Below are 113,620 nucleotides of genomic sequence, written 5' to 3'. Positions count from 1 at the left end.
AGGCCAGATAGCGCATGCGCGAATCTAGTTTGCCGGCTGCAGGGGTGTCTTCCGCATGCGCGCCTATCGCTAAGGAAAGCAAACCGATTATTGTGAGAAAGGTCCTTGTTGTCATGGCTCGCTATGGCCCTCATTTGATACGGTGTCTTCCGAGACCTGGTAGGAGGTAACAGTCAACCCCCCTGGATTGGACAGTCTCGATTCACCTGACAGGCTTTCCACCTTTTCATAACGGACGGTTGCAGTCCAAGTACTCACGACCGGCCTCTGGCCATCCATGATGAGCGTTCGTCTGTGACGAATCTGCTGGACGCCCGGCGTAATATCATTTGAGGAGATGTGCTCGACATCTAGTTTCCCCCCCTTACCGATTGTAACCTGTGGCGACGTGGGATTAGGGTAATTGAAGAATTGCTGATATTCCTGGCGCACAGATGGTGCGCTGAAACTCGATACGAGATCATAGGCGTATTGAGCTGTGTCCGCTGTATAGCCCTCGCGCAGACGGACATATTGCCAGAGTGAAGCGTTGATAACGGCCTGCTCCTGCGTTGCGGGCAGTCGAGACGTGGATACTTCGCTGTCAACGGTCCCATCCGCTCGTACCCAGAGATACACAGGCACCAGCTTGGCCAGCGGAACCATAGTGGCGATAGTGAAGGCTTGCGCGATATTTCCAAGAACTGCGGCCGCCGCAATGACCACCAAAATCTTGGAAAGGCGTCGCGCCGACTTCGCACGTGACGTTTGGAAGGCCTCTACTTCCCTATAATGCGCGGAAAGCGCTTCTCGCTGTACCAGGAGAGCATGTTCAGCGCCCTTCATTAGGCTCTCCCGCACATTCGAACTGAAGATCCGACGTCGTGGGTTGCCATCGCTCCACATTCAGCTGAAACGCATCACCCTTGCAGGTCGCCAGTGTATCACTTGTCTTGCAAGCGGCCAAGGCGAGGAATAAAATTAGAGAACAATACTTCATGCAGTCAACCTACTAGTTTCGTTATCATTGCGTTTAACGGCGCGCAACTTGGGCCAATTGGCGGTTAAGGCTGCTGACAGATTTATTTGAGCCTGACCAATGGGCACCTGCAATATTGCCGGCGATCACCGGAAGCGCGACAATCAGGGCGTCACCAGCTAGAAAGAGCATGTCGATTTCGTAGAGCCCGATAATCTTGGCTGCCGTCGTGTTCGCCAATTTGATCACAAGCAGCATGAATTTGAGAGCCGCTATTTCCGTCGTGATGACTATAGTCGCCACGATGTTCAACAGGAGAAGCAGCAGCCCGTAAGAGAGGAGCTGGCCGACCCATTTGGAAGCCATGTCGCGGGTGTAATCAAAGAGATAGCCTACCAGGATCAGCGGACCGATCGCTAAGAGTACCTTAGTGAGAATCCCACAGGCGTCATAGATCTCAAACGCTGCCCAAAGCGCACCGTAGAAAACCCACTGTGCGCCTTCAAAGGCGAGAATGTCTTGGCTATTCATTGGTCCGATTTCGGACGCAATCTCCTGAAAGGAGGCCTGGCTTAAAGCAAACATGAAGTCAAGCTTTTGGGGAATACTAAACAGTGGAATTTCACTGCCGCTGACCTTCTCAACGAAGCCCGGGATTGTATTCTTAAAGAATGAGAATACGTAATCACGATAGTTGTCCTGCCCCAAGACAAGGGAGACAACGATCGACACTTTGATGATCTTCATGATCCCACCACGAGCATCGATTTCGCCGCGCATCACCAGAATGCCCTGGACTATGATCCAAAGCGTGACGCACGCCACCAGAGGCGCATTGATTGCGCTCTGGATCTTGTCGAGCACTGACCCCAGTGCGATTGTAAAGGCAACATCGAAGGACGTATGTATAGCCGTAAACGGCGCAGAAATTGAGAAATCTTTCATCGCTCCAACCTGATTTGGCTCGTTCCACCGCAGTTGGGCGGAGTTGAACTCTTACCTGAAGAGGGCCGCGGTTTGTTTGCGTTCTCGTCGCTGGGCTGCGGCCTCCTCTGCGGCGTGGAGACCGGCTTGTGCAGTGGCCATCGTCAGCAGACTCGTAGCCTGGCTATTCTGGATGATTGCGTCGTGGATCTGTTTAAGAAGCAAGCCGTTTGTGACGGTAGCCGCCATAATGTTTTTTGAACTCGACAACTGACCCAGCGTTTTGCCGTTTTCCCGAAGGCGCTTGTCCATCAACTCCAGATTGGCGGCTGCAATACTCGCGGTATTAGCAGCACCGGCGATCTGCTCACGGAGCAACTCTGCATGTGCGTCCTTGTCCTTGCCATCGATATAACGGTCGGAATCCCGGACGATCGAGTTTGCTGTGGCCGAGGCTGGTGTCTTACTGTCAAACATCTGCTCTCTTAGGTTATTCGTGGAGGGGTAATTATTCCCCTGGTTGAGTTGGCTCAACACCTCGGTGACGGAGAAGACCGACCTGAAGATATCCACCATCGCGACCGTCTGGGTGACAATCTCGATTGTCTTTGCAAGGTTCGCGGTGGTGTTTGGCAGCAGTGATCGTCGTCTGAGCTATTGTTCCGGGGTCGGTGACGAGGAACTGCGCACGGGCCGGCGCCTGCATTATAAGGCAAGCGGCAAGCGTCGTTACTGTCAGTTGGGTGAATTTCATGAAACTTCCTCCATCAATCTTGAACTTCTTGGTAACCGGCCATGAACTCGTCTACCCACGCGCCAGGAGCATCCCCGTATTTGTCGCGGAGCTGATCGGCAAAGCGCACCGTGTTGGCCCGCCCCGACAGTACGGCGACATATTCGCGCATCTCGCCGAGATCGAATTCGCAGATAACGCTTCCGCTCTCGCGCTTAAGCAGAAATTTGCGGCTGCCGATTGCCATCTGCTCGCGGATAGCCTGAAATTCTCCTTCAGTGCACTTTAAGCCGCCGATATAGGCTGATCGGTCCGCTGTCGGTGATGGGTAGAAGATTTTCGTCATACATTGTGCAACGAGACTGGCTCCAAGCGGCGATTCAAGAACATGCTCAGGCTGCTGTGTTGCGAGTATCAGCATGCCGTTATTCTTGCGAACAGTAAGCAAGAACTTGTCGATCACTGCAGCGAATTGGGGGTTTAATAGATAAAACCGAAACTCATCGCAGCTCATCACAAAGCGTCGGCCATCCACGACAGCCCCCACTCGATGCAGGAGATATGCAGCGGCCGGCGCACAGACCTCTTCGTATTCCAGGAGCTGTGTCATGTCGAAGCCGGTAATGGAGGCATCCAGCCTTACTTCATCCGCCTCGCCATCGAAGGCCCAACCGAGCGCGTTTCCTCTGCACCACCGCTGCAGTCGCGCTCCTGCGCCCTCGGATGGGTTGTGCAACAGGAATTCGCGTAGGCCCGCGAGTGAACGCATACTGGGCTCAAATGAAAGCTGCCGAACGATAGCGCGTTCGAGGCGGCGGTTCTCTTCTGGCGAAATAGCTCCGCGTCCGTCGCTCTCGATCAGGGCCGTCACCCACTCGCGCAGAAAGTCCCGGGAGGCCGATGTATCGTCCAAGCCTCGGAGAGGCGCCAAGCCGCTTGGAACGCCTCTCCGTAGCGCCAGATACGTGCCTCCCGTGGCACGTACCAGCAGTTCACCACCGCGGTCCTTGTCAAAGAAAACAATCGCACCATTGCGTCCAACCATGCTCTGCTCGAGCATCGCAAGGACAAAGGCCATGAGCGTTGTTTTGCCTTTTCCGACGGGTCCGAATATTGCGGTCATACCCACGTCATTCTCGTGAGGGAGGTAATCGAAAGGAGTTCCACCGTTGGTGCGGAAGCGCGCAACCGCATTGCCCCAGTGGCCCGAATCGGTGCCGCTTGGGAAATTCTCGAATGAGACAAGACCCGCGAAATTGCGTGAGGTGATCGCCCCGGGTCGCGTGCGCCACTTGGTGTTCCCCGGAAGTTGCGCCCAATAAGCCGCCTCCATACCAATACCCTCTTGGACGATAACGGCGCCCGCATCCGTCAATCGCGTGCGTGCGCTTGCTGCGCGGTCGGCAAGGCTATTGAGATCATCGGCATAGACGCACAGGCTTAAATGATGCGAGCCCATTACGAATTCGCTGCTTGCCAATGCGTCCTCTGCCTCGGCGAGTTCATTGATCTGGGTGACGGCCTTGTCACCGGAACTCGTCATTTGACTGGACTTGAGACTGAGTTTGGCATGAGCCTGTGAACGCGTGAGGAAGGAGAAACTCTGGCTCAACACAAGCGGGAAATTCGCGGACAATAGCGGATTGAGCATGCCTGGCCGCGTCTTTGCCGGATATTCTCGAAATGAAAACATTGAGCCAACGTAGCTATCTGCGGGGGTTCGAATCTCTAGTGCCCGCTTGCCGCAGATTACTCGGTCGGTATAAATCGAAGCTCCCAGTGAGCCGCTAACCACTGGAACCGGGGTAACACGGCAGGTCATTATCAGTCGGAGCGCCTCCGCGATTTCTGAGAAAATCACGCCATCCTTCTCGCGGATACCGAGCCGGCGGAGACCATAGGCATCGAGGGCGGCACCAGTGACGTGCCACAGATCTTCCAGGTTCCGCGTTTGATTTGCTAGATCGTTCTCGTTTCTATTGTTGCGCTTGATGAACCGGCCCGTGAGTTTGCCGACCGCAGTGCGGGGAAACACGACCAAGGTGAGGAAATGGTCGTTGCGAAAGAGTTTTCCGGACAGCACGCGCCGCTCATAAGCTTCGCTCAGACTACCAGCAAACGCGCTATGGAAGTGCCGTGCCGGGGGCGACGGCACATCGTTATGTCGCACAAGATGAGCACATATTGATACATTATCATCGGCAATGTTGCGTAAGAGCGTGTTAAACGCTCGGCAGCGTGCATTGCGGATGGCAACGTCTTCCAGTTCGAAGGGCAAACCCCTGACATGTGCCATGGCCATGACTGAGCCGTCTTCGAGAAGGACAACCTGGTCGCTGAGGTGGCCAACATATGGTAGATATATCTCACCAGACCTCTCGGTCCTGCCACTTGTCCCGAACATTAAACCATTCCTCTTCCTCGTCTCGGCACTTTGACAGGGTTGGGGCTGACGCTTGCCCCGCCCCAGAACGGCGCATCCACGCTTCTTCCAGCGGTCTGGAGATAGAGTAACGCTACACTCGCGGCGTTATAGTCGCGCTCGACAACAATCCGTGATCCGAACCACAGTGGCACAAGAATAATTTCGTACAGAGGGTTTTGGACGACGACGATGATTAGGCCGGCTAACATCATGAGCAATCCCGCCAAGTTCAGCGGCACGCCTAGGAATAATGCAGGGCGTGTCGCCGCCACGTAGAGAATACTCTCTTCCAGTCGATCGCTCATCAGCCCCCCCCTATGAGGGTTCTACCAAGGAAGCTGGCCCCAAACATGATGACGATCCCCCCGATGACACCGGCAACGAGACCGAGTGAAGCACGGCCGAACATCCATGATATGCCGATGGCGACAATGCCGAGCACAGCCAGAGACTGTCCGAAGGGACCAAGGATGAATTGGCAGATACGCTGCACCATTTGGGTAGGGTCGGTCCCCGATGTCACTTGCGCCATCGCTGGCCAGGAGCAGACAAGGCTCCAAGCCGCCGCGCCGCCAGCAGCTGGCGCATAGTTAGCCGCCATGCGCAACATAGCTTCCCGGAGAGTAAAAGTATTAAAACGCGAACGATATCGGTTAGATGACGCCATTATTGTATCTCCATTCAATCTAATACAGGTTATTTCTTGTTCGAGGATTCAGGGTCTCTAGACCTCTGGAGTGCTGGAAGGCCTGATGTGTCGTGTGCCGAACGGTCTCGCTCATACGAACCCCAGACATCCCATTTTTCTTCCGAGATCGGCTTTTCCTCGGCCTCTTCCGCTGGTTCGACCAGCGGTGGCACGATCTCTCGAGCGGCCGCCTCAACCTTCCGCACATAACCGTTTGCAAACCCGCGCGTTAAGTCACCCGTGTTGTAGGCCGAGATTGCCTGGCGAAGGGCCAGTTGCTTTGCCGCGGCAGTGCCGCCGCCGGCATAGCGGCTTTCTAGCAAGTGCGCCGCAGCCGCAAGTGAAATGCAGGGCTGAAAGGCCTTTTCGATCGTGAGATTGAGGACGGAAAAGTTTTTACTGTTGATCTGCATAAGCCCAACGTCGACTGAATGTTTTGCTTCGACGCGGTTCTTGACGCTCTGGTGCGCTTGCGTTTGATCATCCCAGTGAAGGGTTTCACCGGTTGTATTGTCATGTGCCGCAAGCGGATCAAAGCCGCTTTCAACCTTGGCAATTGCGGCAAGCGTTGACGGATTAACCCGCGGAGCACACTTGCGAGCGAGGCGCTCGAACTCTCGAAAGGAGAATGGAGCGGCCTCGGTTGAAGGGCACGTCGAGGTCACCATCACGAGGGCCAATGGCCAAGCTGCGTGTAACATTTCCCTATCACCTCAGTTGCGGCTGCCAGAAAGAGTTAGCGTCATCTATAGGTCGCCGTTTTGCCGGAGGTCTGTTACTCTAGGATGTTGCAATTCGATCTTTTGGTTTCATTTGAAGCAAATACGGTTTTAGCGCGTTCCGCGAGCACTAGACGAGTCGATGCAAGTGCCGTGACGTAGGTGGTTTGCTGCACAAGTGGAAGAACCAATCTACCTTGTTTAAAGCGATGGAATGAAAGGCCGATGCTGGAGGGTGCTTCTGTGAATATCGACCCAAGAGTCGAACAAACAGCGGCTTGTCTGTAGCATCGTGACCTTGCCCCGTTGAAATAATGCATTTTGAAGTAAGCTCTGGCCCATTGAGAGGACCAGAGAATGAAGCGCAACCGTTTCACGGACGAACAGATCATCGGCATTCTGAAGGAGCACGGCGAGCCTGCGAACGGCACGCCGGTCTCGGAGCTTTGCCGCAAGCACGGTGTCAGCGATGCCAGCATCTATAAATGGAAAGCCAAGTTTGGCGGCATGGAGGTGTCCGAGGCCAAGCGGCTGAAGACGCTGGAGGACGAGAACACGAAGCTAAAGCGGCTTCTGGCTTATGCCATGCTCGACAATGCCGCTATGGTCTGCCTCGTCCGTGCAAGGATACGCGACATCGTAAATGACGAATCCAGTTGCATAAATGTATCCGGCCTCTCGCGAGTGGGCTGCGGTTGCAGCCAGGCCATGATGAGATCCGCACACGCCGTTCCCAATAAATGGTTCGGGCACGAAGCCGCTTTTTTGCGCAGGACTTACGGCATGTTGATCCACTGTTTCGTCATCACTATTCCCGAGCCTTGCAATCGAGTTTGGATCGTCAGGTGAAGGCAGGGTCTCTGCGTTCGTAGAGCGCTCCAGGCTTGGTCAGGACAACCCAGACAATCCGGGCCATTTTAGCGGCAAGTGCGACGTGAGCGCGACGAACACCCCACCTTTGCTTTTGTGATTGAGGCGGCGAGATAAGCTCCTTCATCGATAGGAGCGGAACGGGATGGTTGGAGATCGCGCTGATGCCATGCTTGAAGTCATGGATGAAGGCATGCATGAAGCCAGGCATGAGGGAAAATATCGTCGGATCGAGGTGATCACCGGTCGGCGGCAGCGGCGGAATTGGACTGACGAGGAGAAGGCGCGGATTCTTGCGGAGAGCGCCGAACCCGAGGTGAACATCTCGGCTCTTGCCCGGCGCTGGGGCGTCAACCGCGGTTTGCTGAACGTCTGGCGTCGGGAAGCCGGGTTGACCTCTCGTCGATCTGCCAAGGCCTGCGCACACCAGGCGGTGTTCGTTCCGGTGACGGTGGTTGGCGATCGAACGGATTACCAGGGCTCGCCGTCGGATGTCGCCCACGTCGCCGCCGGTCGAATTGAGATCGAGATTGCCGGCGCGCGCCTGACCGTGATCGGTTCGGTGGCGCCCGAGTTGGCGCAAGCGGTAGTAGCGGCGTTGCGAGGTCGCCGGTGATCGGTCTTTCGCCGAATGGCGTAAAGATCATGGTGGCGACGCAGCCTGTCGACTTCCGGCGCGGCATGAATGGCCTGGTGGCCTTGGTGGCGTCAGCGCTTGCGGCTGATCCTTATTGCGGTGACGTGTTCGTGTTCCGCGCCAAGCGTTGCGATCGCCTGCGCTGCATTTACTGGGACGGGTCAGGCATGATCCTAGCGACGAAGTGGTTGGAAGCGGGCAAGTTCGTTTGGCCGCCGGTCCGCGATGGCGCGATGCAGATGAGTAGCCAAGAGTTCTCGCTTCTGCTGGCCGGCATTGACGGACACGGGTCAAGCGAAACGCGGTAAAAAGGCCGACGAAAGCAGGCTGATCATATTGTATTTGCTTGAAGAATCCGACCTGTGTGGTAGGGTCTCTCATGCCGCTTCGACCTCACCCATTGGCGATGTCACGTTGTTTGATCAAGGTCGGAACAAGGCGCTTGTGTGAGACGTCAGGCGGTTGCGCCGGTCACGGCTTTCCACTGCGCCATCGCGCGGATCCGATGGATGTGGATGGCGAGGGCTGAGTTTTTCTGGTGCGGGGGGACGAAGAGATTTCGGAGTGCCGAAAAGATCGATATGAACCGTTGCAAGCCGCCGACGGATCGAAATCCCTGCATCATCCGCTCCCGTTTTCGAAGCGGCACGTGAGAATTCTCGGCCCGATTGTTCAGGCCCTTGTGCGATCGATGTTCGACGGCGGGCATCACCTCCCGTCTTGCAGCACCATATGAGCGCAATTTGTCGGTGACGATCCGCTTCGGCGTCAGGCCTTGCTTCTTCAGCAGCCTGACCAGCAATCGCCTGGCGGCTTGGGTATCGCGGCGGGCTTGAACGATCTCGTCGAGAACGTAACCGTCTTGGTCAACGGCACGCCAGAGCCAATGTTTGCGGCCGCCGATGGAAATCACCACCTCGTCCAGATGCCAGATATCCTTTCGCGAAGGCCTCTTTCTGCACAACTGCCTGGCATAAGCCGTTCCGAATTTACGACCCCATCTCCGGATCGTCTCATGGGAGACGACGATACCGCGCTCCAGCAGCATCTCCTCGACCATCCTCAGGCTCAAAGGGAACCGAAAATACAGCCAGACCGCACGGGCGATGATCTGCGGTGGAAAGCGGTGGTTCTTGTAGCTTACGGCCGGACTGTTCATCCCAACCCATTACCAGACAACCGTTAAGCCGCTGACAACGTGACATCGCCGTACGGCCGCCTCGTCTATCAGGACGAATTCGGTCTTGCGGACCTGCCATTGCCGCGGCTTCCCGGCCGCCATCAATATGCCAACGCAGCGGCCGCAATCCGCGCCGTCAAGGCAGCGGGTTTCGTCGTCACTGAAGCGATGATGGAAAAGGCTATGAATTCCGTCGAATGGCCTGGCCGCCTCCAGCGGCTGACCGAAGGCAACCTGATCGCACACGCTCCGCCCGGTGCCGAGATATGGGTCGATGGGGGCCACAATCCCGGCGCCGGCGAAGTCATCGCGGAAGCGATGGCAAATTTCGAAGAGAAGCAGCCGCGTCCGCTCTACCTCATAACCGGCATGATCAATACCAAGGAGCCGATCGGCTATTTCAAGGCCTTCGTGGGCCTTGCGGAAAAGGTCTTCTGCGTGCCGATCCGCGGCAGCGACGCGATGATCGATCCTGTGGTTCTGTCAAATTCTGCCTATGATGCTGGCCTTGTCGCCGAGCCGATGTCCACAGTCGGTGAAGCGTTGGACGTGATCAAGGAGACCCTTGATCCGCAGGTTCCGCCGCCGCGAATCCTGATCGGCGGTTCTCTCTATCTCGTCGGCGATGTCCTTGCTGACAATGGAACGCCCCCCAAATGAAATAGCCCGGTCGAAGCCGGGCTATTTCATTCAGTATGCGATCAAAAATTAAGCTGCGTTCGAAATCCAGCTCGAAAGAGCGGTCTTCGGAGCAGCACCAACCTTGATATCGGCAACTTCACCAGCCTTGAAGATGGCAAGCGTCGGAATCGAGCGGACGCCGAACTGAGCTGCCAGTTCCGGGTTTTCATCAATATTGAGCTTGGCGACCTTAACCTTGCCGGCAAGTTCGATCGCAATTTCCTCAAGACTCAGAGCGATCATCTTGCACGGACCGCACCACTCAGCCCAAAAATCAACGACGACGGGTTCTGCAGATTCCAGAACTTCCGACTGGAAGTTGTTGATATCGACTTTCACGGTAGCCATAGGCTGCTCCTTTAGCGGAATTTACTGTTGATCCACATGTGATGGTGGACTGTCATGGAAGCGTTCCTGTCAAAGTCCAGACTGTCCCGGTGTCCATGCTTTGATTGAGCACCGAGATGGTGCCGTTGGCCGCTCCCCTTTGATTGGCTGGATCCGTCGTCTGTTGCACGGAGTTGGAGATCATTGCAGCAGCGACCGTACCTTTACCGATCTGGACTTGGATGTTCGCGTCACCCGCCGCGGTTCGTCCTTGCATGTCGACTCGGGCAACGCCCACGTTGTGCAATGTGCCAGCCCCACGTCCTAGATCGGCGAAAGTGATTTGTGCAATGACAGCCGCACAGTCATTCTGCTGCTGCCCACGGTTCGGGGTAATTCTTCCCCGGATTGCGTTGTTGGTGTTCGTCTTGATCAACGGCATAATGAACTCCTCTCGTGCCTCCTGAAGGAGTTTCAAGATTCGTGCCAAGTCGGCCGATTGAGCTGACGAAACAATTATTCGCTGCTATCTCAAAGAGGTGGGCGGAAAATGCGGGATCGGGCGAAGAGGAATGCGTGTCGCGGAGCCGACAAAGGTGACGATGAATGTCGTAAGTTGGACGCTTGAAGATAGCTATAGATGTGAGCTTTCCCGGTTGCCGCGTTGAGTGGAAATTTTCTTGTTATTTGACAGAGCGTGACCGAAAAGCTTATAAAGCAGCTATATCCCCGTCATTGCCATCAGATAAAGGAAGGGCCGGCCCGATCGGCGCTCAGTGCGATGCCTCGACTCCGCGCTTTGCAAGCAAACATTTCAACGCTGGCGCCGCTGGTCGGCTATGCCTCCGAAGGTGCTGACAAGAGGCGGCGGGGTGATGTCACGTTGTCAGCGGCTTAGGACCGATCGACATTCAGGATTCCAAATCGGTTGATCACTGATTCATAGGGTACCGTGTGAAGCACGGAGGCCTTGATGGGAGTGAAGCGATACGAGTTGAACGAGGCGCAATGGTCGAGAATTGCGCCTTTGTTGCCAGGCAAGGCCAGCGATCCAGGTCGGACGGGCGTAGATAACCGGTTGTTTGTGAACGGATGTTTGTGGGTGCTGCGCTCGGGTGCACACTGGCGGGACCTGCCGGAGCGCTACGGCAAGTGGAAGACGGTCCATCGCCGGTTCAGTCGCTGGTGCCATGCCGGCGTATGGGAACGGGTCTTTGATGCCCTCACTGCTGACCGGGACAATCAGTACTTAATGATCGACAGCACCATCGTGCGTGCCCATCAACAGGCGGCGAGCGGAAAAGGGGGGCCAAGGATCAGGCGCTGGGGCGTTCCAGAGGTGGACTAACGACCAAGATCCATATGCTGGCCGATGCACTCGGGCGTCCCTTGCGCTTTATCGTGACGGCCGGCCAGGTCGGCGACATCACGCAAGCTCCCGCTCTTCTTCATGATCAGACAGGTCAGGCCGTTCTGGGCGATAAAGCCTATGACAGCAATGCCTTGCGGGCAACAATCGCGAAGATGGAGGCCGAAGCGGTCATACCCTCAAACCGTTCCCGAAAAGTCATCATTCCGCATGATCCGATCATCTACAAGCATCGCAATCGCATCGAAAGGTGCTTCAATCGCCTGAAACACTTCCGACGCTTTGCCACACGCTACGAACGTCGAACTATTCACTTCATAGGATTCATCCATCTCGCTGCGATCATGATCTGGATACCATGAATGTCGATCGGCCCTTAAGACTAGAGCGCGATGTGATCGCCCCCTAAGAGGCAAGACGCGATGATGCCCGTTCGCCGTTCCGATCGGCCCTCCATGCTGCGACAAGACAAGCCAGAACCGCTATGCTCCAATAGATGTTAGTGGAAGTTTCCACTGATGACCCGTATTGTCCGCCGCACCATGTCTGGTCACGGCATTAGGCGTCGACGGAGCAATGCAGCCGACAAGAAAAATGGTACTACTACGTAGATACAAAGAGCGCCGATATGCAGGCCGACATCGATCACCGGGCGGCCGAGCATTGTCGGACGGATGAGCTCGATCGAATGTGCCAGCGGCAAGAATCGTGTTACCTGTTGAAAAGCGCCAGGCAGTTGGTCGACTGGAAAGACAGCGCCGGACAGGAACAGCATCGGTGTGATGACGAGCGTCTGATAGAATATGAAATAGTCGTAACTGGGCGCAAGTGCCGTGACGACCATGGCTAGGCTCGCAAACGCTAGGCCGGTCAGGGCGATGATCGGCAGCGCATAGAGGAGGGACGACCATTCCGCGTAGCCCAGCATGGCGGCGACGATCCCAATTCCGGTACCCGCCAGAGACGCCTTGGTCGCTGCCCACGCCAATTCACCGACAACGATATCGCCGATCGTGACCTGTGTGTATAGGATTGCTTCCCAAGTGCCTTGAGAGCGCATGCGAGCGAAAGCCGCGTAAACCGTTTCGGAGGTCGACGCGCTCATCGCGCTTGTCGCAACCAGTCCGGCTGCCAGAAATGCAATGTACGATACGCCGTCAACGCGCCCAACCATCATTCCCAAGCCAGTGCCGAGGCCGAACAGGTAGATCAAGGGGTCGGCGAGGTTACCTAGGATCGACGCAAGCGCGACTTTTTTCCATGCCAGATAATTGCGGCGCCATACGGAAACCCAGTTCCACACGTTGGCGGGCAGAGCCGCCGCATAAAGCTTCCACATCGTTCAGTCCTTCAGCTCACGCCCGGTCAACCGTAAAAAGACGTCCTCAAGATTAGGCGCACGCTGTAGAATGCGCAGACCCGCGCGCCCGTCCAGTTGCACTCGCACCTGCTCTGGGTCGGGGGCATAACAGAAGAGGGTCTCGCCGCTCACCTCTATGTGCCGCGCGTATGAACTGACCAGCGCACTCAACTCATGGGGATTCCCACCGTAGACCTCAATTACCTGGCAACCGATCTGCTCGTCTATCAGCTCTTGAGGCCGGCCTTCGGCGATCTTTCGCCCTTCTTCGAGCACGCACAGCCGGTCGCACAACCGCTCGGCCTCTTCCATGATATGGGTGGTCAGGAGAATCGTCTTGCCGCGTGCCAACAGCGAGCGCAGCCGTTCCCAGATCAGGTGGCGCGCGTGCGGGTCGAGTCCAGTGGTCGGCTCATCCAATATCAAGAGCTGGGGGTCGTTGATGAGCGCACGCGCCAGTGTCAGGCGCCGCCTCATACCGCCGGATAGGTCCACGACACGGGCATCGGCTTTGCTCTCAAGGCGCGCAAACTCAAGGAGCGATGGGATGATCGCTTCGATTTCGTTCTTGCTCATCCGGAAGTATCGCCCGAAGACCAACAAGTTCTCGCGCACGGTGAATTCCAAGTCGAGGTTGTCGAACTGCGGAACTACGCCGATACCCATGCGAGCTAGGCGAGCCCGCGCAGGCACCGGCACCCCGAGCACAGTGATCTCACCCGTACTAGGGGTTGTCATGCCAAGGATCATACGCGTGATCGTGCTTTTCCCCGCGCCGTTCGGCCCTAACAGACCGAAGCACTCACCCGCCGCAACGGTGAACGAGAGTCCATCGACAACGGATCTGTCACCGTATGACTTTTTTACGTCGGCAAGATCGATTGCCACGGTTGACATGGAATCAGGTGTGGAAATCTTGACGCTGAAACCCGTGGGGCCCTCCCGCTCGAACGGACTCGGCTCAAGGCGGCACGAAACCTGTGGGCCCAACTCACGATTTAACAATTGACTTTCGCCTCCTTTTGCAAAACTCGCCGATCTACGGTATCTGGCTAATCACGCGACATCGGACGTGCCTTCGGATGCCGCCAACCTTGGGCTTTGCACCGCGATCTGCTTTCGACCGCTGTCCGGTACATTCGGAGCGAAACCGCGCGACAGCCAATCGCTGTTAGACAATGTACACAAGGCATAGGCTTTCAAAGGAAGTAAGAGAAAGAGGTTAATAGGTGTGTGCAGCGCGAAACCCAAAAATCTAAGTTGGCGAGCACGAAACGCTACAACACTGCAGCGTATCATGGTCATGGAGACAATCATCAAGACTGTCCAGCATGGCACTGTGGCTGACAGTATGAATTCCGCAAGTCCCGTCACTAGTGACACCGCGAGTAACAGCGGCCCGACATTCTGCCCGATCACGTCGAACGTGAGAAAGCGGTCAAGGCCTGGCAGTAGCTGGAGTGCTAGAAAGGTGTCCCGGAACGTGCTGCGTGCCCAACGCAGTTGTTGGCGCAGATACGATCCCAGCGTGTCCGGAACGACTGTTGCTACGACGGCGTCCGGAACATACTCGGTTCGGAAGCCTGCTTTCAGCATGAGAATCGTCAGATGGCGATCCTCACCGAAGTCACTTGGTCTGCCCCGAAACAGTTGCGTCTCGTACTGATCTAGCAGGGAAAGGAGCGCGGACCGCCGGTACATAGCACTTGGGCCGCAGCAACACATCACGGCACCGAAGCGTGCCTGTGCCGCGCGTTCTTCGTTGCAGGCAAGCCAATACTCCATATCGATCAATCGCGTCAGCCAAGTGTCACGCCGGTTGCTGGCGATCAACTGGCCCATCACCGCACCGACCCCCGGATTTTGCATCGTCAATGCGAGCTTGGTCACGACGTCGGACGCGACAGTGCTGTCTGAGTCCACATTTAGCACCAAATCTCCAGATGATTGGCGTATTGCGGCGATCTGCGCTTTGCGTTTTCCGACATTCTCCGGGAGCAGAATAAAGCTGAACCTCGGATCGCGCGCATAAGCATCATGTACACGCACGATTGCGTCGCGGTTCCTAGAACCGTCATCGACGACATAGACTCGCAGTTCTCCAGCATAATCCTGGTCTGCAATGGACGCGAGGCACGCCGAGAGGATGCGCGGGTCCTCGTTAAAGCAGGGGACGATAACATCAACGGCTGGCCGGGGGCCGGTCGCGACCGGTGGCGCCGAGATTGCTGATCCGTTTGCGGGGCGAGTATAAAGGACCTGCATGCTCTTGTAAGCGGTCGAGAGCAGGGCATAGAGCGAGATGGCGGCGATGCTGGCTGTGTCAAGCAGATACATGGGCTCTCGTCTGTTCTGTGATGCTGGGAAGTGCACGAATTCGAAAACCATGGCTGTGCAGCGCCGGGATGATACGTGAAAGCGCCAAAAGAGTTTGGTCACGCAGACCCGAAAGCCCAACCTCATCGGGAGGACAGCCGTCGTGCAAAAGCACGATTGCGCCAGGTCGAGCAGTAGAAAGTACTGCATCAACAATCGCGTCGACGCCCGGCCGAGACCAATCTCTCGGGTCTGACGACCACTGGACGGCCTCAAGTCCGGCGCTCGCTGATTTGGAAAGCACGTCCTCGGTCCAAGCCCCGTAAGGCGCTCGTATATGGCGGACCGCAGCCTCGGGACACGCCGAGAGAATGGCCTTATTTGCCTCAATTATCTCACGTTCTACTTCGTGAAGTCCGCATGTTGACAGGTCCGGATGAGTCATCGTGTGATTAGCAACCTCGTGACCTTCCGCCACGATCCGCCGGATGAGTTCCGGCTGCTCTTTCGCATACGCACCGATGACGAAGAACGTCGCCGGCACGCGGTGTTCAGCCAGGACATCCAATATCTGTGGCGTAGAAAATGGGTTAGGACCGTCGTCAAACGTTAAATAAACGCTGCGATCTTCGGTGCCGCCGGCGCTATTAACCGGCACTTCGCGCATATAGTCGAATTGTGTCATAGTACTGGTCCGTTGCGTTCTATCAACGTGCCGGACGGCCACTCGCTCATGGTGCGTCCGATCGGAATCACTAAGACGAGCAGGTCCTCGATGCGGGTGGGGGGGATGTCGGGACGAAAATCTGGAAGGGTCGACCGGACACTAACCCCAGTCAGCACGCTAACCATACCGGTTCGAGCATATTTTTCGACGTGGTTCCGCATGGCGTGCCGAACCGTACCGAAGGCGAAGGGGACGCCAAACTCCTGCAGCGTCGGAAACAATGCGCTGACCGAATGAGCGATGCCCATTCCCTCCAGATCCGGTCGCACCCCGTACAAACCCAATTCAGCCACGGGGAGATCAGTCTCACCAACCTTTATGAAACGGCGCAACAAGCCCATGTGACTTGCTATTCCGCGGGAGTCGTAGCCAATTGCACGTCGTTCCGGCCTCGCGCCGGCCCAACTTCGGCCGCCCTCGAATGGTTTCGCGTGGAACACTCCTGACGGCCCATAGGTTTTTTTGAAGAACTCAGAAAGTTCTGAGTGGTCTGACCGTTCCAACTCATTTTCCCAGTATAGTTTCCACTGTACATTCGAGGGCATGCAAGAACTCCAGCTTGTATTTTACCCAACACGATCAAAGCAGTGGTAGGATAAGCGCACGTTACGCCTGGTAAGCGGATTGTGACGCCGGTTGACGAGGTCCTCGAGCAGTACGAGCCAGATCAGGGATCATCGTGACTTCTTGTTTCCGCCGACGCCTTGATTTCGCTTGCGTTCGGGGTTTATAAGCACGCTGCAACATTAGTAAAATTGATTGTTTGAATGACAATCATCCACACTGCGGATCCATTACACATGCGTTTCAAAGGCCTTGATCTAAATCTCCTCGTTGCGCTCGACGCTCTGATGACCGAACGCAAGCTCACGGCCGCGGCACGCAGCATCAATCTCAGTCAGCCAGCTATGAGCGCGGCTATCGCCCGGTTACGCACCTATTTCGGCGATGACCTATTTATAATGCAAGGCCGCGAACTCATTCCAACACCGCGTGCGGAAGCGCTCGCCTCCGCGGTCCGGGACACCCTGCTGCAAATTCAGTTCTCGATTATTTCCTTGGAAACGTTCGACCCTGCCCAGTCGGAACGGCGTTTCAGGATCGTCCTTTCCGATTTCATGACACTCGTGTTCTTTGAGAAGGTCGTGCAGCGCGTCGCACGAGAAGCTCCCGCCGTCACCTTCGAGTTGGTTGCCCCTAATGACGAGCCTGCTGAGCTTCTCCGCCGCGGCGATGTCGATTTTCTAATCCTGCCGGATTTGTTCATGTTGAGTGCGCATCCCAGAGCGAAACTGTTATCCGACACACTCGTGTGCGTCGGCTGCCCTACCAATGAGCAGCTGTCACGGCAGCTTTCCGTCGAAACATATATGTCGATGGGGCATGTTTCACCCAACTTCGGGCGCACGGTGAAGCCCAGCATCGACGAGTGGTTACTGGTGGAGCACGGTCTCAAGAGGCGCATCGAACTCGTCGTGCCGGGCTTTACCTTAATCCCGCAGTTGCTATCACGCACCGACCGCATAGCGGTGTTGCCGTTGCGTCTTGCCAATCATTTCGCAAAAACGACACCCCTGCGGATCGTAGAACTTCCGGTGCCAGTTCCTCCAATCACCGAGGCTGTCCAATGGCCCACCCTCTACAACGGTGATCCAGCAAGCATCTGGATGCGGGAGTTACTGGTAGAGGAAGGGACCCGCATGGAATCCCAGTCGGAAAACTCTTAGACTTACAAAATGGAATCGCCTGCGTTGATGTGTGAACTGCATAGTGCCAGTGGGTGAAACAGCATGCATTTGAAAGGGAATGCCAAAACACTGCATTGCCTGCTCAGACACGCACCAGGATCGCGAAAACAGAGATGCTCGATGAGTTGCTGACTTCCTGAATTGAGCCAGGTAATCTAGACTAAATGTTCGCCTGGGACCGGGGTGACCCGTCTCACAATATGCATGTATCGAGGGTTGCGAGAGCGATCCTCTCGTAGAGCCTCATGCATAGGAGACGGGGGTGATGTCACGTTGTCAGCGGCTTAACGGTTGTCTGGTAATGGGTTGGGATGAACAGTCCGACCGTAAGCTACAAGAACCACCGCTTTCCACCGCAGATCATCGCGCGTGCGGTCTGGCTGTATTTTCGGTTCCCTTTGAGCCTGAGGATGGTCGAGGAGATGCTGCTGGAGCGCGGTATCGTCGTCTCCCATGAGACGATCCGGAGATGGGGTCGCAAATTCGGAACGGCTTATGCCAGGCAGTTGTGCAGAAAGAGGCCTTCGCGAAAGGATATCTGGCATCTGGACGAGGTGGTGATTTCCATCGGCGGCCGCAAACATTGGCTCTGGCGTGCCGTTGACCAAGACGGTTACGTTCTCGACGAGATCGTTCAAGCCCGCCGCGATACCCAAGCCGCCAGGCGATTGCTGGTCAGGCTGCTGAAGAAGCAAGGCCTGACGCCGAAGCGGATCGTCACCGACAAATTGCGCTCATATGGTGCTGCAAGACGGGAGGTGATGCCCGCCGTCGAACATCGATCGCACAAGGGCCTGAACAATCGAGCCGCGAATTCTCACATGCCGCTTCGAAAACGGGAGCGGATGATGCAGGGATTTCGATCCGTCGGCGGCTTGCAACGGTTCATATCGATCTTTTCGGCACTCCGAAATCTCTTCGTCCCCCCGCACCAGAAAAACTCAGCCCTCGCCATCCACATCCATCGGATCCGCGCAATGGCGCAGTGGAAAGCCGTGACCGGCGCAACCGCCTGACGTCTCACACAAGCGCCTTGTTCCGACCTTGATCAAACAACGTGACATCGCCATCACAGCCGCTCCAAGATGGTCCCCAATGAACCTGCGACGGTCCCTGCGCGACCTGAAAATCGGCACTATCCCAGCAATTTCCTGAAATTGCGCATGAAGTGCCGGTCACTGTCTTAAATAATACCTGTCACATCCCCAACACTCTGACGCAATATCACCGCGATTGAAAGATGAAGCAGCTCACAACTCGACAAGCAGGCCGTCGAGATTTCAGTCCAACTGCCTCAACTGTCACACTCGGCCCATTGAGGCTTGGCCTAACGAATAGAATCTTCGAACTGCCATCTGAAAAACTGCATTTCATAAACGGAGGCGCCCCCCCGATCTGAGGCTAGCGCCCTAAGACCAGCACGAATTTGTTGCCGTTCTGACTCGGACAACCAACTCATGACACCGTCGTCACCTTTGTCGGGTCTTTGACAACGCTGTATTTCCTTAAGCGGCGCCCTTTTGCCGTCTAAATCGCTGGAATAGCAGCAGATATTTTTTGCCCACCTCAATTTAGCTGTCTGGCACGACTCTTGAAACACTTCATGCGAGGCGGCGGAAGCTGCCGACGGCATCCACGTCGCGGGACAACCGCGTTGGTTCAAACAAGTGAAGGAAAGAACATGGCAGCTCTGCGTCAGATCGCATTCTATGGGAAGGGTGGCATTGGCAAGTCCACCACATCCCAAAATACGCTCGCCGCTCTTGTTGACCTCGGGCAGAGGATTCTTATCGTTGGCTGCGACCCCAAGGCCGACTCCACCCGACTTATCCTGAACTCGAAGGCGCAGGACACGGTGCTGGATCTTGCGGCAAAGGAAGGTTCGGTGGAAGACCTCGAGGTCGAAGACGTGCTCAAGGTTGGCTACAGAGGTATCAAATGCGTGGAGTCTGGCGGTCCCGAGCCAGGCGTCGGCTGCGCCGGACGCGGCGTCATCACCTCGATCAACTTTCTAGAAGAGAACGGCGCCTACGACAATGTCGACTACGTCTCCTACGACGTTCTCGGCGACGTGGTGTGCGGCGGCTTCGCGATGCCGATTCGCGAAAACAAGGCCCAGGAAATTTACATCGTCATGTCCGGTGAGATGATGGCACTCTACGCCGCCAACAACATCGCCAGGGGTATTCTGAAATATGCCAGCGCCGGCAGCGTGCGTTTGGGCGGGCTGATTTGTAACGAGCGTCAAACCGACCGCGAGCTCGACCTCGCCGAAGCTCTGGCTGCTAAGCTTAATTCCAAGCTCATTCACTTTGTGCCGCGCGATAACATCGTCCAGCACGCTGAGCTCAGGAAGATGACAGTGATCCAATATGCGCCGGAATCTCAGCAGGCAGCGGAATATCGCGCGCTGGCTGAAAAGATCCACGCAAATTCGGGCCAGGGCACCGTCCCGACGCCCATCACCATGGAGGAACTGGAGGACATGCTGCTCGACTTCGGCATCATGAAGACCGACGAGCAGATGCTTGCCGAGCTTCATGCCAAGGAAGCGAAGGCGGCAGCCGTCCACTAACAGGCATGCCGACAAGAATGGCGCGCAGCTTTATGCAGCGCGCCATTCCACGCACCAATGCCTCGTTGATGAGGCTTCATCCGAACCTTTAAAAAAGGGGACAGGCCCAATGAGCCTCGACTACGAGAATAACAGTGATTTCCACGCGAAGCTAATCGAGGACGTACTATCGCAGTATCCCGACAAGGCGGCGAAGCGCCGCAGTAAGCACCTCGGTGTCGCAACGGGCGGAGAGGGATCCAGCGAGGGCGCGAACGCGGTTTCCGAATGCGACGTGAAGTCGAACATTAAGTCCGTTCCAGGCGTGATGACGATCCGCGGCTGCGCCTATGCCGGCTCAAAAGGCGTCGTTTGGGGACCGATTAAGGATATGGTTCACATCTCGCATGGGCCGGTCGGTTGCGGCCAATATTCCTGGTCACAGCGCCGCAACTACTACGTCGGCCTGACGGGCGTCGACACTTTCGTGACAATGCAGTTCACCTCAGACTTCCAAGAGAAGGACATCGTTTTCGGTGGCGACAAAAAGCTGGAGAAGGTCATCGATGAGATCGAGGAACTGTTTCCGCTTAATAACGGCGTCACCTTGCAGTCGGAATGCCCAATCGGCCTGATTGGCGACGACATCGAGGCTGTCTCGCGAAAGAAAGCAAAGGAGCACAACAAAACCATTGTGCCCGTGCGCTGTGAGGGCTTCCGCGGTGTGTCGCAATCGCTCGGCCATCACATCGCCAACGATGCGATCCGCGATTGGGTCTTCGACAAGAAGCACGTGGAATTCGAGTCCAGTCCCTTCGACGTTAATGTGATAGGTGATTACAACATCGGCGGCGATGCATGGGCCTCCCGCATTCTGCTCGAGGAGGTCGGGCTGCGTGTGGTCGGCAATTGGTCCGGGGATGCCACGCTGGCCGAAGTCGAGCGCGCACCGAAGGCCAAGCTCAACCTCATTCACTGCTACCGGTCGATGAATTACATCTCTCGGCACATGGAGGAAAAATACGGCATCCCCTGGATGGAGTATAATTTTTTCGGTCCGTCCCAGATCGAAGCCTCTTTGCGCAGCATCGCCAAGCATTTTGGGCCGGAGATCGAGGATCGGACTGAGAAGGTCATCGCCAAGTACCAGCCCTTCGTCCAGGCTGTGACGGAGAAGTACCAGCCGCGCTTGGATGGCAAAAGGGTGATGCTTTACGTCGGCGGATTGCGCCCCCGTCACGTCATCACTGCCTATGAGGACCTCGGCATGGAGATCGTCGGCACCGGCTACGAATTCGGCCACGGCGACGACTATCAGCGCACCGGTCACTATGTCAAAAAGGGCACGCTGATCTACGACGATGTGACCGGTTACGAACTGGAGAAGTTCATCGAGGGGATTCGCCCCGACCTCGTCGGTTCAGGCATCAAGGAGAAATACCCGGTACAGAAGATGGGCATTCCGTTCCGTCAGATGCACTCCTGGGATTATTCCGGCCCTTATCACGGCTATGACGGCTTCGCCATCTTCGCCCGTGACATGGATCTCGCCATCAACAATCCGGTCTGGGGTCTCTACGACGCGCCTTGGAAAAAAACGGCGGCGCCTGCAACGGCAGTTGCAGCCGAATGAGAGCCCGGTCTCTCGCGGCAAACCGTCGCGGGAGACTTGAAAAATCTCGAAGGTTTCTCTCTCGCCGCAAGTCGCGGCCAGATTTAAAGAGGTGACTACTATGCCGCAATCGGCCGAAAAAGTTCTCGATCACGCTCCTCTATTCCGCGAGCCGGAATACAGGCAAATGCTTGCCGAGAAAAAGCTGAATTTCGAATGCCCACACCCGGACCAGGTTGTTTCGGAGCAACGCGAGTTCACCAAGACCTGGGAATATCGCGAAAAAAACCTAGCCCGCGAAGCGCTTGTCGTGAACCCGGCCAAGGCCTGCCAGCCGCTCGGCGCAGTTTTCGCGGCCGCCGGATTTGAGCGGACGATGTCATTTGTCCATGGCAGTCAGGGCTGCGTTGCCTACTATCGATCACACCTGTCGCGCCATTTCAAGGAGCCGTCATCTGCGGTCTCATCTTCGATGACAGAAGATGCGGCTGTGTTTGGCGGCCTAAAGAATATGGTCGACGGTCTCGCCAATACTTATAAGCTCTACGACCCGAAGATGATCGCGGTCTCGACCACCTGTATGGCAGAGGTCATCGGCGATGACCTGCACGGGTTTATTGAAAATGCAAAAAATGAGGGCTCCGTCCCGCGCGATTTCGACGTGCCTTTCGCCCATACGCCAGCCTTCGTCGGCAGCCATGTCGATGGCTATGACAGCATGGTAAAAGGCGTGCTCGAGAATTTCTGGAAGGGCACGGCGCGCACGCAAGTCGCTGCTTGCATCAACATCATTCCGGGCTTCGACGGCTTCTGCGTTGGCAACAATCGCGAATTAAAGCGTCTGCTCGATATGATGCGGGTGACCTACGTGTTCATCCAGGACGCCGCCGACCAATTCGATACGCCTTCCGACGGTGAGTTCCGTATGTACGACGGAGGAACCAAGATCGAGGACGTGAAGGCGGCTCTGAACTCGGAGGCGACATTGTCGTTGCAGCACTACAATACGCGCAAGACGCTGGAATATTGCAACGAGGTCGGACAGGCGACAGCCTCCTTTCATTACCCGCTCGGCGTTACGGCGACCGACGAATTGCTGATGAAGATATCGGAGATTTCCAAAAGAGAAATTCCTGAGGCAATCCGACTGGAACGCGGAAGATTGATCGATGCAATGGCCGACAGCCAGTCCTGGTTACATGGCAAAAAGTACGCGATCTACGGCGATCCGGACTTCGTTTACGCCATGGCCCGGTTCATCATGGAGACCGGTGGCGAGCCAACACACTGCCTCGCCACAAACGGCACCTCAGCCTGGGAGACCGAGATGAAGGAGCTCTTCGCATCCTCGCCCTTCGGCAAGGATGCGCAGGTGTGGGCGGGCAAAGATCTTTGGGCAATGCGCTCACTACTTTTGACCGAGCCGGTGGATCTCTTGATTGGCAATTCCTATGGCAAGTATCTTGAGCGCGACACCGGCACGCCCCTGGTTCGGCTGATGTTTCCGATCTTTGACAGGCACCACCACCACCGCTTCCCCCTCATGGGCTATCAAGGTGGGCTACGTGTCCTAACGGCCATCCTCGACAAGATCTTTGACAAGCTCGATTGCGAGACGATGCAGCCGGGTGTGACAGATTATTCGTACGACCTCACTCGCTAAGAGCGGCGGCCGGCTTAGGCCGGCCATCTCCCAATCGAACCTGAAGGCCAACGCAATGTCCCCGCACACCCTCAAAATCCAAGATGCGTTCGACGAGCCTGCCTGCGAGAGAAATCGCAACAAGGACCCCAAGGCGCGCAAAAAGGGCTGCTCCAAGCCGTTGATCCCCGGAGCGACAGCCGGTGGTTGCTCCTTCGACGGGGCCAAGATCGTGCTGCAGCCGATCACTGACGTCGCGCATCTGATCCATGCGCCGCTCGCCTGCGAAGGCAATTCCTGGGATAATCGCGGCGCTGCGTCTTCTGGTCCCACGCTTTGGCGCACAAGCTTCACCACTGATCTTACCGAACTCGACATAGTGATGGGGCACAGCGAGCGGAAGCTCTTCAAAGCGATCCGCGAGATCAAAGAGGCGTATGCGCCGGCTGCAATCTTTGTCTATGCAACCTGCGTTACGGCGATGATCGGCGATGACATCGAGGCGGTTTGCAAGCGCGCGGCGGAAAAGTTCGCCATACCGGTGGTGCCGGTCAATGCGCCGGGGTTTGCGGGTTCTAAGAACCTCGGTAACAAACTTGCCGGCGAGGTGTTACTCGACCACGTCATAGGTACGGTAGAGCCGGATGACCCAGGCCATCACGACATCAATATCCTTGGCGAATTCAACCTCTCAGGCGAATTCTGGCTGGTGAAGCCGCTCTTGGACAGGCTTGACATCCGTGTCCGTGCCTGCATTCCGGGCGACGCGCGCTATCTGCAAGTTGCTTCCGCGCATCGCGCACGTGCAGCTATGATGGTGTGCTCAACCGCCCTGATCAACCTCGCTCGCAAGATGGAGGAGCGCTGGGACATTCCCTTCTTCGAGGGCTCCTTCTACGGCATCTCCGCCACCTCCGAAGCGCTCCGGCGGATCGCTGAATTGCTCGTAATGAAAGGCGCCGACACCGAGCTCCTTAATCGCACGGAAGCGCTTGTCGTGGAAGAAGAGGAAAGAGCGTGGAAGAGGCTGGAAGTCTATCGGCCCCGGCTCGAAGGCAAGCGCGTGCTTCTCAACACTGGAGGCGTGAAATCCTGGTCAGTCGTCCAATCGTTAATGGAAATCGGCATGGAGATCGTCGGCACATCGGTCAAGAAATCGACGGCCGATGATAAGGAGCGAATCAAGCAAATTCTAAAGGACGAGAACCACCTGTACGAGTCGGTTGCACCGCGCGAGCTTTACTCGATGTTGTCCGAGCAAAAGGCTGACATCATGTTGTCGGGCGGTCGCACGCAGTTTATCGCGCTGAAGGCGAAAATGCCTTGGCTCGACATCAATCAGGAGCGACATCACGCTTACGCCGGTTATGACGGCATGGTGCAGCTCGCACGCCAGATCGATCTCGCAATCCACAATCCGATCTGGGCGCAGGTGCGCGAACCGGCACCGTGGGAGCAGGCCATGACCACCGAGGAGAAGTTGGAAGACAGAACAGCAAGTGCATCAAATTTTGCCGGCGAAACCGCCGGTGATGACTGTTGAGGTAATCTTATGGCCCGCATCCTTCCCCAAACTAAATCGGCGGCGATTAATCCTCTGAAATCGTCTCAGCCGCTGGGCGCTGCCTTCGCCTTTCTTGGCATCAATGGTGCAATGCCTGTGTTCCACGGCAGCCAGGGGTGTACCAGCTTTGCGCTGGTGCTGCTCGGAAGACATTTTAAGGAATTGATCCCGCTGCAGACGACGGCGATGGATGAAATTGCAATTGTCGTCGGCTGCGCGGATCACCTCGAAGAGGCCATCCTTAATCTCAAGGCCCGCGCAAAGCCCCGGCTGATCGGGATTTGCACGACCGCACTGGTAGAGACCCGCGACGAGGATGTCGCTGGGGACCTAGCCACCATCAAACGCACGCGGGCGACAGAACTCACGGGTACGGAAGTGGTGCTCGCCAGGACGCCGGACTTCGACGGTGCGATAGAAGAGGGGTGGTCCAAAGCTGTTACCGCTATGATCGAGGGAATCACTCGGCCCCGGACGCAGTATCGCGATCCGAGGAAGATCGCGATACTGCCCGGCTGGAACATAACAGTTGCCGACATAGAGCATCTGCGCGAGACGGCCGAGGGCTTCGGGCTCAAACCGGTGATACTGCCCGATGTGTCCGGCGCGCTTGATGGCACCATCCCCGACCACTGGATCCCCACAACGTATGGCGGCACGAAAATAGAGGACATCCGCGACCTCGGTGCCGCGATGCAATGCATCGCCATCGGCGAGCAGATGCGGCGACCGGCTGAAGCGTTGCAGCGGCTAACCGGCGTACCATACGTGCTGTTCGAGTCGCTCACAGGCCTGAAGAACGCGGACCAGCTTATCCGGCTGCTTACAGCAATGTCGCGCGAACAAGCGCCTGCCAATGTCCGTCGCAGCCGCATGCAGTTGCAGGATGCCATGCTCGACGGACATTTCCATCTGGCTGGCAAGAAGATCGCAATCGCCTCCGAGCCGGATCAGCTCTACCAGTTTGCAGATTTTTTCACTGGCATGGGTGCGGAAATTACAGCCGCCATCACCACGACAGGGTCTTCAAAAATACTGCAAATAGTTCCAGCGGAGACAGTTCAGGTCGGCGATCTCAGTGACCTGGAACACCTCGCCCCGGGTGCCGATCTTCTCGTCACGCACTCGCACGGCAGGCAAGCTGCAAAGCGTCTCGACATTCCGCTAATGCGTATTGGCTTTCCGATCTTCGACCGCCTAGGCAGTCAGCACAAACTTACAATCCTGTATCAGGGGACGCGCGACATGATCTACGAGGTTGCCAACATTTTTCAGGCTAACCAACACACGCCGACTTCGGGCGCACCTAATCCAATCCGTAGCGGGGAATTGCAAAATGACCTCAACTCGTCGTCTCTCGCTCGTCAATGATGGGTTCCACGAACAGCGGCCAAAACGGCAAATCGGCGTACTGCGGGTAGCAATCGCCACTCAAGACATGAGAGGACTGAACGCGCATTTCGGGTCGGCTAAACGATTTGCCATCTACGACGTGACGCCCGACGCGTGGAGTCTCGTGGAAGCCGTAGTGTTCGATGACGTTTCCGATGAGAGCGGAACGCATCGAGCCGATGGTGATAACAACATCGCTCCAAAAGTGGAAACGCTAAGGGGTTGCCAGCTCCTATTTTGCCTGGCTATCGGCGGGCCTGCGGCAGCCAAGGTTATTGCGGCAAAGATCCATCCGATCAAGGTGCCGCAGCCTGAACCCATCGACAATGTGCTAGCCCGCATTCGGACGATGCTAAGGACGGCGCCCCCACCGTGGCTTCGCAAGGTGTTAGCCCAAGCGGGCGCCGCCGGAAAGAAAGCCAGCTTCGAAGACGAGGAGTGAATGATGACAACGCGATCCAATCCCGCGGTTATTCCAGCTGCCAGTGACGACAAGAGCCTTGAAAAGCCCTTTATCAAATGCCTCGTGCGGCTGATCCGCGCTGAAGATACATACGGACGGTGGAGAGGCAAGTGCGACGTCGAACTGCTGGACAACTTCACTGTTCCGGAGGACCAGCGCCGCGCAATCCCAATCATCGGCGATCCCGATCCGTATGTCCTGTGGAGGCTTAAAACCTTTTACACCGCCGTCGGCCTTGGTAAGGAGCGCTCAGACTTACTGGTGTCGCGGACGATGGAGATCAGCCAAGAGGGCTTCGGGCGGGTGTTACTTACGACCAAACGGTTGGTCCTGCTGTCAAAGACCCTGCGTGACGTTCATCGGTTCGGTTTCAATAACCTTCGCAAATGCGCCAAGACCGGTACGCAGTTAGTCAGCGATGCGGTCCAAGTCATCGAAGCTTATCCGGATCTCGCGCGGTCGTGATGGAAACGGTGTTGGAGAACGAGACCATGTCAGAACTTCAAGAATTGAAGAAAAGGGTGTGGAAGCTGGAGGTGCGCGCTTGGTATGCGAAGATGGAATTGCACGACCTCGCCGAAGAGTTTCCGGTCAACTGGACCGAAATTACGGCAGTTGCGGAGAAAACATTTCATGCCTTTGCTGAGTTGGACGCTGCAAAAAGAGAACTCGCTGCATCGCAGGATTCAAAATGACAAGCTCATGCGTGACCCGCGACGGGACCAAATGGATGCCGGAGTATTTAGCTTCCATCGATCGACTGATGTGCATCGGCTGCGGCCGCTGCTTCAAGGTCTGCTCACGGGAGGTCATGCATCCTCACGGTATCGACGATGCAGGTGAGATTCTCGGTGTCTGCAATGGCGAGGAAGACGACTTCGATGGCGAGCTCAATCGAGTGATCATGGTCGTCGATTTTCCCGGCCGCTGTATCGGATGTGGGGCCTGCGCCCGCGTCTGTCCAAAAAACTGCCAAACTCACATCGCGAGTGGCACGATTGCCGAATGAGCGAGGAGGAACCGGGAGAATGTAATGCGGCGATGTCACGTTGTTTGATCAAGTCGGAACAAGGCGCTTGTGTGAGACGTCAGGCGGTTGCGCCGGTCACGGCTTTCCACTGCGCCATTGCGCGGATCCGATGGATGTGGATGGCGAGGGCTGAGTTTTTCTGGTGCGGGGGGACGAAGAGATTTCGGAGTGCCGAAAAGATCGATATGAACCGTTGCAAGCCGCCGACGGATCGAAATCCCTGCATCATCCGCTCCCGTTTTCGAAGCGGCACGTGAGAATTCTCGGCCCGGTTGTTCAGGCCCTTGTGCGATCGATGTTCGACGGCGGGCATCACCTCCCGTCTTGCAGCACCATATGAGCGCAATTTGTCGGTGACGATCCGCTTCGGCGTCAGGCCTTGCTTCTTCAGCAGCCTGACCAGCAATCGCCTGGCGGCTTTGGGTATCGCGGCGGGCTTGAACGATCTCGTCGAGAACGTAACCGTCTTGGTCAACGGCACGCCAGAGCCAATGTTTGCGGCCGCCGATGGAAATCACCACCTCGTCCAGATGCCAGATATCCTTTCGCGAAGGCCTCTTTCTGCACAACTGCCTGGCATAAGCCGTTCCGAATTTGCGACCCCATCTCCGGATCGTCTCATGGGAGACGACGATACCGCGCTCCAGCAGCATCTCCTCGACCATCCTCAGGCTCAAAGGGAACCGAAAATACAGCCAGACCGCACGGGCGATGATCTGCGGTGGAAAGCGGTGGTTCTTGTAGCTTACGGCCGGACTGTTCATCCCAACCCATTATCCGACAACCGTTAAGCCGCTGACAACGTGACATCACCCGTCGGATCGTTCTTCCTGCTCGGCTTGATTCTGGCGCTCCACATGCGCCGGCCGGCGCACGCCATCATGGCCGCCTTCGCCATCTGGCTTACCTTGGTTCTGATCGCGCCGCAGATCGGCGATACGCTCGATCCCGACAATCAGGTTGGTGCCGGCGTCTTTCGTACACTCGGCATCGCCAAGCCGCAGGAAAAACAGATCATGACGTCCTTTGCGACCTATGAAACGGTCCGTGACGGCATTGAACAGCTGTCGCCCGCCAAACATCTTGAGCGCTGGTGCTTCGCAGCCCTTGGCATCAAGGAAATCTACTACGGTCAACCACTCGTTACCGTCATGCGGGATCGCTGGAGCGACGCCGCTTGGCTGATCGGCCTGTCCGCAGCCCTTCTCGCCGCCCTGTTTATGCTTCCGTTCAACATCGCAAACCTCAAAAAGGACTGACCATGACCCACGTCAAACAGACGAATTTTCTCGTCTCGAGCTTCCTTCTCCTTGGTCTCACAGCCTTTGCTGCACCTGCGGTCTCGGCTCCCCTCGATAGCGACAATGACGGCATCCCCGATATTGCCGAGAAACTGCTGGGGACCGATCCCCTGATCGCGGATACGGACGGCGACGGTCAGAACGACAAGGCCGACGCCAGACCGACGGAGCTCGATAACCCGATTGTCCAGACCGGGACGCCGGCGACGATCCGCGTTCTCTCCGCCAAGGTAGAGGACAATTTCGATCCGGTCACGAAGAAGAACGTTTCTGATCATCTGGAACTCGCCATGTCGAACGACGGCAAGGCCGATCTCAAGGGATTGAAAATGTATCTGACGCTGACCGACGATACGAACGCCAAGACCGAAAGCATCTATCGCGACCTGTCCGGTTTCACGGTGGCTGCGGGAAAAACCACAGCGCTGCATTTCGATCTCAAAGGTGTCGCTGACTGGGCGGCCGCGCAGACGCATTATCGCGCCAATGAAAACTCCATGCTGTACACGACGCCTTCACCGAAGACACTCCAGTTGCAGATCGCGGCCAATGGTGAGGCGCCCGTCTCGATCACGTTCAAGAAGGATGCAGGTGGAGCGGAAGTCGCGGATTGATGAACGACCTGGATTGTTCCCTCTCTTGACCTTCAAGCGCATTGGCGGCCGCACTGGCCTCGTCGGTTCGGCTTTCGTTGGTGGCAAAGATGGTCACACGCCAGCCGCATGGATGATCGAACGCACTGGCCCGGAGGCAAAACCGTGAAAGTAGGTTTCCTGTACCGTGATTTTGGTCCATCGCTACTGCTAGCAGCAGAACGCTTCTTGGCAAATCTCTCCCAACACGCAGATGAAGCGACGGTGGTGTTAGCGGACGAGGAAAAAAGTTCTGGAGTTGTCCTGTTGCTTTCATCTTCGACCGGCTTATTCTCACGTCGCCAGCCTCGGTATGCGGCGCTCGACCAATCACAGGAATCGTTGGTTGTGAGCCACCGCAACCAACTTGCGTTAAAAAGCTATGTTTGGCTTATTCCGGCATGCGCATGCGTGCCGGTGAACTGATGCTACGAGGCCCTTCGACTGCCAACGCTTCCTACATAGATGTGCGGGTAGCGATGCGACCGAGGAGTGCTTGCAGGCTCTCGAAGGATGTTAGGTCTAACCCAACGATCCTGCCCCAGTTGCAGATAGCGAGTAGGTAGGCCTCGGCAACAGAGAACTTGCCGTCCATCTGGCCATCGAGCTGCCGTTCCAGCCAGCCGAGGCGACCAAGAAAACGCTCGAGAAGATAGCTTTCACTTCCTGCGGTCTTCGGGCATCGAACAGAGGGCCCGAAATTCTTGTGCACTCGCTGCTGACAAAGGCTAGCCTTTCGATCAGGCGATACCGTCCCATCGAACCCCAGGCCGGTACAAGTTCCTTTCCGGAACCTGATCGGCCACATACTGCATGATCATAGGCCATCGGTCAGAATCTGGCCATTGGCCCGCTCCACCAGCGGCACGTAGCCGCGGAGATTGAGGGCGTAGTAATCATCAGCGCCGGTGTGGGACGTATGCGTCCGTAGCAACGGTATGGGCGGTGAATGGCAGACCGGGCCTCGCAGACGCCCGGGCTGTAATAGAACTTCATGCAGAACTCCGAGAGAAGTCGAGGATCGAGAGGAGCCTGACCGGCAGGAGCATACGGCCTCCCGGCTGGGGTCGTTTATCCGCGCGGCGCGATGATCGGAGCCTTTTTCCCGCGCCCCCACAGAATGAACAGGCAGACGGGGAGAAGGATGGCGTTCAGCGGAAGGGCCGACAGCTCACCGCGTGACGAATGGAAAATGAAGGCCACAATCTGCAGCAGTACGCACCCCAAGGCGGCCAGAACCGTCAGCCGGGGCAGGATGCGGGTGAGGGCGGGCAGGAGAATGCCGGCACCGCCTACGATATCGATGAGGCCCATTAGGCGCAGGAACCGTGGCGGCACGTCTCCGGGCCAGACCCACATGGCCGCCAAGTGATCGATCGGCATGAAGAACTTCATGCAGCCGAATACGGTAAACGCGACAAAAATGAGCACTTGGGCGATCCAGAGCCCTATTTGCAAGGATTTTGCAGCAGTCGGTGCTGAATGAAGAGTCGAGCTGTGTGGCATCTGATGTCTCCAGAAGAGGTGGTGAACGAGCACATAAGATCCGTGCGCCGCGATCGTCGGATCGCTGAAAGAAGCCGCGTGCCCTCGGTCAGGCGGGCTTGCTGTTGATCTTACGAGGGGAAACGTCAAAAGAAATCGATATAATTTTGGCTGTCTTGTTCAAGAAAACTGATAGTGTTATTCTCGTCGTTGTCGGCGCTGTTTGTGCCACGCGCCGTGAAACCGTTCGATCTTCTGGAATTCCCATGGATGCGCTGACGCTTGATCAGTTCCTGATATTCGTCACTACGGTTGAGGAGGGGAGTTTTGCTGCGGCTGCGCGGCGAATGAACAGAGCGCAATCGGCGATCACCTACACCATCCAGAAACTCGAGGAGCAGAGCAGGCTTCCCCTCTTCGACCGCTCCGCCTATCGTCCAACGCTGACCGAGGCAGGAAAGGCGCTGCTGCCGCGCGCGAGACGCATCCTTGACGACGTGACGGACTGGCGGCGCCAGGCCCAGGGCATCTCAGAGGGGCTGGAGGCAGAACTTACTCTCGCTGTCGTCAGCTATGCGCCGCCGGACCTCTTAAGCCGCGTCCTGAGCGCCTTCAACGCGGAGTTTCCCTTTGTCGAAATCCGTCTTCTGACCGAAACCTTCGATGCCGCGGCGAAGGCTCTGCGTGATGGCACGGTCGATCTCGCTCTGCTTGCTGAACGTCAGCCGGAGGAATTCGAGCGCCGCGTGTGCGGCCGGATCGATCTGGTTCCCGTCACCGCCCCGACGCATGCGCTCGGCCGGATCGAGGGACCAATCAGCGCGGCACGACTGCGGGACCACACCCAATTGGTCATCAGCCCCGCTCCCCACTTGGACAGCGGTCGGGACTATGGTGTGCTTGCCACGAACAGATGGCGCGTCAATGACCTCCAGACCAAATACGACCTCATTCTTGCTGGTGTCGGCTGGGGTTCAATGCCCCGCTCGCGCGTGGAGAACGATCTTTCGACCGGGCGCCTCGTCGAACTGAAACCGGAAAGTTGGGAAGGGTCGGATTGGATGCCATCGTTCCCATTGGTCATTGCCTACAGGAAGGAAAAGGCGCTCGGTCCAGCCGGACAGTGGCTGGTGAAGCAATGTATCGCTCAATGGGAGTTGGCCAGCAAACCTTGAGCAGCGGAGACAGGCTGTTTGCGGTTGGGCGAGGATGTGTACTGGCCGGATCGCCAAGTCTGGAAATGCGGCGATCCGGTGAATGGTTGTCCTGCTCTAAGGCAGCGCTCTCATATATAGCGAATATCCCTTTTCCCCGCCGTCGGGCGCGCTCGGCTGCCTGCCAGCCGGCATTCAGGCGGTCTGCCGAAGAGATCGCGAGCAGACCGACATCACGCCGGTCTTCAGCCAGAAGAAGGTTGCCGCAATTGCTTCCGGAGCGACGGCGCCCTGATAGGCGATGACCACGCTGGCGTTTGGTCCAGGTCGGCGTAATCAGTACCTCCGCTGGCGCGCCGTCCGGCGTACTTCACAAAGCGAATGCCGAGAAGCAGGCGGATTTCATGCTTGGACGGATCAGCGAGGCTTTGAACGAAGTCTGGGCGATGATGTCGTGGAGACCCCGAGCGCGCCCCTGGCAAGCGCTTGTCCACGTTCTTTTCGGGAAAATTGCGCGATTGCCAATGCCATCTTCGCGTGGGAGGGGGGCCAGCGCCTGCTCAGGGCGCACGCGGGGATACGGGCGAGATATTCGGGGATCTAGTTGGAAGCATGGCAAGCAGATGACCTCTAATCTCGGACGCAAGCAGGGGCCGGTACCTTTCATCGGCACCTGTTCACCGGCTTGGAACAGGGGTTTCACCGCGGTAGCCGTAAAAGCGTCTACAACCTTCCGCCCGAACCAGCCGGCCTCGACATATTTCAGCAGCGGGCACGGCCGGTACTTGGTGTCGGCAAGCCTGCTATGCAGCACGTTCATGATGGGCGAAGCAGGGCTCGAGGCGGACGAAATCGTGCGCCACCTGCCGGTCCAGGTTCGCGCCGATTTTGGCGATCGCGACCTCAAGTCTTTCCGCATCGACGTCTGCCCGTCGCAGACCGCCCCGACCGTCTCAATCGTCATCTCTATTCTTCCCCGGCTTCTTTTGAAAATCCCCAGCTTCCAGCCCCCAGAACCGGCGCGGCTTTATCGAGCGCCAGGGGGCTGCGTGACAGAAGGATGGGCGTCCGCAAGCCAGGCAAGCCTGCGGGATCGATGCGCAGCTCCCGCGCCTGGATTTGTGGCTCGTTGATCGCTTCCGCAACTGTATTGATCGGGCCTGCCGGAACGCCGGCCTTCTCGAGCGCGGCAATTAGCTCCGCCTTCGGCCTCAGCCTGGTCTTGTCCGCAATTAGGGCGCTGAGCGCTTTCCGGTTCTCCACCCGGGCCGGATTGGTCGCATAGGCCGGATCTTCCGCAATGCCATTAAGACCGAGCATGCCGCACAGGGCCGCAAATTGCCGGTCGTTGCCGCAGGCGATGATCAGATGACCGTTAGTGGCGGGAAACACCTGGTAGGGCACGATATTGGGATGCGCATTGCCCATGCGGCGGGGCACCTTGCCGCCCGCAAGATAGTTCATTGCCTGGTTGGCAAGCACCGCAACGCCCACATCGAGCAGTGCCAGGTCGACGTGCTGGCCTAGGCCGGATCGCTCCCGCTCGGCAAGTGCCGCCTGAATGCCGATCACCCCGTAGAGGCCGGTAAAGACGTCGATCCAAGCAACGCCCACTTTCTGCGGTTCGCCGTCCGGTTCGCCGGTCAGGTCCATGATGCCGCACATGCCCTGGATCAGGAAATCGTAGCCCGGTTGTCGCGCCCGCGGACCCGCCTGGCCGAAACCGGTCACGGAGGCATAGACGATGCGGGGGTTGATTGCGGCGACGCTGGCGTAGTCGAGGCCGAATTTCTTCAACCCTGCGACCTTGAAGTTCTCGATCACGACATCCGCCTCCGCGATCAAGGATTTGACGCGGGCGAGATCCTCGGGTTTGCCGAAATCGCAGGTGACCGAAGTCTTGCCGCGGTTTGCCGCGTGGAAATAGGCTGCCACCTTTTCGGCGCCGCCCTTGCCGTCCGGCTGCTCAATGAAGGGAGGTCCCCAGGTGCGGGTGTCGTCGCCCTGTGGGCTCTCGATCTTGATGACTTCGGCGCCGAGGTCGGAGAGCGTCTGTCCGATCCAGGGCCCGGCCAGGATGCGGGCAAGCTCGACGACCTTCAGGCCGGCGAGGGGGGCACTGTTTGGAGCAGCCATCAGAAGAATGCCTGAATGCCGGTCTGTGCACGGCCGAGGATCAGCGCATGGACGTCATGCGTGCCCTCGTAAGTGTTGACCGTTTCCAGGTTCTGCGCGTGGCGCATGACGTGGTACTCGATCTGGATGCCATTGCCGCCATGCATATCGCGGGCCTGCCTCGCAATGTCGAGCGCCTTGCCGCAATTGTTGCGCTTGACGAGGGAAATCATCTCCGGTGCGAACCTGCCCTCATCCACCAGCCGCCCGACACGGAGTGAGGCCTGCAGGCCGAGCGTGATCTCCGTCTGCATGTCGGCGAGTTTCTTCTGGAAGAGCTGCGTGCCGGCGAGCGGCTTGCCGAACTGGATGCGATCGAGGCCGTATTGCCGGGAACGGAACCAGCAATCCTCCGCAGCGCCAAGCACGCCCCAGGAGATGCCGTAGCGGGCTCGATTGAGGCAGCCGAACGGCCCCTTGAGCCCCGAGACATTCGGCAACAGCGCGTCCTCGCCTACCTCGATGCCGTCGAGCACGATCTCGCCGGTGATCGAGGCTCTGAGCGACAGTTTGCCGCCGATCTTCGGCGCCGAGAGGCCCTTCATGCCTTTTTCGAGGATGAAGCCGCGGATCTCACCGCCATGCGCCTCCGACTTCGCCCAGACGACGAAGACGTCGGCTATCGGCGCGTTGGAGATCCACATCTTTGAGCCCCGCAGGCGATAGCCGCCCTCGATCTTCTCGGCGCGCGTCTTCATAGAACCCGGATCGGATCCGGCATCCGGCTCGGTGAGCCCGAAGCAGCCGATCAGTTCGCCGGAGACGAGACCGGGCAGGTATTTGTCGCGCTGTTCTTCGGAGCCATAGGCGTAGATGGGGTAGATCACCAGCGACGACTGCACGCTCATCATAGAGCGGTAGCCCGAATCGACGCGCTCCACCTCGCGCGCCACGAGACCATAGGATACGTAATTGGCGCCAGCCGCGCCATAATTTTCCGGCAGCGTCACGCCGAGAAGACCCGCCTGGCCCATCAGCCGGAAGATGCCCGGATCGGTCTTTTCCTCAAGATAGGCATCCTGAACGAGCGGCATGAGTTCGGCCTCGGCAAAGGCCTTGGCCGCATCGCGGATCATCCGCTCCTCCTCGGCGAGCTGATCCTCGAGCAGGAAGGGATCGTCCCAAGCGAATGCGCTCGTTTGGTATGAAGGCGTGGCTCTGGTGAAATCTGCGGTCACGGATTTTTCCTCGAATGAAGTGCGATGATGCCGAGGCGGCTTCCGATACTGTCACGGCGACCGCTCTATCCAGCCTTACATGTCTACACGGCAACGGAGCCTGACGGCGCCGACAGTGCTGCTTCAATTGAAGCCTCGAGGATGTCCAAGCCTTCCGAGAGGACGTCCCATTCAATCGTAAGGGGCGGCAACAAACGGACTACGTTGAGGCGCGTTCCGCATGAGAGAAGTATGAGGCCGCGCGCTTCAGCTTCCGCGACGATGCCGTTCGTGATTGCAGGCGCCGCCGTCTTAGTCTGGCGATCCTCGACAAGTTCGAAGGCGATCATCGCCCCAAGCCCACGTACGTCCCCAATTCGCTCCATGCCCTGCCGCGATGCGAGAGACGTCAAGCGGTCGGTGATGCAACGGCCGATTTCGGCCGCGCGTTGGCAGAGTCTCTCGTCCTCTATGACATCAAGTACCGCATTGGCCGCCGCGACACTCAGCGGATTTCCCGCATAGGTACCGCCGAGCCCACCCGGGTGGGCGGCGTTCATGATCTCAACCCTGCCGGTGACGGCCGACAGCGGAAAGCCGCCTGCGAGGCCCTTCGCCATGGTTACGAGATCCGGCTTCACGCCGGCATGTTCGAAACCGAACATTTTCCCCGTTCTCGCCATGCCAGCCTGAACCTCGTCGGCAATCAGCACGATGCCATAGTTGTCAGCTAGCTCGCGCAGCCGGACCAGGAATTCCTTAGGCGCGACATTGAAACCGCCTTCGCCCTGAACCGGCTCCAGGATGAAGGCTGCGATGCGCTCGGGGTCGATATCGGCAGCGAACAGCCGTTCGAGTCCGGCAATCGCCTCTTCCGTGGAAATACCGAGGAATTGGTTCGGGAACGGCGCATGGTAGACATCGGCCGGGAAGGGGCCGAAGTTCTTCTTGTAGGGCATGACCTTGCCGGTCAGCGCCATGCCAAGCATGGTGCGACCGTGGAAAGCGCCTGAGAACGCGACAATGCCGGGGCGCTTCGTATAGGCGCGGGCGATCTTGATGGCGTTTTCGACCGCTTCGGCCCCGGTGGTCACCAACATAGTGCGGTTTTCCGTGCCGGTTGGCGCAATCCCATTCAGCCGCTCCGCGAGTTTAACATATCCCTCATAAGGGGCCACGTGAAAGCAGGTATGTGTAAATTGTTCCGCTTGAGCGGCGACCGCCCGCATGACTTTCGGATGGCGATGGCCCGTATTGTTGACGGCTATACCGGCGGCGAAATCGATAAACCGCTTACCGTCCACGTCCCAAAGTTCGGCATTCTGGGCCCTTTGCGCGAAGATGCTACGTGTTCCAACGCCGCCGGCGACGGCGGCCTTCTGACGGGAGTGCAAGTCTGCTGAGGCAGTCATTTTGGATTTTCCGGGATTCGTTGATCGGAGTGTGCGCGGGCTCAGCCGCGTGTTCATTTTTCCTGGGCAGAAGCCACTGCCCAGGCAATGTCGCTGTGGCGATCAGCCGAGGTGCACCCATACCGATTTGGTTTGGGTGTATTGGGTAAGCGCCTCGAGGCACTTGTCGCGGCCATTGCCCGTCTGCTTGTAGCCACCCCAGATCGACGTCATGTCGCCGTGATCGAAGCAGTTTACCCACACCACGCCGGCTTCTACGTCGCGCGCAAAGCGATGCGCCTTCCCGACGTCGCGGGTCCAGATCGAGGCCGCGAGGCCGTAGACGGTGTCATTGGCGATTTCCACGGCGTCCTCGATGCCGTCCACGGGAATAATCGTGGCGACCGGCCCAAAGATCTCTTCACGTGCGATCTGCATGGAGTTGTTGACGCCCGTGAAAAGAGTCGGTTCGACAAAGGCCCCCATCGGCGAGGACGCAAGCGTGCCGCCGCCGAATTTCAGGGCAGCGCCCTCATTACGGCCGACGTCGATGTATTGCAGCACCCTTTGTTGATGCGACGCGGTAACGAGCGGCCCGATCGTCGTCGAAGGATCAAGCGGGTCGCCGAGCACGAAATTCTCCCTGGTGCGGGCGGAGAAGCGCTCCACGAAGTCGTCGTGGATGCTCTTGTCCACCAGAATTCGCGAACCGGCGTTGCAGACCTCGCCCTGGTTTCCATAGATACCGTTGACGGCATAGGTGACCGCGGTGTCCAGATCATCATAGTCGCCGAGCACGATCTGCGGCGTCTTTCCTCCGCATTCGGTGGAGACCCGCTTCATGTTCGACTGGCCGGCATAGACCATCAGGAGCTTGCCCACCTCGGTCGACCCGGTAAAGCCGATCTTGTCGACGTCATTGTGCAGGCCGAGAGCCTTTCCGGCCTCTTCTCCCAGCCCGTGGATGACGTTGAAGACGCCGGCCGGGCCGCCGGCTTCGATAAACAGTTCGGCCAGCAGGTTTGCCGAAAGCGGAGATTGCTCCGCCGGCTTGAGGACGACGGAGTTGCCTGTCGCAAGGGCAGGACCGAGCTTCCAGGCCGCCATCATCAAGGGATAATTCCACGGTACGATGAGGCCGACGACGCCCAGTGGCTGGCGAAGGATGTAATGGAGGGCGCTGGCCGACGTGTTGGTCACCGCTCCCTCAATCTTGTCGATCGTTTCGGAGAAGAACTTCAGGGACGTAACCGAACCCGGGATGTCGATGTTCATCATGTCCATGACGGGCTTGCCCATGTCGAGGCTGTCGAGCAGGGCAAATTCTTCCCCATTCGCCTCAACAAGTGTCGAGAAGCGCTCTAGGACTGCCATGCGGTCACGCGGATCCATGCGCGACCAGGAGCCGGACTTGAAAGCCTTGCGAGCGACGCTTACGGCGCGATCGATCTCCGCCTGACCACCGCGGCTGACTTCCGCAAGGACTTCGCCCGTTGCTGGATTGATCGTGTTGAATGTCCGTCCATCGGCGGAAGGAACATATGCGCCGTCGATGAAATGTAGCGTCCTGAATTTCAGGGACTTGGCTTTGCCATGCCAGAAATCCCGCGTGTAGGTTGAGGCGTCCATGACTGTACTCCTGTTGTTACTTTGACTTGGTTTGGTCTCTGAGCATCGTGACGGAGAGCACGACGAGCACGAAGGAGGCGGCAACGATGATGCTGCCGACGGCATTGATTTCGGGCGTGATGCCTCGCCTGAGGGTCGAGTAGATGTAGATCGGAAGGGTCACGTCGCGGCCGGTGAGGAAATAGGTGACCGGGATTTCATCGAAGGACAGCGTGAAACACAGCAGCGCCGATCCGATGATCGAAGTGCGAATGTTGGGAAGAATCACCCGGTAGAACGTTTCGAAGGGCGTCGCTCCGAGATCCGCCGAAGCTTCGAGGAGACGCAGATTGAGCTTGGCGAGGCGGGCCATCACCTGCGAGACAACGACGCCAAGCAGCGCTGTCGCGTGACCGATGACCACGGCGGTGAGGCTTTGGGGGATGCCGATCTGCTTGTAGAAGTTCAGCATCGCAATCCCGGTCACGATGCCCGGTAGGCTGAGCGGCAGCAGGATAGCGTTGCGGAAAATGTCCTTACCCGGGAAGCTGTAACGATCGAGCGCCAGAGCCGCCGTGACGCCGATCACCACGCTGAGGAGTGTTGCGAAGCTCGCCACGATCAAGCTGTTGCCAAGCGCCGTCAGCATCTGGTTGTTCGCCAGGAACTGTTGGTACCAGCGTAGCGTAAAGCCCGAGAGCGGAAAGGACGTCACCGGGCTGTCATTGAATGAAAACAGCACGAGGATGACAATCGGCACGTAAAGAAAAATCAGCACCAGTAAACTGAATCCGACCAGGCCGCGCTGCACCATTGAAGAGAAGCCATCATCTCGTCCTCCTAGTTCATATCTATGTGATCTCGCCGGTCGAACCGGCTTGAGACGGTGAGAACGGCGAGTACGAGGATCAGCACGAGCGTTGCGAGCGCCGAACCGAGCGGCCAGTTGAGCGCTGCGCCGAACTGGCTCTGAAGGAGGTTGGCAACCATGGTGCCGTCAGGGCCGCCAACGAGCACAGGAGCTACGAAATCTCCAAAGGCGAGGCAGAAGGTCAGTGTCGCACCAGCTATGAGACCGCCCAGGGACAACGGAAAGATCACCCTCCAAAACGTGATGAAGGGGCCGACGCCCAGGTCTTCCGAAGCCTCGATCAGTGCCTTTGGAATGTTGTCGAGCACGGTGAAGAGGGGCATCACCATGAATGGGACGAAGATGTAGACCAGAGTAATCACCATGGACGCCTGATTGTAGAGGAACAGCGTCAGTGGCTCGTCGATGAGTCCGAAGGAGAGGAGCAGGGAATTGAGCGCTCCGTTCGTTCCCAGGATGATCTTCCAGGTGTAAGCCCGCAGGAGATATGAGACCCAGAGTGGGACGATGACGGACATGTAGAGAAGGTTTCGCCACTTTTGGGACTTGACCGTGAAGACCAGAAAATAGGCGAGCGGGTAACCGAGCAGGATCGCTCCAAGGGTGACGAGCAGGGCGATCTTGAGGGTGCGCAGGATGACGGTGATGTATTGGGGGTCGCTGAACAGTTGGACGAAGTTGCCCCGCTGAAAATCAGGGACAAAGAGAGGGAATTGGCGGGTCCAGAAACCGACGGCGATCATGACCGCGTAGGGAAAGATCATGAAAATCAGCGCCCAGCCCAGCGGAATTGAAAAAAGGGCTGCGAAGGCTGCGAGATTGCGGCGGCCGACGGTCATGTGCGTAGCTCCGGTGCAAATAACATCACATCGGCCGGGTCTACATACAGGCCGATGGCCCCCCAGGCTCGAGATGACGCCCTGTTCCGGCAGTCCGTGGGACATCCGCAAAGATTCGCCCGGCGTTGCCCGCCAAAGCGAGTTCCAGACGCACGCGGTCTCCATGGAACAGCGTCTCGATAATTCGAGCCTCCATGGTGTTGGCTCCATCGAAGGCGTCCAGTCTTATCCTCTCGGGTCGGATACCGGCGGTGACGGCGCGAAGAGGCTCGCCGGCGGACGGAACCCTGCCGATACGCCTCAGAAGGGTTCCGTCATCCAGCCGAAGGAGATCGAATACTCCATCTCGACCCTCGTATCTTGCCGACACCAGGTTGGAAGCGCCGATGAAGTCGGCCACGTAAGGAGTGGCCGGATCGTCGTAGAGTTCGGTGGGCGCTCCGACCTGGACGATCTTTCCCTCTTTCATGACGACGATGCGATCGGAGAGCGCAAGTGCCTCGGCCTGATCGTGGGTCACCATCAGGAAGGTGATGCCGAGTTCCCGGTGGAGCCGCTTGAGTTCGACCTGCATGCCTTCGCGGAGCTTCACGTCGAGCGCCGACAGGGGCTCGTCAAGCAGCAGCACGCGCGGTCGACGCACGATCGCCCGGGCCATGGCGACGCGTTGGCGCTGTCCCCCGGAAAGTGCCGCCGGCACCCGGTTGCCCATCGTCTCCAGGCCGACCATCGCGAGGGTCTCCTCCACGCGTCGCTTCCGCTCCCCGGGTGCGACGGCGCTGCCCTTGACGGACAGGCCGTAGGCAATGTTTTCCGCAACCGTCATATGGGGGAAAAGGGCGTAATCCTGAAAGACGGTGTTGACCGGACGCCGGTAGGGAGGAGCGTTCGTGACATCCTGCCCAGCAATGGACACGGTTCCCGAATTCGCATACTCGAAACCGCCAATGAGCCTCAGCGTGGTGGTTTTTCCGCATCCGGACGGTCCGAGGAGGGTAACGAATTCGCCTTCACCCACCTCGAGTTTCGTTTCGTGTAGGGCCGTGAAATGGCCATAGGTCTTTGTCACGCCGTTCAGCGTCACGATAGCACGCGAGCTCATGCGTTCTCCAAAATATCAGATGTAAGAGGAAAGGGAGGATGCGCGTAGCACCCTCCGACCCAACGGTCGCTTAGAGGCCCGCCTTAACCGCGTTCCAGACCTCGAGGTACTTGTCGAGGCGCTTCGGCTGCTCCCACATCACGAGGCTTTTGACGAACTCGACGTTATTGACCTGACGTTCCTTCTTCAGGTCCTCATTCATGCAACCCTGGACGGCCTTCGGGTTCACCGGAAAATAACCGGTCTCCCCAGCAATGCCGCACTGCCCGTCTGCTGACTGCATGAATGACATGAACTTGTATGTGCATTCGGTATTCGGAGAGCCCTTGGCGATCATCATCGAATCCATCCAGCCCTCGGCTTTCTCCTTTGGTGTGAATTCGATGACGTTGAAGCCCTTATTCAAGGCGTTGACGTCTTTGCTCGTCAGGCCGGTCCAGGCGTTGGACACATACACTTCCTCGTTGGCCATGAGTTCGGTCAGCTCTCCAGCAGATGCCCAGTATTTCCGAACCAACGGCTTTTGTTCGAGCAGTTTTGCCTTCACAGCATCCAACTGCTCGTCCGTGAGATCAAAAACATTGTCGTAGCCAAGGTATCGTGCTGTCCAGTAGATCGCCGACTTGTCGTCCCATAGGGAGACCTTTCCCTTGTTCGCGGGATCGAATAGGACGCCGATCGAATCGGGCGTCGAAGACAGCTTATCCGGCCGATAGATAAGGGAGACAGAGCCCCAAATCAGCGGCACCGCCCAGGTTTCGCCGTCGACTACCACCGCGCTCACCTTGGAGAATTCAGGGTAGATGCCGTCGAAGCCTTCGACCTTCGTGGTGTCGATCGGGTCTACGAAGCCGGCTTCGTGCAACATTGGAACGGTGTCAAGCGAGGGCGTGATAATGTCATAGACTCCACCACCCGCAGCCAATTTGGCGGCAAAATCGTCATTCGAGCCGACATAGGACGCCGTGACCTTGCAGCCGGATGCGGCTTCAAACTTGGTGATAAAGCTATCTGCGGCATAACCTTCCCATGTGAGCAGGTTGAGCTCGCCTGCGCTGGCCGAGGCCATGTGCGGCAGCGCGGAAATCGTTGCCAATGCGCCGATTGCCAGTTTTTTGATTAGGCTCATGATATTGTTCCCCTGTATATCGCGTTTAATTATTTGCGCTTCGTTTTTCGAACGAGCGTGGCGATGTCGATTCCGAGTGCCTTGGCGGCGCTTCGTTTGCTTCCATTTTCTGCGATGGATTTTTCCAGGATCCAGGTCTCAAATCCCTGGACGAGGTCTTTCAAGCTGGCGTGCGCGGGCACAGAAGGCGCAGGCACCTCCATATGCTTGGGCTCGGTGCGCGCGGGGGCGAGTATGGGTGCCATGAAATGCTCCGGAAGCGCGACACCCTCGGCGCAGGCCACGGCCTGCTCCAGGATGTTTGACAGTTCCCGCAAGTTTCCGGGATAGGAGTGCGCCTGAAGCAGATCGGTGAATTCCGGAGACAGCCGAAGCTGAGGTTTCCGAATGAGATTGATGCGACGAAGCATCTGATCGGCAACAGCCTCTACAAGATCGGGCTGCTCGCGCAAAGGCGGGAGGGCAATGGTGACAACCGCGATGCGGTAGAAGAGATCCGGTCGGAATACTCCCTCGGCGATCTTGTTTCCCAGGTCGAGGTTCGTAGATGTGATAAGCCGGAAGCGCGCTCGCCTTCGCTGCATGGATCCCACCCTGCTGAAGGTTTGGGTCTCCAGGAAGGACACGAGCTTCATTTGAGACGTGACGGATAGATCGGTGACTTGGTCCAGAAACAATATCCCCCCGTCGGCGGCTTCGATGAAACCGAGCTTTCCGCGCGTGGATTGGTCCAGCGGCGACCCAGGCTCAATCCCGAACATCTCGACATCGAACTGCTCGTCGGAGAGCATCCCACAGTTGACATGGACGAACGGCACGGCTCCGGCTTTGTCGGAGTGTCCAATTCGTTTTGCGAACTCGGTCTTGCCCGTTCCGGTCTCGCCCGTCAGCAGGATTGCACTCCCGCGTTCCAGAGCCATCTCGCCCTTGCGGGCAAGGCCGTGAAGCCGCGGCGTTATGTGGTACGCGGTCCTTGCGACCTCTCCGGTCTCCGTCTCGAACCGAAACCGCTCTGACCCTTCGTTCGGCCTATGTTGTCGGTTCGCCTCTCGCATCGTGAGTAGCGCACCGTAGGCCCCACCCTCCTGGTTTCGCAGGATGCTGAGCGACGCAAACACGTTTCTTTGCGAGTTGAGCGCGCCCGAGACCTCGATCCGCTTCAGTTGATGGAGCGCGGCGGCAAGCTTCTGGATAAGTGGGCCGGCGGTCTTGGCATGCTTCGCCAGTTCGGACCCGACAAGGTCCGCGCGTGCAAGGTTGAGGAGCAGCTCTAGTTTGCCGTTGGCGAGCTTGATCGTGCCATCGATTTCCAGAAAGGCCGCGCCATCGGGCAAAGCTTCGAGAAAGCCACGAAACTGCGGATCGTCGACGAAGCCCGGACGAAGCCCCCGCGGCGCGAATGCATTTATATCGTTCGCATAGAACTTCACGACAGCGCCTCCTGGGCAAGCGAAGGTGACCTTCTTTTCGACTTTCTCCGGGCCGTCAGGACGTATCGGCCCATCTCTCCCTCGATACGCGCAGCCCGGAAGCGCCAGTTGTTCCGACAATTATCGGCCGAGATGATGATGAGGTCGCATTCGCTCCCAGCGGACTCTTCCGCCGCAAGTGCGGCTTGCCGCAGCCTTTCGACCGCGTTGCGCGTCTCTGCGAATTGCTGGAGCGGCCGTCCGAGCATCTGATCGGCGGGTCGGCCCCATGCAGTTTCGGCAGCGGGATTGGCGGCCAGCAACAGTCCGTCCTCCGACATCACCAGGATCGGGTCTGGCGCGGCGCTGAGAATGTCGAGCATCGTCTCGGCGCGATCGTAAAGCTGCTGTTCGCGCTTCTTGTGCATCCCGACATCGCGCGTCGTGCCCCAGAGGCGGATCAGCAAACCGTCCCTAATGGCCGCGCGGAAGTCGTTCTCCACCAGCATCTCGCTTCCGTCATGGCGTCGGTCCACCGCCTGCGCATGGTCGAGGCGATAGTTCGACCGGACGAGGTCGCGTACCATCTGCCGGTTGATCTCGGTTGCAGGGAAATAGCGGGAAACCGGCTGCGTGTTGAAATCCAGCCCATCCGGCAGTCGGTAGAGGCGGCCCATGGCATCGTTGCAAGCCCGCCAACTGCTCCGGTTCTTGAATATCTGTTCGACGATTTCCTCTTGCGCGAGCGATGTGTCGACCGGCTCGAGAAACTCGATGCACCAGCAGGCATCGGTGGCGGCGCCGATCATCTGCGACAGGATTTCCACCCGCTCCACCAACTCTGCGCCAACACCGAGCGCTGCCGGCGTCAGCGGCTGCTTGACGACTGCAAGACCGTTCAGCCCGTCGACAAAGGTACTCGCCACCATGGGCATGTCGCCATGGGCCTTGGAATTCATCCACACCGGAAAGCTTTGTTCGGCGGTTTGTTCGCCGCGGGCGATGGCGCGGATGAGGGAGGCGGACTCGCCGCTATAGACACTTTCGAGCGGCGTGCCGATTATCGATCGAGGGTTGATCGCCAACGTCTTGGCCTCCCGATCGTTGACGCGGCAGACACGGCCTTCGAGATCGATCCAATCAATTAGGAGGCTGTCCATGTTGAAGGCCGTGTTCATTCGTTCGTTCATACCGAGGCCCCTTGGTCGCTCCAGCCGCTCGAAGGACTGACTGCGAAAACGCAGCAATCCAGCCACAGGCAGTGGCAATTGCAATGCTCTAACTGGATTGGCCGAGAAAAATCGAAATTTGCAAGCGATACATGCGCAGATTCGCAGCGTAGTGATGCGGTTTTGCGAAGTGCCGCTTGCGATTTGGCGCGGCTCGAAGACCATTTCCTCGGAGAAACCAAACATCATGGGGCAAGGTCACATCCTTCCCACTGGTCATTGCTTACAGGAAGGGAAAGGCGCTCGGTCCAGCCGGACGGTGGCTGGTGAAGGAATGTGTCGCTCAATGGGAGTTGGCCAATAAACCTTGAGCGCCGGAGATAGGCTGCCCTTCGCTGCGCTCGTGAGCGACAGCCGATCGCCGCGGACAGAGACACAGGCTATCGCCGATCGCTTGTCCTCGCTAATACGCTCTGCCAAGATCAGTCGCGCTGAGCGCGTTCGCCGTCAACACGAAGGTGAATACCTCGATATGGATGCCTGCATTGAGGCCTCGATTTCACACCGCATCGGCGAGATGCCGGATTTCCGGGTCTATGGCCGGTCCGAGCGTCGCAGCCGCGATTTTTCGGTACTTGTCCTGCTGGATGTATCGCAGTCGACAGCAGACCGCATCCACGGCAAAGATGATACCGTACTCGACCTGGAACGATTTTCGACCGCTCTTCTCGCCAAGACGATTTCCGCTGCAGGCGACCCTTTTGCAATTGCCGCGTTCTGCTCCGACACCCGGGAGGACGTTCGGTATTTCCGGATTAAGGACTTCGACGAAACATACAACACCTTCGCGAGGTCACGCCTTGCAGGCATTCGCAGTTGCCTCTCGACCAGATCGGGAGCCGCCATTCGCCGCGCAGGAGCGGATCTTGCGAAACGTCAGAGTCATCGACGGCTGCTGCTGGTTGTGACGGACGGGGAGCCATCCGACGTCGACGTCGACGACAACAGGTATCTCGTGGAAGACGCGAGAGCGGCCGTCCATTCGCTGAACCGCAAAGGAATCGATACGTTCTGCGTCGCACTTGATTCTGACGGGAGGTCTTGTGCCGATCGGATCTTTGGACGCGGGGAACCGCAGCAATTGCGAGTGTCGGACAACTGCCAATTCAGCTGCCGACTATCCTTTATCGTCTGACCAGATGAACTACGTCGCCGGCTGACTGAATGTTGATCAGGCCGCTTTGGACGCCGCAAATTGTCATTCCCTGATAAGATCGTTCAGCGGCACCGCGGATTCCCCGTTTGCCCCTACATCCAGAATAAATCCTGCGGCGATCATCGTCTTGAGTTTTCGGATGGACATCGCCACATCCCGTACCGGTCCCAAGGCGCAAGCGCCTCGCAGCAGACCATGCTCAGTCAGCGACAAAAAGAGCCTTGCGGCACCGACAGTGCCTGAGACGGTCAAAGAACCGTATGCCGGCACACCGGCCACCTGAAGCGCGAGGTCGTATTGGTTGCTCCAGAACCAGGGCACTTCGTCGAAGGCTTTCCCTTGGCCAAGCATGTTTCGCGCAGCCGTATCGGCCTGATCTTCTGCATTTCGCCAGTTTTCCAGCCGTAAAAACCTATCAAAAATCCCGCTCTTGTATTTGCAGACATCGCCGCAGGCGAAGATGTCAGGATCCTCCGTTTGCAGAAGCTCATTTGTCATGATCCCATTGTCTACGGCAAGTCCGCCTGTTTCCGCGAGCTCCGTTCGCGGCCTGACGCCCACACCATAGACTACAACTTCGCATTCGATTACCTCGCCGGTGTCCAGCCGAACCGCCGCGACCCTGCCATCGCCTTCCAGCGCGGCAACGCGCACACCGAAACGAATGTCCACTCCTCGACCACGGTGCTCGGAAACAAGTGCGCTCGAAACGTCTAGTGGAAGGCTGCGCGCCATAGCGTGAGGCGCAACTTCCAACACGTGAACGTCACACCCTAGCTCGACCGCCGCTGCGGCGACCTCAAGCCCGATGACGCCGGCACCAATCACAACCAGCTTCTGTCCGGCATGGAAGGAACGCGCGATCGCGTCAGCGTGTTGCGGTGTGCGCAATGGCCAGACGCCATCGAGTTCCGCCCCCGGCACCGCCAATTGGTTGATTGCCGAGCCCGTGGCCAGAAGAAGCTTCTCGTATGGTAGGCGCCGGCTATCACTGAGCAAGACCCTCTTGGTTGAGCGATCGATGCTTTGAACAGTCTCACCAAGCAGAAGCTCGATCTGATTTGCCTCGAACCAGCTTGCGGGAAAGAAAGCGCACTGATCGCTGGTCTTTTTACCCAGAAGCACCGCCTTGGACAACGGTGGGCGGTCATATGGGACGTGAGGCTCATCACCGACCAAACTGATTTCTCCGGTCCAACCATGTTTGCGAAGGGCGGCTGCCGCCTTCGCACCGCTATGGCCAGCACCGACGATAACTACGGATTGCGCGTTCACAATGGAATACCCCAAAAACCAGGCCTAGCCTCAGGACTGACGTGCCTTTTCAGTGCCAAAGGCAATCATGCTGCCGCCGATCAACTCATCGCCCTGCTTCTGCAACATCTCGCCCGCCTCGAGGATATCCCGCGCCTCGCGATTCTGGCTCAGCTTGAACTTGCCGATCAGGCGGGTGATCTCGATTTCGATACCGACGATCGCCTTCAGCATCATGTCGATATAGTCCTTGGGACTGTCGGTCATCTTCCAGGGGTCCGCCTGTGCCGCCTCGTGCGTGCGGGTGAGGCGGGCGACCAGGCCACGCACATATCGCTCGTCATCGCGGATCGTGACGCGGCCGTGCGCATGGACCACGAGGTAGTTCCAGGTCGGGACCTGCTTCTTGAACTCGCGCTTGCTCGGATACCAGTTGGGAGCAATATAGGCATCGACGGCGCGGAAGACGACGAGCACTTCGTCGCCGGTCGACACATCCTGCCAGACAGGGTTGGCGCGAGCGACATGGGAGTGGAGGGTGCCGTTTTCTCCCTCGGACCTGTTCAGCTCGAACGGAAGGTGGTTGGCGTCGAGGCCGGCTTGGCCGTTTGTGACGAGGATGCCGAGCGGATTCTTCTCGATCAGATCGAAAAGAACCTCTGGACGGTTTTCGGCAAAGTGCGGTGGTACGTACATGTGAACTCCTGGGCGCAAGTAGTTGGCCTCGCTTGTCGCGATGCCGGGCTAGAACTGTTGTTAAATTTCGATCATTTGGAAGTCGGCTTTGGAAGCACCGCAGTCGGGGCAAGCCCAGTCCTCCGGTACGTCGGCCCAGCGCGTCCCGGGCAGAATGCCGTCGTCGGGCCAGCCATCTTTCTCGCTGTAGACGAGACCGCATAGGACGCAAAGCCACGTCTTTAAGGGCGGGTTCTCGTCGATGAGCTTATCAAGCGTCTGAACAGTGTCGTCGCTCATGGGATGCTCCAGTTTCTCGGAGCCGCTAACGGCTCGCTCGATGTCTGGAGCATCCTTGATCCGAATTGGCCCATTTCACAGGACCAGTATTCGTTATTTTCGCTGTACCACACGAACCGTTATGGCATCCCGTGTGGGCTCGGGATGGCTTCAGGCTTCGGCTACGAGGTGTTCGGGCTTGGACAGCGGTCCGCGTATCGCTCCGACGGAGGCATCGAGAACGTCTTTCAGCCGCTGCACAGCGGTTTGGAGTTCGCCAGGGGTGAATCCGCCAAAACCCAGCATCAGGCCGAAACGGGCAGGAGGATTGGCGAACATTGGCGAAAGCGGCCTGACGACAAGACCGACCTTGCCCGCCTCGTCGGCGATCTTCACATCATCGATACCGAGAGGCAGCCAAAGCACGAGATGCATGCCTTGGTCCGATGGCTGCAGGGTCGCCCACGAGGGGAGTTCCTGTTCAATAGCCTTGATCAGCGCGTCTCGCCTTTCCGAATACGCGCCGCGAATCCGGCGCACATGCGCCTCGAAGAGGCCCTCGCGCATATAGCTTGCCAGGACATGCTGATCGGGTGTGGGGGAATGGCGGTCGATCATCGCGCGCGCCCCGGCGAAGGCATCGATCAAAGGCTCCGGCACGATCGCATAACCGAGGCGCAGCGATGAAAACAGCATCTTACTCATGGTGCCGAGATAGACGACCCGGGATGGGTCGAGCCCTTGGAGGGAAGGGAACGGATATCCCGCGTATCGCAGTTCGCTGTCGTAGTCGTCTTCCACGACCCAGGCATTGTTGTTGCGAGCCCATGAAAGCAATGACGTACGTCGCGGCATGCTGAGCGGCATGCCGAGCGGATATTGGTGGGAGGGCGTGACGAAGGCGACGCGCGCGCCAGGACATCGAAGGATGCCCTCCTTGACGTCGATGCCCTGGCCGTCGACCGGGATCCGACAGATTGCGATGTTGAAATTGCCGAGCACGGCCTCAATCCCCGGATAGGCCGGATCCTCGGCCCAGACAGCGTCTCCCCTCGTCAGCAGCACCGTTGCCGCCAGGAACAGCCCCTGCTGCGTTCCCGCGGTGATGATGACCTGATCGGCGGTGCACTTCACTGCCCGCGCCTTGCGGACATACTCGGCTATCGCCGCGCGCAGTTCCGGCAGCCCTTTTGGATCGATGTATCCAGAAGGGGCCGCGGGTCGCGTTGCCCGAACCCGGTTCCCCAGCCGCCGCCACTTGTCGTCGGGCGCGACGTCGCCGGCCGGATGTGCGATTGCAAAAGGCTGCGCTCGCTGCGGTCGCAATGCCGTTGCGACGGCAGCGAGCCGGGCAACATTTGTCGGCAGGGGAAGCTCTGCGGCGGGCGCGTCGAGCATCATTTCCGGTGAAACGCGATCAGACGCGTCCTCATGGACATTTGCGACAACCGTGCCGCTTCGCGCGCGGGTCTGCAGGTAACCTTCCGCATAGAGCTGGTCGAAAGCTTCAACAATGGTACCGCGTGCAATTCCCAGAGTAGCGGACAATGCTCTGGTCGATGGTAGGCGCTCCCCGGGCTTCAACTCCCCCTTCGCAATCGCATCACGAAGCGCTTGCGCGAATTGCTGGCCGATGCGGCCGCTCGTCCGATCAAAGGACCGCAGCGAAGCGATCGTGATTAGGTCTTGCCGCCGCGCCATGACTTTCTGGACCACTTCCTATTTGAAATGTGAGCAACGATGATAGACCAACGACGTCGGAAGATGAAGATCCTTCAGCCAACTGGCCGGAGAATGTGTGCCTAGTTCAGCAACGCCGCGCGAAGCTCATACTGAGGATCGGCGACTTGCTCCGGCGTGACAGGTGCTTGTTTGACAAGGAGCTGGCGTGCCAAAGCTTGGTCGTGAACACTGTTGAGGCTCTCGACGGCGCGCAGCCGGCGCTCTGAGAAATGCCATAAGGAGAAAGCGCCGGCTTCCCCTTCACGCCTTACCGTCAGATCGACGCCATCCAGAAATCCGACCCTCTGAAACTTGCAAAGCCTCTGATTCGACCAAAACACCGGGGGGACAATATAGGGCGCGGGAGCCCCGACCAGCGTCGCCGCGGCTGTCGCCGCCTGTCCATGCGCGTTCTGGATACATTCGAGGCGTACAGGAACGCCGAGTTGCACACTTGGAAATGTGGTGCAGTCACCGACAGCAAGGATATCGGGGTCCAAGGTTCTCATGAACGGATCGACGATGATGCCGTTTCCGCAGGCAAGACCGGCATCATGCGCGAGGTCGATGTTGGGGGAAGCTCCGGTCGCAAACAGGCAGATATCTGTTTCAACCCGAAGCCCGTTGGTGAGCGTGACACCGTGGAGACGGCCGGCCATTGCGTGGATTTCTGCAGTCCCGGCTTCGAGGTAGACGTTGACGCCGGCAGTGCGGTGAAGCTGCTCGATTGCCTCCGCGATTCCCGGCGAGCACGAACGGGCCATGAGCCGCCCGTGAAACTCGACCAGCGAAACATGGCAGCCGATGCTCGAAAGTGTCGATGCCATTTCAAGGCCGATAAGCCCCCCTCCCACGATCACCACTTGCTTAGGGGACCGGAGCGCGTCGCGCACAAACCGGGCCTCGTCCAGAGTGCGCAGGTTGACGACGCCATGCGGGATTGCCCCGAAGCTTTTCGGCAGGCTCCTCGCACGCGCGCCTATGGCAAGGACGAGCGAGTCGTAACGAAGCCGCCGACTGTCTTCGAGTTCAACGGCTCGTTCCCGCCGGTCGATCTTCACGCATCTTTTTCCCGAAAGCAGCCGGACATTTGCGTCCGCGAAAAATCGATCCGGGCGCAGCAGGATGTCGTCCGGCGATAGGTTTTGCGTCAAAAAGGCTTTGGAGAGGGGCGGTCTTTGATATGGTAGATCCCGTTCTCCGTTGATCAACGTGATCTGTTCCTGGTAGCCCATCTCACGACATTTTGCCGCGAGCTGAACGCCCGCATGTGACGCACCGACAATGATCAGTCCTCTTGGCACCGGATTCCTCCCATCTTCCTTTTGGACAATGCATCTGAGCCTACGCGCCCAGACCAGCTCCAGCGATGTCGAGGACAGCCGGCGGCATGGCGGCCTCAAACGCCCGCGCGGCACGCAACACCAACTCATCTGCCCGCATAGGACCGACGATCTGAAGTCCTATTGGCAAACCCTCGCTGCTGTGACCGCAGGGAACGGAAACTGCCGGTAGCTGGGTGATATTGAACGGGTAGGTGAACGGGCTCCAGCGGGTCCAGTCCTCCCCCCATTCGTCGACACCCGCAAAGCCCCGCGGCGGCGTATCCATGCCCGCCGGCAGTGCGACCGTCGGCATCTGCGGCGTGATAAGCAGGTCATAGCTCTCAAAGATATGACTGAGCGAGGCGGACAGCTCCACGCGCTTGCGCGTCAGTGCCTCGATCACGCATGCGCCGCTGATCTCTCTACCCCGTTCTGCTGCGCGTGCCATTCCAGGGTCGCAACGCGACCAATCTCCACGCGCATAGTTCCGCAAGAGAAGTGCCGCGCCGGCTTCCCAGAGGGTCGCGAGAATGTCCCTGGGATCCTCAAGCGCCAAGTCTATCTCATCGACTGAAGCGCCAAGCCTGGCAAGTTCCGCAGCGGCATGTTTGACCGCAGATACGATCTCAGGATCGAGATGGTCTGCAAAGCCGAGGTCAATAGAGCAACCGATGCGCAGACCGCTCAGCTCCTGATTGGAGACTTCTTCATAGTCCGGCGGCGCAAGGTTCCATGCCGTCGGATCGCGGTGGTCCGGCTGGCTGATGACGGACAGCATCGTCGCGACATCCGAGACGCTCCTTGCGATCGGACCGACATGCGCGAGGCCACCCATGGCGGACAGGGGGTAAGACGGCACCCTTCCGTAGGAGGGTTTGAAACCCACGACACCACAGAAACTCGCCGGAATCCGAATTGAGCCGGCGCCGTCGGTTCCCAGATGAAGGACGCCCATGCCGAGCAGGGCCGCGACGGCAGCCCCCGCGGAAGAACCGCCGCTTGTTCGCGACAGGTCCCAGGGATTGCGGGTGATACCCGTCAGAGGACTGTCGCCCACACCTTTCCATCCGAATTCCGGCATCGTTGTTTTGCCGAGAAGGACGCAGCCGGCCTCCTTCAGACGTGCGACCGCCGGCGCATCGAAAGCCGCCGGTGTTTTTGCCGTCAGCAAGGAGCCTTGCCGATTGGGAAATCCGCTCCAGGCAATATTGTCCTTGATCGTGGCCGGAACGCCGTCGGCAGGACCTTTTTGATCGCCGCGCCGCCACCGACGCTCCGAGGCTCGGGCGGCTTTCAAGGCGCCCTCGCGATCGACGAAAACGAAAGCGTTGACCATCGGTTCGAACCGATCGATGCGTTCGAGACAGGCGCTCAAAACCTCTACCGGGGAAAGCTCCCCGGAACGATAGCCCTGCGTCAGTGCCTGAGCGGACAAAGATGCTAGATCGGTCATGAGATATCCTTTGGTGACATGCAGATAGGCGCGCGGCCGTCCGCGAATTCTCCGAACAAACGAAGCCGCCTTTCGATCTGACTGACGACGCCGAAGGATTTGAAGCGCCAGATAGCTTTAAATCGACCGGTCCAGAATCATTCGTAGCGAGCGCCGGACCGGGTCCTGTCGGCTCTGCTAGCCAGTGGTCCTTCTGCGTTCGGCAACAGGACTTGAGCCGATGGACCAGTTTCACATCGTCTGAGCCAAATACGCGGGATTCTGGACCTACTCGGAAAAGCAATTGAACGTGATGATCTCGCGAACTGAAATTCGGAGATGCTCATGAACCAGAGTGTTCGATGTCCGGCCCGTCCACATCCTACGAGCAAGGCGAGAGCCGGTGAGGCGCCGCCGCCGGAGACCGTGTCCGTCTACGACCGTCCGACGCCTGACATCCGGCACTGAAACCCACACATGAGGGACCGCCCAACGCGAAGCCCAAGTCGCGCGCATCCAGACATAATCGTTCACGCCGCATAGACAAAAAAGGGGAACCAACTATGCCATCAATGAAAATGCTTCGCAGATCCTTTATCGCCGCGCTCGCGGCTACCGGCGGCATGATGTCCGTGCCGGCATTCGTCCTCGCTGAGGGCGAGGAAGACAAGGACACGCTCCGCGTCGTCATGCAGGGGGATGTTCGGATTGTCGATCCGATCTGGACGACGGCCTACATCGTCCGCGATCACGGCTACATGATTTACGACACGCTGTTTGCGATGGACGCGAACGGCGAGATTCAGCCACAGATGGTGGATCGCTACACCGTGAGTGAGGACAAGCTCACCTACACATTCACGCTTCGCACCGGTTTGCTCTGGCACGACAACCAGCCTGTCACAACGGCTGACATCATCCCTTCGATCAAGCGCTGGGCGGCACGCGATGCCCTCGGGCAAACCGTGATGACCTTCGTCGCGAACATCGATGCTAAGGATGATCTGACCTTCGAGATCAAGCTCAAGGAGCCGACGAGCCTTCTGGTCTTCGCGCTTGGTAAGCCGTCGTCGAACGTACCGTTCATGATGCCTAAGCGCATCGCTGAGACAGATCCGAACACTCAGATTTCCGAGTTCATCGGATCCGGTCCTTTCGTTTTTAAAGCCGACGAATGGCGGCCCGGTGACAAGGCCGTCTACACCAAATTTGAAGGCTACAATCCTCGTTCCGAGGCTCCATCGGGACTTGCAGGCGGGAAGGTCGCCAAAGTCAAGCGCGTGGAGTGGAGGGTGATTGCCGATCAGCAGCAGGCCGTCAATGCACTCCTCAACGGCGAGATCGACATCATCCAACAGCCCGGGCCTGACCTCTTTCCGCTGCTCAAGGACGATCCATCGGTAAAGATAGTCGATTGGAACCCCTACGGCTATCAGTACAATTTGCGTTTCAATCAGGCGGTTAAGTCCTTTGACAATCCAAAGATCCGTCAGGCGGCACTCTATGCGCTGAATCAGGAGGATTTCCTCCAAGCGGCGATCGGCAATCCGGAATTCTATACAACATGCAAAGCCATGTTCGTTTGCGGAACGGCGCTCGAAACGACCGCAGGCATGGAAGACAAGCTTGATTCGAACTTCGAGAAGTCGAAGCAGCTTTTGGCAGAAGCTGGCTATAAAGGAGAACCTGTCGTTCTTCTTCATTCAACCGATCTCCCGGTACTGACCAATATCGCACCGGTGGCAAAGTCACTTCTTGAGCGTGGCGGCTTTGTGGTCGATATGCAGTCGATGGACTGGCAGACCGTTCTTTCGCGCCGCGTTCGAAAGGATCCGCCGTCCCAGGGGGGTTGGAACGCAATGGTGACCTATTGGTCGTCCGCCGACGTTCTGAACCCCGTAATGGGCGCCTTTTTCAATGCCTCGGGCGACAAAGCGGCCTTCGGCTGGCCAAACGACCCGAAGATGGAGGAGCTGCGTCGACAATTTGCTCTCGCGGGCACGCCGGAAGAACGCAAAAGCACTGCCGAAGCTGTGCAGCTTCGTGAGGCGGAAAGTCCGACGCATATCGTTCTCGGGCAATTCAACTTGCCGGGAGCCGCCCGATCGAATGTGGCGGGATGGATTCCGGCAGCAGCGCCTGTGTTCTGGAACATCGAAAAAATCGACGAGTGAGAAAAGTCGGTCGGCCGGCGATCAGGCCGACCGTCTTCCCTCCCTGGAAAGGCGTATGTCCCATGATTCAATATACTCTTCGTCGACTTGCTGCGACTGTGCCGGTAATGCTGGTTGTGGCAGCGCTGGTGTTCCTGATGCTGCGACTGACACCTGGAGACCCTGCCGCCATCATTGCCGGCGACAATGCCACACCGCAGCAGCTCCTGGAGATTCGCCAGAAGCTCGGTCTGGAAGAACCGGTCGTCACCCAATATTTCGTTTGGCTCGGTCAGATCGTCACTGGCAACTTTGGCGACAGCTTCTTTTTTAAGAAAACGGTCTGGGACCTCATTTCGGATCGGATCGAACCGACACTATCCCTCTCTGTCGTGACCATTCTTCTCGCGGTCACGGTCGCGATCCCGCTTGGCGCGATAGCGGCATATCGACAAGGTACGATCGTGGATCGGGTTGTCATGAGTGTCTCTGTGCTCGGATTTTCGATCCCGGTGTTCGTTATCGGGTATCTGCTGGTCTACGTGTTCGCGATCGAACTGAAATGGCTCCCCGTCCAGGGTTATCAGAGAATTACGGGGGGGATCGGTCCCTGGTTCAAGAGCCTTGTTCTGCCGGCCATAACATTGTCCGTTATTTACATCGCGCTAATCGCTCGCATGACGCGGACGAGCATGCTGGAGGTCCTCTCCGAGGATTACATCCGCACTGCCCGGGCGAAGGGGCAGACAGAAGCGAAAGTGCTCTTCGGACACGCGCTTAAGAACGCCGCCGTGCCCATCGTTACGGTGGTAGGGCTTGGTGTCGCGCTGCTCATCGGCGGTGTCGTCGTGACTGAAAGTGTCTTCTCCATACCCGGCCTCGGACGCCTTACCGTGGATGCAGTGCTCGCCAGAGACTTTCCGGTGATCCAGGTAATCATTCTTCTTTTCGCTTTTGTCTACGTCCTGATCAACCTGATCGTAGATCTCTCATATACGATCTTTGACCCGAGGATAACTCATTGACCGCACACACCTCAGTCCGCTCCTTGCCTGAACCGGAAATCAAGCCCCTCAGCGTGCGTTCCGCGCTCGTTTACAAACTCCTCCGCAACCCTTCTGTTGTGATGGGTTTGATTATCGTGCTCGTGATGCTCGTCGTCGGCCTTGCCGCACCGCTTCTAGCGAGCGTCGATCCTATCGCGATCGACCCAACGGCCAGAAACCGCTTCCCCATGGCGGAAAGCAGTCACCGGCTTGACGACGGGACGCGTTCAACCGTCGCGCACCTGATGGGCACTGACTCGCTCGGGCGGGATGTCTACAGCCGCGTTCTTTACGGCGCCCGGGTCTCTCTGCTCGTCGGTATCACCGTGGCGGTCGTGTCGATCACTCTCGGATTAGCGATCGGTCTGATCGCCGGCTATTTCCCGTGGCTCGACAGGATCGTCATGCGGATCATGGACGGTCTGATGGCGATTCCAGCAATTTTGCTTGCGATCGCGCTTGTCTCTTTGTCGAGTGCGGGCATACTGACGGTCATCGTCGCCATCATAGTTCCTGAAATCCCGCGTGTCGTCCGGTTGGTCCGTTCTGTTGTGCTCTCTGCGCGGCATGAACCCTATGTCGAGGCCGCCGTTACGGTCGGGACCCGTACTCTCCCTCTTCTAATCCGGCACATCCTGCCGAATACGGTCGCGCCTTTGATTGTCCAAGGCACCTTTATCTGCGCTTCGGCAATCTTGGTCGAGGCTATCCTGTCGTTTCTCGGCATCGGCATCCCGCCAGAAATACCCACCTGGGGAAATATCATGGCGGAGGGACGGCAATTGTTCCGGCTCTTCCCGCACAATATTCTGTTTCCCGGGATTTTTCTCGGCCTGACGGTTCTTGCAATCAATATTCTCGGCGACGGTCTTCGCGACGTGCTCGACCCCAAGATGGAGAAACGCGCATGAGTGTGCCGCTACTTGAAATCAGGAATCTCGCAGTTGAACTGCCGCAGTCCGCCGATCGCCCGCATGCGATCGAGGCCATCTCGTTCACGGTTGGGGCAGGAGAAATCGTTTGCGTCGTGGGAGAGTCCGGTTCGGGCAAGTCCGTCACGTCGCACGCTGTCATGGGCCTGCTTCCGAAAGGATTGACGGTGGGAGCAGGTGAAATCTTGCTTCAGGGCGAAGACGTGCTCAAGGCCTCCCCCGCGCGTCTTCGCGCGCTTCGCGGAACTCGCATGGCCATGATCTTTCAGGAGCCAATGACTGCTCTCAACCCGGTCGTCCCTTGCGGCGAGCAAATTGACGAGGTCCTGCGAATCCATACCGATCTCAATCCCGCTGAGCGAAAAGAGAAAGTGCTCGCGATCATGGAAGCGGTCCACCTTCCTGATCCGCAACGAATGTACGCGTCCTATCCCCACCAGCTCTCCGGTGGTCAGCGCCAGCGCATCATGATCGCCCAGGCGCTAATTCTTGATCCCGCGTTGTTGATCGCCGATGAGCCAACGACCGCGCTTGACGTGACGACGCAGGCACAGATCCTCAAGCTTATCGCGGAGGTGCAGCAGCGCCGCGGAACGGGTGTGCTTTTCATTACGCATGACTTCGGTGTAGTCGCCGACATCGCTGACCGCGTTGTTGTTATGCAAAGAGGGAAACTGGTGGAGCAGGGTGGCGCTTCCCAAGTGTTGAGATCGCCAGCGCAACCGTACACCCGGATGCTGATTGACGCTGTCCCGAAACTCAATCCCCCGAACCGAATCGAAAATACCGGGCCAATCCGACTGGAGACGGTCAAGCTCTCGAAATTCTACGGCGCACCCCGTTTGATCAAGGAGGGCGCCGGGGTCCATGCGGTGAATTCCGTCGACTTCAGGTTGCGAGCCGGTGAAACGTTGGGCATTGTCGGCGAGTCAGGCTCCGGAAAGTCAACCGTTGCGCGCTGTATTGCGCGGCTCGTCAATCCTACGTCCGGGGCGATCATTACCGGCGAGGCGGACATTGCGAATCTTCCTGAAAGGCATTTGCGGGCACATCGCCAACGCTGTCAGATCGTCTTCCAGGACCCATACCGATCCCTCAATCCACGCCGCACCGTGGGAGCGTCCATCGTCGAGGGGCCAATCAATTTCGGTGCCACGTCGGACCACGCGCGCGCCCGAGCGCGCGAATTGATGTCTCTCGTCGGTCTTTCACCCGACTCGCTAGATCGCTATCCGCATCAATTCTCGGGTGGCCAACGGCAACGCATCTGCATAGCGCGCGCCTTGGCGATGGATCCAGAGATCCTCATCGCCGACGAGGCCGTTTCCGCACTCGACGTTTCCGTTCAGGCGCAGGTGCTCGAGCTCCTTGAAGACGTGCGGCGAAGGTTCAACCTTGCCATGTTGTTTATCACACATGACCTGCGTGTCGCAGCTCAGATTTGCGATCGTATCCTTGTCATGAAAAGCGGCCGCGTGATTGAACACGGCCCGACTGCAGAGCTCTTTGCGACACCAAAGGACCCGTACACCAAAGCGTTGTTCGAAGCCGCTCCCGGTCAGGCATTCGAATTCGCCAGCGCATCTCCGGTATGAACTCGAAAGGGTTACGAAATGAAATATCCAGACGGTCTCTCTGCTTTTCCAATTACTCCGGCCAACGTCGACGGCAGCGTAGATCTGGGTGCTCTTCGTCAAGTGCTCAGCCCGCTCCTGGATGCCCGAGTTGACTCCATCGGGCTTCTGGGCAGCACCGGCACCTATATGTATCTGTCGCGTGAAGAGCGCTGTCGTGCCATCGAAACTGCAGCAGATATGTCGGGACCTGTACCGATCATCGCCGGCATCGGCGCGCTCAGAACGGACGACGCGGTGCGGTTGGCTCAGGACGCACGGTCAGCAGGCGCATCGGCCGGCCTTCTCGCACCCGTCTCCTACACACCACTGACCGACGACGAGGTGTTCGAGCATTTCTCCACTGTCGCACGTGAGAGTGGACTGCCCCTCTGCATATACGACAACCCAGGCACCACCCATTTTAAGTTCACGTCCGGGCTTATCGGTCGTCTGAGCAGGATCGAGCGCATTGTGGCCGTCAAAAGCCCGGCGCCCGAGCCCGCCGGGATCAAATCGCATCACGCTGAGCTAAGGGCGGCAGTTCGCGACGGCTTCTCGCTCGGCTATAGCGGCGATTGGAATTCCGTAGAGGGCCTGATCGCCGGCGCATCGACCTGGTACAGCGTCCTGGGGGGCCTATTTCCGCACACCTGCCTCTCGATGGTTCGTGCGGCGCAACGAAATGACGCTGATGAGGCCCGACGACTTAACGCGACGCTTGAGCCGGTCTGGTCGCTGTTCAAAGAGTTCTCAAGCCTGCGGGTGGTCTATACGATAGCCGAGCTCAATCACGCTATACACGCAAAGCCACCTCGGCCGATCCTGCCTCTCGCGCCGTCGGCAAGAGCGAAAGTCGAGGCTGCGCTCGCCGGCCTTCCTTCTGGCCTTCGCTGACGGGCGAACCTCATCAGACGCCTGATCCTATCATCCACCCCGCCTCTTCGGGCGGCCATCGAACAAACAAGCAGGACAGACGCCAGGCACACTCGCCTGAACGGTGCGAGCCATCGATTGGCTCCCCTTCAGCAATGAAGTGACGGCGAGCGAGGACAATTATGATGAAAGTGCTCGAGGGCGAATACGACTATATCGTCGTGGGTGCTGGGACAGCCGGCTGTATCGTCGCCAACCGGCTTTCGGAGGATCGCCGAAAGCGCGTGCTACTATTGGAGGCCGGCGGCCGGGACAACTGGATCTGGTTTCATATTCCTGTCGGATACTTGTTCGCGATCGGCAACCCCCGCGCCGACTGGCTGTTCAAAACCGAAGCGGAGCCGGGCCTCAACGGCCGAGCTTTAGCCTATCCGCGCGGAAAGGTGATAGGTGGTTCGTCCGCGATCAACGCCATGATATCGATACGTGGTCAGGCCGCAGACTACGATCATTGGCGGCAGTTGGGACTGAACGGTTGGGGATGGGACGACGTCCTGCCGGTTTTCAGGCGCTTCGAAGACCATTTCCTCGGAGAAACTGAACATCATGGGGCCGGCGGCGGATGGCGGATCGAGGCTCCCCGCATTTCCTGGAAGGTTTTGGACGCGGTCGCCAGCGCGGCCGCCGATATGGGCATTCGAAGCGTCCCCGACTTCAACACAGGCGACAACGAGGGGACCGGCTACTTTCACGTCAACCAGAAATGTGGACGTCGCTGGTCGTCGGCTCGCGGGTTCCTCAAACCTGCGCTGTCACGCCCGAACCTGCGCCTCGAAACCCATGTCACCGTCGAACGTCTGGTCATCGAGAACGGTCGGGCGGTCGGCGTCGAATTCTCGCGCGGAGGCGAAGTCTTGCAAGTGCGGGCCAGTGGCGAGGTCATCCTTTCGTCCGGATCGATCGGGTCGACGCAAATCCTGCACCGTTCCGGAGTGGGCCCCGGCGAGTGGCTCGCGCCGCTTGGCATCGACGTTCGCCTCGACAGACAAGGGGTCGGGCGAAACCTCCAAGACCACCTCCAGCAACGGGCGATCTATAGAGTTCACGGTATCCGGACGCTCAACGAAAGTTATTACTCGCTGGCTTATCGCGCGTGGATGGGAGCCGATTATGCGCTGCGCCGCCGCGGACCTCTCACGATGGCACCATCGCAGCTGGGGATATTCACCCGCTCGGACGCCAGGCAGGAGCGTGCCAATATCCAGTTCCACGTTCAGCCGCTGTCCTTGGAAAAATTCGGCGAACCCCTGCACCGGTTCCCGGCCATCACTGTGGCGGCATGCAATTTGCGACCGACGTCTCGCGGAACTGTTCGACTGAAATCGAGTGCGGTTTTCGAAGCACCGGAGATCAGACCCAACTACCTCTCCACAGACGAAGACCGGCAGGTGGCGGCCGACGCGATCCGCGTCACCCGCAAGCTCATGGCTCAGCCGACCCTACGGCCCTACCGTCCCGAGGAATATCTTCCCGGTCGCGCGGTGGGCGACGATGAGGCATCTCTCGCAAAGGCCGCCGGCGACATCGGCACGACGATCTTCCATCCGGTCGGAACGGCAAAAATGGGATTGGCGAGCGATCCGATGGCCGTGGTGGACGATCGCCTTCGATTCCATGGGGTCGATCGGCTTCGTGTGATCGACGCATCGATCATGCCTACAATCACGTCCGGGAATACGAACACTCCGACGGCCATGATCGCCGCGAAGGGAGCAGCCATGATCGTGGAAGAGGATCTCGCCTGATCCACAGCCACCGCTTCCGTGTGTTACTGTGCGGGCTCGTATGTGTCACGATCAGCAAATACCCGTATTAACCTTCTGGGGCTGGTCATCGTCTTCGCCTTCAAACTGCGGGGCTACTTGATGCAAGGCCTGACCATGGGCTCCGTGACGTGACAGGCATGGTTGGTGCCATCGCTCGGAGAAGGGCATCCGCAATATCACCAAGCGCTATGGCGCTCTGACGGTGGTCCCTCAGCATTCTTTCAAGACAGCGGTCGTGATCGTGGGCGCCCCCGAGTCTTTCTGTTCGACGAGCCGTCATCCAATCTCGACGCCGGGGTGCAGATGCGGGCCGAGATTAAGGCCCTGCACCAGAGGCTGAAAATCGTCACTGTTTGTGTAACGCACGATCAGAAGCAACGCTATTCGGCGCCTTGCTCCTTGAGAAGGCGATAGAGGTGTGCACGGCTGATGCCGAGCAATTCGGCCGCGCGGCTTTTGTTGCCTTGCGTTTGTTTGAGAGCGGTACGAATCTCCGCGTCCGTTTGGGATTGTATTCTCTGTTTGAGAGACGTCGTTGGGGCTGGCTGAGCCGGGTTTGAGGAAGGTTCCGTAACAGAAATGGAAAGCTTGCCGGTGATGAGCATCCGCGTCAGCCCGTTTTCCAGCTCGCGCACGTTCCCCGGCCAGGCGTATCCGAGCAGTAGTTTGCGATCTTGGGCCGTCAAGTTTGGCGTGGGCTTTCCAAGCCGGCCTGCGATGCGCGCAAGCAAGCGCTCGGCAAGATATGGAATGTCTTCTCTTTCTCGCAGGGGAGGGACGTTTATCGACAGCACATTCAGCCGGTGATAAAGGTCCTCACGAAAGCGGCCCGCTCTCACCAGGTCAAGAAGAGGTTTATTGGTCGCGCAGACTATGCACAAGTCGATGCTGACCGGATTGGTGCCGCCGACGCGCACGATTTCGTTCATCTGGAGAACGCGCAGCAGACTGCCCTGAAGCGCAAGCGGCATGTCGCCGATCTCGTCAAGGAAGAGCATGCCGCCTGTGGCAAGCTCGAACTTGCCTGGTTTGCCCTGGCTGCGCGCGCCGGTGAAAGCACCACCTTCGTAACCGAAGAGTTCGGCTTCAATGAGCTCGCTGGGAATGGACGCGCAGTTGACCCACACAAACGGCCCGGCACACCTGTCCGACAGTGCATGAAGCGCATGCGCGGCCAGTTCCTTGCCCGCGCCGGTCTCGCCACAAATCATCACGGGCAGCTCGTAGGCAGCGGCCACCTTGATGGCGTCACGATAGGAATCCATCAACTCGCCCGTGCCGATGATGTCATTCAGGCTGAACTTCGATTGCCAGGATCTGGGATTATGCGGAATGGCGAGTTCCGCCTTCGATATGCGGCTGTAGGTCTTCTTCAAGGCATCGTAGTCGGAAAAGAGGGCAAGGCCGACGGCGCCGATGATCTTGCCGTCCCGGTGCACCGGCACTTGCTTCGTCACCAATTTGTGGCCCCGCACCTCGAGCGGATAGCCGACATGGGTGCCGATCCCGCGTGCAACGAAATGAAGCTTAGTCTGCGGCCCAACCACATCGGTTATGTGGCGCCCAAGGAAGTCATCGGCCTCCCCTCCGAGCAGCCGGCAGTAGGGCTCATTGATCAGGACGATTGTTCCGGCAGTATCGACCGCGACGAGGCAGTCCGAGACATGATCGAGCACAAGCCGAAGAAACCCAGCTTCTTCCGATGAACCCGAGAACCACTCCGGAAGCGTCATCTAAGCCTGCCTTGGTTGGAACCCCGATGAATTGCGTCACCGGTACACTAGCGGCTGATCGTCTCTAAAGCGAGACAAATTATGTCTCCCTTAGGTGACAGTGTGGCGCTGGAGGCTGACGTATAAACGCCTTCTGAGGGGCCAAGCCCCCTCGAAATTTACGCATGTTTCCAGCGCATTAATCAATGTTCTCCTCGAACGCCGCGAACTGGCCCGACCCTTGCGATGCTCCCGGTGTAAAACCGGAAAGGGGAGCAGAAATGATGCATATCGAAACCATGATGATTGGCGATACGGTTGTCCAGCTGTCGGGCGCAGGTTCGCCGCTCGTGTTCGTGCACGGGTTCACGACCACCGCCGAATTTTGGCGGGAGCAAGTTGAGGCGTTCTCGTCCCGTTACAGGGTCATCCGCATCAATCTTCCAGGACACGGTGTATCGCCACGACCAGACGGACGCAGCTACACGATCCCGGCCTTCGCGAATGACATCCTGGCGGTCTATCGCGCACTCGAAATCGACGAGGCCATTCTCGTCGGTCTCTCGATGGGCGGAACCGTGGTGCAGAGCTTCACCCTTTCCCACCCCGAGCGTGTCCGCGCGCTCGTCCTGGTCGGGGCCACACCCCACGGACTTGGAGAGGATGTCAACGTCGACAATGTGCTCATGGCAATTGATGACCTCGGCGTTGTCCAGGCAAGCCAGAATGTCATCGACCGGTCGTTCGGCAGTTCGGCAAGCCGCGAACTCGTCGAATTTGCCAGACAAGAGGTCGCGCAGACGCCGGCCTTCGTGGCGCGGGAGGCGATTGCCTCGCTCAATGCCTCGGACAGCCGGGCCAATCTTCGCGATATCGGCGTCCCCACGCTGGTCGTGGTCGGGAATGAGGACATCATCACGCCACCTGGCGAATCCGTTATCCTCGCAGAGGGGATTCCGGAAGGCCGCCTTGAGGTTATTGCGGACGCGGGTCATTTCCCGATGCTCGAGCAGCCTCAGGCCTTCAACCATGTCCTCGAGAGCTTTCTCGGGGACTGCGATCCTCGTTCTTTTCGGTCGAGTGGCGCAGGCCTCTCGCGTCAAGCCGTTTGACTGGGAGGCTCACATGTCTGTTCAAGAGGTGACTTCACGGGTCACATCACAAGCTCGCGATCTGGACCGCAACACGAAACGGACCGTATTTGCGGCCGCGCTCGGGACCGTTTTCGAATGGTACGACTTCTTTATCTACGGCTCCCTTGCCGCCTTCTTCAGTACGCTGTTCTTCCCGAAGGGCAACGAAACGGCGGCGTTGCTCGCGGCCTTGGCGACCTTCGGCGCGGGCTTCGTCCTTCGACCCTTTGGCGCAATCGTCTTTGGCAGGCTCGGTGACCTTGTCGGCCGGAAGAAAACCTTCCTCGTGACCATGCTGGTCATGGGGCTTGCCACGGCCGCCATCGGTCTGTTGCCGACTTACGAGTCCATCGGCTGGGCGGCGCCTGCTTTGCTGGTGGGGCTGCGCCTGCTGCAGGGCTTGGCTGTCGGCGGCGAGTTTGGGGGCGCGGTGACCTATGTTGCGGAGCATTCTGACCTCAATCGGCGGGGTCTCACGACAAGCTGGATCCAGATCACCGCAACGCTTGGCCTGTTCCTGTCGCTCATTGTGATCGTTCTTTGCCGGTCCCTGCTATCGGCTGAGGATTTTGCCAGTTGGGGATGGCGCATACCCTTCATCGGTTCGATCCTGCTTTTGGTTTTGTCGCTCTACATCCGCCTCAAGCTGCATGAGTCGCCGGTCTTTCAGGAAATGAAGGCGCAAGGAAAAGGTTCGAAGAACCCGATCGCCGAGACGTTCGGTGACGGCAGAAACCTGCGCCTCGTGCTGGTGGCGATCTTCGGCGTCGTCGCGGGGCAGGCGGTCATTTGGTACACGGGCCATTTCTACAGCCTGTATTTCATGACCACCATCCTCAAGATGACTCATGATCAGGCGAACTTCTACCTTCTCGTGGCGCTCACACTCGGCACGCCGTTCTTCCTATTCTTCGGCTGGCTTTCCGACAGGATCGGACGCAAGTGGATCGTCGTGACGGGATGTGCCTTATCGGCCCTGCTGATCATGCCACTTTTCCAAGCGCTCGCGACCTATGGCAATCCTGCGCTGACGGAGTTCCGCGCCAAAACATCCGTGGTGCTGGCGGGCAATGACTGCGACCACGATCAGTCCTTTATCGGACAACTTTTCCGACCGCAGGCAACGACGGAATGCCAAAAAATGAAGGCGTCGCTGACTGGGCGTGCCGTTCCCTACATTGTGAAGATTGACGGCGAGCCTCTCCGAATCCAGATCAATGGCGGTAAGGGGAAATCCCTGAATGAGGGCGAGCTCGTTGACGCCCTGACGCAAGTGGGGATGCCGGCGGCAAAGGCCCCGGTCCAGCCGAATGGTCCGATGGTTGTCCTGGTCCTCTTTGCCTTGGTTTTCCTGGCGACAATGGTCTATGGACCACTCGGGGCTCTTCTGGTCGAACTCTTTCCCGTTCGCATACGCTACAGCGGTGTTTCGGTTGCCCTGCAACTCGGCAATGGATGGATCGGCGGATTTGCGCCTTTCGTGGCAACGGCAGTAGTGCTTACGACAGGAAACATCTTCGGCGGCCTCTGGTACACGGTCGCCTTTGCCGGTTTGACGGCGGTGATCGGTGCGCTTCTTCTGCCAGAGACGCGCGGGCGCGATCTGAACACATAAAGCTCAGAACCGGAGACGCGCCGCACACAGGGGACGGCTGCGGATACAGCTCCTCGTCCAACTCCCTTAAAAACCGCATCGAAGAGTCCGGGCGCTTGCCCGGTCTCTTCGGTCACAGCGCGGGTCAGGCGAACCATGGAAACCATGGACACCTCGTTGTTGTGGCGCAGCCACGACTTGTGAGTTCGCAGATCCAGCAATGATCGTCGTTCACCTCTCTGCTCGAAGAGGTAGATCTTAGGATGGATTGCCGGCAGAGGGCGATATTGGTATCGGCGAAAAATTTGAACGACGCATTGAAAGTCATGCTTCCGAACACCAAGCTCATCCGCCGAACCAACCCCCAATGACGCCACGCGTTGCGAGCGTGCACGCCGGGCGTTTTAGAAGACGGCTAAGAAAAAATCATAGACTATCTGTTTTTTAAGCATGCTGCTTATTTAAGCAGCAGCCGCTACAGAGTGCGAAATTTTGGCGGATTCTGCTATCATTTTGGCCGGAAATGCCCACCTCGGCACTATTGCGCAACCGGCTGGTTTTACCCCTTAATGCCGCTCAAGCAAGCGTAGCGGCTCGCCTACAATAGCATCTGTAAATCGAGAACTGGCTCGGATCTGGCCCGCCTTGCGCGGGACGGCGAAGTTATGCCAGCACGGAGTAAGCGACAATGTCGAAGTTGAAAACGACGATCCTGACGGGGTTTCTGGGTGCGGGAAAGACAACCCTGCTGAACCGGATCCTGAGTTCGGGAAGCAGCGAGCATATCGCCGTTATCGTCAACGAGTATGGTGAGGTCGGTATAGATGGACAGCTCGTCGTTCAGACAAAGGACGAAATCGTCGAGCTAAACAATGGTTGCATTTGCTGCACGGTCCGTGACGATCTGATCGCCGCCATCCGCAGCCTGCTCGCATCTGGACGACCGATCGATCGGTTCATCATCGAGACGTCGGGGCTCGCCGACCCCGCTCCGGTCATTCAGTCGTTTATTCTCGACGAGGTTCTATCGGCAAGGCTGGAGCTCGATGCGATCGTGACGGTCGTCGACGCCCGTCACATATCGCGCCAGCTTTCGCAGGAGGAGGCGGTCGAGCAGATCAGTTTCGCCGACGTCCTCTTGCTCAACAAGATCGATCTTGAAGACGAATATCGTTTGATCGAAATCGAACGCGACCTTACGAAGCGCAACCCGCTGGCCCGGATCATCCGCACAAGTTCCTGCGACGTGGAGCTGGCCGACATCCTGGGAATCGGCGCCTTCGATCTCAAGAACATTCTGGCGATCGATCCAAACATTCTGGACGAACATGACCACGAGCACGACCAGACGATCGGCTGCGTTGCAATCCGCGACTACGAAGCTCTCGACCCGGCCGCGCTTAACGGTTGGCTAACCCGACTTGTCCAGGAGATCGGTACCGATCTTTTCCGCATGAAGGGCGTGTTGAACTTCGCCGGCGAGGCGCGGCGATACGTCCTCCATGGCGTCCACATGACCCTGGAAGGACGTCCCGGCAAGATCTGGCAGCCCTCAGAAGCTCGCCTCAGCGAAATGGTCTTTATCGGCCGCAATCTCGACGAAGGCGGCTTGCGCGAGGGCTTCAGAAGCTGCCTCGCCAAGCGGCATGCGCTCGCTTCCTGACGCCTTTATTTCCGCAAATACCGTTTGTCCATTAAGGAGACAGAACATGCCCCCTCTCGTTGCTGCAATGATCAGCCTTGGCATCCTGGGCGCGATCGACACATATATTACCGCGACGGTATTCCCCGTTCCCGTCTGGGTGACGTTCATCGCCTGGGCTTCCTTTTTCGCCTGCGGCGGCGGCCAACGCGGACTGATCAAGAGCATCATTTCGAACTGGACGGGCATCATCATTGCCACAATGACGCTCCTGATCATCCAGTTCGGTCTCGCCCATCCAATCTTCGCTGCCATCTTGGTCGGTCTCGGCACGTCGGCAATGGTGTTTGCTTCCTCAATTCCGATCCTGAACTTTACGCCAGCGATCGTCTTTGGCTTCGCCTCCTTCGTTGGCACGACGGCCGCCACCAACACCACCGTTGTGACCTCCGGCATCAATCATCCAACACTTGTTGCCATGGCAGCCATGCTGCTTGGCGTCGTGTTCGGGTTGCTCTCCGAAATGGGCACCAATCTTCTGGCGGCCAAGAAGCCGGTCACCGCCTAACTCCGCAACGCAGAAAGGACGACGTCATGAAACTGCAACACTATCTAGGCGGTCTTGAGGGTCTTGGCCCCGTGAGTACCGAAACCCGCGTCTTCGTCGAGACCTGGGAAACCCGCATCTTCGGCATCCATACGGCGATGATGGCGCTTTCTTCGCAACTGCCACTTCCACGGACGTCGTCCACATTCACGACCGTTTGGACGTGGGCGGACCTTCGAAAGGGTGCGGAATCCCTGAACCCGTTCGACTACTTCAAATTCCGCTATTACGAAAAATGGCTTGGCGGCATTTCCGGCTACTTCATATACAACGGATATATCACCGCGAAAGAACTCGATGCGTTGACGGAAGAATACTATAACGATCCGTCGAAATCGGTTCCGGCCGCCGGCGACGCGGCCATCGACGATCGAGTCGTGCAGTATCTCGTCGAAGGCGACAGCCCGAAGCGCGACACCAATGTGTCCTTTGATTTCGCAGTCGGCGACTTCGTTTCGATCAAGAACGTCCCCTCCATCGAGCACACCAGACTTCCGGGCTTTCTCCGCAACAAGAACGGCACCGTCGAGACAGTCTACGACGGAGCCTACGTGTACCTCTGCGATACCGGGACTGATGGAATCGGCGCTGCTATGCCTGTCTACTGCATTCGCTTCGAACCGGAAGACCTCTGGCCCGGCAACGCCGAGAAGAACTTCAGTCTCTACGCCGATCTTTACGCGCATTACCTCGAAGCGCCCGCGGCAGCATCTGCCAAACAGGCGGCCTGACCCGCCATCCGATAGGAGCACACTCACATGATCGACCGCTTTCAATATCGCGAGGATCGCGAAGCCTACAGTGCCGCGCGGGTCAAGGCTCTCGAAGCCCTGCTGATCAAAAAGGGCATTATCACGGACAAGACCGTCGACACGGTCCTCGACTTCTTCGAAACAAAGATGGGACCCTTTAACGGTGCAAAGATCGTCGCCCGAGCCTGGGTTGACCCGTCCTTCAAAGACCGACTCGTGGCAGACACGCCGGCGGCGATCGCCGAACTCAACCTGCCCGAGGGCATGGCAGGCGCCGAGGGCGAGCATATGCGCGCAGTCGCGAACTCGCCGAATGTGCACAACCTTATCATATGCACGCTTTGCTCCTGCTATCCCTGGCCAGTCCTGGGGCTGCCTCCCTACTGGTACAAGGATCCGACCTTCCGCAGCCGCGCCGCCCGCGAACCGCGCGCCGTTCTGAACGAGTTCGGACTTCCAGTCCCCGAGGCCATCGAAATCAAGGTCTGGGATTCCAGTGCGCAGATCCGCTGGTTCGTCGTTCCTGAACGTCCTGTTGGCACGGAAGGAATGACCGAGGCCGAACTCGAGGCGCTCGTCACTCCCGAAGCAATGATGGGCGTCGCCATCGCCAAGGCCGCTTGAGGTCGTCGATGATGCTGACCCAGTTCGAACACTTCGCAATCACCGAGATGATGGGGAAGACCGACAATCCTCCTCGCGCCAACGGCTCTCTCTGCTTCGGTTCGGAGTGGGAGCGGTCCTCGTTCGGAATGGCCCTGGCGCTCGCCAAGAACGGCTTTTTTGAATGGGATGATTTCCGCGACGAACTCATCTGGACGATCAAGGACTGGGAGGATGCGCATCCTGTCGATCGTTCGACCTGGAACTACTACGACCAGTTCCTAGCGGCGCTCGAGAAGGCGGTCGTCAAGGCTGGCATCATCGATCTGGAAGAGATCCGGGCCGCGCTCGCGGCCTGATCAAATCAGCAACAGAAACTTCGCAAAGGGCACGCCGCCCGTCTCGAAAGGTACAAAAGATGTCAGTATCCGCATCATCAACCATCTCGACGCCCATCGTGGCGAACTCCGCAACCAGAATTCTTCAGGCGGCGATGGCCGTGTGCTTTGGCATGATCATCGTCGGCTTCGTAGGGTTTTCCCATATCGAGATCGTTCACAACGCAGCGCATGACACCCGCCATGCCAATGCGTTTCCTTGCCACTGAGGGGTCAGCGCAATGTCTTTGTTTCGCTCTATCGTTTTCACCGCCGCCCTTACCGGCGTCATCGTCGGCGTGTCCGTAAGCGCGGTTCAGTTTGCCGGTACAAGCCAGTTGATCGCCAAGGCGGAGGTCTACGAAAAGGCGGGCGAAGCCGAGTCCGGGGCGATCACTGTCACTCCCATGGCGGATGCCCACGTCCACGAAGCTGGTCACGATCACGAAGAAGGCGGCTGGGAACCCGCAGATGGGTTTGAACGAATAGCATTCACGGTGGCGGCCGACGTGTTGACCGCGATTGGATATGCGCTGGTGCTGTGCGGCCTTATCGCGATGCGCGGAAAACCCGTGACGTGGCGCGAAGGCCTGCTTTGGGGATTGGCAGGATTCGCATGTGTCATGATCGCTCCCATGTTGGGCCTGCCGCCCGAGCTGCCAGGGACGCCCTCCGCTCCGCTTGGGGACCGGCAGTTCTGGTGGATCGGAACCGCCCTGGCGACTGCCGCAGGCATCGGACTGATCGCGTTCCAGCGAAAGCCATGGGCAGCCGTGGTTGCGATCGCGGTGATCGCCGCGCCTCATCTGATCGGCGCGCCCGCGCCCCCGGAAGGACTGCATGCGCTGACGCCAGAAGCTCTCCGGCATCAATTCGGTGCCGCGGCGGTCATGACCAGCCTCGTGTTCTGGGCGATCCTGGGGTCGTTGAGCGGGACACTCTTCAACCGCTTCGAATGCGCGGCGTGAGCAACGGCATGATCTGGCGGGAGGACCTCGATGCGCTGCAATTCGCCGCCGAAAACGGTGGCAACTGCATCGTTCATCGCAGAGCATTCCGCGCAATGTTACGGAACCCCCCAATGCAACACGACTGTATCGAGTTCTACGAACAAAACGCCGCAGCGTTTGAGGCGGCAGCCAAGGCGAAGATCGATAATGGAGATGTGCATGAGGCATCCAACTTCCACCTCAACAGCAGGCAGATCCGAAACAGCCTGACAGTGCTGGGACTGGCAGCGATCTTGCATGACCAATTTGGCGAATGACAAACCAGGAGATTAAAGCCATGCGGATCGTCATCCTCGCGCCACCCGGCGTGCAGTCACTCGACATCGTTGGTCCTGCCGAGGTCTTCTGGGAGGCGGCAAGACGATTGGGAGACATGGACGCTTACGATATCCAAATAATGTCGACTGGCGCCCCTTCCGTGGCGGGAACGGGCCAGTTGCGGTTCATGGCCGATCGGACAATCTTTGACGAGGACGAGGATATCGACACGCTGCTCGTAGCAGGTGACCCGGCCTTCTTCGAAATCGACCCCGCTGTCATCGCCTGGCTCCAGCGTCGCGTACCGACGGCCCGACGGTTCGGATCGATCTGCACCGGAGTGTTCCTGCTCGCAGCCGCAGGTCTTCTCGATGGAAAAAGGATCACCACGCATTGGGAATGCGCCGCGAAATTCAGCGCTGAATATCCCGATATCGATCTGGATGCCGACGCCATCTACGTGCGCGACGGATCTCTGATAACGGCTGCCGGTGTCACGGCAGGTATCGATCTCGCATTGTCGCTTGTCGAGGAAGACCACGGCAAGGACACCGCGATGATCGTCGCTCGCTATATGGTCATGTTCATGAAAAGACCTGGTGGGCAGTCGCAGTTCAGTGCGTATCTCGTCGGCCAGATGTCGGAAACGACGCTGATCCAGAAGGCGCAGGAATACGTCTTGTCGAATTTGAACGGCCACCTCGACGTGGAGAGTCTTGCCCACGAGGTCGGGATGAGCACACGGAACTTCGCTCGGGTCTTCCGTAAGGAACTTGGCTATACACCGGCGGAATTCGTTGCAGCCGCCCGCACGGACGCCGCGAGACGACTGCTGCAGGACACCACGCAGCCGCTTCTGAGGATCGCGACCACTTGCGGCTTCGCAGACGTGAATGCCATGCGCAGGGTCTTCACCAAGACCATCGGCGTAAGTCCGAACGACTATAGGAGCCGTTTCCAGACGTCGTCGAAGCCATCGCTGGCCGCGCCGATCAGCGACGCTCAAGGGCGCTCGGGGAGCGCTCTCGCGATGGAGATCGCGTTAGCTATCTCCCACCCGGGCGCGCTCGCTGCGCAAGGAGCGCGAGCGGTCTGAGTTCGACTCGTGGCATCGAGTAACAGCAGGATCTTCCGCGGAGTTCCCCAGCGTCGCCATGGTCGTCCCATCACACTGTCTCGCAGCAACTGCCCCAGGCGATGCTGCCGCGAGTGTCAATTGCGATCTTGGTCAAAACCGCTTCGGTTGGAATGCCGCCTTAGATCCTTAGATGATGTGTGCCGGAGCCGCCCTGGATGACGCCGTCTCCGTTTTTGAAGGCATACTTCAGTCAGCGCATGACGATGCCACGGAACTTCGCCGCATGACATCCAGACGTTCAGAGACATTTTCTTCAATCAGGATCTTCTGCCTGCCCGCATGCTCCGGCAGATCCTCCGGCTCGATAACGGCCTCGAAGCGCTCAAGATGGGGTGCGAAGCGCTTGCGTGGCCGTGTTTGCTACACTGATCACACGATGCCATGACGGTCTCATAGCAATGCAAAGGACATCATAAGTTTGGTCCCGGCGTCATCAGCATGAGGGCGTATGGCAAGACCAGTGAGCTGAATAGCGCTACCATGACCCTCGTTGCACCCAAAGAACCGTCAGATCAAGATTACGATTTTCCTGTGCGAGGCATCATGCGATCGGGTGATCAGCGAGTCGTGCGAAGTTCTCGCCTCGAGTGCAGGATAGGGGCCGATCGTAGTCGGCTATCACCGAAATACCGGTCTATTCCTCCACAGAGTTCCGGCGGAGAGCTCGGCATATCCGAGATTAAAAACGGCGCGCATGTAGTTGGTGTTGAATGGATCGCGCATGGAATAGGGCACTTGAACGTCGATCGAGGCGAGATGGAAACGTGCGTTTGTTAGTTTGGAGTAGTTGTAGAGGGCCGTCAGCGCGCTCTGTGTCTGCGATTTGACGAAGATCGAGTATGCCCTTGTGATCACAGACAGCGTTTTGTCCGGCGTGATAACATATTCCGGCATGAGTGCGTTGTTGGTAATCACATAAAAATCGACGCTTTGCCTTTTGGCTGCCAGACGGGTGCTACTTGTCAGCAGAAATTGTGGAATCGTGAGGACCGGAGACGCGGACCCTCCATCTGAGTGCATTTCCTTGAAATGGCGCCCTTGCGACTCGACCTCAATCATGACCGCCGGATAGACTCCTGGTATGCTTGAAGAGGCCACCATGACGTCCTGAAACAGTCTCAACGCGTCAGGCCGGCCGCTGTTTGCGATGACGCCCATGTTCCACACGACGGCACGCTGGGTGTCCAGATTGGTAGTTAGGATAAGGAGACGGCGGCCTTTGCGATGTTCGGCTGCAACCTGTTGCAATATCGCGGGAGTAATCGAGCGTTCGATCATCCGTCTCAATGGATCGGCTCTCAGCAAGCTTTGCCCAAACAATCCGCCGGCTCGTTTGCTTCGGACAAGGTCTTCGGCGATGCCGCTTGTGTAAAGATGTATCAGGGTGTCGTCATAAGCTGATCCTAGAAATGCAAAAGGTGCAATCAGGGCACCGGTACTGACGCCGGTGACGACATCGAATTGCGGGCGAGACTTCTTGGCGCTCCACGCTGAGAGAACGCCGACGCTGAAGGCGCCACCCGCGCCGCCGCCCGAGATCATCAGAGCGTCGAGTCTATTCCGCTTGGTCGCCGGCGCCCAGTCGAGAGTATTTCGTGGAGCTTCGTCGGGGCGGACGTCGAGATAGGAGCGAATCTCGCCATACCCAGCGACCGAAGCATTTTCCGCCTCCTTTGCGCTAACGGCTCTATCCAGCGTCTGCGTGCATGCGGACAAGATGAAGGCGATCGGAATAAGCGCGATAAGTGCTCGCATGAGGCCCCTCTTCAAGGGCACGCCGTTCCATCACCGGGCCGCCTCCCAACAGGTGGCAGGACGCGCAGGCGGCCCAGGGCCGCCTGCGGGGGTCTACGTCCCGCGGCCCCGTTCCCGGGGGAGGGAACGCGACCGAAGAGGTTGCCACGGAAATCAACAAGCATCGCCTTCACCTGGGTCATCTTGCCAGTCGCTTGCGGAGAAAAGGGTTCGTCACTGAACACGCCCTCGCTTCGAAAGCTCGGGCTTCAATGCGATCGCTGCGTGATCGTTGCATGCATGCGGTTCGTCGTTAGCGGTTTCCTGATCCGGCCCGCGCCCGCGCACGAGGCGCTTGAGCGCCTCCTGCAGGTCGTCGACGAAGGTGAAGATGACAGGGATGACGATGAGGCTGAGCAGCGTCGACATCATCACCCCCCCGATCACCACGATCGCCATCGGCCGGCGGAAACTCGAATCGCCACCCGTCAGGCTGAGAGCGACGGGAAGCATGCCGGCTGCCATGGCGATCGTGGTCATGACGATCGGCCGGGCGCGCTTGTGGCAGGCGTCCACGAGGGCATCGAACCGCGACATGCCCTGGCGGCGCGACATGATCGCATATTCGATGAGAAGGATGGAATTCTTGGTGACCACTCCCATGAGCATGAGCAGCCCGATGACGGCCGCCATCGAGAAGCTGGTTCCGGTCACCACCAGCGGGACGAGCGCGCCGCCGAGCGAGAGCGGCAGGGCCATCAGAAGGGTGAGCGGCTGCAGGAAGTCGTGGAAGAGCAAGACGAGAACCGCATAGATGCAGAAGACGCCGATCGCCATTGCAAGGCCAAAGCTCTGGAACAACTCCGAACTGCGCTGAAGTTCGCCTTGTTCGACAAGGATGACCCCTGGCGGCAGGCGCTGGAGCGCCGGCAGGGCCTGCGCCTCACCGTTGACGTCGCCCAGGATGCGGCCGTTGAGTTCGACGGAAAGGGTGACATTGCGCATTCGGTCGATGCGGTCGATCTCCGACGGACTGCCGCCGATCCGGATATCGGCGATCGATCCGAGATCGACATTGCCGTTCGTTCCAGACACTCGCATGTTCTTGATGTCGTCGAGCTTCGTGCGTGTCTCGGGGCTGAAGCGAACGACGATCGGAACCTGACGCTGCGGCAGGTTGAGCTTTGGCAGATCGGCGGAATATTCCCCATTCGTCGCCACGCGCACCGCTTCGGCGATGGCGCTCGAGGTCACTCCGAGCGCTGCGGCGCGCGCGAAGTCGGGCGTGATCTGGATCTCCGGCGCCTGCCTGGCTGCGGTCGATGTCACCGCGCCGATCCCCTGCAGTGTGCGGAGCTGCTCTTCGAGCGCAGTGCTTGCGCTGTCAAGCGCATTGGCATCATCACTGGCAAGGGTGATCTCCAGCTTCGTACCGTTGCCGCTGCCGACCGCGACCCGCACGCCGGGAAGGACCGCGAGAGCCTGCCGGATGTCGTTTTCGATCTCCGACTGCTTGCGATCGCGCTCGCCGATGGGTGACAGCACGGCAACAATAGTGGCGGATCCGACGCTGCTCGTGGTGCTGGAGTCGGGGCCGCCGCCCGAGGATGCTGAACCGACCGCGGAAAAGACATGCGTGACGTCCTGGAGCTTGCCGACGATATTGGCGGCCTTCGTGGTGGTGGCGTCCGTCTGCTCGATCGTGGCGCCTGGCTGCATGGTGAGCGTGATCTGAGCTCGCGCGTCGTCGGAAGCGGGCAGGAAGCCGGATTTCAGGAATGGGATGGTGGCAAGCGAAAGTCCGACGACGATGGCAGTCACGGCCACCGTCATCTTCCTGTGGCTCATGGCCGCCTTCACGATTGCGAGATATGTGCGCATGAGCAGGCCGTCTTTTTCCTCGGTGGGATGGGCCTTCATGAAATAGGCGGCCATCATCGGCGTCAGCAGGCGTGCGACGACGAGCGAGGCAAGGACCGCAACGGCGGCAGTAACCCCGAACTGGCGGAACAGAAGTCCCGGAATGCCACTCATGAAGGCCGTCGGCAGGAAGACGGCGACGAGCGTGAAAGTGGTTGCGATAACGGCGAGCCCGATCTCGTTGGCGGCTTCGAGAGCGGCGTCGACCGGTCGCTTGCCCATCTGCAAGTGACGGGCGATGTTCTCGACCTCGACGATGGCGTCGTCGACAAGGATGCCGACCACCAGCGAAAGCGCCAGCAACGTGACGATATTCAGGCCGAAGCCGGCCAGATACATGACAAGGAAGGTCGGTATGACCGACAGCGGCAGCGCCACGGCGGACAGGATCGTCGCACGCCAGTCCCGAAGGAAGAGCCAGACGACGACGATCGCCAGGACGGCCCCTTCGTACAGCATGTGCATCGAACCATTATAGTTATCGACGATCGGCCCGACCGTGCTGTACGCTTCCTCGATCTGCACATTGGAGTGCGTGGCTGCGAACCGTTTCATTGCCGTGTCGACATCGGCCGCGACACCGCTGTCCGAAAACCCGTTCGAGCGTTTGATCTCGACCGCGACCACCGGTTTGCCGTCGAGATAGGCCATCGAAGAACGCTCCGCGAAGCTGTCCGTGACGGATGCGACGTCGTCGAGGCGAACCTGCTCCCCGTTGGCCAGGGGAATTCTAAGCGCCTTCAGAGCATCGACCGATGCTACGGCGCCGAGCGTGCGCAACGTCTGACGGGTGCCGCCAATCTCCCCAAGGCCACCTGAAGTATCAGCCTGAACCGACTTCAATTGCGCCGACACAGTGGTCGCCGTCACGCCGAATGCGGCCATCGTCGTCGGATCGAGGTCGACGTGAACTTCGCGGTCGACACCGCCGATGCGATTGACCTGTCCGACGCCCGGTACCGACAGGAGCGCCTTGGTCAGATCGTTGTCGATGAACCAGGAAAGCTCGGTTTCATTGAGGACGGCAGATTGGATGGCATAGGTGACCAGCGCCGAATTCTGCACGGTGACTTTGGTGACGCTTGGCGTTTGCATCTGCGCCGGCAGATCGGCCTTTGCGCTGTCCACGGCGTTGCGGACCTCGTTCAGGGCGGTTTCGCTGTCTTTCTCCAGTTTGAAGGACACGCTGATCGACACCGTGCCGTCGGTGATCGTGGTGGTGACGTGGTCGAGATAACTCAACGAGGCAAGATTGTCCTCGATCGTGCGGGCGACCTCGGTTTCGAGCTGCGCCGGCGCAGCACCGTCGAGCGTCGCGGCAACTTTGATGGTCGGGAGGTCCATATCCGGGAAGTTCTGAACCGGCAGATGCTGGAAGGCCAGCAAGCCGCCGCCGGCAAGCATCGCAAAAAGCAGTATTGCCGGTACGGGATTGCGGATCGAAAATTCGGAAAAATTCATCAACCTTCTCCCGCAATCTTCACGAGATCGTTGTCCGACAGAAAAGCTCCGCCCGACGTCACCACTCTCGCCGAGAAGTCTATGCCGGACACGATCTCGACTTCGCCGTCGATGCGGCGGCCGGTCTCGACCCGCACCCGTCTTACCCGCTTGTCCTCGCCGGCCGTGAAGACATAGTTTATCCCGTCACGGAAAACGATCGCCGTCTCCGGAACCGTCAGCGCCGGCGTGGTTGTCAGTTCGATGGTGCCGGTGACGTAAAGACCGGTGCGCGGCTGAACATCCTGGGGAAGCGCCACATAGACAATCGCCCGGCTTGTATTGGTGTTGATCGAAGGTCCGACGAGCCTTACCTTGCCCTGAAGGAGACGTCCGTCCGGCCCGTCGATGTCGACGCTCAATCCTTCCGAGATGCGTGAAAGGTAACGAGCCGAAACCTCGGCCTGCCATTCGACCCGCTGCTGGCGGACCAGACGAAACAGCTCGGTGCCGGATGAGACGACGGCGCCGAGTTCGGCTGATCGCGAGGTTATCAGGCCGTCATCGACGGCCGTGACGGTTGTCTGGTCGAGCTTGATCTTCTGGCTGTCGAGTGCCGCCTCTTCGGACGCAAGACTTGCCGTTGCCGTCTGTTCGTCGGCGAAATATTCGATAATCTTCTCATCCGAGAGGGCGCCGGAAGAGCGAAGCTGCCGAGCCCGATCCGCATTGGCCTTCGCCTTTGTCAGGTTTGCCTGAGCGGTCACGACGGCCGCCTCCTGCTTGCGAAGGTCGGCCAGCACGCTGTCCTGCGACAGCCGGACGAGTATCTGCCCCTTCTTAACAACGGAGCCGACCTCAGCCAGGATTTCGGTTACGCGCAGGCCGCTCGTCTCGGAAGCAATAATGGCTTCCTGCCAGGGCTTCAGCCAGCCGCTTGCGGGAACGGTCTCCGGCCAGTCTCGCTGAGCCGGTGCCACGAGGGAGACGGTAAGGGCAGGTGCCGCGGACTGATCCGTCATGGCGCTGCGGAGGGGAAGCAGGAGCGTTGCCGCAACAAGAGCGGTAGCGAATACTCCAGGCGGTTTTCTCAACGATCCACTCCTTGTGGTCAAAGGCGTTGGTGCCTTTTCCCGATCTGCGCCGACTCGATGAAGGGTTGCAGCTCATGTGGAGGCACCCGATCCTGGCTCGCGGTGATGTCATGGCAGGATAAGTAACGGGGCGAACGTTAAGTGCGGTCAAGTTAGTGTTAAGTTAGGTAAAACTCGGTCGCGCGGCTGTGTTTGTGCTGTATGGCTCACCAGGATCAATGACGGACGAAGTGAATGAACAAGGTTCTCCTCATCGACGACGATGCCGAGCTGACGACGCTTCTGCAGGAATATCTGCTCGAAGAAGGATATGACGTCGTCACGGATACGGACGGTCGCGCCGCCATTGCGGCGGCTGCCGGCAATGCGGTCGATATTATCGTGCTCGACATCATGATGCCTCGGATGAACGGGATCGAAGTTCTGCAAAGGATCAGGAAGCTCAGCCAGGTTCCTGTGCTGATGCTGACCGCAAGGGGCGATGACGTCGACAGGATATCGGGTCTCAATCTCGGCGCCGACGACTATGTGCCGAAGCCATGCTCGCCGGGCGAACTTGCGGCGAGACTGCGCGCCATCCTCCGTCGGGTTGGTCAGCCGTCAGCCGGCGCGACGACCGACACGATAAGGGCGGGAAAACTCGTGATCCATCCGGCCAGCAGGATCGCCGAATGGCGCGGCGAAACCTTGGAACTGACCGGCACGGAATTCAGCCTGCTCGAGGTCCTCGCCCGCAGCGCCGGCCAGCTCGTGTCGAAGCAGGACATTTCGAAGCGGGCCTTCGGCAAGCCGCTGACCCCGTTCGATCGCCGTATCGACGTCCATATCAGTAGCGTTCGCCAGAAGCTCGGACTGAGGGAGGATGGACAATCCTGGATCCAGTCCGTTCGCGGCCAGGGCTATCAACTTCTCGTGGACTGACCATGCCCCGACTTTTCTGGAAGTTCTTCACGACGATCTGGTTGACGATGGCGGCGACTGTGGGCGTGATCTTCCTGCTCGTCATTTTTCTCCAAGGGGTTCCTTTTGCGCGCGAACTGGAGGAAGAGCGGCGAGCGATCGCCCTGAACCTGACAGCAAACGTGCTCGCGAGAGATGGCGAAGATGCCGCCGCGCATTTCGTGCGCACAAGCCAAGAGACGCTTCCGCCTGGCCTGACGATCTCCAAAGCCGCGAAAGCCGATGCTTGTGCGGTTCCAAAAGCCGTCGACACAAGATCCGTCCTGAAGGACGGGGTTTGCTATCAGATTTCCCTGCCGGCCCAAGCGACGTTCACCTTCGAGAACTTCGGCCCGTTCTTGCCCTGGCTCACGATCCTGATTTCGAGCACGATATCGGCAGGCGCACTCGCCCGATACCTCATTCGTCCCGTCGTGCATCTGCGTGATGGCTTGAGTGCGCTCGCCAATGGCCGCTTCGATTTCCGCATCGGTGACAAGATGGCCGGCCGGAAGGATGAAGTCACCGCGCTTGCGCATGACTTCGATTCCAGTGCCGCCCGGCTTCAGGAGCTGCAGGATGCGCAGCAGAGGCTGTTCCATGACGTGTCCCATGAGCTGCGTTCGCCCTTGTCCCGTCTGCAGGCCGCTGTCGGCGTCCTCCGGCAGAGCCCGGCGAAACTCGGCGCCATGCTGGACCGCATGGACCGGGAGGTCGAACGGCTGGACGCGCTGGTCGGCGAAGTTCTGACGCTTGCCAGATTGACGGCGGGATCCAGCCGGCCGCTGAAGACGCACACTCTTGATGTCATCGAGCTGCTGAACGAAATCCTCGGCGACGCGGCATTCGAAGCCCAGGCACGGGAGGTCTCGATCACAACCAGTGTCGAGGGCACCTTCCGCGCCGAGGTCGAAGGTGAGCTGATCTACAGGGCGCTCGAAAACGTCGTCCGCAACGCCCTCAAGTATACGGCCGAGCATTCGCGCATATCAGTGGCTTGCGAGGCGACGGCCGACCGCCTCAAAATCTGCGTCACGGATCAGGGACCAGGTGTCAGGCGAGACGAACTGGAACGGATCTTCCAGCCGTTCTCACGTGGGACAGAGGCTGTGCCAAGAGGCGGATACGGCCTGGGTCTGGCAATCACCAGGCAGGCCATCGAGCGCCACGGCGGGCGTGTGCATGCGTCATTGCCTGATACCGGTGGCCTGGCAATCACCCTGGAGCTTCCCAGGAAACCGATGCCCTATGGCTTGGCTGACGACCACGCCTGGCGACCACTCGACGAAGCTTGAGGCGGTGGTGGACGAGGCCGCGCAGCTCGGTGGAATCGAGACGTGCAACCAGACTTTACCTAACTTTACAGTGTCTTTACCGCCATTAACGTTGGCGCCGCTAAGCCTGAACCTACGATCCCGGTTCAGAAAGCTCGCCAGTGACTCCGTCGCTCTGCACAAGAATACCATCCCTCCGCTACGCCACATCGGCACTCACGCTTCTGTTGGCAGGCTGCGTCAGCGGCCCGGATCACGTCCCCCCACAGACGCCGCTTCCTGCTAAATTCAAAGAGGGTGGTGGCAAGAGCCACGGCGATGTCGTGACGGCGCAGTGGTGGACGGCCTATCGTGACGAACAGCTCGACAGCCTGGTGGCTCAGGGCCTCAGCGAGAACCTCGATGTGCTGCAGGCGATCGAGAGCATCAACGCGGCCTCCGCCAATGTCACGGTTGCCGGGGCCGGCGGTCTGCCGAGCCTCTATGTCGACGCATCGCACACTGTGTCGGGTGAGAAGGGTTCTGAGCGTACGACGATCGGCACCACGAATACGACAGGCGGCGAGGCCAGCCTTTCATGGCTGCTCGATCTCTTCGGCCAGTACCGTCGCTCTAGAGAGAGCGCAATCGCCTCGCTTGGGGCCGCCTACGCAACGGCCGATGATGCGAAGCTCTCCTTTCTGAAGGACCTCGTCTCGAGCTATGTCGACGCCCGCTATTATCAGCAGCGCGTCGCGCTTTCGAAGGCGAATTTGAAATCCCGTCAGGAGACCTACGAACTCACGCAGCTGCAGCTCAAGGCAGGTGCGGCCTCTCGTCTTGACGTCGTTCAGGCCGAAGGCCTTGTTCGGTCAACGAAGGCAGATATCCCCGGCCTCGAACAGAGCTTTACCGTTTCGGCCCACCACATCGCCTTGCTCCTCGGGATGCCGGCGGCCTCGCTGATGAATGAGCTGCAGAGGAGTGCGGGCCAGCCGGTCTTCCGCGGCGACATTCGAGCCGGCATTCCGGCCGATCTCATCCGCAACCGTCCCGATATCCGCAAGGCCGAACGCGATCTAGCGGCGGCCGTTGCCGATATCGGCGCTGCCGAAGCCCAGCTCTACCCGTCGATCTCCCTATCCGGGTCGATCTCGCCGAGCTGGGTCAAATCATCCGGTGCCAGCGGTGGAACCCTGACCAGTTGGTCCTTCGGACCGACGCTCAACCTGCCGATCTTCGATGGCGGCAAATTGCGTGCGAATGTCGACATCGAAAAATCCGATGCCAAAACCCAATATCTCGCCTGGAAAGCGGCGGTGCTGAATGGGGTCGAAGAGGTGGAAAACGCCCTGTCGGCCGTTCGCCATGACGCGCAGACGTTGGAGCCGCTACGCAGACAGGTGGAAACCGCCCAGGAAGCGCTCGCGCTTTCAACGACGAGCTATACAGACGGCGCCTCGTCGCTGCTTGATGTCCTGGACGCGCAACGATCCGTCTCCGATGCTCAGGCAAGCCTCGCAGCCACCGTGCAGCAAGTTGCTAAGGATTATGTGGATCTTTATGTCGCCGTGGGTGCCGGCTATCTGTCCCGACAAGCGCCTGTCGCTTCCGAGCGAGCGGCGAAGTCGGGCTGATGGACCACCTGGCCACCCGCGGTGCAAGGCAAACGGCGCCTGCGGACCTTGGATTTCACGATTTTACTCAACTTTACACAGGCTTTACAGCCATTAACGTTGGCGTCTCTAAAACAGAACCCACAGTCCCGGTTCAAAAGATTCGCCAATGACCTTCAACGTTCAAGCAGTGGAAATTCCCGTGCAGGCGGCAATCTGCGCCGTCCTCTTCGCTTCGCTCTCCTCCTGCGCAAACGTCCCCTTACAGGAAGGGACGTCCCTTGGATCCTACACGGGAATGGTGGCATCGGGCGGCTCTCTGACCAAGGCGAAATTGCGCGTGAATTCGCCGGTCGTACTCGCCGCGCAGACAGTGCGCATCGTTCCCACCACGGTGGAAAGTGCTCGCGGCTCCTTCGACGCCAAAGACCTGGCACTCCTGACCAACGCCGTCGACCGGGCGCTGTGTATGGGCCTCAGCAATCGGTTCAAGGTCATGGGTCTAAACCAGCCGGCGGACCTCGTTGTCCACGCGATGGTCACCGACATCGTCGCGACGAACCAGGCGATCGCCGCGACCTCCACTGTCGCCACGCTCGGCGCTTCTGTGGCTCACGTTCCAATCCCGAGGATTCCGATCGGTCTCGGCGGTTTGTCGGCAGAAGCCGAAGCGGTCGGCCAGGACGGTTCTCAGCAGGCCGCGATGATCTGGTCACGCGGCGCGAACATGGTGACGACAAAGGCACGGATATCCGCGGTCGGGGATGCCTATTCCCTTTCATCAGCATTCGGCGCCGATTTCAGCCGCATGCTGGTGAAGGGTCAGGACCCGTTCAAGGGAACGTCGTCCACCCGGTTGATGCAAAAGATCAAGGCGGCATTCGGCAGCGAGCCGAAATACGATGCCTGCAAGGCATTTGGAGCTGCGCCCGGTATCAAAGGGGCGGTCGCCAGTCAGTTCGGTTTGCCGCCAAGCTGGAGCGACAAGGGTGCGACGGCCTCTCAATAGCTGCCGACAGTCCTCAATCACCCGCAGCGCCGGCGACTGCGGTACTTCAGCAAACAATCATGAAAGGACATCGACATGAAGAGATATCTACGATTTGCGGGGGCGGTCATCGCAGTTCTTGCGGCGAGTCCGTCGTCCTCAGCGCAGGAACAGTTCCTGCCGTCTGAGAAGGCCGCCGAAATCCTTGCCGATGGAGCGCCCTGGTCGGCACTTGCGCCGGATGGCAAGACTCTCAAATTCACTCTGAAGAAAGACGGCACCGGAAGCATTCGCGGCCCGTTGCCATTCACGCTCTCCATCACCTGGACGGTCAAGGACGACGCGATGTGCATATCCGGCAAGATGGGCACACGATGCCTTCGATTCCGGTCGGTTCCCGGCGGACTTCAGGGATGGGACGGTGAAAAACCGGACCTGAAGTTTAGCCGTTGATGGCAAGCCTGCCTCTGTGGCGCGTAACGAAGTTCAGGAAACAGATCACGCTTTTGAACGGCGTGGGTATGAGGAAGACTGATGAAATATCTCCGGATGTTCACCGCGATCTCGTTGCTGCTGGCAGTGCAATCGGCTGCCATGGCGCAAGTTGGGCCGCCCATTCCATCAATTCCAGGTCCTCTAGGGCCGCCACCGTTTGTCATGCCTCCTCCGCCTCCTCCGCCTCCTCCGCCGCCAGCTGAGGACTATTCGATCCGATATGACGGAAGACATTATGACTGGTGCGCGCGCCGTTATCGGTCGTATTCAGCCTATGATAATAGTTTTCAGCCCTACGGGGGCTCGCGCAGACAATGCTACTCCCCCTACAATTGAGTTGGCACGGCTCTCGCTTCGTTGGTGCGGTTTGCCCTATCGGCCTGATATCTCCGGGATGCGGCTCGCGAGCTTGAGATGTGGCAGGTCCAGCATGCGTCCGTCGAGCTGAATGACGCCTGCGTCGGGTCTGGCGGCAAAGGCGGCGGCCACTTTCCGCCCCGGCGATTTCGGATGAATCCGGCGTGAAGGCGTGATTGATCACTTCGACCTGGCTGGGTGGATGGCCATCACGCTGGAAAAGCCGTCGCGCCGCGGCATCGGGAGGGGAGTTCGAGCGACGCAGCTCCATCGCCTCAGTTTCCATGCAGGGTATCACCTATGAAGACGGGCTTCGGCATCGTCACCGTGTCATAGCCGAGATCGGCGACGAGCGCGCCGAGCGTGATGTCGCCGACCGAAAGGCCGACGGTGAGCGCAAAGGTGAAGGTGCCGTTTACGATGATCCGGCCGAATTCGGCGCCGGCCGCATAGTCGGCATCGAGATGCAGCGGTTGCGGATTGTGAGAGAGCGTCGTGAAGAGCAGCTTGTCGGCCTTGGTGACCGTGCGGCGGATGTCGTGGGCTATGCGGTCGCCGACCGTCCTCTCGTCGAAATAACGGCCGGCCATCAATTCTGCTCCTTCACAATGCTGACGATCAGCTGGTTTTCCGGGACCCTGACCCCGAGGAAACCTGCAATTTTTCGACGATGCCGTCGAAGGGCGCACGCAGCGAATGATCCATTTTCATCGCTTCGACTGTCAGCAGGCGGTCCCCCTTGGCGACACGATTGCCTTCGGCGACATCCACCGAAATGACGAGGCCGGGCATGGGCGAAAGGATCGCGCCATCGCTGGCACTCTGACTTGCCTCGACTTCGTTTGCGATGGGCAGGCTGATCGGCCAGGCATTGCCGGCGTCGAAAAGCATCGTCGTTTCACCGATCGTGACGGCATTTGCCTCAAGCTTCGGACCTGATTGCCCCCGAAGGAGGTGATCGCCGATACTGACGCGCACTCTATTATCATCCAGGCCGGCGATGCGGAACTCGGCAAGCGCGGACCAGGGAAGCCATCCGTATTTCTCGAAACCACAGTAGCCGCGGTGTCGATCGCGGCTTTGCTCGGCGCCGTCCCCACAAGCCTATCGCCATGGCGGTCGAGGTAGCCGGTATCGGACTCAGCAGCGCAAAAATCCGGATCGACGGCGATGCGGGCAAGCAGGCCGGCATTGGATGTGACCGGCCAGACCTCGATGCCGGCACACGCGGCTGCGAGCTTCGAAAGTGCGGCGTCGCGGTTCGGCCCATACGCAACGATCTTGGCAATCATCGGGTCATAGAAGGCGGGGACTTCATCCCCTTGCTCGACGCCGCCATCGACAAGGATTGTTTCTGGCAGTCGCAGAGGGCCGGGTGACGCCAGGGGTCTGGACCGCCGGGGCGATAGTGGTTATCTGCAGGGCTTGTTGCGATGCTGAAAACGTCGCCGAAACATCACCGCAGACACCCAAGGCCTCTCAAAGTGAAAAAAGTCCAGCGCAGCTTTGCCGTCGAGTATAGATCTGGTCGGCGAAAACTCAATTCCAATCCGAACTCGATCTGGGGAGACGTGGATCTCAAGTCCGTTGCGCAGGATCTGCAGGACGAGGCAATGCCATTCCTGCCGGAAACTTCCCAGGTTGGCAGCACCGGAATGTCTTTCGCCGGAGAACAACAGGCGGCGGCGTTGTTGACACCGCCGATTGAGCAGGAGACAAATGCATCGGCCTTACAGGAGACCATAATGGCCGACGACAACAATACGATGACTGACGCCGAGACGCCGGCCGTAGCGGCGCCCGCACCGAAGAAGGAGCGCAAACCTCGCGCCAGGAAGGCGGCGCCTGAGACGGCCTCAGCCGCAGTTTCGGCGCAGCCGGCAGCGGCTTCGAATGCCGCAGCTGGAAAGCCGAAGAGAGGACGCAAGGCAAAGTCTGACGAGGGTGTGACAAGCGTCAAACGTGCTCCGAAGGCCGTGCAGGCAGCGACCGCACCGTCGGTGGCGGCAGTCGATGAGTTTGCGGATCTTCTGCAGCTGGAAGAGGAAAACCAAAGACTGCGCAAGCTGCTGGCCGAGAAGCTCCGTGCTGAAAATGCCGATCTGCGAAAGCGGCTCAACCTCGGTTGATTGGCAGCAGCCGGTCAAGCGCCGGCCGCATTCTCATGCTTATCGAGACGAACATCTTGGCGGCGGCTAGTCCCGCCGCCAACGCTTTTGCTCGCAGCCTGCATGCGGGGTAGAATACGAGGTCGAATAAAATGGCGTCTCCATGGAAACTTCTTGCCCGGCTTGTGTCACCGCGACGTCAGCAGCGCCGAGAACACGGCCCGACCGATGACGTGAAGCCGGACGTATTGGCCATCGCCAAACCGACTGAAACGGCTGCCGACAACGGGCTCAACACCGCCGATCCTCGGGTCGACGAAAAACCCGCCCTTCACGATCAATCGGAGGCGGTGTCAGCGGGCCCGGATCATTCCGAAGAAACGGCAAGCGGTATCCATGGCGCGGCAGATACCGAAGGCGCCAGGCCCGTGGAGGTGGCTGATCCGGCCTTGTCCGATGAGGCCGGTACGGCCGAACACGACGCATTAAAACCCTCTCAGACTGGCGAAGGTGCAACGCGAAAGCGCAGCACCCGGGGCCAGAAAGCGGCAGGGGGTGAAGCCGTTCCGCCACCCTCTCCAGCCGTTCCGGCCGTTTCTGACGATGCAATCCGCCTTGATGAAGAGATCAGGCTGCTGCGGGACCAGCTGGCGCGCAAGCTTCAGCTGCAAAATGCACAACTGAGGAGGATGCTGGAGCGGTTCGAACGCTGAACGTGTCATTAACCGCTGCGCCCGACCGGCCAATATGCCCTCAGCCGGCACGACTATCGGACACCACCGTCAACGATATCTCCTGTCAGTCGTTGCAGCTCGAGAAAGAGAAAGCGGGTCTCAAGCAAGTTGACGATACGGAGCACGGTTTCGACCGCGTCCAGCGGCTTGACGAGAAAATCCTTGGCTCCCAATGACAATGCCCGGCGTCGCGTCGTTATTGACGTGTCCGCCGTCAGCACGACGATGGGAACAAAGTTATGCGGACCGACAAGACGGGAAAACGCCTCCAGCAATTGAAACCCGTCAATGTGCGGCATCATGAGATCTAGCAGCACGATATCGGGCTTTATGTCGCGGAACATGTCCAGCCCACTGCGCGGGTCGAATGTAGAACTCAGCCGTTGAAAGCCCTCGCGTTGCAGAAGGCGCGTCAAGAGGGCGACATTGGCCGCCTCGTCGTCGATGATGAGGACCTTTGCGTCGGCGGGAATTTCGATAGTCGTGTTCAATTGCATCCGATGGCTTCCACGGACTTTATAAAAAGGCGAAGGTCAAGCGGCTTGGTGAGATAGTTCGTGGCCCCGGCCGTCATCGCCTTCTGCCGGGTCGCCACCGTGGCATCGGCACTGATTACCACGACCGGGATCGCGCGGGTCCTTCGATCGCTTCGCAACCGCTGAAGAACATCAAGGCCGCGCATATCCGGAAGATCGAGGTCGAGAAGGATGAGGCCCGGCTTGTGCTGCAGAGCCAGGGCCAGGCCCAGCTCACCAAGCATTGCCGGCATCACACGGCAGCCAAAACGGCGCGTCAGCACATTCTCGATCAGATTAAGGCTCTGAGGATTGTCCTCAATGCATAGTACATTGGCAATCATGATGTCGCCCGGTACCGACACAACCGCATGCGTCAGGCCCATTTCTTCCGCCATCCTTTCCTCAGTTGCGATTGGCAAATGGAGAGAAAAAATCGTTCCCTGCGCCGACGTTCCCGTAAGATCCAATCGTCCGCCCATCGCTTCCATGAGATGTTTGGACAGGGCAAGACCCAGCCCCGTGCCGTCTGTCGTGCTGCGTTCTTTTCCAAGCCGCTCGAATGGCCGGAACAGCCGTTCCACGCCCTCAGCCGAAATGCCGGATCCGGTATCACAGATATCCACCACTAACACATCAGAGCCAACTGCGCGCGCGACGATCCTGACCTCGCCGCTGGCGCGATTGAACTTGATGGCATTCGACAGGAGGTTCAGAAGAACTTGTAACAGCCGCCGGCGGTCGGCGGTCGCAAATGTCTGCCCGAGTGGCGTATCGTCGAGACGCAAGTCGATCGCTCGTTCCTCTGCCAAAGGACGGGCGAGCGCCAAGGCCTCCTGCAAGACCTCCCCCGCATCGATAGTGTCGAGCACCAGGTCCATCCGTCCGGCTTCGATCCTCGCCATGTCGAGGATCTCGTCGATCAGGCTCAACAGGTGCCGGCCGGCTGTCAGAATCTGCCTGACAGAAAACTGAGCGTCCGGATCTTCCATGTCCATTTCGAGGATCTGGCCGAAGCCGAGGATCGAGTTGAGCGGCGTACGCAATTCGTGGCTCATCCGCGAAAGAAACTCGCTCTTGGCCTGGCTTGCCCGCTCAGCTTCCCGGCGTGCCGCCTGCAGGGTTTCCTCGGATTTCTTTCGATCGGTCATGTCCCGGGTGATTTTGGAGAAGCCTCGTGAATTGCCATGCTCGTCCTTCAACTCTGTGACGACGACATTGGCCCAGAAGCGCTCTCCATCCTTGCGAATGCGCCACCCCTCGTTCTCGACCCGGCCGAAGGCGAGCGCCTGTGCCAGTTCCTGCGCCGGATGTGTTTGGCGTGTATCCTCCGGATAAAATCTGGAAAAATGCCCGCCTATGACCTCGTCTGCCCTATAACCCGTAATCCGCTCAGCGCCGACGTTCCAGCTGACTACACGGCCCGTTTCGTCCAAGCCGAAAATGCCGTAGTCATGCACGCCGTCGACCAGTAGGCGGAACCGTTCCTCGCTTTCGCGCAAAGCTTCTTCGCGCGCCTTGAGCAAGCGGCTTGCCTCCTGAAGGGCCGTTGCAAGCGAGCCAAGCTCATCGCGTCCTGCCGGAATCGATTGGAGATCCTGTCCGCTGGCCAGCTTGTGCGCCTCCTTCTGCAGTGCGCCCACGCGCCGAACAATGCCGTTCGACATCAGCATAATTGCGCTGACGCCCCCGAGCAGACCGAACAAGGCGCCAACCAAAGTGATCCATTTGGAGCGGTCACGGATGGCGTCTGCTTCACCGGTGCGCGCGGCCAAAAGAAAATCTTCCCGTTCGCGCATCTCGTTGATCTTTGTCCGAAGCGTGTCCAGCAAGACCTTGTTGTCGAGGAGGGTTTTGCGAATGTCGTCCAGGGCCGGTTTTTCCGGTCGTCCGCTGCCGTCACGCAAGGCGCTGAGGCCTGCCAGTTTCTGGCGCACCAGCGGTTCCATCTCGTCGAGCCGTGCACGCTGTTCGCTGTCCCTGATCAAAGGACGCATGCTGGAAAGCACCGTTGGCAGTTCTACGCTTGCCTTGTTGAAGGGCGCCAAGAACGCCTCGTTGCCGGTCAGAAGGAAACCGCGCACCCCCGAGGCCGCCTCAGCAAGCAGTGCGTGCAGCTCCAGGATATCTGACTGGATGGCGAAAGTAACGCGCACATAGTTTTCCGCCCGGCGACTTTCCCGGTCGGCAAGGAAAACCGAAGCCAGCGCGATCAGGAAGCAGATCAGCGGCACGGCAATGACGATAAGACCTTTGTAGGCAAGCGGCTGGTCCAGAAACCGCTTGGAGATGGAGGCGGAAAAGCGTGAAGCGATCATAGGCGGTCCCGATCCACAAGGCCGGCCCTTACCGCCATGACCGCCGCCTGCGTTCGATCGGCCACCCGTAATTTGTAGAGGATGCGTTCGACGTGCACCTTAACGGTGCCGGGTGAAATGTCGAGCGACTTGGCGATCTCCTTGTTCGTTTCGCCGGTGGTGAGCCGGACTAGGATTTCACGCTCGCGAACGGTCAGCCGCTCAATGGTGGTTTCACCGGGTGTTTCGGGAGAAACACGCCGAAGCAGGCGACGCATCAGGTCGACGTTGAAGAAAGACTGCCCCGCCGCGACATTGGCAATCACCTGCAGCAACTCGTCGCGCCGTATGTCCTTCAATGCATAGCCGCTGGCCCCAGCCTTGATGGCGGCTTCAAGATAGTCCACGCTGTCATGCATGGTCAGCATGATGATGCGGGTTTCGGGCGATCGGACTCCAATCTCCGCTGCGGCCTCGAGGCCATCCATGCTGCCCATCCGTATGTCGAGCAGGGCAATATCCGGTCGGAGACTCTCGCTGAGAGTTACCGCGCTCATGCCGTCTGGCGCCTCGCCAACGATCTCCAGGTCGGGAGCGCTTGCAAGCACGGCGACAAGACCCGACCGAGCTAGCTCATGATCGTCTGCAATCAATATTCGGTAGCGTTTCAAGCGAGTTCCTTTGCGGGACCGGAAATAGGCGCTCGAGCGACGGCAACCGTTCCTTGGCCGGGACCCGATCGGATTGATATGGAGCCGCCGATCAGTGCCATTCGTTCGCGCATGGCCGACATACCGACGCCCCTTCCATCTTGCTTGACGACGAGAGCGTCAGCGATGCCGCAGCCGTTATCCGCGACGGAGAGGGTAACAAACTGCGGCTCGTCCAACGTAAGCCGCAGGTCAATCCGGCTGCAGCCGGAGTGTTTTACGGCATTTGCCAAGGCCTCCTGCGCCACTCTGTAAAGGCTCACCTCGAGCGCGCCGGGCAAGCGGTAGCCGTTCAGGTCCGAATGAAAGCAAAGCTGGACCGACTGGATATCGTCCAGGCGGGCGCGAAGTGCTGCTTCGAGGCCGAGATCGTCCAGTTCCGCGGGACGAAGGGCACCGATTGCGCCTCTGACCTCGCCGATCGACGTTCGAACAATTTCGATGCCGCCTTCGATTGCATCTTTTGCCGATTGTGTATCTTCCATGGCAACCACCGCGGCTTCCAACCGAAACAGCAGGCTCGCCAAAGACTGCGCGACGCCATCGTGGAGGTCATAGGCAATCCTGCGCCGCTCCTGTTCCTGCGCGCCGATCATTGCCTCGATCAATCGCGCCAGGTCGCGCTCGCGTGCCTGGAGGTCGGATGTCAGTTGCTCGCGAAGAATGCGCTGGCTCTCCGCTGCCAGAAAGGCGGCGAGCTGATCCGTCACGATCTGGATCGCCTCACGATCCTGTTCATTCATGGGGAAGGCGAGACGTGACAGCCGGAGTTCCAGCATCTCGCAGCCTATCCATGCCTTGCAGACGGCTACCGGGTCGGCCCCCTCAGCCGTTTCCTCGCCGGCGGCGCTCCGGGTGGGAAATTGCCAAGCTGTGCCGGTTTGCGAGCGAATCGTGGCCGTGCTCGCTCCGGCAAAGCCGGCAATAGCGGATAACGCCTCGTACATCGCCGTATCCAAAGGGCCACGGTCCAGTACCTTGCGTACGTCCACGATCAGCCGCAGACGAGCGGCCTTGGCTTCCGCATCGCGATAGAGACGCCGCAGTTCGCGAATGGGAGACGCTATGCCCTCGTAGTCTTTGTCTTGCACGAATTCCCTGTCCTTAAGAAGTTTGACATGCCCTAGATAGGAAGCCATCCGTCACAATGCATAGGCCGTTCGGCATATGCGATTGCAGCCATCCGGCAGACGCGCGGCGGATCGCGGCAAACCATCTCTGACAGGCCGGCAAGAAAATCGCCGGAGAGATAATGTCATACGATGGAGATTGAAATGAAAAGACATCTGCTTGCCGCTTTTGTTAGTGCCCTGCTGGCGACGCCTGCTCTTGCAGAGGAATGTGCGCCGATCACCAAGCCTCAGGTCGAGCAGTTGTTTGATCGCTGGACCTCCTCGCTGGCAACCCTGGATCCAGAAAAAGTCGTCGAGAACTATACGCCTGATGCAGTCCTCCTGCCGACACTGTCGAACAAACCGCGCCTGACGCAAGACGAGCGCCGGGACTATTTCGTGAGCTTCCTGAAGAAGCATCCGTACGGCGAAATCGACAGCCGCACGATCAAGCTTGGCTGCAACGAAGCGCTCGACACCGGCAACTATACCTTCACTTTGAAGGATGGTAGCAAGGTTCCGGCGCGCTACACCTTTACCTACGAGTTCAAGGACGGCAAGTGGCTGATCTCGTCACATCACTCCTCTGCTATGCCGGAGAAGCCCGCGGGCTAATATGTACGGGAGCGTCGGGTAGTCTCGCGCTCCCCAAGCTCCTTGCACTGAGAAAATAAACTAGCCAAGGCGACCCTCGGCCCACGATTCTTCCATGATTGAATGTTGCGTTCCTTGCGACGAATGGCGGTGCCGTTGGTTCGTAACTCATCAAGGCGGGCCATAGAAAGGGCGTCTGACCGGAGCAGGAATATCATCGTTCAGACGTCGATGAGAAGGCCGTAGGAAGGTGCCGTAGACGGATTGAACGCACGGGTGGCATAGTCGCTTGCCTGCGGTTGAGATTTCCCAGGCGCGTGCGCGACAGCGGCTACGGGGTTAATCGTCGTCTGGCCAATCGCAGTTAGGGATAGGGCCAGCTCTGGCTGTCCATAATGAGGAGGCCTGCCGAATGAATCGGGCCGACTTCACCACCGTTGCGTACCGGTGCCGTCATCGCTGTGATCATTCGGTCCCCCAGCGGGCCGGCGACAGTCTCGAAGGCGGCGATCATTGCACGGTCGACCGCCTCCCGGGTGCGCACGTCGGTCACGTAGACAACGAGTTTGGTGACGTGCTCCACTTTGCCGCCGGGTTCCTCGACGGTATGTGGCTGCCGATGTTCTTTTGCGGCGCCGAAATCCTGAGGGCACTTCCGCGAAGGAAAATCATCCTGCCGCGCGCAACGACGGCCTGACTAAGATCGTTGCCTAGCTTCTGCTCCATCTTCTCGTTTCTCTTCTCCATCGGATAAGGCAAGCAATGCAGGATGACGGTTCAGGGGCAGGGGTAATCGGCGGCGAGCAGCCCCCGTGGAGCGTAGGCGGATATTCTCCTTGATGAGGATATGGCCGGCCACAACCTTGGCATCATGCCAGTCACCGGATGAAGCTAGAGCCTCGGCCGGAAAGCCAGGGAAGGCCGAGGAAGTAGACTCCGTTTTCAGAGGAGACGCCGCGCTGGTGCTTCGGACGGGCCACCTCATCGACTCATGGCAAATACAATGAATGGCTAGCCCGGCTTATTCACCGGAGCAGGACTGAAGGGTCGGCGGGAGTGGTGTAAGCGTTTGCTTTGAAGTAGAAAGGGGGGGCGAACCCAGTCCTGCAACGAAGCAGAAAAAAGCGCCTCTTTATTGTAGTTCCGGCTGACCGCTACATCTAAAAAGCGATAATTCCATGGTAGAAAGTCCCCCGCTTCCGCTTCGGAGCTATAACGCATCATAGCGGGTATGGGTTAGCTGCTCCGACACGTCCCAGAGCCGCGTCGCAATGCTCTCTGTTCGTGCGCTACGCGGAACCTTAGCAGATGCAGGAAAACCCTTTGTTTCTCCAAGACCACCTGGACCGTAGTACATTCCGCTCTTCGCCTCCGGTGCCGTCGCCGCAAAAAGCAGCGGCAAAGCGCCTTGTTCGCCTGAATGGAGGACAAGTGACCCCAGCAAGCGAAACAGGAGGGGCACCTTGTTTTCTTCTGATCTGTTGATTCCCCGCGCCGACAGGTCCGAGCGCGCCAAGCCCGGATGGGCGGCAATGCTATGGATACCCCATTGTTCTGCCATGCTGCGGCGATGAAGCTCGATCGAAAAGATGAGGTTCGCCAGTTTCGACTGCCCATATGCAGCCATTGGCTTGTATTCCCGTTCGGACTGCAAGTCGTCAAAGTTGATCTTCCCGCGGTTAGCCGCGAGCGCACAGACGTTAACAACGCGCGAATCATCCCCTTTGCGCAAAAGCGGCATCAGATTTGCTGTCAGCGCAAAATGCCCGAGATAATTCGTTCCGAATTGCAGCTCGAAACCATCCTTCGTCACTTGGCGGCGCGGCGACATTATCACTGCAGCGTTGTTGATGAGGACATCTATCCGTTCACATCGCGCCCGCAGCTGTTCCCCGCAAGCCTCAACAGAACTGAGTTCCGCAAGGTCAAGCTGTTCAAAGTGAAGGATCGCCCCTGGGATTTTTTCGCGGATAAGCCCGATGGAAGTCTCGCCCCTGACTCTATCGCGCCCGGCAAAGATGATCTCCGCACCAGCACGCGCCAGTGCTAAGGCACATTCATAGCCTAGCCCAGCGGTGCCGGTGATAACGATCACGCGCCCGCGCTGAGAGGGGATGTTGGCTGCTGTCCAGCAGTCTCTTTTTCTTGCATCGGTCATTCAACCTTCCTTTCACAATGAACCTGAACTTTTGCTGGCATGAGTAAATGGTGATGTGGCGGATCCGCATCGCCTTCGCATCCGCCTATCCCGACGCCGCCCTCTTCAGGACCATCGCAAGCGCGCTTAGGCCCGCTCCGACATAGTAGGCGCGGCCGTGCCGCCGAACCCCGGAGCTCCGTCCACCAACCTCGCAAACCTCACGATCGTCCGCGATGCAACAGGCGCCGCGGCAGCGCCCGTCCTGTTCACGCGCCGCCAGGGCCGCTCGGCTCCAGAACCCGACCGTTACCCGCACCCTCATGAATAAGCCGGGCTAGGCACGCAGGTTGAGTATCAACGCTGCCGACTTTGCTGCAAAACTGCTGGGGATCGCCGCCTTGCAGGCGGAAGCGCGAAGAGACGGCGACGTGGCAAACGGGTGCGCCTGACTATACTGGAACTCATGCTCTCCTGTGCCCCCTGATCGGCAAAGGAGCAGCCCCTTCACAAGGTTACCTCGGCTTGTTGGTTGGCTTTACCATCTTCTCTGGCATCCAGACGCCCTGTCACAATATCAATTATGTGTGCCGCATCAATGTCATCATTTCCGCGCCAAGCAACGACTTGATCAGGGCGGATGAGAATGAGGGGTTGATGGTAAAGACCGAGAATATCGTTCGAATCGACATCGAGGACCGTCAGATCCATACCCGCATTTGCAGCTGCTTCGATGAATTTCCCGCCACGATTTGAAAACGGTTGAAGTCGCAGTAGCGTCCACTCAAAGCCAAAACGATCGTACAGCGAGACTCGGTTATCCAACCAAAGATGTGGAGCGCGTCCACCTGGGGCGGCAGTGGGATTGTAGACATTCGGAAGGTCCGCATTCGGAGCGAGCGGCTCGGAGCAGATTACTGGCGATGGATCGTAGCGCGCGCCGAAAGTAATGCCGGGTATGTTGAATTCCGCGCGCCCGTGCGCTTCAAGGTATCCGCCCGCTTCCTTGCGCAGCGCCGTTCCCGTCTCAGAGTCGTCTTCCAGTGCGGTCTTCGGGGTATAGCTCCCGATTGACTCTGCGAATTGCTTGGCGAAGCCGGTATTGCGAACAGCCACGGGACGTCTCTCGATCTCGTAGGTCGCAAGCAGCGAGGGCGGCGCCTTTCCCTTGATCACCGCGGCGAGTTTCCAACCAAGATTGACGGCATCATCGATGGCCGTGTTGTAGCCCAGACCACCTGCAGGTGTGAAAAGGTGAACAGCGTCGCCTCCGAGTAGGACGCGCCCGACCTGATAGCGCTCAGCCACAAGGGCATAACCAGCCATCCACGTTCCGCGAGAGAGGATTTCGGCCTGAACGGGGTAGCCGACGGCCGACTGGAACATGGCGAGTGCCTGCTCGTCGGAAATGTCCTCGTCCTTTTCTCCGTCCCGTAGTTGCGTGTGGAACGCAAACTCGCCCTTGCCGTCCACAGCCGCCATGAAGGCGCGTCTATCGCAGTTGAAGGTGACATTCATCCAAGCCGGAGGAAACGGCACAACGTCATAAAACTGCGGGCATCGCAGATAGAGCGCAAACATGCGGCCGCCAAAGAAGTCTCTTACGGCGCCGCCATCCCCTTCGTAACGAATGCCGAGGGTTTTGCGTACGAAACTTTTTGCCCCATCTCCCCCGATCAGGTAGTTGCAGCGGACGGAACGTGTGGCCCCATCTTCGGTCCGCGTCGCCTTGACAACAACGCCCTCTCCATTGTCGTCGAATCCGGAAATACGCCAGCCGTAGTTCACCGATATGGCGTCCAACGCTTCGGCATGGCGGCGGAGAACCTGCTCGACGAACTTTTGCGAGACGCGGTGTGGCAGTTCGGCCGCACTCCAGGACCCCGACAGAGTAGTCACCTTTTCGCGAGCTTCCTTTGCCGAGGGCAACCGGAAACGGGCAAGTTCATGCCGGCAATATCGGGTGAAATAAGCGATATCGGTGGGAAAGTCGCCTGGCAGACCCAGAGCACGTATTTCCTCTGCAAAGCCTAGCCGCCGATAATGCTCCATCGTTCTGGCCTGAGTCGCGTTTGCCTGTGGATTGACCGCAGTCGAAGGCTTCTCATCGAATATGACAGCCGAAATCCCTCGGCGCCCGAGCTCATTTGCGAGCATCAGGCCGAATGGGCCGCCGCCTGCAATAGCGACATCATAAGCTTCCTCGGTCACGGCGTACCTCCCATTTTCCGCAATCGCAGAAATATAGTAAGGTAACCGGACTAATGTCAATCTATTGGCGGCTCTTCGTGTCCACTGTCTGATTCTCAACATATTTGCCGAGAACCTCGATCATCAGATCCACCATCGCCGAGCCAAGCTCGTCGCGCATTTCTTTCTCAGCGACTTCCAGGCTCTCCTGGAAAGCCTCGAGCCATTCCAGTCCCTTTTCGGTGAAGCACACAAGCTTAGCTCGGCCGTCCGACGGATCGCGACGCTTTTCGATCAGCCCGGTTTGCTCTACCTGGTCCACCAGCTCGCTCATCGACTGCTTCGTTAGCGAGGCGCGCCGGGCCAATTCGGTCAGGCGGGTTCCGTCCTCATCGAGATTACGGGTCAGATTTATATGAGCCGCGGTAAGTTCGCTGTGACCGTTTGATCTCAAGTTGTCGATGATACGGCCCTCGAACAGTCTGACAGCCTCATTCATCCGACGCCCGATGTTGTTCCGCCGCCATGCGTTTCGTAAAATCATGCTCGGTATCCTCGATGATGCGCCGCGAAGATAAAACGTCTCCAGCGCAATTCCAGCCCCTGAGTCAATGTGATTGACAGTGTTGACGGTTCAGTTGTATGGTCAGGTATCCGAACTAAAATAGATTAGCAAGTTCATTGCCGCAGGAGGAGAATATGCTTGGAAAAGGCTGTCGCCGATAGGAGCTGGCGCGGCCTGTGGTTCGTCCGTCAGTTGCCGCCTGCTGTCTGAGTTTCGTGAGCGCACCTGAGCCGCTGCCTGTCTTGCGCACGGCGGTCGGGATTTAACTCCTGCGCCAGGGGTGGTGCGGGACGAATGTTAACATTCTGAGGAGGATGAGCATACTATGGTAAAGGCGAACGGCGGCAAATCGCTGCAGAATATGGTCGATGAAAAGAACAATGATCTGGTCGACCATTTCTTCAATGACACGGTGGCGCCGCATTATCGCGCCCGAACAGGTCTCACCGCCGCGCTCATCCCGCCCGAAGTGATCGATGACAAAGAGGCGGCAGCATCCGTGATTGCAGCAGTAACCGAGACGAACGGATCTCTTGAGAGGGAAACGGGCGTCCAGCCGGGGCTCGTGGTTGCCATCGTCGGCGACGCTCCGGCGAGCCACGCCTATGTGGACCACACGAGCAAGATGGCCAACCAGTGCGGGTTCAATTCGATCCAGCATAACCTAGGTGAAGAGACGACGCAGGAAGAGCTTGAAGACCAAAATGAGCTCAGCCAGACCGTCCTCATGAGAGAGAGCCATGCGTGAGTTTCTATACATCGGTAATACGGCGCGCGTTATCTTCGGTTGCGGAACGATTTCCAAGTTGGCTGATGAGATACGTCAGCTTGGCGCGAGCCGCGCGCTCATCCTGTCGACCCCTTTTCAACGCAATGATGCTGAAGCGCTCGCTCAAAAGCTTGGAGCCCTTGCAGCCGGAGTGTTCACGCGGGCAACGATGCATACTCCCGTCGAAGTGACGATGGAGGCCATTTCGGTCTACGACAAGCTTGAGGCGGATTGCATCGTCTCTTTCGGTGGAGGATCGACGATCGGCCTGGGCAAGGCCATCGCCTATAGGAACGATGCGCCACAGCTTGTCGTCGCGACGACCTATGCAGGCTCGGAGGTTACACCGATCCTCGGGCAGACCGAAAATGGCATCAAAACGACGGTTCGAGCCCCTTCAATACTTCCTGAAACAGTCATCTACGATCCCGAACTAACCTACAACCTGCCCATTGCAATGAGTGTCACGAGCGGCCTCAATGCCATGGCGCATGCAGTGGAGGGTCTCTATGCTCAGGATCGTAATCCAATAGCCTCGATTATGGCATTGGAGGGGATAGGCGCTCTCCACAAAGCCCTTCCGGCAATAGTCGCGAATCCGCAGGATACCGCTGCCCGCGCAGACGCGCTCTACGGTTCTTGGCTTTGTGGTGCCATTCTGGGCACGGTCGGAATGGCTCTGCATCATAAGCTCTGTCACACGCTGGGGGGAAGCTTTGATCTGCCGCATGCGGAAACTCACGCCATTCTTCTCCCGCACACGATAGCCTACACAGAAGCAGCGGTTCCGGACCTGCTCGCACCCGTAGCGGAAATACTCGGAGCGCGACGTGCTGGTACGGGTCTTTATGATTTCGCGCTTGGTATTGGCGCGCCGATGAGGCTCCGCGATTTAGGAGTGACCGCTCAAGATCTTGATACAGCAGCGGAAATGGCCATGAGCAATCCCTACTGGAATCCGCGCCCGCTGGAGCCCGCTGCAATCCGGGACTTGCTTCAGAAGGCATGGAAAGGAGTAAGGCCCAGTTCGTAGCGAAGGAGCCCCTTGGGCGATGGCATCATGCGTAGAGTTGGGCTCAGCCGCTGTTCAGACAACGCAACTCGAGGCCGGAATCAGACGAAGTCTTTCAATGACGGGAGGAACAGCATTGATAGGTTATTTCACGGAAGGCGCCTCGGTCGAGGGAGTGAACGAGCGGATGGCCGCTGACATCGATCCTCGTCTGAGGGAGATTATGAGCTCGCTTGTGAAACATCTTCACGCTTTCATTAAAGAGGCCCGTATTTCGCAGCAGGAATGGGAAGCTGCGATCCGGTTTCTCACCGAAACCGGTAGGATTTGTTCAGAAGAACGGCAGGAGTTCATTCTCCTATCTGACACTCTTGGGGTCTCTATGCTGGTGGATGCCATCAACAACCGCAGGCAGCCAGGCGCCACGGAAAATACCGTGCTTGGGCCGTTCCATGTGGCTGGAGCGCCTCATCGCAAGATGGGGGATTGCATTACGCTAGACGGCAAGGGCGAAAGCTGTCTTTTCGAGGGAATAGTTGCCGATCTGGATGGTCATCCGGTCCAAGGTGCAAGTATCGATGTCTGGTCGGATAACGCTGATGGTTATTACGATGTGCAGCAACCTGCGCTTCAGCCCCAGTGGAACAACCGCGGTATTTTTGTGACCGGCGCCGATGGCCGTTACAGTTTCATCGGGATCAAGCCCGTATCGTATCCTATTCCAGACGACGGCCCGGTCGGCCAGATGTTGAACCATCTCGGCCGGCATCCCTACAGGCCGGCGCATATGCATTATATCGTCATTGCGACAGGCTTCCAGAAGGTCGTAACCCATACCTTCGTTGGAGACGACGTCTACCTTTCATCTGATGCGGTGTTTGGCGTCAAAGAGACCTTGATAGCGCCATATGAACGTGTCGTGGACGGAGAAACCGAATGGCGTTCACCGTTCAATTTCGTCCTCAACCCCATATAGGAGACATTCCGATGCCGAATGTGAAGATTTACCTGGATCATAGCCTGCCTGAGCAAGTCCGTCTCGATATCCAAGCAACTCTGGCGGCGTTGGGTAACGTGCTCTGCGCGAGGTTGCAGGTGGAAATGACCGCTTGCCAATTCGCAATCATGCCGGTGTATGCTATGGCCGGTCTCCCGAGCGTGAATGTTGAGCTTGCTATTCTGCCTAAACCAGAGCGCACTCGCAAAAGACTCGAAGACCTCGCAGAGGAGATTCAGCGATTGGTCGGCGAAGCTGCAGGAACGCATGTCGCCGTTCGGATGGTTCTTCTTGATCCAACGACCTACATAGCATTAAAATAATGTGAATAGAGCCGAGGCGGCGGCACTGCAGGCTTTATCAGCCGTACGATGTTCTGGATCTTTTGCGAGGCATCGGCGCGCGGGCCTGTCTATCGCTCTTTCAAGCGCAAGGGGCGGTTTATGTCAGGCGTAAATCGCGCCTGTCGTAGACCGTGCGTCGCAGCTGCGGACGCGATTTCCCGAGCATCCTTCAAAGCGAGCATATCGGGCCGCCCGCACGGCGACGTTCATTTCACCGATGCCGTCGATCCGGCAATTGAGGATGTCACGCGGTTCTACGGGTGCAACGCCCTCTGGCGTGCCCGTCATGAACACGTCGCCAGGCTCGAGCGTATACGCTTCGGATGCGTAAGCGATCAGCTTCCTGCAGTCGAAGATCAGATCGCGGGTGTTGGCCTTCTGGCGCGCTCACCCCCAATCTTGAGTTCGAAGTCGACATCGGAGGGATCGCCGAATTCGTCAGCGGTCACGAGCCAAGGACCGAAGACCGTGAACGTGTCACGCGACTTGCGATAGCTACGCTCCTCGGGACCGCGGATCGTCATGTCCAGGCCGATCATGAATCCTGCCACGTAGTCGAGGGCGTCCTCCTCGCGAACATGCCGGCCCCTCGTTCCGATGACGAAGCACAGTTCGATCTCGTGATCGGTGCGGCGGTCGGAACGGTCGGATACGACGGCTTCCGCGGCGCCGATCATGGAGCTGGTTGCCTTGAGGAAGACGCCGCATTCCTCGATCGTCTTGACGTGCGAACCGAAGTGGATGCCCTGGTCGGCACGCGACTCCTCAAGGTGAAGCTTGTAGTTGACGGGCGCGGCCACGATCTTGACGGGCTGCGCGACTGGGCTGAGGAGCTTCACGTCCGCCAGCTTAACGCGGCGGCCGTCGGCGGCGAGATTGCGCATCTCCGGAACCAGATCCGGGAGGTTAGCGATGAATGCGTCGCCACGAGGGTAGGGCCATTTCACAGGCGGGGAGCCGGTCTACGATCGCGGAGACGTCGACGATCTCATCACCCTCCACAACGCCAACCCGATTGTCGTCAAAACGGCAAATGCGCATTTTCCATCCCTATCTCTATTCGGTGATCTTGAGTGCTGGTCTCATTCCTGCATGAGGATCGAATCCTTCGAGGTTCGCCTTCAAAAGGTCGCCCGTGTGCCGATAGTGTTCTACGAGAAGGCTTCCGGCGAGATCGCCGTCACGCTTGAGCGCGGCGTCCGCGATCCGCTTGTGCTCCTCCACCGCGCCCGAGCGCGAGCCGCGGCCAAGGCGGGCGATGTAGCGGTACCGGTTGCTCTCGTTGTAGAGCTGCTCGCAGAAGCGGAGCAGTGACTTCGAAGGGCATGCAGAGATGAGGACTGAATGAAACTCCTCGTGAGCGCGCTCCCACTGCTTCAATGCGTCGTCATCGTCCGCGTCGAGCCGGTCGGACTCGCGCTGGAGATGGTACTGCGCCAATACAACTTTCTCCTCCCATTCCACGCCTCCATGCAGGACAGCTTCGCGGATCGCGCGTTCCTCGACGAAGCAGCGGGTCCAAAGGATCTCGGCATAGTGCTCGGCGCTGACAACGCCGACACGAAAACCGCGGTTCTCCATGCGCTCAACGAGACCTGTGGTCGAGAGGATCGAGAGCGCTTCGCGCAACGGACTGGCGCCCGTCGCATATTTCTCAGTCAGCAGTTCTATTTTCAGCTTCAAACCGGGTTCCAGCGCGCCGTGAAGGATGTCGCTGCGGATCTGCTCAAGGACGGTCGTCGTCTGAGAGACCGAGGAGTTTTTCTCCTTCGGTGTTTTCGAAGTCCCTGCCACGGATATTCCTTCCCGATAATTGCTCGCGTCATTTCAACCAGATTTTCGGCGCTGTCAAGAAAACATCGACAAAATCACTTTTATCGATATCTCTTGCAGAAGGCAAGAATATCGATATAGATAAGCTGCTAATGAGAGGGTCCTTGTCAATGACCGTACCGACTACCAACAGGTCGCCTGCATTCTCAATTCGACGAGCGAGCCACATATCGCTGGCTGTTTCGGACCTGAAGGCTAGCATTGCCTTCTATACTGAGGTGATCGGGCTCGTCGTTTCGGCCCAAGGCGATGATGTCGCCTACCTTCGTGGTGTCGAGGAAAGTGCTCACCATAGCCTGACCCTGGTCCAGAAGAAGGACCAGCCGTCATGTCTCAGGCTCGGATTTCGAGTCGATAGCGAGGCCGAACTCGATCGGGCGTTCGACCACTTCTCAGGATCAGGCCGCAATCCCGCTTTCGTCGATGTTCCCCATCAGGGCCGGACCCTGCACGTGCCGGACAGCATGGGCGTGCCGCTTGAGTTCTGCGCGACCATGCCCGCACAGCATCGGCTGCATGACCAGTTCCATGTCCAGAAGGGAGGGGCGGCACTCCGCTACGATCACGTTCAACTGCTTGCGCCCGACGTCGCCAAGGCGAGCGAGTTCTATACGGACCTCGGCTTCCGGATTTCCGACTACTTCGTCGACGGCGAGCATGACGAAAAACCGCTCGGCATCTTCATGTACCGGAAGAACAATCCCCACGACATCGTATTTCTGACCCGGCCGGGTCCGGTTCTCCACCACTTCGCCTACATCGTTGCGGACTCGACGTTCCTCTTCCGCGCACTGGATACCGGTGGCTCGCTGGGCTATGCGTCGAACCTTGAGCGTGGACCGGCAAGGCATGGCGAGGGCCATGCGCTCTATGTCTATTTCCGGGATCCCGATGGTCACCGGGTGGAGATCATGTCTCCGCCGATCCAGATGGGGGACGCGGAAGATGTCCCCATGCGGTGGCATCGCGGCAACCGGCATTCCTGGGAATATCCTGCACCGAAGAGCTGGTTGTACGAGGCGTCCAAGTTCGAGGGCGTCGAAATCGAGGGCAAGGGCACGGCGGCGAAGCTCCGTAGCCTCGAGGACTTTCTCGCGAACCGCCCGCTCAAGGTCGCGGAGTGATCATGACCGAGCGCCTGACGTTGCAGGGATTCGAATATCATACCTTCGAGACGCTGGAGAGGGACAGTCGTCCGATCGTGGTCTTCCACAAGACCGGCGGCGACGAGGGTGAACTCGTGCCGCTTGCGAACACCGTGGCACCTGGGACAGCGGTCGTCGGTCTCAGAGGTCAAGTCGTTGAGGATAGCAAGCTTCGTTTTTTCAAGCGGCTTGGAGCCGGCCGGTTCGACGAAGCCGACCTCGCGACGAGAGCGGATGACCTGAACGAGTTTCTGCGCCAGTTCATTTCGACCCATCGTGTGCGGCCTCCAGTCGCTCTTGGACTGTCGAATGGCGCGAACATCATCACGGCGGCACTGTATCGAGGCGATCCGCCTCTGAGCGCGGCCGTGCTGCTGCGTCCTGCGATTCCATTCAGGAACGCGACGCCCGCTTCGATCGGCGGCACGAAGGTGCTGGTGGTCGGGGGAATGTCAGACGAAACGGTGAAGCCCGACGAAATCCTCAGGCTCACTGACGCTCTCAGGGCGGCCGGGGCTCGTGTCGATCTTACGATGATCGCCGCCGCTGGCCACAGGCTCGTGACGGGAGACGAAGCCGCCATCCAGGGATGGCTAAAGATGATTTAGTCGACTTTGTCGGCTAGTGGGAGGTGCAATGCAAGCGCAAATGCTCGATTTACCCGGTAGCCGGAACAAGCCCGATGGTGCGAAGACGCTGATATCCCTGTCAGACGTGCACATCAGCCTCGGACGCCGCCCGATCCTCACAGGAATCAATCTCGAAATCGCAAAGGGCGAGTTCCTCTGCATCGTCGGTGGTTCTGGATGCGGCAAGACGACCTTGCTCCGCGCTGTGGCAGGCCTTATCCAGCCCACCAGCGGATCGGTCAAGATCGACGGCAAGGCGGTCCTGGAACCGCGCCAGGATGTCGCCGTCGTTTTCCAGGACTATGGTAAGGCGCTGCTTCCTTGGCGCAACGCGTACGGAAATGTCGAGCTCGCACTTGAAGCGAACGGCACCCCCAGGGAGCGACGGAAGACCATCATAGAGGACTTGCTCGCGAAGGTGGGCCTCGGGGAGCAGGGGGCGAAGTACCCGTCCGAACTGTCAGGTGGCATGCAGCAGAGGCTTCAGATCGCACGTTGCCTTGCGCAGTCTCCGGCCGTCATGCTTATGGATGAGCCTTTCGGCGCGCTCGACGCGATGACGAGGCAGGCACTGCAGGACGAAATCCTTGAACTCGTTGCAAGCACCGGTACGACGGTCTTCTTCGTCACGCACGATCTCGAAGAGGCCGTCTATCTCGGCGACCGCGTCATCGGCCTGCGGCCGAACCCCGGCCGCGTCGGGATCGAAACTGGTGTCTCCCTTGCACGGCCGCGCAACCAGCTCACCTCGCGCGAGGACGCCGAATTCCTGCGTCTGCGCCGAAAGCTGTTCGACTTCATCCAGGAGGCCGAGGCATGAGCCAGCTCACCGTGACAATAGAAGATGAGGCCGCCGCGCCTCGCTTCACCTTCCCTCGTGGACTGGTTATTCCAGTGATCCTCGTGGCGGCGTGGGAGCTAGCGTTCCGGGTGGGCGGCTTCCAGAGTGACAGTCTTGCTGCTCCGGGCGGAGTCGCCGTTGCTCTAGTGCGCGGCCTTGCGAGCGGAGAGATCCTGCAGGCGACCGGCCAGACACTCTCGGCAGCCATGCTGGGTCTTGCCATCGCTGGGGTCATAGGTCTCGTCATGGGAGTGTTCCGGGGCCTCTTCTGGCGACTGGACTACGTGCTGGATGTCACCACGGAAGCGCTTCGGCCAATCCCGTCGTCCGCGCTGATCCCGGTGATGATCCTCATCTTCGGCTTCGGCTACAGGCTGGAGAGCGCCTGCGTGGCGTTCAGTTGCACCTGGACGATCTTCATCCTGACGCGCACAGCGGTCATGGGCGTCGAGCCGCGTCTCATGGAGGTCGCGAAAGTCCTCCAGCTCGGTCTGATTGACCGGACGTTCAAGATCATTCTCCCGGCGGCGCTGCCGCGCATATTCGTCGCCTTCCGCCTGGCAGCAGGCTTGGCGCTCGTTGTCGCCGTCACCTGCGAAGTCACCGCCAATCCGTTGGGTATGGGCTTCGAGATGATGTCGGCGAGCCAGTCACTCCGTCCCCAGCTGACGCTCGCATATCTTGTTTGGATCGGCTTAATTGGCTGGTCGCTGAATGCGATCCTCGTGTACGCACAGCACCGCTTCTTCGGTCCTGCCGCCTCGATCGGAGCAGCGAAATGACCGATAACCGACTCATCTGGCGCATCGGCGGCTTCGTCTTCGCGGCGCTCGTAGTGGCGATATGGCAGATCCAGGCCAACCTCGGCCTGATCTCCCCGATCTATCTGCCCAGCCCCCAGCGGGCCATGAATTCGCTCATCAACGGCTTCTCGAACGGCCTGCTGCTGGACCGAATGATGAGCACGGTCGAGCGGATGATCTACGGCTGGGGGCTAGCATCACTCCTCGGGGTCGTGCTCGGCTCGATCATAGGCATCTCGAGGGCTGCGCGGTCCTACCTCGAGCCCATGCTGGAATACCTCCGGCCGATGCCCGCATCCGCTGTCATTCCGGTCATGATTCCGATCCTGGGTCTTACAGAGACCATGGTTCTCACGGTGATTGGCTTCGCTGCGCTGTGGCCGACGCTGCTCGCAACGATTCATGGGTTCTCTTCCATCGAGCCCCGTCTGACCGAGGTTGCGCGAATCCTGAAGCTCAGCCGTGCGGGCTTCATCTGGAAGATCGCGCTGCCGAATGCCCTTCCTGACATCATTGCGGGCGCACGCATCAGCCTCACCTACGCACTGATCCTGTCGGTCGTTGGCGAAATGCTCTCTGGCCGCGAAGGTCTCGGCCAGTTCATCCTATCGTCGGCACGACTGTTCAAGGCGCCGGACCTGTTCGCAGGTGTAATGCTACTCGGTCTGCTCGGCTACCTGTCCGCCATGCTCGTCGCCCAGTTGGAGAAACATCTCCTGAAGTGGCGGAAAACCTGATCAGCCTGGCATTGCAAACATCTTTGAGGAGGAAAGAAAGATGAGGAAGACAGTTCTCGCAGTTGCATTTGCCCTAGGCTTGGCGACACCGGCATTCTCGCAATCCCCGGTGAAGATCAACGTCGGCTTTACACCGGTCATCGATTGCCTAGGCGCCTTCGTCGCAAAGGACCTAGGCTTTTTCGAGAAGCGCGGCCTGGACGTGACGATCACTCAGATGCCGAACAGCCAGTCCATGCCGCCTGCGCTCCTCGCGGACAGCCTTCAGGTAGGCGCCGTTGCCGCTCCCATCCTCATTCAGTCCAGGACGGGCGGCTTTCCGATAAAGATCATCTCTGGGGGCACGTTTGTCACCAACGCCAATCCGAACGGCGCCATCGTCGTGCGCAACGGCGTGAACATTAATTCCCCTGCCGATTTCGTTGGGAAGCGTGTCGCATCTGGCGCACTCGGAAGTTACTTTAACGTGCTCTTCCGCCAGTGGCTGGCAGACAATAAGGTCGACCCGGAGAAGGTGACCTACGTTGAAGTCGGTTTCCCGCAGGTCGGAGACGTGATGCGCAACGGCCAGATCGATGCGTCGACTATCGGTCAGCCCTTCATCTCACGTATTGAAGAAGCGGGTGTTGGCAAGGCTTATCGCTGGTACGTCGGCGACTTCCCAGACGGTCTCCTTTCCAACGTCTACACGACGACAGAGGACTGGATCGCTAAGAACCCGAAGGCCGTAGCGGACTTCAAAGAAGCGCTTAACGAAGCGAACAACTTCATCAAAAGCAATTCGGAAAAATCCCGCGAAATTGCTGCAAAGTACCTAAAACTGCCGCCGGAAGGGATGAAGAACGTCCCGTTCTCCAACTATTCGATCGACGTCACCGAGGCCCAGGTCAAGGCCTGGAACGACATCATGAAAAGGAATAAGTTCATCGATGGCGATGTGTCATTAATAGTGAAATAAGAAAGTGCTGTTGGGAGCTAGGCAAGGCACATGCATTGGGTGACTCTTAACGGCCTCATGACCTTCCATTCGATTGTAGAGCTGGGCAGCATCAACCGTGCTGCCCATGCTCTCAATGTCTCGCAATCCTCCCTGACCAGGACACTGCAGCATCTCGAAGCGAGGCTCGGCGGTACACTGGTGACGAGAAGTCCCAAGGGGATTGAACTCACGGCCTTCGGCGAACTGGTGTTCGCGCACGCGAATGACATCAAGCGACAGGTTGGACGAGCAGAGACATTCATCAAGACCCATCAAGATGCGTCCGCCCAACTCCTGAGAGTGGGTGTTGTCATGGTCCATCCCCTTATGGCTTTCTGCGACAGCATCGTGAGCTTGGTCGAGAAGCATCCGGAATTCCGCGTAGAACTACGGTTCGGATCGGCGACCGAGATGCTGCAGGCTTTACAGCAGGACGCTCTTGATATCGTGCTCTACTACACGTTGATGGGCACAGAGGCGGAAGGGCTGGTTCAGGATGTGCTCGCGGATGAGGAAGTCGCGATCTTTGCGAGCCCATTGCATCCCCTTGCCGAGAATCCAGCACCGTCCGTCGAGGATCTAGCCTCCGCAAGATGGACTCTTGGCCCGACTGATGTTTCCATCACTCGCTTGATTGCAGCAGTATTTGAAGAATCCGGTATCCCTGGGCCGGATATAGCAATAGAGGTCGACATGATCCCATTACGGCGGGCTATTACACAGAACTCCCGCTTTCTGTCCGCGTTTCAGACGCATCACGTTAGCCCCGAACTCGCGAACGGGAAGCTCGTCAGAATCCGGTTTCCATTGAAGCAGGAGCGGCGGTCGATCGGCACCATCCGGATCGGCCCTCACACGCGGCTGACGCGCACGTTCGTTTCCATACTTAAGGATGTGTACCAGCGTGAAGTAGGATTCGGCCGCTCCGGCTAGGTGGATTCCGCGGGCCCGAGTGGCAGCAAGCAAAACACTTCAAGCCCCGCAGCAATGATCGACAATGTCTTCGTTTGAAGAGGCAGTTTTCACGCATTAAGAGCGAGAGGTTTTCGACCGGATCAGGTTCGGGAGATTTCCATCAGATGCCGGGTCATGGCAAGGAGTGATGATTGTCCCGTAACTTGTTCTTCCGGACGATACGAGCACAGGGAGTGGATAAGGTCCTGCTCGAGCAGATCATCCGTTAGCCGAATGGGCAGGCGATCTAGGTCGAGGTCAGCGCACCGGTCGATGCGGCAATCGCCTTTGCCAGCCTGTCAGCACTGATGTCTTGAGGTCTCTCTAGATGGCGATTCGTGCCAGCGCCTGCACCGTCATGCAAAGCTAAAATTCGAGACTGAATGGCGCCTTGCGCAACCGCTTTCCCGTGGCGGCATGGATCGCGTTCGCCAATGCGGGAATCGATGGCGGGACTCAGCACTCTCCTGCACCGCCGATCCGAGTCGAATGTTCCAGGATGCTCGATTTCCGGGCATTGCGCCATTCGCGCGGCATCGAATTCGTCGAAGTTGGCCTGCACGACGCGCCCGTCTTTGAGGGTGGTGGCCTGACCCATTGCAGTTGAAAATCCGAAGATGATGCCTGACATCATCTGGTCGGCATAAATGCCAGGGTCAATGACGCCTATGGCCGAGACGCGGCAGCGGCGCCGGATCTGCACGCCGATCTCGGCCGGCGCGTCACGCGGCTGCTCGTAATGGCGCCCGCAGCTACGCGGCAAAGAGCCGATATGATGGTGGCGATCCTGATCAGCGAAGATACTCAGTCCGCAAAGGCCGGCACGACGACCAGCGACTGCTCAAGCCGGCGGCTTGATCTCTTCGGACTCGTAACTGGCCTTGGTGTTTGTCGTGGCGAACTTCTTCTTCCACTCGTAGAGCGAATGCTGGCACACGCCGAGCCGTTGCGAAACCTCCGCAACCGAATAACCCGTTCCGTGATCTGACGCACCGCATCACGCTTGAAATCGTCGCTGAAATTGCCTTTGCCCATGAAGGCCTCCTTACCTCAAATTTAGGGAAGGAGGCGTCTACAAATCTAGGGGCTTATTCAGGGCCTTCGATTTGTTCCTGACACAAAGCTGGTAAACGCCCTTAAAATCTGTTCGTCTAGCCGTTCCACCTTGGGCGCGTTCGCGGAACTGGTTGAAGCTACGTCGTGGTTTCGGCAGTCCGCACCTCTGGGGTCGCGCCAGCGACTGTTCGTGGTGCTTGACGAATGCGCCCAGGATTTGAACACCGGAGGCCTCGGCCCTCAGCTAACCGGTGCAGCGGGCTTGGCGCACGGGCGGCTTCACCGTGTGCCCACTATATGTCCAGCCAAGTGGAATGGGCTTGCCACCACAGTGCCGGCCGCATCCAAGACAAAAGCACCAACGTCGCCGACGGTCGACCGCCTGCTGCTTTCAAACGTGGCAAGCTGTGCGCCGAATTTGGCAAGCGACGCGTACCGATCGTGCCCCAATCCGTCAGATCCATGGGTGGAGGTGATGTCGATCACCCGCAGCCTCTCTTTGGCAGCGGCCTCTTTGATGATGGGATCGTCGATATTCAAGCGGCCAACACGTGGCCGCTCCCCTGCTATAAGGCTCGAGGCTGTGAGTGCCCGGTCATCCTTGGAGACAAGAAGCGTTATTGGCGTGGCCATTTTGCCGATATCCTTTAGCTGCGATCGGAATACATCCACATCGATGTCCGGCGCGCCTAAGATCACCACAAGCCTGTCGATCACATCTTCGCGGTGCTGCAGTTTAAGCTGGCGTACTGCCTCCATGATCAGGAACCCGCCCATGCTGTGTCCGAAGAGGATGATACGTTTCACCCTTTCCGACTCCGAAAGTGACTTTACCAAAGAGTCGAGATCGCTGCGCGAGTACAAGGACGCGTCCCGATCGGCGATATATCCGGCGACAGCTGCTGCCGAGGGCCAGGAGAATAGGACAAGAGTGCCCGGCACTTTTGCGTCTGCGGCTAGCTGCGCCGTCCTGAACAGCGCCTCCTGATAGCTGTAGTTGTAACCATGCACAAATATCCCGACGGTGCCGTCAAATTTCGACGAGCGTATCGTCTCTTGCACAAACGCTTTCTTCGGCAGTTGCTTGCGCCCGATGACTATAAATTGTCGCTCGCCGTTTGGGATCGACGTTGGGTAAATAATCGTGGCGTTTTTCCTGTCGGGAGGCACCGAAAACTCATACTGCTCGTATGCCAGTTCCCCGGACCACGTTCCGCCGAATCCGCCCCGCGTGGCGTCCCGGGTTCTGTTCGTTGCAACCAGAATCTTCACGGGCTGGGAAATGGCTTGGTTCAGCTGAACCGGATGCAGGACATCTGGAGAAGGCCTCGTGGTGCAACCCGCCAGAAACAGCATGCCGACAGCAATCATAACTTGAGACGTCACGCTCGAAGTCTCTTTTGAAGAAGGTTCTGTCATGAAAGCTCACTTCAGAGGGGCCAAAGGAATTGGCTGTTTCAGGGCATTGCACAGGATGTCCAAAAGCTCATCAGGACGATCGTTCCGGCAGGTCGAAAGCAGCAACGGATGCCAAATTTTTATTGTCGCCATGATGAAGATCGTGGGCAATCGGCTGAGATCTTGGGGTGCAAATTCGCCCCTATCGATACCGTCTGCGATGACGGCTGCCAGCACGTCACTGACGCGTGCGATGTGACCGTCGACGAGATCACGGTCGCGGTTGAAGCTCAGAAGGATGAGCTCGTGCACGGTCCTATGATAGGCGATGACATTGATGCTCATCGCGTGCTGCAGCTTAAGGTATCTCTTGATCCGAGAGGCCGCGCCGATCGGCAACTTAGAGATTGAGAGCGCTCTGGAGTAGGCGGTATCGAGGGTGCGGCCGAAAACCGCCCGCCGCAGCTCTTCCTTTGAATGGAAGAAACGGTAGATATTCGCCGGTGACATTCCGAGGCCCTTGGCGATATCCGCGACGGTCGTCTTGTCAAAGCCGCGCTGCCGAAAGTGATGCTCCGAGGCTTCGATGATCATCTCGGCGTTGGCTCTCGGGCGTTTTGGCCTACCTATTCCATCAATCACCATGTCGCTTCTGCTCCTGCCTCGCATGGCGTTGCACGGCGCCAATAGCACCTTTGATATGAACGCGCGTTGCGACCGCCATCGTGGCCATCGAATGAGATGGGCCCCGAAGGTCGACCTCATGCCTCTACGGTGCTGTCGGCCTGAGCGCCTTCATCCTGGGCGATGCGGAACCAAACGACGTAGAGCGCGGGCAGGAACAGGAGAGTGAGTGCGGTTCCGACGACGATGCCCCCCATCATGGCGTAGGCCATCGGTCCCCAAAAGATCTCCCTGGAAATCGGGATCAGAGCCAGAGTAGCGGCGGCGGCGGTCAGCATGATCGGCCGCATGCGATGCTCGGTCGCTTCGATGACGGCCCGCCATGCCGGTACACCTTCTTTTCGGAGGTTCTCGATCTGGACAACCAGGATGACCGAGTTTCGGATCAGGATGCCGATCAGGGCAAGAATGCCGAGGATCGCAACGAAGCCCATCGGCGCATTGCTGAGGAGCAGGGCAGCGACCACGCCGATGAGCGCCGTCGGGGCGACTGCAAACACCAGGAATAGCCTGCTAAAACTCTGCAGCTGGATCATGAGGATCGTCGCCATGACGAATAGCATCAGCGGAGCAACCGCGACGATCGGCCCCTGGGCGTCTGCGCTCGATTCCACGGATCCACCGATCTCCACACTATAGCCGACGGGGAGGCCCTTCTGGAACGCCTCCACCTGCGGCCGCAGCTGCTCAACGACCGTAGCGGGTTGGGTCGGACCGACGACCGCCGCTTTGACGGTGATGGTCGGGATCCGGTCGCGGCGCCAGATGGTCGGCTGTTCGAGTTCATAGCGGAAGTTGGCGACAGCCGACAGCGGCACGGATTTTCCATTCGATCCCGGCAACTGCAGGTTCTGCAGCGTTTCGATCGAACCTCGTTCGGATGCTGCCGCCCGCCCGATCACGTCGATCAGATAGATGTTGTCGCGCACTTGCGTGGTAGAGGATCCTTCGACGATGCTATTCAGCACTGTTGCGATATCCTCGGATGAAACACCAAGTTGGCGCGCCTTGTCCTGGAGGACATCGACCTTGACCACTCTCGACGGCTCGTTCCAGTCGAAGATCAGGTTGGAAAGCAGCGGATGGCCGCCGACGATCGATGCGAACTGCTGCGATAACTCGCGGAGCTTCTGGATATCCGGACCGCTGATGCGATACTGCACAGGCTTTCCGACCGGCGGGCCAATGTCCAGCAGCTTCACGAAGGCATCTGTCCCAGGGAAAGTTTTCGTCAGGTAGTCCTGTAGTTCTGCCTGCACTTTGTCACGGACGTCCAGGCCTTTCGTGACGATGACCGTCTGACCGAAGGTGATGTCAGGCGTCTGAACGTCGAAGGACAGGATGAAGCGGGGTGCTCCTTCACCGATATAGCTCGTCCAGTGCTCGATGTCCTGGTTTTTCGCCAGCATCTCCTGTTCGAACTTTGTAATCTGTCTGTTGGTCTCGGCGATCGAGCTGTTCTGCGGAAGGTTCCAGTCGACGATCAACTCCACACGGTCGGATGCTGGGAAGAACTGCTGTTGCACCAATCCGAGGCCGCCGATGGAGACCGCAAACACGGTAATGGTGAGTACGATCGTGGCCCATCGCCACCGCATAGCCAGACCAAGTAGCCAGGAGAAGGCTGAGGCGAAACGCCCCTTCTTCTCGTGGTGTGATTTCATGGTTTTGGGTAGGATCGCCACGCCCAGAAGAGGCGTAAAAAGGACTGCGACTATCCAGGATACAATAAGCGAGACGGCGATGACGACGAACAGCGTGAAGGTGAACTCGCCTGCTGCGCTGTTATTCAGACCCACGGGAATAAAACCGGCGACGGTCACCAGGGTACCTGTCAGCATTGGAAAGGCAGTCGAGGTGTAAACATGGGTCGCCGCTTTTCTCAGGTCGTCACCGGCCTCGAGCCGCGCAACCATCATCTCCACCGCAATCATGGCATCGTCGACGAGAAGGCCAAGGGCGATGATCAGCGCACCGAGCGAAATACGCTGCAGCGAGATACCGGAATATTCCATGTAGACGAAAGTGATGGCGAGCACGAGCGGGATGGAGATCGCGACCACCATGCCAGCCCGAAGTCCGAGACTGATGAAGCTGATGACGAGGACGATGGCGATTGCCTCGA

Annotated in this window: 102 protein-coding genes and 19 pseudogenes (2 of these 121 only partly in view); 59 read left to right on the top strand and 62 right to left on the bottom strand. The window is 58.5% G+C overall.

Annotated elements, in window-relative coordinates:
* From virB9 to ACZ9BX_RS21840, 9 genes and pseudogenes are all read right to left on the bottom strand, one after another.
* Positions 1-115: the start of a P-type conjugative transfer protein VirB9 gene (gene virB9 / locus ACZ9BX_RS21880; protein ID WP_027513744.1), read on the bottom strand. It extends 767 nt beyond the left edge of the window; 115 of the gene's 882 nt are visible here — the first part of the coding sequence; it begins with the start codon at positions 113-115; the stop codon falls past the left edge of the window.
* On the bottom strand, positions 112-825 hold the full coding sequence (locus tag ACZ9BX_RS21875; protein WP_027513745.1) for a type IV secretion system protein VirB8: 714 nt from the start codon (positions 823-825) through the stop codon (positions 112-114). The genes virB9 and ACZ9BX_RS21875 overlap by 4 nt, the downstream gene beginning before the upstream one ends.
* Positions 812-979: a type IV secretion system lipoprotein VirB7 gene (locus ACZ9BX_RS21870; RefSeq protein WP_084606758.1), complete on the bottom strand. Its 168-nt coding sequence runs from the start codon at positions 977-979 to the stop codon at positions 812-814. The genes ACZ9BX_RS21875 and ACZ9BX_RS21870 overlap by 14 nt, the downstream gene beginning before the upstream one ends.
* A gap of 33 nt (positions 980-1,012) precedes the next feature.
* The gene (locus tag ACZ9BX_RS21865) at positions 1,013-1,903 is read right to left on the bottom strand and encodes a type IV secretion system protein (RefSeq protein ID WP_027513746.1); all 891 of its coding nucleotides are present in this window, start codon (positions 1,901-1,903) and stop codon (positions 1,013-1,015) included.
* Positions 1,904-1,954: 51 nt separating this feature from the next.
* Positions 1,955-2,636 (bottom strand): annotated as a pseudogene (locus tag ACZ9BX_RS21860) (TrbJ/VirB5 family protein).
* A 13-nt stretch (positions 2,637-2,649) separates the two neighbouring features.
* Positions 2,650-5,019: a type IV secretion/conjugal transfer ATPase VirB4 gene (gene virB4, locus ACZ9BX_RS21855; protein WP_027513748.1), complete on the bottom strand. Its 2,370-nt coding sequence runs from the start codon at positions 5,017-5,019 to the stop codon at positions 2,650-2,652.
* A complete protein-coding gene (locus ACZ9BX_RS21850; RefSeq protein ID WP_027513749.1) occupies positions 5,019-5,345 on the bottom strand; it encodes a type IV secretion system protein VirB3 in 327 nt (108 codons plus the stop codon). The genes virB4 and ACZ9BX_RS21850 overlap by 1 nt, the downstream gene beginning before the upstream one ends.
* The gene (virB2, locus tag ACZ9BX_RS21845; RefSeq protein ID WP_027513750.1) at positions 5,345-5,707 is read right to left on the bottom strand and encodes a pilin major subunit VirB2; all 363 of its coding nucleotides are present in this window, start codon (positions 5,705-5,707) and stop codon (positions 5,345-5,347) included. Before virB2 ends, ACZ9BX_RS21850 begins: the two co-directional genes overlap by 1 nt.
* Positions 5,708-5,736: 29 nt before the next feature.
* Positions 5,737-6,429, bottom strand: coding sequence for a type IV secretion system lytic transglycosylase VirB1 (locus tag ACZ9BX_RS21840; protein WP_027513751.1), 693 nt, complete (start codon positions 6,427-6,429; stop codon positions 5,737-5,739).
* 375 nt (positions 6,430-6,804) lie between these two features.
* Here ACZ9BX_RS21840 and ACZ9BX_RS21835 point away from each other — a divergent pair.
* The 3 genes and pseudogenes from ACZ9BX_RS21835 to tnpB form a co-directional block, all read left to right on the top strand.
* Positions 6,805-7,053 (top strand): annotated as a pseudogene (locus ACZ9BX_RS21835) (transposase); the annotation flags it as partial.
* 409 nt (positions 7,054-7,462) lie between these two features.
* A complete protein-coding gene (gene tnpA, locus ACZ9BX_RS21830) occupies positions 7,463-7,933 on the top strand; it encodes an IS66-like element accessory protein TnpA (RefSeq protein WP_027513752.1) in 471 nt (156 codons plus the stop codon).
* A pseudogene (tnpB, locus tag ACZ9BX_RS21825) lies at positions 7,930-8,285 on the top strand (IS66 family insertion sequence element accessory protein TnpB). Before tnpA ends, tnpB begins: the two are co-directional and overlap by 4 nt.
* Positions 8,286-8,408: 123 nt before the next feature.
* Here the strand turns inward: tnpB and ACZ9BX_RS21820 are convergent.
* Positions 8,409-9,159, bottom strand: a pseudogene (locus tag ACZ9BX_RS21820) (IS6 family transposase).
* Between the two features lie 5 nt (positions 9,160-9,164).
* On the opposite strand from ACZ9BX_RS21820, the pseudogene ACZ9BX_RS21815 reads away from it, so the two are divergent.
* A pseudogene (locus tag ACZ9BX_RS21815) lies at positions 9,165-9,794 on the top strand (folylpolyglutamate synthase/dihydrofolate synthase family protein); the annotation flags it as partial.
* 48 nt (positions 9,795-9,842) lie between these two features.
* On the opposite strand, the gene trxA reads toward ACZ9BX_RS21815, so the two are convergent.
* Both trxA and ACZ9BX_RS21805 read right to left on the bottom strand, forming a co-directional pair.
* Positions 9,843-10,163 (bottom strand): thioredoxin, encoded by a 321-nt coding sequence (gene trxA, locus ACZ9BX_RS21810; RefSeq protein ID WP_132568927.1) that lies wholly within the window; start codon positions 10,161-10,163, stop codon positions 9,843-9,845.
* A 52-nt stretch (positions 10,164-10,215) separates the two neighbouring features.
* Entirely contained in the window at positions 10,216-10,584 is a 369-nt protein-coding gene (locus tag ACZ9BX_RS21805; protein ID WP_087006186.1) for a hypothetical protein, read from the bottom strand.
* Positions 10,585-11,115: 531 nt separating this feature from the next.
* Here ACZ9BX_RS21805 and ACZ9BX_RS21800 point away from each other — a divergent pair.
* Positions 11,116-11,873 (top strand): IS5 family transposase gene (locus ACZ9BX_RS21800; RefSeq protein WP_245505987.1). Its coding sequence is split into 2 segments (ribosomal slippage): positions 11,116-11,440 and positions 11,440-11,873, totalling 759 coding nucleotides; the frame shifts between segments, so codons are not numbered across the junction.
* 188 nt (positions 11,874-12,061) lie between these two features.
* Here the strand turns inward: ACZ9BX_RS21800 and ACZ9BX_RS21795 are convergent.
* From ACZ9BX_RS21795 to ACZ9BX_RS21775, 5 genes are read right to left on the bottom strand one after another with little or no spacing between them, the layout of a single operon-like run.
* The gene (locus tag ACZ9BX_RS21795; RefSeq protein WP_027513881.1) at positions 12,062-12,850 is read right to left on the bottom strand and encodes an ABC transporter permease; all 789 of its coding nucleotides are present in this window, start codon (positions 12,848-12,850) and stop codon (positions 12,062-12,064) included.
* A 3-nt stretch (positions 12,851-12,853) separates the two neighbouring features.
* Entirely contained in the window at positions 12,854-13,876 is a 1,023-nt protein-coding gene (gene nodI, locus ACZ9BX_RS21790) for a nodulation factor ABC transporter ATP-binding protein NodI (RefSeq protein ID WP_084606775.1), read from the bottom strand.
* Positions 13,877-13,927: 51 nt separating this feature from the next.
* On the bottom strand, positions 13,928-15,208 hold the full coding sequence (gene nodC / locus ACZ9BX_RS21785) for a chitooligosaccharide synthase NodC (RefSeq protein WP_027513879.1): 1,281 nt from the start codon (positions 15,206-15,208) through the stop codon (positions 13,928-13,930).
* Positions 15,195-15,872 carry a chitooligosaccharide deacetylase NodB gene (nodB, locus tag ACZ9BX_RS21780; protein ID WP_132568926.1) on the bottom strand — a complete coding sequence of 226 codons (678 nt, stop codon included), beginning with the start codon at positions 15,870-15,872 and terminating at the stop codon, positions 15,195-15,197. Before nodB ends, nodC begins: the two co-directional genes overlap by 14 nt.
* Positions 15,869-16,459, bottom strand: a complete 591-nt coding sequence (locus ACZ9BX_RS21775; protein ID WP_027513944.1) for a NodA family N-acyltransferase — start codon at positions 16,457-16,459, stop codon at positions 15,869-15,871. The genes nodB and ACZ9BX_RS21775 overlap by 4 nt, the downstream gene beginning before the upstream one ends.
* 255 nt (positions 16,460-16,714) lie before the next feature.
* Between ACZ9BX_RS21775 and ACZ9BX_RS21770 the strand changes: the two genes are divergently transcribed.
* The 11 genes and pseudogenes from ACZ9BX_RS21770 (at position 16,715) to fdxB (ending at position 27,898) form a co-directional block, all read left to right on the top strand.
* On the top strand, positions 16,715-17,641 hold the full coding sequence (locus tag ACZ9BX_RS21770) for a LysR family transcriptional regulator (RefSeq protein WP_027513943.1): 927 nt from the start codon (positions 16,715-16,717) through the stop codon (positions 17,639-17,641).
* A 286-nt stretch (positions 17,642-17,927) separates the two neighbouring features.
* A pseudogene (locus ACZ9BX_RS21765) lies at positions 17,928-18,678 on the top strand (IS6 family transposase).
* A gap of 665 nt (positions 18,679-19,343) precedes the next feature.
* Positions 19,344-20,237, top strand: a complete 894-nt coding sequence (gene nifH, locus ACZ9BX_RS21760) for a nitrogenase iron protein (RefSeq protein ID WP_027513822.1) — start codon at positions 19,344-19,346, stop codon at positions 20,235-20,237.
* A 109-nt stretch (positions 20,238-20,346) separates the two neighbouring features.
* On the top strand, positions 20,347-21,849 hold the full coding sequence (nifD, locus tag ACZ9BX_RS21755; RefSeq protein ID WP_027513823.1) for a nitrogenase molybdenum-iron protein alpha chain: 1,503 nt from the start codon (positions 20,347-20,349) through the stop codon (positions 21,847-21,849).
* A 100-nt stretch (positions 21,850-21,949) separates the two neighbouring features.
* Positions 21,950-23,491: a nitrogenase molybdenum-iron protein subunit beta gene (gene nifK, locus ACZ9BX_RS21750; RefSeq protein WP_027513824.1), complete on the top strand. Its 1,542-nt coding sequence runs from the start codon at positions 21,950-21,952 to the stop codon at positions 23,489-23,491.
* Positions 23,492-23,546: 55 nt separating this feature from the next.
* Complete coding sequence (gene nifE, locus ACZ9BX_RS21745; RefSeq protein WP_027513825.1) at positions 23,547-25,013, top strand: nitrogenase iron-molybdenum cofactor biosynthesis protein NifE; 1,467 nt, start codon at positions 23,547-23,549, stop codon at positions 25,011-25,013.
* 9 nt (positions 25,014-25,022) lie between these two features.
* A complete protein-coding gene (gene nifN, locus ACZ9BX_RS21740; protein ID WP_027513826.1) occupies positions 25,023-26,405 on the top strand; it encodes a nitrogenase iron-molybdenum cofactor biosynthesis protein NifN in 1,383 nt (460 codons plus the stop codon).
* Positions 26,371-26,868, top strand: coding sequence for a nitrogen fixation protein NifX (nifX, locus tag ACZ9BX_RS21735; protein ID WP_027513827.1), 498 nt, complete (start codon positions 26,371-26,373; stop codon positions 26,866-26,868). Before nifN ends, nifX begins: the two co-directional genes overlap by 35 nt.
* On the top strand, positions 26,869-27,354 hold the full coding sequence (locus tag ACZ9BX_RS21730; RefSeq protein WP_087005979.1) for a NifX-associated nitrogen fixation protein: 486 nt from the start codon (positions 26,869-26,871) through the stop codon (positions 27,352-27,354).
* A 26-nt stretch (positions 27,355-27,380) separates the two neighbouring features.
* Positions 27,381-27,584: a CCE_0567 family metalloprotein gene (locus ACZ9BX_RS21725; RefSeq protein ID WP_027513829.1), complete on the top strand. Its 204-nt coding sequence runs from the start codon at positions 27,381-27,383 to the stop codon at positions 27,582-27,584.
* On the top strand, positions 27,581-27,898 hold the full coding sequence (gene fdxB / locus ACZ9BX_RS21720) for a ferredoxin III, nif-specific (protein ID WP_027513830.1): 318 nt from the start codon (positions 27,581-27,583) through the stop codon (positions 27,896-27,898). Before ACZ9BX_RS21725 ends, fdxB begins: the two co-directional genes overlap by 4 nt.
* A gap of 79 nt (positions 27,899-27,977) precedes the next feature.
* Here fdxB and ACZ9BX_RS21715 read toward each other — a convergent pair.
* A pseudogene (locus tag ACZ9BX_RS21715) lies at positions 27,978-28,729 on the bottom strand (IS6 family transposase).
* Between ACZ9BX_RS21715 and ACZ9BX_RS21710 the strand changes: the two are divergent.
* The 3 genes from ACZ9BX_RS21710 (at position 28,723) to ACZ9BX_RS21700 (ending at position 30,278) form a co-directional block, all read left to right on the top strand.
* Entirely contained in the window at positions 28,723-29,178 is a 456-nt protein-coding gene (locus ACZ9BX_RS21710; protein ID WP_027511318.1) for a hypothetical protein, read from the top strand. The pseudogene ACZ9BX_RS21715 and the gene ACZ9BX_RS21710 sit on opposite strands and share 7 nt — an antisense overlap.
* 2 nt (positions 29,179-29,180) lie before the next feature.
* On the top strand, positions 29,181-29,834 hold the full coding sequence (locus ACZ9BX_RS21705; RefSeq protein WP_051336670.1) for a hypothetical protein: 654 nt from the start codon (positions 29,181-29,183) through the stop codon (positions 29,832-29,834).
* A 144-nt stretch (positions 29,835-29,978) separates the two neighbouring features.
* Positions 29,979-30,278 carry a hypothetical protein gene (locus tag ACZ9BX_RS21700; protein ID WP_132568514.1) on the top strand — a complete coding sequence of 100 codons (300 nt, stop codon included), beginning with the start codon at positions 29,979-29,981 and terminating at the stop codon, positions 30,276-30,278.
* Between the two features lie 645 nt (positions 30,279-30,923).
* Here the strand turns inward: ACZ9BX_RS21700 and ACZ9BX_RS21695 are convergent.
* Positions 30,924-31,358 carry a DoxX family protein gene (locus ACZ9BX_RS21695; RefSeq protein ID WP_027511317.1) on the bottom strand — a complete coding sequence of 145 codons (435 nt, stop codon included), beginning with the start codon at positions 31,356-31,358 and terminating at the stop codon, positions 30,924-30,926.
* A gap of 245 nt (positions 31,359-31,603) precedes the next feature.
* Here ACZ9BX_RS21695 and ACZ9BX_RS21690 point away from each other — a divergent pair, with 245 nt between their 5' ends.
* On the top strand, positions 31,604-32,512 hold the full coding sequence (locus ACZ9BX_RS21690) for a LysR family transcriptional regulator (protein ID WP_027511316.1): 909 nt from the start codon (positions 31,604-31,606) through the stop codon (positions 32,510-32,512).
* Between the two features lie 133 nt (positions 32,513-32,645).
* Here ACZ9BX_RS21690 and ACZ9BX_RS21685 read toward each other — a convergent pair.
* The 12 genes and pseudogenes from ACZ9BX_RS21685 to ACZ9BX_RS21630 all read right to left on the bottom strand — a co-directional run.
* Positions 32,646-32,827, bottom strand: a pseudogene (locus tag ACZ9BX_RS21685) (hypothetical protein); the annotation flags it as partial.
* A gap of 341 nt (positions 32,828-33,168) precedes the next feature.
* Positions 33,169-33,327: pseudogene (locus ACZ9BX_RS21680) on the bottom strand (3-hydroxyacyl-CoA dehydrogenase family protein); the annotation flags it as partial.
* Positions 33,328-33,457: 130 nt separating this feature from the next.
* A complete protein-coding gene (locus tag ACZ9BX_RS21675; RefSeq protein ID WP_027511314.1) occupies positions 33,458-34,627 on the bottom strand; it encodes a CaiB/BaiF CoA transferase family protein in 1,170 nt (389 codons plus the stop codon).
* A complete protein-coding gene (locus tag ACZ9BX_RS21670) occupies positions 34,627-35,742 on the bottom strand; it encodes an acyl-CoA dehydrogenase (protein WP_244564609.1) in 1,116 nt (371 codons plus the stop codon). The genes ACZ9BX_RS21675 and ACZ9BX_RS21670 overlap by 1 nt, the downstream gene beginning before the upstream one ends.
* 185 nt (positions 35,743-35,927) lie before the next feature.
* The gene (gene gabT, locus ACZ9BX_RS21665) at positions 35,928-37,235 is read right to left on the bottom strand and encodes a 4-aminobutyrate--2-oxoglutarate transaminase (RefSeq protein WP_027511312.1); all 1,308 of its coding nucleotides are present in this window, start codon (positions 37,233-37,235) and stop codon (positions 35,928-35,930) included.
* A 102-nt stretch (positions 37,236-37,337) separates the two neighbouring features.
* Complete coding sequence (locus ACZ9BX_RS21660; protein ID WP_027511311.1) at positions 37,338-38,843, bottom strand: aldehyde dehydrogenase; 1,506 nt, start codon at positions 38,841-38,843, stop codon at positions 37,338-37,340.
* A gap of 16 nt (positions 38,844-38,859) precedes the next feature.
* Positions 38,860-39,600, bottom strand: a complete 741-nt coding sequence (locus tag ACZ9BX_RS21655) for an ABC transporter permease (RefSeq protein ID WP_476220208.1) — start codon at positions 39,598-39,600, stop codon at positions 38,860-38,862.
* Positions 39,601-39,662: 62 nt separating this feature from the next.
* Positions 39,663-40,532, bottom strand: a complete 870-nt coding sequence (locus ACZ9BX_RS21650; RefSeq protein WP_037142533.1) for an ABC transporter permease — start codon at positions 40,530-40,532, stop codon at positions 39,663-39,665.
* Between the two features lie 40 nt (positions 40,533-40,572).
* The gene (locus tag ACZ9BX_RS21645; RefSeq protein WP_132568513.1) at positions 40,573-41,634 is read right to left on the bottom strand and encodes an ABC transporter ATP-binding protein; all 1,062 of its coding nucleotides are present in this window, start codon (positions 41,632-41,634) and stop codon (positions 40,573-40,575) included.
* Between the two features lie 70 nt (positions 41,635-41,704).
* On the bottom strand, positions 41,705-42,763 hold the full coding sequence (locus ACZ9BX_RS21640; RefSeq protein ID WP_244564606.1) for an ABC transporter substrate-binding protein: 1,059 nt from the start codon (positions 42,761-42,763) through the stop codon (positions 41,705-41,707).
* 29 nt (positions 42,764-42,792) lie between these two features.
* On the bottom strand, positions 42,793-44,193 hold the full coding sequence (locus ACZ9BX_RS21635) for a sigma 54-interacting transcriptional regulator (protein ID WP_051336668.1): 1,401 nt from the start codon (positions 44,191-44,193) through the stop codon (positions 42,793-42,795).
* On the bottom strand, positions 44,190-45,362 hold the full coding sequence (locus ACZ9BX_RS21630) for a PAS domain-containing protein (protein WP_165928330.1): 1,173 nt from the start codon (positions 45,360-45,362) through the stop codon (positions 44,190-44,192). The genes ACZ9BX_RS21635 and ACZ9BX_RS21630 overlap by 4 nt, the downstream gene beginning before the upstream one ends.
* 511 nt (positions 45,363-45,873) lie before the next feature.
* On the opposite strand from ACZ9BX_RS21630, the gene ACZ9BX_RS21625 reads away from it, so the two are divergent.
* Positions 45,874-46,536 carry a nitric oxide reductase activation protein NorD gene (locus ACZ9BX_RS21625; RefSeq protein ID WP_027511306.1) on the top strand — a complete coding sequence of 221 codons (663 nt, stop codon included), beginning with the start codon at positions 45,874-45,876 and terminating at the stop codon, positions 46,534-46,536.
* Positions 46,537-46,599: 63 nt separating this feature from the next.
* Here the strand turns inward: ACZ9BX_RS21625 and ACZ9BX_RS21620 are convergent, their stop codons facing one another.
* The 6 genes from ACZ9BX_RS21620 to ACZ9BX_RS21595 all read right to left on the bottom strand — a co-directional run bounded on the left by ACZ9BX_RS21620 (position 46,600) and on the right by ACZ9BX_RS21595 (position 53,265).
* The gene (locus ACZ9BX_RS21620; protein ID WP_165928329.1) at positions 46,600-47,832 is read right to left on the bottom strand and encodes an NAD(P)/FAD-dependent oxidoreductase; all 1,233 of its coding nucleotides are present in this window, start codon (positions 47,830-47,832) and stop codon (positions 46,600-46,602) included.
* Positions 47,833-47,862: 30 nt separating this feature from the next.
* Positions 47,863-48,507: an FMN-binding negative transcriptional regulator gene (locus tag ACZ9BX_RS21615; RefSeq protein ID WP_132568511.1), complete on the bottom strand. Its 645-nt coding sequence runs from the start codon at positions 48,505-48,507 to the stop codon at positions 47,863-47,865.
* A 60-nt stretch (positions 48,508-48,567) separates the two neighbouring features.
* Entirely contained in the window at positions 48,568-48,786 is a 219-nt protein-coding gene (locus ACZ9BX_RS21610) for a rubredoxin (RefSeq protein ID WP_051336665.1), read from the bottom strand.
* A gap of 150 nt (positions 48,787-48,936) precedes the next feature.
* Positions 48,937-50,466, bottom strand: a complete 1,530-nt coding sequence (pdxR, locus tag ACZ9BX_RS21605) for a MocR-like pyridoxine biosynthesis transcription factor PdxR (RefSeq protein WP_027511303.1) — start codon at positions 50,464-50,466, stop codon at positions 48,937-48,939.
* 101 nt (positions 50,467-50,567) lie between these two features.
* Positions 50,568-51,920 (bottom strand): NAD(P)/FAD-dependent oxidoreductase, encoded by a 1,353-nt coding sequence (locus ACZ9BX_RS21600; protein WP_084606531.1) that lies wholly within the window; start codon positions 51,918-51,920, stop codon positions 50,568-50,570.
* Positions 51,832-53,265 carry an amidase gene (locus ACZ9BX_RS21595; protein ID WP_027511301.1) on the bottom strand — a complete coding sequence of 478 codons (1,434 nt, stop codon included), beginning with the start codon at positions 53,263-53,265 and terminating at the stop codon, positions 51,832-51,834. Before ACZ9BX_RS21595 ends, ACZ9BX_RS21600 begins: the two co-directional genes overlap by 89 nt.
* A gap of 542 nt (positions 53,266-53,807) precedes the next feature.
* Here ACZ9BX_RS21595 and ACZ9BX_RS21590 point away from each other — a divergent pair.
* The 7 genes and pseudogenes from ACZ9BX_RS21590 to ACZ9BX_RS21560 all read left to right on the top strand — a co-directional run.
* Complete coding sequence (locus tag ACZ9BX_RS21590) at positions 53,808-55,418, top strand: ABC transporter substrate-binding protein (RefSeq protein WP_084606530.1); 1,611 nt, start codon at positions 53,808-53,810, stop codon at positions 55,416-55,418.
* 62 nt (positions 55,419-55,480) lie between these two features.
* Positions 55,481-56,422: an ABC transporter permease gene (locus tag ACZ9BX_RS21585; protein WP_027511299.1), complete on the top strand. Its 942-nt coding sequence runs from the start codon at positions 55,481-55,483 to the stop codon at positions 56,420-56,422.
* A complete protein-coding gene (locus ACZ9BX_RS21580) occupies positions 56,419-57,354 on the top strand; it encodes an ABC transporter permease (RefSeq protein ID WP_375714162.1) in 936 nt (311 codons plus the stop codon). The genes ACZ9BX_RS21585 and ACZ9BX_RS21580 overlap by 4 nt, the downstream gene beginning before the upstream one ends.
* Positions 57,351-58,970: an ABC transporter ATP-binding protein gene (locus ACZ9BX_RS21575; RefSeq protein WP_027511297.1), complete on the top strand. Its 1,620-nt coding sequence runs from the start codon at positions 57,351-57,353 to the stop codon at positions 58,968-58,970. The genes ACZ9BX_RS21580 and ACZ9BX_RS21575 overlap by 4 nt, the downstream gene beginning before the upstream one ends.
* 18 nt (positions 58,971-58,988) lie before the next feature.
* Complete coding sequence (locus tag ACZ9BX_RS21570; RefSeq protein WP_027511296.1) at positions 58,989-59,885, top strand: dihydrodipicolinate synthase family protein; 897 nt, start codon at positions 58,989-58,991, stop codon at positions 59,883-59,885.
* A gap of 161 nt (positions 59,886-60,046) precedes the next feature.
* Positions 60,047-61,669 carry a GMC family oxidoreductase gene (locus ACZ9BX_RS21565; protein WP_027511295.1) on the top strand — a complete coding sequence of 541 codons (1,623 nt, stop codon included), beginning with the start codon at positions 60,047-60,049 and terminating at the stop codon, positions 61,667-61,669.
* A 270-nt stretch (positions 61,670-61,939) separates the two neighbouring features.
* Positions 61,940-62,062 (top strand): annotated as a pseudogene (locus ACZ9BX_RS21560) (sugar ABC transporter ATP-binding protein); the annotation flags it as partial.
* A gap of 8 nt (positions 62,063-62,070) precedes the next feature.
* Here ACZ9BX_RS21560 and ACZ9BX_RS21555 read toward each other — a convergent pair.
* Together ACZ9BX_RS21555 and ACZ9BX_RS21550 are read right to left on the bottom strand one after the other, a co-directional pair.
* Positions 62,071-63,066 (bottom strand): sigma-54 interaction domain-containing protein, encoded by a 996-nt coding sequence (locus ACZ9BX_RS21555; protein ID WP_244564608.1) that lies wholly within the window; start codon positions 63,064-63,066, stop codon positions 62,071-62,073.
* A 198-nt stretch (positions 63,067-63,264) separates the two neighbouring features.
* A pseudogene (locus ACZ9BX_RS21550) lies at positions 63,265-63,423 on the bottom strand (sigma-54 interaction domain-containing protein); the annotation flags it as partial.
* A 260-nt stretch (positions 63,424-63,683) separates the two neighbouring features.
* Between ACZ9BX_RS21550 and ACZ9BX_RS21545 the strand changes: the two are divergent.
* The 11 genes from ACZ9BX_RS21545 (at position 63,684) to ACZ9BX_RS21495 (ending at position 72,474) form a co-directional block, all read left to right on the top strand.
* Positions 63,684-64,514 carry an alpha/beta fold hydrolase gene (locus ACZ9BX_RS21545; RefSeq protein ID WP_027511293.1) on the top strand — a complete coding sequence of 277 codons (831 nt, stop codon included), beginning with the start codon at positions 63,684-63,686 and terminating at the stop codon, positions 64,512-64,514.
* 13 nt (positions 64,515-64,527) lie between these two features.
* A complete protein-coding gene (locus ACZ9BX_RS21540; RefSeq protein ID WP_027511292.1) occupies positions 64,528-66,150 on the top strand; it encodes an MFS transporter in 1,623 nt (540 codons plus the stop codon).
* A gap of 667 nt (positions 66,151-66,817) precedes the next feature.
* On the top strand, positions 66,818-67,792 hold the full coding sequence (locus tag ACZ9BX_RS21535; protein WP_027511291.1) for a CobW family GTP-binding protein: 975 nt from the start codon (positions 66,818-66,820) through the stop codon (positions 67,790-67,792).
* 46 nt (positions 67,793-67,838) lie between these two features.
* The gene (locus ACZ9BX_RS21530; protein WP_027511290.1) at positions 67,839-68,339 is read left to right on the top strand and encodes a DUF1097 domain-containing protein; all 501 of its coding nucleotides are present in this window, start codon (positions 67,839-67,841) and stop codon (positions 68,337-68,339) included.
* A 26-nt stretch (positions 68,340-68,365) separates the two neighbouring features.
* Positions 68,366-69,109: a nitrile hydratase subunit beta gene (gene nthB / locus ACZ9BX_RS21525; RefSeq protein ID WP_027511289.1), complete on the top strand. Its 744-nt coding sequence runs from the start codon at positions 68,366-68,368 to the stop codon at positions 69,107-69,109.
* A 27-nt stretch (positions 69,110-69,136) separates the two neighbouring features.
* A complete protein-coding gene (gene nthA, locus ACZ9BX_RS21520; RefSeq protein WP_027511288.1) occupies positions 69,137-69,754 on the top strand; it encodes a nitrile hydratase subunit alpha in 618 nt (205 codons plus the stop codon).
* 11 nt (positions 69,755-69,765) lie between these two features.
* The gene (locus tag ACZ9BX_RS21515) at positions 69,766-70,092 is read left to right on the top strand and encodes a nitrile hydratase accessory protein (protein ID WP_027511287.1); all 327 of its coding nucleotides are present in this window, start codon (positions 69,766-69,768) and stop codon (positions 70,090-70,092) included.
* A gap of 59 nt (positions 70,093-70,151) precedes the next feature.
* Positions 70,152-70,340 (top strand): CbtB domain-containing protein, encoded by a 189-nt coding sequence (locus ACZ9BX_RS21510; RefSeq protein WP_027511286.1) that lies wholly within the window; start codon positions 70,152-70,154, stop codon positions 70,338-70,340.
* 12 nt (positions 70,341-70,352) lie between these two features.
* Positions 70,353-71,078 (top strand): CbtA family protein, encoded by a 726-nt coding sequence (locus ACZ9BX_RS21505; RefSeq protein WP_027511285.1) that lies wholly within the window; start codon positions 70,353-70,355, stop codon positions 71,076-71,078.
* Entirely contained in the window at positions 71,075-71,377 is a 303-nt protein-coding gene (locus ACZ9BX_RS21500; protein WP_027511284.1) for a hypothetical protein, read from the top strand. Before ACZ9BX_RS21505 ends, ACZ9BX_RS21500 begins: the two co-directional genes overlap by 4 nt.
* 20 nt (positions 71,378-71,397) lie before the next feature.
* Complete coding sequence (locus tag ACZ9BX_RS21495; protein WP_476220196.1) at positions 71,398-72,474, top strand: GlxA family transcriptional regulator; 1,077 nt, start codon at positions 71,398-71,400, stop codon at positions 72,472-72,474.
* A gap of 163 nt (positions 72,475-72,637) precedes the next feature.
* Here ACZ9BX_RS21495 and ACZ9BX_RS21490 read toward each other — a convergent pair.
* The 4 genes and pseudogenes from ACZ9BX_RS21490 to ACZ9BX_RS21475 form a co-directional block, all read right to left on the bottom strand.
* A pseudogene (locus tag ACZ9BX_RS21490) lies at positions 72,638-72,870 on the bottom strand (IS66 family transposase); the annotation flags it as partial.
* A 264-nt stretch (positions 72,871-73,134) separates the two neighbouring features.
* Positions 73,135-74,271, bottom strand: coding sequence for a patatin-like phospholipase family protein (locus ACZ9BX_RS21485; protein WP_051336663.1), 1,137 nt, complete (start codon positions 74,269-74,271; stop codon positions 73,135-73,137).
* Positions 74,272-74,484: 213 nt separating this feature from the next.
* Complete coding sequence (locus ACZ9BX_RS21480; RefSeq protein ID WP_027511281.1) at positions 74,485-77,631, bottom strand: efflux RND transporter permease subunit; 3,147 nt, start codon at positions 77,629-77,631, stop codon at positions 74,485-74,487.
* Positions 77,631-78,704, bottom strand: coding sequence for an efflux RND transporter periplasmic adaptor subunit (locus ACZ9BX_RS21475; RefSeq protein ID WP_027511280.1), 1,074 nt, complete (start codon positions 78,702-78,704; stop codon positions 77,631-77,633). Before ACZ9BX_RS21475 ends, ACZ9BX_RS21480 begins: the two co-directional genes overlap by 1 nt.
* Before the next feature lie 234 nt (positions 78,705-78,938).
* Between ACZ9BX_RS21475 and ACZ9BX_RS21470 the strand changes: the two genes are divergently transcribed.
* The 6 genes from ACZ9BX_RS21470 (at position 78,939) to ACZ9BX_RS21445 (ending at position 84,331) form a co-directional block, all read left to right on the top strand.
* Positions 78,939-79,625 (top strand): response regulator, encoded by a 687-nt coding sequence (locus ACZ9BX_RS21470; protein ID WP_027511279.1) that lies wholly within the window; start codon positions 78,939-78,941, stop codon positions 79,623-79,625.
* 2 nt (positions 79,626-79,627) lie between these two features.
* Positions 79,628-80,938 carry a HAMP domain-containing sensor histidine kinase gene (locus ACZ9BX_RS21465; RefSeq protein ID WP_027511278.1) on the top strand — a complete coding sequence of 437 codons (1,311 nt, stop codon included), beginning with the start codon at positions 79,628-79,630 and terminating at the stop codon, positions 80,936-80,938.
* A gap of 140 nt (positions 80,939-81,078) precedes the next feature.
* The gene (locus ACZ9BX_RS21460; protein WP_027511277.1) at positions 81,079-82,533 is read left to right on the top strand and encodes an efflux transporter outer membrane subunit; all 1,455 of its coding nucleotides are present in this window, start codon (positions 81,079-81,081) and stop codon (positions 82,531-82,533) included.
* A 148-nt stretch (positions 82,534-82,681) separates the two neighbouring features.
* Complete coding sequence (locus ACZ9BX_RS21455) at positions 82,682-83,521, top strand: DUF3313 domain-containing protein (RefSeq protein WP_027511276.1); 840 nt, start codon at positions 82,682-82,684, stop codon at positions 83,519-83,521.
* 75 nt (positions 83,522-83,596) lie between these two features.
* The gene (locus ACZ9BX_RS21450; protein WP_027511275.1) at positions 83,597-83,953 is read left to right on the top strand and encodes a hypothetical protein; all 357 of its coding nucleotides are present in this window, start codon (positions 83,597-83,599) and stop codon (positions 83,951-83,953) included.
* 81 nt (positions 83,954-84,034) lie between these two features.
* Positions 84,035-84,331: a BA14K family protein gene (locus ACZ9BX_RS21445; RefSeq protein ID WP_084606528.1), complete on the top strand. Its 297-nt coding sequence runs from the start codon at positions 84,035-84,037 to the stop codon at positions 84,329-84,331.
* 36 nt (positions 84,332-84,367) lie between these two features.
* On the opposite strand, the pseudogene ACZ9BX_RS21440 reads toward ACZ9BX_RS21445, so the two are convergent.
* The 3 pseudogenes from ACZ9BX_RS21440 to ACZ9BX_RS21430 form a co-directional block, all read right to left on the bottom strand.
* A pseudogene (locus tag ACZ9BX_RS21440) lies at positions 84,368-84,586 on the bottom strand (CoA ester lyase); the annotation flags it as partial.
* A 1-nt stretch (position 84,587) separates the two neighbouring features.
* Positions 84,588-84,942: pseudogene (locus ACZ9BX_RS21435) on the bottom strand (MaoC family dehydratase); the annotation flags it as partial.
* Positions 84,942-85,719 (bottom strand): annotated as a pseudogene (locus ACZ9BX_RS21430) (acyl-CoA carboxylase biotin carboxyl carrier protein subunit); the annotation flags it as partial. The pseudogenes ACZ9BX_RS21435 and ACZ9BX_RS21430, both read right to left, overlap by 1 nt.
* Before the next feature lie 117 nt (positions 85,720-85,836).
* On the opposite strand from ACZ9BX_RS21430, the gene ACZ9BX_RS21425 reads away from it, so the two are divergent.
* Together ACZ9BX_RS21425 and ACZ9BX_RS21420 are read left to right on the top strand one after the other, a co-directional pair.
* Positions 85,837-86,481 carry a transcriptional regulator gene (locus ACZ9BX_RS21425; protein WP_027511272.1) on the top strand — a complete coding sequence of 215 codons (645 nt, stop codon included), beginning with the start codon at positions 85,837-85,839 and terminating at the stop codon, positions 86,479-86,481.
* Positions 86,482-86,612: 131 nt separating this feature from the next.
* Positions 86,613-87,173, top strand: a complete 561-nt coding sequence (locus ACZ9BX_RS21420) for a hypothetical protein (protein WP_027511271.1) — start codon at positions 86,613-86,615, stop codon at positions 87,171-87,173.
* Positions 87,174-87,226: 53 nt separating this feature from the next.
* On the opposite strand, the gene ACZ9BX_RS21415 is transcribed toward ACZ9BX_RS21420, so the two are convergent.
* Genes ACZ9BX_RS21415 through ACZ9BX_RS21400 form a run of 4 tightly spaced genes read right to left on the bottom strand, consistent with a single transcriptional unit; the run spans position 87,227 to position 91,807 of the window.
* Positions 87,227-87,691 (bottom strand): response regulator, encoded by a 465-nt coding sequence (locus ACZ9BX_RS21415; RefSeq protein WP_051336662.1) that lies wholly within the window; start codon positions 87,689-87,691, stop codon positions 87,227-87,229.
* Positions 87,682-90,027 carry an ATP-binding protein gene (locus ACZ9BX_RS21410; RefSeq protein ID WP_132568510.1) on the bottom strand — a complete coding sequence of 782 codons (2,346 nt, stop codon included), beginning with the start codon at positions 90,025-90,027 and terminating at the stop codon, positions 87,682-87,684. Before ACZ9BX_RS21410 ends, ACZ9BX_RS21415 begins: the two co-directional genes overlap by 10 nt.
* A complete protein-coding gene (locus tag ACZ9BX_RS21405) occupies positions 90,024-90,677 on the bottom strand; it encodes a response regulator (protein ID WP_027511268.1) in 654 nt (217 codons plus the stop codon). The genes ACZ9BX_RS21410 and ACZ9BX_RS21405 overlap by 4 nt, the downstream gene beginning before the upstream one ends.
* Complete coding sequence (locus ACZ9BX_RS21400; RefSeq protein WP_167333921.1) at positions 90,674-91,807, bottom strand: sensor histidine kinase; 1,134 nt, start codon at positions 91,805-91,807, stop codon at positions 90,674-90,676. Before ACZ9BX_RS21400 ends, ACZ9BX_RS21405 begins: the two co-directional genes overlap by 4 nt.
* A 183-nt stretch (positions 91,808-91,990) precedes the next feature.
* On the opposite strand from ACZ9BX_RS21400, the gene ACZ9BX_RS21395 reads away from it, so the two are divergent.
* On the top strand, positions 91,991-92,443 hold the full coding sequence (locus tag ACZ9BX_RS21395) for an SgcJ/EcaC family oxidoreductase (protein ID WP_260308610.1): 453 nt from the start codon (positions 91,991-91,993) through the stop codon (positions 92,441-92,443).
* A 343-nt stretch (positions 92,444-92,786) separates the two neighbouring features.
* Here the strand turns inward: ACZ9BX_RS21395 and ACZ9BX_RS21390 are convergent, their stop codons facing one another.
* The 5 genes and pseudogenes from ACZ9BX_RS21390 to ACZ9BX_RS21370 form a co-directional block, all read right to left on the bottom strand.
* Positions 92,787-92,966, bottom strand: coding sequence for a DUF1028 domain-containing protein (locus tag ACZ9BX_RS21390; RefSeq protein WP_245505963.1), 180 nt, complete (start codon positions 92,964-92,966; stop codon positions 92,787-92,789).
* A 300-nt stretch (positions 92,967-93,266) separates the two neighbouring features.
* Positions 93,267-93,408 (bottom strand): annotated as a pseudogene (locus ACZ9BX_RS21385) (FAD-dependent oxidoreductase); the annotation flags it as partial.
* Between the two features lie 224 nt (positions 93,409-93,632).
* Entirely contained in the window at positions 93,633-94,580 is a 948-nt protein-coding gene (locus tag ACZ9BX_RS21380) for an SDR family oxidoreductase (RefSeq protein WP_132568665.1), read from the bottom strand.
* 486 nt (positions 94,581-95,066) lie between these two features.
* Entirely contained in the window at positions 95,067-96,872 is a 1,806-nt protein-coding gene (locus ACZ9BX_RS21375; RefSeq protein WP_132568666.1) for an FAD-dependent oxidoreductase, read from the bottom strand.
* Positions 96,832-97,248 carry a MarR family winged helix-turn-helix transcriptional regulator gene (locus ACZ9BX_RS21370; RefSeq protein WP_087001708.1) on the bottom strand — a complete coding sequence of 139 codons (417 nt, stop codon included), beginning with the start codon at positions 97,246-97,248 and terminating at the stop codon, positions 96,832-96,834. Before ACZ9BX_RS21370 ends, ACZ9BX_RS21375 begins: the two co-directional genes overlap by 41 nt.
* A 535-nt stretch (positions 97,249-97,783) precedes the next feature.
* On the opposite strand from ACZ9BX_RS21370, the pseudogene ACZ9BX_RS21365 reads away from it, so the two are divergent.
* The 4 genes and pseudogenes from ACZ9BX_RS21365 to ACZ9BX_RS21350 all read left to right on the top strand — a co-directional run.
* A pseudogene (locus ACZ9BX_RS21365) lies at positions 97,784-98,008 on the top strand (tetrahydrofolate dehydrogenase/cyclohydrolase catalytic domain-containing protein); the annotation flags it as partial.
* A gap of 46 nt (positions 98,009-98,054) precedes the next feature.
* Positions 98,055-99,116, top strand: a complete 1,062-nt coding sequence (locus ACZ9BX_RS21360) for a maleylacetate reductase (protein WP_132568668.1) — start codon at positions 98,055-98,057, stop codon at positions 99,114-99,116.
* A gap of 97 nt (positions 99,117-99,213) precedes the next feature.
* Positions 99,214-100,071, top strand: coding sequence for a dioxygenase family protein (locus ACZ9BX_RS21355; protein WP_425299067.1), 858 nt, complete (start codon positions 99,214-99,216; stop codon positions 100,069-100,071).
* 11 nt (positions 100,072-100,082) lie between these two features.
* Complete coding sequence (locus tag ACZ9BX_RS21350; protein ID WP_027511260.1) at positions 100,083-100,415, top strand: hypothetical protein; 333 nt, start codon at positions 100,083-100,085, stop codon at positions 100,413-100,415.
* Positions 100,416-100,538: 123 nt separating this feature from the next.
* Here the strand turns inward: ACZ9BX_RS21350 and ACZ9BX_RS21345 are convergent.
* A pseudogene (locus ACZ9BX_RS21345) lies at positions 100,539-101,320 on the bottom strand (fumarylacetoacetate hydrolase family protein).
* A gap of 172 nt (positions 101,321-101,492) precedes the next feature.
* Positions 101,493-102,230 (bottom strand): GntR family transcriptional regulator, encoded by a 738-nt coding sequence (locus ACZ9BX_RS21340; protein WP_051336660.1) that lies wholly within the window; start codon positions 102,228-102,230, stop codon positions 101,493-101,495.
* A 149-nt stretch (positions 102,231-102,379) separates the two neighbouring features.
* On the opposite strand from ACZ9BX_RS21340, the gene ACZ9BX_RS21335 reads away from it, so the two are divergent.
* From ACZ9BX_RS21335 to ACZ9BX_RS21305, 7 genes are all read left to right on the top strand, one after another.
* Entirely contained in the window at positions 102,380-103,393 is a 1,014-nt protein-coding gene (locus tag ACZ9BX_RS21335; protein ID WP_027511259.1) for a VOC family protein, read from the top strand.
* A gap of 2 nt (positions 103,394-103,395) precedes the next feature.
* Entirely contained in the window at positions 103,396-104,022 is a 627-nt protein-coding gene (locus ACZ9BX_RS21330) for an alpha/beta hydrolase (RefSeq protein ID WP_132568669.1), read from the top strand.
* Positions 104,023-104,050: 28 nt separating this feature from the next.
* Positions 104,051-104,863, top strand: coding sequence for an ABC transporter ATP-binding protein (locus tag ACZ9BX_RS21325; protein WP_245505961.1), 813 nt, complete (start codon positions 104,051-104,053; stop codon positions 104,861-104,863).
* Positions 104,860-105,666 (top strand): ABC transporter permease, encoded by an 807-nt coding sequence (locus tag ACZ9BX_RS21320; protein ID WP_051336656.1) that lies wholly within the window; start codon positions 104,860-104,862, stop codon positions 105,664-105,666. The genes ACZ9BX_RS21325 and ACZ9BX_RS21320 overlap by 4 nt, the downstream gene beginning before the upstream one ends.
* On the top strand, positions 105,663-106,424 hold the full coding sequence (locus ACZ9BX_RS21315) for an ABC transporter permease (protein ID WP_027511255.1): 762 nt from the start codon (positions 105,663-105,665) through the stop codon (positions 106,422-106,424). The genes ACZ9BX_RS21320 and ACZ9BX_RS21315 overlap by 4 nt, the downstream gene beginning before the upstream one ends.
* 109 nt (positions 106,425-106,533) lie before the next feature.
* Positions 106,534-107,382 carry an ABC transporter substrate-binding protein gene (locus ACZ9BX_RS21310; RefSeq protein ID WP_165928342.1) on the top strand — a complete coding sequence of 283 codons (849 nt, stop codon included), beginning with the start codon at positions 106,534-106,536 and terminating at the stop codon, positions 107,380-107,382.
* Between the two features lie 30 nt (positions 107,383-107,412).
* The gene (locus tag ACZ9BX_RS21305) at positions 107,413-108,336 is read left to right on the top strand and encodes a LysR family transcriptional regulator (protein WP_027511253.1); all 924 of its coding nucleotides are present in this window, start codon (positions 107,413-107,415) and stop codon (positions 108,334-108,336) included.
* Between the two features lie 268 nt (positions 108,337-108,604).
* Here ACZ9BX_RS21305 and ACZ9BX_RS21300 read toward each other — a convergent pair whose 3' ends face one another.
* The 5 genes and pseudogenes from ACZ9BX_RS21300 to ACZ9BX_RS21280 form a co-directional block, all read right to left on the bottom strand.
* Positions 108,605-109,060: a hypothetical protein gene (locus tag ACZ9BX_RS21300; RefSeq protein WP_156915304.1), complete on the bottom strand. Its 456-nt coding sequence runs from the start codon at positions 109,058-109,060 to the stop codon at positions 108,605-108,607.
* A gap of 195 nt (positions 109,061-109,255) precedes the next feature.
* Positions 109,256-109,392, bottom strand: a pseudogene (locus ACZ9BX_RS21295) (transposase); the annotation flags it as partial.
* A 300-nt stretch (positions 109,393-109,692) separates the two neighbouring features.
* Positions 109,693-110,832: an alpha/beta hydrolase gene (locus tag ACZ9BX_RS21290; protein ID WP_132568672.1), complete on the bottom strand. Its 1,140-nt coding sequence runs from the start codon at positions 110,830-110,832 to the stop codon at positions 109,693-109,695.
* 6 nt (positions 110,833-110,838) lie between these two features.
* A complete protein-coding gene (locus ACZ9BX_RS21285) occupies positions 110,839-111,456 on the bottom strand; it encodes a TetR/AcrR family transcriptional regulator (protein WP_027511249.1) in 618 nt (205 codons plus the stop codon).
* A 116-nt stretch (positions 111,457-111,572) separates the two neighbouring features.
* Positions 111,573-113,620, bottom strand: partial view of an efflux RND transporter permease subunit gene (locus ACZ9BX_RS21280; protein ID WP_132568674.1) — the 3' portion only. It continues 1,024 nt past the right edge of the window; only the last 2,048 of its 3,072 coding nucleotides appear in the window; its start codon lies beyond the right edge, outside the window; the stop codon is at positions 111,573-111,575.

This window comes from Rhizobium sp. USDA 3886, assembly GCF_056279785.1.
This window is presented reverse-complemented; position numbering and strand designations above follow the sequence as displayed.

Excerpts from the sequence above, each read along its gene's own strand:
- ACZ9BX_RS21875 (WP_027513745.1), bottom strand. The coding sequence starts at position 825 with ATGAAGGGCGCTGAACATGCTCTCCTGGTACAGCGAGAAGCGCTTTCC.
- ACZ9BX_RS21870 (WP_084606758.1), bottom strand. The coding sequence starts at position 979 with ATGAAGTATTGTTCTCTAATTTTATTCCTCGCCTTGGCCGCTTGCAAG.
- ACZ9BX_RS21865 (WP_027513746.1), bottom strand. The coding sequence starts at position 1,903 with ATGAAAGATTTCTCAATTTCTGCGCCGTTTACGGCTATACATACGTCC.
- virB4 (WP_027513748.1), bottom strand. The coding sequence starts at position 5,019 with ATGTTCGGGACAAGTGGCAGGACCGAGAGGTCTGGTGAGATATATCTA.
- ACZ9BX_RS21850 (WP_027513749.1), bottom strand. The coding sequence starts at position 5,345 with ATGAGCGATCGACTGGAAGAGAGTATTCTCTACGTGGCGGCGACACGC.
- virB2 (WP_027513750.1), bottom strand. The coding sequence starts at position 5,707 with ATGGCGTCATCTAACCGATATCGTTCGCGTTTTAATACTTTTACTCTC.
- ACZ9BX_RS21840 (WP_027513751.1), bottom strand. The coding sequence starts at position 6,429 with ATGTTACACGCAGCTTGGCCATTGGCCCTCGTGATGGTGACCTCGACG.
- tnpA (WP_027513752.1), top strand. The coding sequence starts at position 7,463 with ATGGTTGGAGATCGCGCTGATGCCATGCTTGAAGTCATGGATGAAGGC.
- trxA (WP_132568927.1), bottom strand. The coding sequence starts at position 10,163 with ATGGCTACCGTGAAAGTCGATATCAACAACTTCCAGTCGGAAGTTCTG.
- ACZ9BX_RS21805 (WP_087006186.1), bottom strand. The coding sequence starts at position 10,584 with ATGCCGTTGATCAAGACGAACACCAACAACGCAATCCGGGGAAGAATT.
- ACZ9BX_RS21795 (WP_027513881.1), bottom strand. The coding sequence starts at position 12,850 with ATGTGGAAGCTTTATGCGGCGGCTCTGCCCGCCAACGTGTGGAACTGG.
- nodC (WP_027513879.1), bottom strand. The coding sequence starts at position 15,208 with ATGTATCTGCTTGACACAGCCAGCATCGCCGCCATCTCGCTCTATGCC.
- nodB (WP_132568926.1), bottom strand. The coding sequence starts at position 15,872 with ATGACACAATTCGACTATATGCGCGAAGTGCCGGTTAATAGCGCCGGC.
- ACZ9BX_RS21775 (WP_027513944.1), bottom strand. The coding sequence starts at position 16,459 with ATGCCCTCGAATGTACAGTGGAAACTATACTGGGAAAATGAGTTGGAA.
- ACZ9BX_RS21770 (WP_027513943.1), top strand. The coding sequence starts at position 16,715 with ATGCGTTTCAAAGGCCTTGATCTAAATCTCCTCGTTGCGCTCGACGCT.
- nifH (WP_027513822.1), top strand. The coding sequence starts at position 19,344 with ATGGCAGCTCTGCGTCAGATCGCATTCTATGGGAAGGGTGGCATTGGC.
- nifD (WP_027513823.1), top strand. The coding sequence starts at position 20,347 with ATGAGCCTCGACTACGAGAATAACAGTGATTTCCACGCGAAGCTAATC.
- nifK (WP_027513824.1), top strand. The coding sequence starts at position 21,950 with ATGCCGCAATCGGCCGAAAAAGTTCTCGATCACGCTCCTCTATTCCGC.
- nifE (WP_027513825.1), top strand. The coding sequence starts at position 23,547 with ATGTCCCCGCACACCCTCAAAATCCAAGATGCGTTCGACGAGCCTGCC.
- nifN (WP_027513826.1), top strand. The coding sequence starts at position 25,023 with ATGGCCCGCATCCTTCCCCAAACTAAATCGGCGGCGATTAATCCTCTG.
- nifX (WP_027513827.1), top strand. The coding sequence starts at position 26,371 with ATGACCTCAACTCGTCGTCTCTCGCTCGTCAATGATGGGTTCCACGAA.
- ACZ9BX_RS21730 (WP_087005979.1), top strand. The coding sequence starts at position 26,869 with ATGATGACAACGCGATCCAATCCCGCGGTTATTCCAGCTGCCAGTGAC.
- ACZ9BX_RS21725 (WP_027513829.1), top strand. The coding sequence starts at position 27,381 with ATGTCAGAACTTCAAGAATTGAAGAAAAGGGTGTGGAAGCTGGAGGTG.
- fdxB (WP_027513830.1), top strand. The coding sequence starts at position 27,581 with ATGACAAGCTCATGCGTGACCCGCGACGGGACCAAATGGATGCCGGAG.
- ACZ9BX_RS21705 (WP_051336670.1), top strand. The coding sequence starts at position 29,181 with ATGACCCACGTCAAACAGACGAATTTTCTCGTCTCGAGCTTCCTTCTC.
- ACZ9BX_RS21695 (WP_027511317.1), bottom strand. The coding sequence starts at position 31,358 with ATGCCACACAGCTCGACTCTTCATTCAGCACCGACTGCTGCAAAATCC.
- ACZ9BX_RS21690 (WP_027511316.1), top strand. The coding sequence starts at position 31,604 with ATGGATGCGCTGACGCTTGATCAGTTCCTGATATTCGTCACTACGGTT.
- ACZ9BX_RS21675 (WP_027511314.1), bottom strand. The coding sequence starts at position 34,627 with ATGGCTGCTCCAAACAGTGCCCCCCTCGCCGGCCTGAAGGTCGTCGAG.
- ACZ9BX_RS21670 (WP_244564609.1), bottom strand. The coding sequence starts at position 35,742 with ATGATCCGCGATGCGGCCAAGGCCTTTGCCGAGGCCGAACTCATGCCG.
- gabT (WP_027511312.1), bottom strand. The coding sequence starts at position 37,235 with ATGACTGCCTCAGCAGACTTGCACTCCCGTCAGAAGGCCGCCGTCGCC.
- ACZ9BX_RS21660 (WP_027511311.1), bottom strand. The coding sequence starts at position 38,843 with ATGGACGCCTCAACCTACACGCGGGATTTCTGGCATGGCAAAGCCAAG.
- ACZ9BX_RS21650 (WP_037142533.1), bottom strand. The coding sequence starts at position 40,532 with ATGACCGTCGGCCGCCGCAATCTCGCAGCCTTCGCAGCCCTTTTTTCA.
- ACZ9BX_RS21645 (WP_132568513.1), bottom strand. The coding sequence starts at position 41,634 with ATGAGCTCGCGTGCTATCGTGACGCTGAACGGCGTGACAAAGACCTAT.
- ACZ9BX_RS21640 (WP_244564606.1), bottom strand. The coding sequence starts at position 42,763 with ATGAGCCTAATCAAAAAACTGGCAATCGGCGCATTGGCAACGATTTCC.
- ACZ9BX_RS21630 (WP_165928330.1), bottom strand. The coding sequence starts at position 45,362 with ATGAACGAACGAATGAACACGGCCTTCAACATGGACAGCCTCCTAATT.
- ACZ9BX_RS21625 (WP_027511306.1), top strand. The coding sequence starts at position 45,874 with ATGGATGCCTGCATTGAGGCCTCGATTTCACACCGCATCGGCGAGATG.
- ACZ9BX_RS21615 (WP_132568511.1), bottom strand. The coding sequence starts at position 48,507 with ATGTACGTACCACCGCACTTTGCCGAAAACCGTCCAGAGGTTCTTTTC.
- ACZ9BX_RS21610 (WP_051336665.1), bottom strand. The coding sequence starts at position 48,786 with ATGAGCGACGACACTGTTCAGACGCTTGATAAGCTCATCGACGAGAAC.
- pdxR (WP_027511303.1), bottom strand. The coding sequence starts at position 50,466 with ATGGCGCGGCGGCAAGACCTAATCACGATCGCTTCGCTGCGGTCCTTT.
- ACZ9BX_RS21600 (WP_084606531.1), bottom strand. The coding sequence starts at position 51,920 with ATGAGTTGGTGTTGCGTGCCGCGCGGGCGTTTGAGGCCGCCATGCCGC.
- ACZ9BX_RS21595 (WP_027511301.1), bottom strand. The coding sequence starts at position 53,265 with ATGACCGATCTAGCATCTTTGTCCGCTCAGGCACTGACGCAGGGCTAT.
- ACZ9BX_RS21590 (WP_084606530.1), top strand. The coding sequence starts at position 53,808 with ATGCCATCAATGAAAATGCTTCGCAGATCCTTTATCGCCGCGCTCGCG.
- ACZ9BX_RS21585 (WP_027511299.1), top strand. The coding sequence starts at position 55,481 with ATGATTCAATATACTCTTCGTCGACTTGCTGCGACTGTGCCGGTAATG.
- ACZ9BX_RS21575 (WP_027511297.1), top strand. The coding sequence starts at position 57,351 with ATGAGTGTGCCGCTACTTGAAATCAGGAATCTCGCAGTTGAACTGCCG.
- ACZ9BX_RS21570 (WP_027511296.1), top strand. The coding sequence starts at position 58,989 with ATGAAATATCCAGACGGTCTCTCTGCTTTTCCAATTACTCCGGCCAAC.
- ACZ9BX_RS21565 (WP_027511295.1), top strand. The coding sequence starts at position 60,047 with ATGATGAAAGTGCTCGAGGGCGAATACGACTATATCGTCGTGGGTGCT.
- ACZ9BX_RS21545 (WP_027511293.1), top strand. The coding sequence starts at position 63,684 with ATGATGCATATCGAAACCATGATGATTGGCGATACGGTTGTCCAGCTG.
- ACZ9BX_RS21540 (WP_027511292.1), top strand. The coding sequence starts at position 64,528 with ATGTCTGTTCAAGAGGTGACTTCACGGGTCACATCACAAGCTCGCGAT.
- ACZ9BX_RS21535 (WP_027511291.1), top strand. The coding sequence starts at position 66,818 with ATGTCGAAGTTGAAAACGACGATCCTGACGGGGTTTCTGGGTGCGGGA.
- ACZ9BX_RS21530 (WP_027511290.1), top strand. The coding sequence starts at position 67,839 with ATGCCCCCTCTCGTTGCTGCAATGATCAGCCTTGGCATCCTGGGCGCG.
- nthB (WP_027511289.1), top strand. The coding sequence starts at position 68,366 with ATGAAACTGCAACACTATCTAGGCGGTCTTGAGGGTCTTGGCCCCGTG.
- nthA (WP_027511288.1), top strand. The coding sequence starts at position 69,137 with ATGATCGACCGCTTTCAATATCGCGAGGATCGCGAAGCCTACAGTGCC.
- ACZ9BX_RS21515 (WP_027511287.1), top strand. The coding sequence starts at position 69,766 with ATGCTGACCCAGTTCGAACACTTCGCAATCACCGAGATGATGGGGAAG.
- ACZ9BX_RS21510 (WP_027511286.1), top strand. The coding sequence starts at position 70,152 with ATGTCAGTATCCGCATCATCAACCATCTCGACGCCCATCGTGGCGAAC.
- ACZ9BX_RS21505 (WP_027511285.1), top strand. The coding sequence starts at position 70,353 with ATGTCTTTGTTTCGCTCTATCGTTTTCACCGCCGCCCTTACCGGCGTC.
- ACZ9BX_RS21495 (WP_476220196.1), top strand. The coding sequence starts at position 71,398 with ATGCGGATCGTCATCCTCGCGCCACCCGGCGTGCAGTCACTCGACATC.
- ACZ9BX_RS21485 (WP_051336663.1), bottom strand. The coding sequence starts at position 74,271 with ATGCGAGCACTTATCGCGCTTATTCCGATCGCCTTCATCTTGTCCGCA.
- ACZ9BX_RS21480 (WP_027511281.1), bottom strand. The coding sequence starts at position 77,631 with ATGAATTTTTCCGAATTTTCGATCCGCAATCCCGTACCGGCAATACTG.
- ACZ9BX_RS21470 (WP_027511279.1), top strand. The coding sequence starts at position 78,939 with ATGAACAAGGTTCTCCTCATCGACGACGATGCCGAGCTGACGACGCTT.
- ACZ9BX_RS21465 (WP_027511278.1), top strand. The coding sequence starts at position 79,628 with ATGCCCCGACTTTTCTGGAAGTTCTTCACGACGATCTGGTTGACGATG.
- ACZ9BX_RS21455 (WP_027511276.1), top strand. The coding sequence starts at position 82,682 with ATGACCTTCAACGTTCAAGCAGTGGAAATTCCCGTGCAGGCGGCAATC.
- ACZ9BX_RS21450 (WP_027511275.1), top strand. The coding sequence starts at position 83,597 with ATGAAGAGATATCTACGATTTGCGGGGGCGGTCATCGCAGTTCTTGCG.
- ACZ9BX_RS21445 (WP_084606528.1), top strand. The coding sequence starts at position 84,035 with ATGAAATATCTCCGGATGTTCACCGCGATCTCGTTGCTGCTGGCAGTG.
- ACZ9BX_RS21420 (WP_027511271.1), top strand. The coding sequence starts at position 86,613 with ATGGCGTCTCCATGGAAACTTCTTGCCCGGCTTGTGTCACCGCGACGT.
- ACZ9BX_RS21415 (WP_051336662.1), bottom strand. The coding sequence starts at position 87,691 with ATGCAATTGAACACGACTATCGAAATTCCCGCCGACGCAAAGGTCCTC.
- ACZ9BX_RS21410 (WP_132568510.1), bottom strand. The coding sequence starts at position 90,027 with ATGATCGCTTCACGCTTTTCCGCCTCCATCTCCAAGCGGTTTCTGGAC.
- ACZ9BX_RS21395 (WP_260308610.1), top strand. The coding sequence starts at position 91,991 with ATGAAAAGACATCTGCTTGCCGCTTTTGTTAGTGCCCTGCTGGCGACG.
- ACZ9BX_RS21380 (WP_132568665.1), bottom strand. The coding sequence starts at position 94,580 with ATGACCGATGCAAGAAAAAGAGACTGCTGGACAGCAGCCAACATCCCC.
- ACZ9BX_RS21375 (WP_132568666.1), bottom strand. The coding sequence starts at position 96,872 with ATGTTGAGAATCAGACAGTGGACACGAAGAGCCGCCAATAGATTGACA.
- ACZ9BX_RS21370 (WP_087001708.1), bottom strand. The coding sequence starts at position 97,248 with ATGAATGAGGCTGTCAGACTGTTCGAGGGCCGTATCATCGACAACTTG.
- ACZ9BX_RS21360 (WP_132568668.1), top strand. The coding sequence starts at position 98,055 with ATGCGTGAGTTTCTATACATCGGTAATACGGCGCGCGTTATCTTCGGT.
- ACZ9BX_RS21355 (WP_425299067.1), top strand. The coding sequence starts at position 99,214 with ATGACGGGAGGAACAGCATTGATAGGTTATTTCACGGAAGGCGCCTCG.
- ACZ9BX_RS21350 (WP_027511260.1), top strand. The coding sequence starts at position 100,083 with ATGCCGAATGTGAAGATTTACCTGGATCATAGCCTGCCTGAGCAAGTC.
- ACZ9BX_RS21335 (WP_027511259.1), top strand. The coding sequence starts at position 102,380 with ATGACCGTACCGACTACCAACAGGTCGCCTGCATTCTCAATTCGACGA.
- ACZ9BX_RS21330 (WP_132568669.1), top strand. The coding sequence starts at position 103,396 with ATGACCGAGCGCCTGACGTTGCAGGGATTCGAATATCATACCTTCGAG.
- ACZ9BX_RS21325 (WP_245505961.1), top strand. The coding sequence starts at position 104,051 with ATGCAAGCGCAAATGCTCGATTTACCCGGTAGCCGGAACAAGCCCGAT.
- ACZ9BX_RS21320 (WP_051336656.1), top strand. The coding sequence starts at position 104,860 with ATGAGCCAGCTCACCGTGACAATAGAAGATGAGGCCGCCGCGCCTCGC.
- ACZ9BX_RS21315 (WP_027511255.1), top strand. The coding sequence starts at position 105,663 with ATGACCGATAACCGACTCATCTGGCGCATCGGCGGCTTCGTCTTCGCG.
- ACZ9BX_RS21305 (WP_027511253.1), top strand. The coding sequence starts at position 107,413 with ATGCATTGGGTGACTCTTAACGGCCTCATGACCTTCCATTCGATTGTA.
- ACZ9BX_RS21290 (WP_132568672.1), bottom strand. The coding sequence starts at position 110,832 with ATGACAGAACCTTCTTCAAAAGAGACTTCGAGCGTGACGTCTCAAGTT.
- ACZ9BX_RS21285 (WP_027511249.1), bottom strand. The coding sequence starts at position 111,456 with ATGGTGATTGATGGAATAGGTAGGCCAAAACGCCCGAGAGCCAACGCC.